The sequence below is a fragment of the Pseudarthrobacter sp. IC2-21 genome (assembly GCF_034048115.1).
Classification (GTDB): Bacteria; Actinomycetota; Actinomycetes; order Actinomycetales; family Micrococcaceae; genus Arthrobacter; species Arthrobacter naphthalenicus.
This window is the reverse complement of sequence record NZ_CP139145.1, coordinates 1480787-1596129: the sequence shown is the minus strand read 5'-3', so window position 1 is coordinate 1596129 and position 115343 is coordinate 1480787. Positions and strand designations below refer to the sequence as shown.

104 protein-coding genes, 3 rRNA genes and 2 pseudogenes (1 of these 109 cut by a window edge) are annotated in these 115343 nt (G+C 65.6%); 32 read left to right on the top strand and 77 right to left on the bottom strand.

Going from position 1 to position 115343, the window contains the following annotated elements:
- Nucleotides 1-57: 57 nt before the first annotated feature.
- A complete protein-coding gene (locus SBP01_RS07305; protein WP_320537974.1) occupies nt 58-1380 on the top strand; it encodes an alpha-amylase family protein in 1323 nt (440 codons plus the stop codon).
- Nucleotides 1381-1468: 88 nt separating this feature from the next.
- The gene (locus SBP01_RS07300; RefSeq protein ID WP_320537973.1) at nt 1469-2128 is read left to right on the top strand and encodes a dihydrofolate reductase family protein; all 660 of its coding nucleotides are present in this window, start codon (nt 1469-1471) and stop codon (nt 2126-2128) included.
- 62 nt (nt 2129-2190) lie between these two features.
- Here the strand turns inward: SBP01_RS07300 and SBP01_RS07295 are convergent, their stop codons facing one another.
- The 3 genes from SBP01_RS07295 to SBP01_RS07285 form a co-directional block, all read right to left on the bottom strand.
- Nucleotides 2191-2628, bottom strand: coding sequence for a VOC family protein (locus SBP01_RS07295; RefSeq protein ID WP_275216543.1), 438 nt, complete (start codon nt 2626-2628; stop codon nt 2191-2193).
- Between the two features lie 93 nt (nt 2629-2721).
- The gene (locus SBP01_RS07290) at nt 2722-3591 is read right to left on the bottom strand and encodes a class II glutamine amidotransferase (protein WP_275216545.1); all 870 of its coding nucleotides are present in this window, start codon (nt 3589-3591) and stop codon (nt 2722-2724) included.
- A 24-nt stretch (nt 3592-3615) separates the two neighbouring features.
- Nucleotides 3616-5016, bottom strand: a complete 1401-nt coding sequence (locus SBP01_RS07285) for a glutamate decarboxylase (RefSeq protein ID WP_320537972.1) — start codon at nt 5014-5016, stop codon at nt 3616-3618.
- Between the two features lie 254 nt (nt 5017-5270).
- Between SBP01_RS07285 and SBP01_RS07280 the strand changes: the two genes are divergently transcribed.
- Both SBP01_RS07280 and SBP01_RS07275 read left to right on the top strand, forming a co-directional pair.
- Nucleotides 5271-5834 carry a dihydrofolate reductase family protein gene (locus SBP01_RS07280; RefSeq protein ID WP_320537971.1) on the top strand — a complete coding sequence of 188 codons (564 nt, stop codon included), beginning with the start codon at nt 5271-5273 and terminating at the stop codon, nt 5832-5834.
- A 121-nt stretch (nt 5835-5955) separates the two neighbouring features.
- Nucleotides 5956-6642: a hypothetical protein gene (locus tag SBP01_RS07275; RefSeq protein WP_320537970.1), complete on the top strand. Its 687-nt coding sequence runs from the start codon at nt 5956-5958 to the stop codon at nt 6640-6642.
- 439 nt (nt 6643-7081) lie between these two features.
- Here the strand turns inward: SBP01_RS07275 and rrf are convergent.
- The 5 genes from rrf to SBP01_RS07250 all read right to left on the bottom strand — a co-directional run bounded on the left by rrf (nt 7082) and on the right by SBP01_RS07250 (nt 16778).
- Nucleotides 7082-7198: ribosomal RNA gene (gene rrf, locus SBP01_RS07270) — 5S ribosomal RNA — on the bottom strand.
- A gap of 216 nt (nt 7199-7414) precedes the next feature.
- Nucleotides 7415-10555: ribosomal RNA gene (locus tag SBP01_RS07265) — 23S ribosomal RNA — on the bottom strand.
- Between the two features lie 566 nt (nt 10556-11121).
- Nucleotides 11122-12649: ribosomal RNA gene (locus SBP01_RS07260) — 16S ribosomal RNA — on the bottom strand.
- The 16S, 23S and 5S rRNA genes sit together here, the layout of an rRNA operon.
- A 505-nt stretch (nt 12650-13154) precedes the next feature.
- Nucleotides 13155-14468: a tyrosine--tRNA ligase gene (gene tyrS / locus SBP01_RS07255; RefSeq protein ID WP_275216538.1), complete on the bottom strand. Its 1314-nt coding sequence runs from the start codon at nt 14466-14468 to the stop codon at nt 13155-13157.
- A gap of 81 nt (nt 14469-14549) precedes the next feature.
- A complete protein-coding gene (locus tag SBP01_RS07250; protein WP_320537969.1) occupies nt 14550-16778 on the bottom strand; it encodes a HelD family protein in 2229 nt (742 codons plus the stop codon).
- 156 nt (nt 16779-16934) lie between these two features.
- Between SBP01_RS07250 and SBP01_RS07245 the strand changes: the two genes are divergently transcribed.
- Entirely contained in the window at nt 16935-17606 is a 672-nt protein-coding gene (locus SBP01_RS07245) for a GNAT family protein (protein WP_320537968.1), read from the top strand.
- Here SBP01_RS07245 and SBP01_RS07240 read toward each other — a convergent pair.
- Nucleotides 17576-18253 carry a DNA-3-methyladenine glycosylase gene (locus SBP01_RS07240; protein WP_320537967.1) on the bottom strand — a complete coding sequence of 226 codons (678 nt, stop codon included), beginning with the start codon at nt 18251-18253 and terminating at the stop codon, nt 17576-17578. The two genes, SBP01_RS07245 and SBP01_RS07240, sit on opposite strands and share 31 nt — an antisense overlap.
- 77 nt (nt 18254-18330) lie before the next feature.
- Here SBP01_RS07240 and SBP01_RS07235 point away from each other — a divergent pair, with 77 nt between their 5' ends.
- Nucleotides 18331-19848: an AlkA N-terminal domain-containing protein gene (locus tag SBP01_RS07235; RefSeq protein ID WP_320537966.1), complete on the top strand. Its 1518-nt coding sequence runs from the start codon at nt 18331-18333 to the stop codon at nt 19846-19848.
- Nucleotides 19845-20339: a methylated-DNA--[protein]-cysteine S-methyltransferase gene (locus tag SBP01_RS07230; protein WP_320537965.1), complete on the top strand. Its 495-nt coding sequence runs from the start codon at nt 19845-19847 to the stop codon at nt 20337-20339. Before SBP01_RS07235 ends, SBP01_RS07230 begins: the two co-directional genes overlap by 4 nt.
- Here the strand turns inward: SBP01_RS07230 and SBP01_RS07225 are convergent.
- From SBP01_RS07225 to argC, 9 genes are all read right to left on the bottom strand, one after another.
- A complete protein-coding gene (locus tag SBP01_RS07225) occupies nt 20305-20850 on the bottom strand; it encodes a pyridoxal 5'-phosphate synthase (RefSeq protein WP_320537964.1) in 546 nt (181 codons plus the stop codon). The two genes, SBP01_RS07230 and SBP01_RS07225, sit on opposite strands and share 35 nt — an antisense overlap.
- A gap of 148 nt (nt 20851-20998) precedes the next feature.
- Entirely contained in the window at nt 20999-22426 is a 1428-nt protein-coding gene (argH, locus tag SBP01_RS07220) for an argininosuccinate lyase (RefSeq protein WP_275215493.1), read from the bottom strand.
- A 5-nt stretch (nt 22427-22431) separates the two neighbouring features.
- Nucleotides 22432-23637, bottom strand: coding sequence for an argininosuccinate synthase (locus SBP01_RS07215; protein ID WP_275215492.1), 1206 nt, complete (start codon nt 23635-23637; stop codon nt 22432-22434).
- A 57-nt stretch (nt 23638-23694) separates the two neighbouring features.
- Entirely contained in the window at nt 23695-24225 is a 531-nt protein-coding gene (locus SBP01_RS07210; RefSeq protein ID WP_275215491.1) for an arginine repressor, read from the bottom strand.
- Nucleotides 24225-25253, bottom strand: a complete 1029-nt coding sequence (gene argF / locus SBP01_RS07205; protein WP_275215490.1) for an ornithine carbamoyltransferase — start codon at nt 25251-25253, stop codon at nt 24225-24227. The genes SBP01_RS07210 and argF overlap by 1 nt, the downstream gene beginning before the upstream one ends.
- Complete coding sequence (locus SBP01_RS07200; protein ID WP_275215489.1) at nt 25250-26509, bottom strand: acetylornithine transaminase; 1260 nt, start codon at nt 26507-26509, stop codon at nt 25250-25252. Before SBP01_RS07200 ends, argF begins: the two co-directional genes overlap by 4 nt.
- Nucleotides 26506-27462, bottom strand: coding sequence for an acetylglutamate kinase (argB, locus tag SBP01_RS07195; RefSeq protein WP_275215488.1), 957 nt, complete (start codon nt 27460-27462; stop codon nt 26506-26508). The genes SBP01_RS07200 and argB overlap by 4 nt, the downstream gene beginning before the upstream one ends.
- 31 nt (nt 27463-27493) lie before the next feature.
- Nucleotides 27494-28660, bottom strand: coding sequence for a bifunctional glutamate N-acetyltransferase/amino-acid acetyltransferase ArgJ (gene argJ / locus SBP01_RS07190; RefSeq protein WP_275215487.1), 1167 nt, complete (start codon nt 28658-28660; stop codon nt 27494-27496).
- A complete protein-coding gene (gene argC / locus SBP01_RS07185) occupies nt 28657-29688 on the bottom strand; it encodes an N-acetyl-gamma-glutamyl-phosphate reductase (protein WP_320537963.1) in 1032 nt (343 codons plus the stop codon). The genes argJ and argC overlap by 4 nt, the downstream gene beginning before the upstream one ends.
- Before the next feature lie 171 nt (nt 29689-29859).
- Between argC and SBP01_RS07180 the strand changes: the two genes are divergently transcribed.
- The 4 genes from SBP01_RS07180 (at nt 29860) to SBP01_RS07165 (ending at nt 37496) form a co-directional block, all read left to right on the top strand.
- Complete coding sequence (locus SBP01_RS07180) at nt 29860-30951, top strand: fatty acid desaturase family protein (protein WP_275215485.1); 1092 nt, start codon at nt 29860-29862, stop codon at nt 30949-30951.
- Between the two features lie 93 nt (nt 30952-31044).
- Complete coding sequence (locus SBP01_RS07175; protein WP_320537962.1) at nt 31045-32007, top strand: quinone oxidoreductase; 963 nt, start codon at nt 31045-31047, stop codon at nt 32005-32007.
- Nucleotides 32008-32193: 186 nt separating this feature from the next.
- On the top strand, nt 32194-36066 hold the full coding sequence (locus SBP01_RS07170) for a Pls/PosA family non-ribosomal peptide synthetase (RefSeq protein WP_320538301.1): 3873 nt from the start codon (nt 32194-32196) through the stop codon (nt 36064-36066).
- 50 nt (nt 36067-36116) lie between these two features.
- Nucleotides 36117-37496: a M1 family metallopeptidase gene (locus tag SBP01_RS07165; RefSeq protein ID WP_320537961.1), complete on the top strand. Its 1380-nt coding sequence runs from the start codon at nt 36117-36119 to the stop codon at nt 37494-37496.
- A 39-nt stretch (nt 37497-37535) separates the two neighbouring features.
- Here the strand turns inward: SBP01_RS07165 and SBP01_RS07160 are convergent, their stop codons facing one another.
- Genes SBP01_RS07160 through pheS form a run of 3 tightly spaced genes read right to left on the bottom strand, consistent with a single transcriptional unit; the run spans nt 37536 to nt 41872 of the window.
- Nucleotides 37536-38252, bottom strand: coding sequence for a 4'-phosphopantetheinyl transferase superfamily protein (locus SBP01_RS07160; RefSeq protein ID WP_320537960.1), 717 nt, complete (start codon nt 38250-38252; stop codon nt 37536-37538).
- Nucleotides 38253-38264: 12 nt separating this feature from the next.
- Nucleotides 38265-40808 carry a phenylalanine--tRNA ligase subunit beta gene (pheT, locus tag SBP01_RS07155; RefSeq protein WP_320537959.1) on the bottom strand — a complete coding sequence of 848 codons (2544 nt, stop codon included), beginning with the start codon at nt 40806-40808 and terminating at the stop codon, nt 38265-38267.
- A 2-nt stretch (nt 40809-40810) separates the two neighbouring features.
- Nucleotides 40811-41872, bottom strand: a complete 1062-nt coding sequence (gene pheS, locus SBP01_RS07150; RefSeq protein WP_320537958.1) for a phenylalanine--tRNA ligase subunit alpha — start codon at nt 41870-41872, stop codon at nt 40811-40813.
- A gap of 231 nt (nt 41873-42103) precedes the next feature.
- Here pheS and SBP01_RS07145 point away from each other — a divergent pair, with 231 nt between their 5' ends.
- The 3 genes from SBP01_RS07145 (at nt 42104) to SBP01_RS07135 (ending at nt 44557) form a co-directional block, all read left to right on the top strand.
- Nucleotides 42104-42709 carry a hypothetical protein gene (locus tag SBP01_RS07145; RefSeq protein ID WP_320537957.1) on the top strand — a complete coding sequence of 202 codons (606 nt, stop codon included), beginning with the start codon at nt 42104-42106 and terminating at the stop codon, nt 42707-42709.
- 1 nt (nt 42710) lies between these two features.
- The gene (locus tag SBP01_RS07140; protein WP_320537956.1) at nt 42711-43355 is read left to right on the top strand and encodes an SIMPL domain-containing protein; all 645 of its coding nucleotides are present in this window, start codon (nt 42711-42713) and stop codon (nt 43353-43355) included.
- A gap of 86 nt (nt 43356-43441) precedes the next feature.
- A complete protein-coding gene (locus tag SBP01_RS07135) occupies nt 43442-44557 on the top strand; it encodes an Rv2578c family radical SAM protein (RefSeq protein ID WP_320537955.1) in 1116 nt (371 codons plus the stop codon).
- A gap of 15 nt (nt 44558-44572) precedes the next feature.
- On the opposite strand, the gene SBP01_RS07130 is transcribed toward SBP01_RS07135, so the two are convergent.
- A complete protein-coding gene (locus tag SBP01_RS07130) occupies nt 44573-45025 on the bottom strand; it encodes a (deoxy)nucleoside triphosphate pyrophosphohydrolase (protein WP_275215477.1) in 453 nt (150 codons plus the stop codon).
- A gap of 300 nt (nt 45026-45325) precedes the next feature.
- Here SBP01_RS07130 and SBP01_RS07125 point away from each other — a divergent pair, with 300 nt between their 5' ends.
- Nucleotides 45326-46534 carry an MFS transporter gene (locus SBP01_RS07125; protein WP_275215476.1) on the top strand — a complete coding sequence of 403 codons (1209 nt, stop codon included), beginning with the start codon at nt 45326-45328 and terminating at the stop codon, nt 46532-46534.
- 77 nt (nt 46535-46611) lie between these two features.
- Here SBP01_RS07125 and SBP01_RS07120 read toward each other — a convergent pair whose 3' ends face one another.
- The gene (locus SBP01_RS07120; protein WP_275215475.1) at nt 46612-47583 is read right to left on the bottom strand and encodes a cation diffusion facilitator family transporter; all 972 of its coding nucleotides are present in this window, start codon (nt 47581-47583) and stop codon (nt 46612-46614) included.
- A 200-nt stretch (nt 47584-47783) separates the two neighbouring features.
- Between SBP01_RS07120 and SBP01_RS07115 the strand changes: the two genes are divergently transcribed.
- The gene (locus tag SBP01_RS07115; RefSeq protein ID WP_275215474.1) at nt 47784-48059 is read left to right on the top strand and encodes a GlsB/YeaQ/YmgE family stress response membrane protein; all 276 of its coding nucleotides are present in this window, start codon (nt 47784-47786) and stop codon (nt 48057-48059) included.
- 99 nt (nt 48060-48158) lie between these two features.
- Here the strand turns inward: SBP01_RS07115 and SBP01_RS07110 are convergent, their stop codons facing one another.
- From SBP01_RS07110 to rpmI, 3 genes are all read right to left on the bottom strand, one after another.
- Nucleotides 48159-49064 (bottom strand): RNA methyltransferase, encoded by a 906-nt coding sequence (locus tag SBP01_RS07110; RefSeq protein WP_320537954.1) that lies wholly within the window; start codon nt 49062-49064, stop codon nt 48159-48161.
- A gap of 49 nt (nt 49065-49113) precedes the next feature.
- Nucleotides 49114-49497, bottom strand: coding sequence for a 50S ribosomal protein L20 (gene rplT, locus SBP01_RS07105; RefSeq protein WP_164201051.1), 384 nt, complete (start codon nt 49495-49497; stop codon nt 49114-49116).
- A 118-nt stretch (nt 49498-49615) separates the two neighbouring features.
- Nucleotides 49616-49810 (bottom strand): 50S ribosomal protein L35, encoded by a 195-nt coding sequence (gene rpmI / locus SBP01_RS07100; RefSeq protein WP_009358635.1) that lies wholly within the window; start codon nt 49808-49810, stop codon nt 49616-49618.
- A 209-nt stretch (nt 49811-50019) separates the two neighbouring features.
- On the opposite strand from rpmI, the pseudogene SBP01_RS19750 reads away from it, so the two are divergent.
- Nucleotides 50020-50244: pseudogene (locus SBP01_RS19750) on the top strand (hypothetical protein); the annotation flags it as partial.
- A gap of 362 nt (nt 50245-50606) precedes the next feature.
- Here SBP01_RS19750 and infC read toward each other — a convergent pair.
- Nucleotides 50607-51008 (bottom strand): annotated as a pseudogene (gene infC / locus SBP01_RS19745) (translation initiation factor IF-3); the annotation flags it as partial.
- A gap of 389 nt (nt 51009-51397) precedes the next feature.
- On the opposite strand from infC, the gene SBP01_RS07090 reads away from it, so the two are divergent.
- The gene (locus SBP01_RS07090; RefSeq protein WP_275215471.1) at nt 51398-51784 is read left to right on the top strand and encodes a DUF1844 domain-containing protein; all 387 of its coding nucleotides are present in this window, start codon (nt 51398-51400) and stop codon (nt 51782-51784) included.
- A gap of 104 nt (nt 51785-51888) precedes the next feature.
- Here the strand turns inward: SBP01_RS07090 and SBP01_RS07085 are convergent, their stop codons facing one another.
- The 8 genes from SBP01_RS07085 to SBP01_RS07050 all read right to left on the bottom strand — a co-directional run bounded on the left by SBP01_RS07085 (nt 51889) and on the right by SBP01_RS07050 (nt 58178).
- Nucleotides 51889-53190 carry an MFS transporter gene (locus tag SBP01_RS07085; protein ID WP_320537952.1) on the bottom strand — a complete coding sequence of 434 codons (1302 nt, stop codon included), beginning with the start codon at nt 53188-53190 and terminating at the stop codon, nt 51889-51891.
- A 55-nt stretch (nt 53191-53245) separates the two neighbouring features.
- A complete protein-coding gene (locus SBP01_RS07080) occupies nt 53246-54142 on the bottom strand; it encodes an SseB family protein (protein ID WP_320537951.1) in 897 nt (298 codons plus the stop codon).
- 9 nt (nt 54143-54151) lie between these two features.
- Nucleotides 54152-54898 (bottom strand): bifunctional 1-(5-phosphoribosyl)-5-((5-phosphoribosylamino)methylideneamino)imidazole-4-carboxamide isomerase/phosphoribosylanthranilate isomerase PriA, encoded by a 747-nt coding sequence (gene priA, locus SBP01_RS07075; RefSeq protein ID WP_275215468.1) that lies wholly within the window; start codon nt 54896-54898, stop codon nt 54152-54154.
- Nucleotides 54899-54974: 76 nt separating this feature from the next.
- Entirely contained in the window at nt 54975-55133 is a 159-nt protein-coding gene (locus SBP01_RS07070; RefSeq protein ID WP_275215467.1) for a hypothetical protein, read from the bottom strand.
- The gene (gene hisH / locus SBP01_RS07065) at nt 55134-55865 is read right to left on the bottom strand and encodes an imidazole glycerol phosphate synthase subunit HisH (protein WP_275215466.1); all 732 of its coding nucleotides are present in this window, start codon (nt 55863-55865) and stop codon (nt 55134-55136) included.
- Nucleotides 55862-56488: an imidazoleglycerol-phosphate dehydratase HisB gene (hisB, locus tag SBP01_RS07060; RefSeq protein ID WP_275215465.1), complete on the bottom strand. Its 627-nt coding sequence runs from the start codon at nt 56486-56488 to the stop codon at nt 55862-55864. Before hisB ends, hisH begins: the two co-directional genes overlap by 4 nt.
- Nucleotides 56489-56548: 60 nt before the next feature.
- Complete coding sequence (locus SBP01_RS07055; RefSeq protein WP_275215464.1) at nt 56549-57667, bottom strand: histidinol-phosphate transaminase; 1119 nt, start codon at nt 57665-57667, stop codon at nt 56549-56551.
- 112 nt (nt 57668-57779) lie between these two features.
- The gene (locus tag SBP01_RS07050) at nt 57780-58178 is read right to left on the bottom strand and encodes a LysM peptidoglycan-binding domain-containing protein (RefSeq protein WP_275215463.1); all 399 of its coding nucleotides are present in this window, start codon (nt 58176-58178) and stop codon (nt 57780-57782) included.
- A 340-nt stretch (nt 58179-58518) separates the two neighbouring features.
- Between SBP01_RS07050 and lexA the strand changes: the two genes are divergently transcribed.
- On the top strand, nt 58519-59265 hold the full coding sequence (gene lexA, locus SBP01_RS07045) for a transcriptional repressor LexA (RefSeq protein WP_275215462.1): 747 nt from the start codon (nt 58519-58521) through the stop codon (nt 59263-59265).
- Between the two features lie 2 nt (nt 59266-59267).
- On the opposite strand, the gene SBP01_RS07040 is transcribed toward lexA, so the two are convergent.
- A complete protein-coding gene (locus SBP01_RS07040) occupies nt 59268-61325 on the bottom strand; it encodes an ATP-dependent DNA helicase (RefSeq protein WP_275215461.1) in 2058 nt (685 codons plus the stop codon).
- Nucleotides 61318-62883 carry a GTPase HflX gene (hflX, locus tag SBP01_RS07035; RefSeq protein WP_275215460.1) on the bottom strand — a complete coding sequence of 522 codons (1566 nt, stop codon included), beginning with the start codon at nt 62881-62883 and terminating at the stop codon, nt 61318-61320. The genes SBP01_RS07040 and hflX overlap by 8 nt, the downstream gene beginning before the upstream one ends.
- Nucleotides 62884-63341: 458 nt before the next feature.
- On the opposite strand from hflX, the gene SBP01_RS07030 reads away from it, so the two are divergent.
- On the top strand, nt 63342-63956 hold the full coding sequence (locus tag SBP01_RS07030; RefSeq protein WP_320537950.1) for a class I SAM-dependent methyltransferase: 615 nt from the start codon (nt 63342-63344) through the stop codon (nt 63954-63956).
- On the opposite strand, the gene dapF is transcribed toward SBP01_RS07030, so the two are convergent.
- The 6 genes from dapF to SBP01_RS07000 all read right to left on the bottom strand — a co-directional run bounded on the left by dapF (nt 63937) and on the right by SBP01_RS07000 (nt 69746).
- Nucleotides 63937-64881, bottom strand: a complete 945-nt coding sequence (gene dapF / locus SBP01_RS07025) for a diaminopimelate epimerase (protein WP_320537949.1) — start codon at nt 64879-64881, stop codon at nt 63937-63939. The genes SBP01_RS07030 and dapF overlap by 20 nt on opposite strands.
- A gap of 117 nt (nt 64882-64998) precedes the next feature.
- Nucleotides 64999-65910 (bottom strand): tRNA (adenosine(37)-N6)-dimethylallyltransferase MiaA, encoded by a 912-nt coding sequence (gene miaA, locus SBP01_RS07020; RefSeq protein WP_320537948.1) that lies wholly within the window; start codon nt 65908-65910, stop codon nt 64999-65001.
- A 3-nt stretch (nt 65911-65913) separates the two neighbouring features.
- Nucleotides 65914-67503, bottom strand: a complete 1590-nt coding sequence (miaB, locus tag SBP01_RS07015; protein WP_414004276.1) for a tRNA (N6-isopentenyl adenosine(37)-C2)-methylthiotransferase MiaB — start codon at nt 67501-67503, stop codon at nt 65914-65916.
- Nucleotides 67504-67545: 42 nt separating this feature from the next.
- Nucleotides 67546-68211: a regulatory protein RecX gene (locus SBP01_RS07010; protein ID WP_414004275.1), complete on the bottom strand. Its 666-nt coding sequence runs from the start codon at nt 68209-68211 to the stop codon at nt 67546-67548.
- A gap of 55 nt (nt 68212-68266) precedes the next feature.
- Nucleotides 68267-69322: a recombinase RecA gene (recA, locus tag SBP01_RS07005; RefSeq protein ID WP_275215454.1), complete on the bottom strand. Its 1056-nt coding sequence runs from the start codon at nt 69320-69322 to the stop codon at nt 68267-68269.
- A gap of 202 nt (nt 69323-69524) precedes the next feature.
- A complete protein-coding gene (locus SBP01_RS07000) occupies nt 69525-69746 on the bottom strand; it encodes a DUF3046 domain-containing protein (protein WP_275215453.1) in 222 nt (73 codons plus the stop codon).
- A gap of 41 nt (nt 69747-69787) precedes the next feature.
- Here SBP01_RS07000 and SBP01_RS06995 point away from each other — a divergent pair, with 41 nt between their 5' ends.
- Nucleotides 69788-70354 carry a MarR family winged helix-turn-helix transcriptional regulator gene (locus SBP01_RS06995; protein WP_275215452.1) on the top strand — a complete coding sequence of 189 codons (567 nt, stop codon included), beginning with the start codon at nt 69788-69790 and terminating at the stop codon, nt 70352-70354.
- A 74-nt stretch (nt 70355-70428) separates the two neighbouring features.
- On the opposite strand, the gene SBP01_RS06990 is transcribed toward SBP01_RS06995, so the two are convergent.
- From SBP01_RS06990 to SBP01_RS06955, 8 genes are all read right to left on the bottom strand, one after another.
- Entirely contained in the window at nt 70429-70869 is a 441-nt protein-coding gene (locus tag SBP01_RS06990) for a helix-turn-helix domain-containing protein (protein ID WP_275215451.1), read from the bottom strand.
- 162 nt (nt 70870-71031) lie between these two features.
- Nucleotides 71032-71511, bottom strand: coding sequence for a CinA family protein (locus tag SBP01_RS06985; RefSeq protein ID WP_275215450.1), 480 nt, complete (start codon nt 71509-71511; stop codon nt 71032-71034).
- Entirely contained in the window at nt 71508-72155 is a 648-nt protein-coding gene (gene pgsA, locus SBP01_RS06980; protein WP_275215449.1) for a CDP-diacylglycerol--glycerol-3-phosphate 3-phosphatidyltransferase, read from the bottom strand. Before pgsA ends, SBP01_RS06985 begins: the two co-directional genes overlap by 4 nt.
- Before the next feature lie 9 nt (nt 72156-72164).
- Nucleotides 72165-75092, bottom strand: coding sequence for a DNA translocase FtsK (locus tag SBP01_RS06975; protein WP_320537947.1), 2928 nt, complete (start codon nt 75090-75092; stop codon nt 72165-72167).
- Nucleotides 75093-75252: 160 nt separating this feature from the next.
- The gene (locus SBP01_RS06970) at nt 75253-76944 is read right to left on the bottom strand and encodes a ribonuclease J (protein ID WP_275215447.1); all 1692 of its coding nucleotides are present in this window, start codon (nt 76942-76944) and stop codon (nt 75253-75255) included.
- Nucleotides 76945-76985: 41 nt separating this feature from the next.
- Nucleotides 76986-77894: a 4-hydroxy-tetrahydrodipicolinate synthase gene (gene dapA, locus SBP01_RS06965; RefSeq protein WP_275215446.1), complete on the bottom strand. Its 909-nt coding sequence runs from the start codon at nt 77892-77894 to the stop codon at nt 76986-76988.
- Between the two features lie 75 nt (nt 77895-77969).
- On the bottom strand, nt 77970-78716 hold the full coding sequence (locus SBP01_RS06960) for a carbon-nitrogen hydrolase family protein (protein WP_320537946.1): 747 nt from the start codon (nt 78714-78716) through the stop codon (nt 77970-77972).
- Nucleotides 78717-78720: 4 nt separating this feature from the next.
- Nucleotides 78721-79035 carry a hypothetical protein gene (locus tag SBP01_RS06955; RefSeq protein ID WP_275215497.1) on the bottom strand — a complete coding sequence of 105 codons (315 nt, stop codon included), beginning with the start codon at nt 79033-79035 and terminating at the stop codon, nt 78721-78723.
- Nucleotides 79036-79269: 234 nt separating this feature from the next.
- Here SBP01_RS06955 and SBP01_RS06950 point away from each other — a divergent pair, with 234 nt between their 5' ends.
- Nucleotides 79270-80505, top strand: a complete 1236-nt coding sequence (locus SBP01_RS06950; RefSeq protein ID WP_320537945.1) for a heparan-alpha-glucosaminide N-acetyltransferase domain-containing protein — start codon at nt 79270-79272, stop codon at nt 80503-80505.
- Here SBP01_RS06950 and SBP01_RS06945 read toward each other — a convergent pair.
- The 7 genes from SBP01_RS06945 to SBP01_RS06915 all read right to left on the bottom strand — a co-directional run bounded on the left by SBP01_RS06945 (nt 80502) and on the right by SBP01_RS06915 (nt 86210).
- Nucleotides 80502-80981 carry a hypothetical protein gene (locus SBP01_RS06945; protein ID WP_275215443.1) on the bottom strand — a complete coding sequence of 160 codons (480 nt, stop codon included), beginning with the start codon at nt 80979-80981 and terminating at the stop codon, nt 80502-80504. The genes SBP01_RS06950 and SBP01_RS06945 overlap by 4 nt on opposite strands.
- Nucleotides 80982-80984: 3 nt before the next feature.
- A complete protein-coding gene (gene dapB / locus SBP01_RS06940; RefSeq protein WP_320537944.1) occupies nt 80985-81755 on the bottom strand; it encodes a 4-hydroxy-tetrahydrodipicolinate reductase in 771 nt (256 codons plus the stop codon).
- A 95-nt stretch (nt 81756-81850) separates the two neighbouring features.
- Complete coding sequence (locus tag SBP01_RS06935; RefSeq protein WP_275215440.1) at nt 81851-82312, bottom strand: molybdenum cofactor biosynthesis protein MoaE; 462 nt, start codon at nt 82310-82312, stop codon at nt 81851-81853.
- Nucleotides 82302-82883, bottom strand: a complete 582-nt coding sequence (locus SBP01_RS06930; protein ID WP_320537943.1) for a MogA/MoaB family molybdenum cofactor biosynthesis protein — start codon at nt 82881-82883, stop codon at nt 82302-82304. The genes SBP01_RS06935 and SBP01_RS06930 overlap by 11 nt, the downstream gene beginning before the upstream one ends.
- Nucleotides 82880-83374, bottom strand: coding sequence for a cyclic pyranopterin monophosphate synthase MoaC (gene moaC / locus SBP01_RS06925; RefSeq protein WP_275215438.1), 495 nt, complete (start codon nt 83372-83374; stop codon nt 82880-82882). Before moaC ends, SBP01_RS06930 begins: the two co-directional genes overlap by 4 nt.
- Nucleotides 83362-84621 carry a gephyrin-like molybdotransferase Glp gene (gene glp / locus SBP01_RS06920; protein ID WP_320538298.1) on the bottom strand — a complete coding sequence of 420 codons (1260 nt, stop codon included), beginning with the start codon at nt 84619-84621 and terminating at the stop codon, nt 83362-83364. The genes moaC and glp overlap by 13 nt, the downstream gene beginning before the upstream one ends.
- A 23-nt stretch (nt 84622-84644) precedes the next feature.
- Nucleotides 84645-86210: a molybdopterin-dependent oxidoreductase gene (locus SBP01_RS06915; RefSeq protein WP_320538297.1), complete on the bottom strand. Its 1566-nt coding sequence runs from the start codon at nt 86208-86210 to the stop codon at nt 84645-84647.
- Between the two features lie 201 nt (nt 86211-86411).
- Here SBP01_RS06915 and moaA point away from each other — a divergent pair, with 201 nt between their 5' ends.
- From moaA to SBP01_RS06900, 3 genes are all read left to right on the top strand, one after another.
- Nucleotides 86412-87560, top strand: a complete 1149-nt coding sequence (gene moaA / locus SBP01_RS06910) for a GTP 3',8-cyclase MoaA (protein ID WP_320537942.1) — start codon at nt 86412-86414, stop codon at nt 87558-87560.
- A gap of 5 nt (nt 87561-87565) precedes the next feature.
- The gene (locus SBP01_RS06905; protein ID WP_320537941.1) at nt 87566-87832 is read left to right on the top strand and encodes a MoaD/ThiS family protein; all 267 of its coding nucleotides are present in this window, start codon (nt 87566-87568) and stop codon (nt 87830-87832) included.
- A gap of 73 nt (nt 87833-87905) precedes the next feature.
- Nucleotides 87906-89408: an HNH endonuclease signature motif containing protein gene (locus SBP01_RS06900; RefSeq protein WP_320537940.1), complete on the top strand. Its 1503-nt coding sequence runs from the start codon at nt 87906-87908 to the stop codon at nt 89406-89408.
- Between the two features lie 68 nt (nt 89409-89476).
- On the opposite strand, the gene SBP01_RS06895 is transcribed toward SBP01_RS06900, so the two are convergent.
- Nucleotides 89477-90694, bottom strand: a complete 1218-nt coding sequence (locus SBP01_RS06895) for a helix-turn-helix transcriptional regulator (protein ID WP_320537939.1) — start codon at nt 90692-90694, stop codon at nt 89477-89479.
- 201 nt (nt 90695-90895) lie between these two features.
- Between SBP01_RS06895 and SBP01_RS06890 the strand changes: the two genes are divergently transcribed.
- Entirely contained in the window at nt 90896-91177 is a 282-nt protein-coding gene (locus SBP01_RS06890; RefSeq protein WP_320537938.1) for a hypothetical protein, read from the top strand.
- Between the two features lie 78 nt (nt 91178-91255).
- Here SBP01_RS06890 and SBP01_RS06885 read toward each other — a convergent pair whose 3' ends face one another.
- The 7 genes from SBP01_RS06885 to SBP01_RS06855 form a co-directional block, all read right to left on the bottom strand.
- Nucleotides 91256-91717: a DUF1579 family protein gene (locus SBP01_RS06885; protein ID WP_320537937.1), complete on the bottom strand. Its 462-nt coding sequence runs from the start codon at nt 91715-91717 to the stop codon at nt 91256-91258.
- Nucleotides 91718-91770: 53 nt separating this feature from the next.
- Nucleotides 91771-93114: a M16 family metallopeptidase gene (locus tag SBP01_RS06880; RefSeq protein WP_275215431.1), complete on the bottom strand. Its 1344-nt coding sequence runs from the start codon at nt 93112-93114 to the stop codon at nt 91771-91773.
- A gap of 126 nt (nt 93115-93240) precedes the next feature.
- Nucleotides 93241-95505: a polyribonucleotide nucleotidyltransferase gene (locus SBP01_RS06875; protein ID WP_275215494.1), complete on the bottom strand. Its 2265-nt coding sequence runs from the start codon at nt 95503-95505 to the stop codon at nt 93241-93243.
- A gap of 246 nt (nt 95506-95751) precedes the next feature.
- The gene (gene rpsO / locus SBP01_RS06870; protein ID WP_320537936.1) at nt 95752-96021 is read right to left on the bottom strand and encodes a 30S ribosomal protein S15; all 270 of its coding nucleotides are present in this window, start codon (nt 96019-96021) and stop codon (nt 95752-95754) included.
- A 227-nt stretch (nt 96022-96248) separates the two neighbouring features.
- A complete protein-coding gene (gene kynU / locus SBP01_RS06865; protein WP_320537935.1) occupies nt 96249-97508 on the bottom strand; it encodes a kynureninase in 1260 nt (419 codons plus the stop codon).
- Nucleotides 97505-98359 (bottom strand): tryptophan 2,3-dioxygenase, encoded by an 855-nt coding sequence (gene kynA / locus SBP01_RS06860; protein ID WP_275215428.1) that lies wholly within the window; start codon nt 98357-98359, stop codon nt 97505-97507. Before kynA ends, kynU begins: the two co-directional genes overlap by 4 nt.
- 67 nt (nt 98360-98426) lie before the next feature.
- Nucleotides 98427-99410: a bifunctional riboflavin kinase/FAD synthetase gene (locus tag SBP01_RS06855; RefSeq protein WP_320537934.1), complete on the bottom strand. Its 984-nt coding sequence runs from the start codon at nt 99408-99410 to the stop codon at nt 98427-98429.
- A gap of 253 nt (nt 99411-99663) precedes the next feature.
- Between SBP01_RS06855 and SBP01_RS06850 the strand changes: the two genes are divergently transcribed.
- Nucleotides 99664-100281 carry a DUF937 domain-containing protein gene (locus tag SBP01_RS06850; protein ID WP_320537933.1) on the top strand — a complete coding sequence of 206 codons (618 nt, stop codon included), beginning with the start codon at nt 99664-99666 and terminating at the stop codon, nt 100279-100281.
- 22 nt (nt 100282-100303) lie between these two features.
- Here SBP01_RS06850 and SBP01_RS06845 read toward each other — a convergent pair whose 3' ends face one another.
- From SBP01_RS06845 to truB, 3 genes are read right to left on the bottom strand one after another with little or no spacing between them, the layout of a single operon-like run.
- Complete coding sequence (locus tag SBP01_RS06845; RefSeq protein WP_275215425.1) at nt 100304-100792, bottom strand: hypothetical protein; 489 nt, start codon at nt 100790-100792, stop codon at nt 100304-100306.
- A gap of 1 nt (nt 100793) precedes the next feature.
- Nucleotides 100794-101147 (bottom strand): hypothetical protein, encoded by a 354-nt coding sequence (locus SBP01_RS06840; protein WP_275215424.1) that lies wholly within the window; start codon nt 101145-101147, stop codon nt 100794-100796.
- Nucleotides 101148-101149: 2 nt separating this feature from the next.
- On the bottom strand, nt 101150-102088 hold the full coding sequence (truB, locus tag SBP01_RS06835) for a tRNA pseudouridine(55) synthase TruB (protein WP_320537932.1): 939 nt from the start codon (nt 102086-102088) through the stop codon (nt 101150-101152).
- A gap of 126 nt (nt 102089-102214) precedes the next feature.
- Between truB and SBP01_RS06830 the strand changes: the two genes are divergently transcribed.
- On the top strand, nt 102215-103378 hold the full coding sequence (locus SBP01_RS06830; protein WP_275215422.1) for a pyridoxal phosphate-dependent aminotransferase: 1164 nt from the start codon (nt 102215-102217) through the stop codon (nt 103376-103378).
- Between the two features lie 40 nt (nt 103379-103418).
- Here SBP01_RS06830 and trxA read toward each other — a convergent pair whose 3' ends face one another.
- The gene (gene trxA, locus SBP01_RS06825; RefSeq protein WP_320537931.1) at nt 103419-103853 is read right to left on the bottom strand and encodes a thioredoxin; all 435 of its coding nucleotides are present in this window, start codon (nt 103851-103853) and stop codon (nt 103419-103421) included.
- 14 nt (nt 103854-103867) lie between these two features.
- Nucleotides 103868-104353: a nucleoside deaminase gene (locus SBP01_RS06820; protein WP_275215420.1), complete on the bottom strand. Its 486-nt coding sequence runs from the start codon at nt 104351-104353 to the stop codon at nt 103868-103870.
- Nucleotides 104354-104539: 186 nt separating this feature from the next.
- On the opposite strand from SBP01_RS06820, the gene SBP01_RS06815 reads away from it, so the two are divergent.
- Nucleotides 104540-105649, top strand: coding sequence for a ScyD/ScyE family protein (locus tag SBP01_RS06815; protein ID WP_320537930.1), 1110 nt, complete (start codon nt 104540-104542; stop codon nt 105647-105649).
- Nucleotides 105650-105722: 73 nt separating this feature from the next.
- Here the strand turns inward: SBP01_RS06815 and rbfA are convergent, their stop codons facing one another.
- From rbfA to rimP, 5 genes are all read right to left on the bottom strand, one after another.
- The gene (gene rbfA, locus SBP01_RS06810) at nt 105723-106232 is read right to left on the bottom strand and encodes a 30S ribosome-binding factor RbfA (RefSeq protein WP_275215418.1); all 510 of its coding nucleotides are present in this window, start codon (nt 106230-106232) and stop codon (nt 105723-105725) included.
- Between the two features lie 243 nt (nt 106233-106475).
- Entirely contained in the window at nt 106476-109385 is a 2910-nt protein-coding gene (gene infB, locus SBP01_RS06805; RefSeq protein WP_320537929.1) for a translation initiation factor IF-2, read from the bottom strand.
- A 152-nt stretch (nt 109386-109537) separates the two neighbouring features.
- Nucleotides 109538-109927, bottom strand: coding sequence for a YlxR family protein (locus tag SBP01_RS06800; RefSeq protein ID WP_275215416.1), 390 nt, complete (start codon nt 109925-109927; stop codon nt 109538-109540).
- A gap of 189 nt (nt 109928-110116) precedes the next feature.
- Nucleotides 110117-111097, bottom strand: coding sequence for a transcription termination factor NusA (nusA, locus tag SBP01_RS06795; protein WP_275215415.1), 981 nt, complete (start codon nt 111095-111097; stop codon nt 110117-110119).
- Nucleotides 111097-111711: a ribosome maturation factor RimP gene (rimP, locus tag SBP01_RS06790; protein WP_275215414.1), complete on the bottom strand. Its 615-nt coding sequence runs from the start codon at nt 111709-111711 to the stop codon at nt 111097-111099. The genes nusA and rimP overlap by 1 nt, the downstream gene beginning before the upstream one ends.
- Before the next feature lie 106 nt (nt 111712-111817).
- On the opposite strand from rimP, the gene SBP01_RS06785 reads away from it, so the two are divergent.
- The 3 genes from SBP01_RS06785 to SBP01_RS06775 are packed head-to-tail and all read left to right on the top strand — an operon-like array spanning nt 111818 to nt 114964.
- Nucleotides 111818-113029 (top strand): DUF4439 domain-containing protein, encoded by a 1212-nt coding sequence (locus SBP01_RS06785; RefSeq protein WP_320537928.1) that lies wholly within the window; start codon nt 111818-111820, stop codon nt 113027-113029.
- A 52-nt stretch (nt 113030-113081) separates the two neighbouring features.
- On the top strand, nt 113082-113810 hold the full coding sequence (locus SBP01_RS06780; RefSeq protein ID WP_275215412.1) for a VIT family protein: 729 nt from the start codon (nt 113082-113084) through the stop codon (nt 113808-113810).
- Complete coding sequence (locus SBP01_RS06775; protein WP_320537927.1) at nt 113807-114964, top strand: aminoglycoside phosphotransferase family protein; 1158 nt, start codon at nt 113807-113809, stop codon at nt 114962-114964. Before SBP01_RS06780 ends, SBP01_RS06775 begins: the two co-directional genes overlap by 4 nt.
- 108 nt (nt 114965-115072) lie before the next feature.
- Here the strand turns inward: SBP01_RS06775 and SBP01_RS06770 are convergent, their stop codons facing one another.
- Nucleotides 115073-115343 carry the end of a pyridoxal phosphate-dependent decarboxylase family protein gene (locus tag SBP01_RS06770; RefSeq protein WP_320537926.1) on the bottom strand. Its footprint extends 1124 nt past the window's final position, so the window shows 271 of its 1395 coding nt (coding positions 1125-1395); the start codon falls outside the window, past its right edge — the gene reads right to left on this strand; it ends in the stop codon at nt 115073-115075.

Sequence of the window (115343 nt, the reverse complement as noted above, 5' to 3'; positions counted from 1 at the left end):
CGGCCAGCCGTCGCCCTGATCGGGCGGCCCGGGATCGGACGGAAGGCCTTCATCACCATGAACGAACCTGACTGGGTCCAGCACGCCATCTGGTGGCAGGTCTATCCTCTCGGCTTCGTTGGCGCCGAAAAGACCGCGACCCTCGATCCCGCCGCTGACCATCGGTTGCTGGATCTTGTCCCGTGGCTCGACTACGCCGTGGGTCTTGGAGCATCGGGCATTGCCCTCGGCCCTATTTTTGAGTCGGAGACGCACGGATATGACACCACGGATTACTTCCGGATCGATTCCCGGCTCGGATCCCTCGAGGACTTTGACACCCTGGTGACGGAGGCACACCGTCGCGGCCTGCGCATATTGCTCGACGGTGTCTTCAACCACACAGGACGCTCCTTCGCGCCGTTCCAGGATGTCCTCAAGAGCGGGCCGCAGGCGGACGCCGCCTCCTGGTTCTCACTGGAATGGCCCGACGACGGTGGTCCCGGCGTCGAACCCGCATACCAAGACTTCGAGGGCCACCACCACCTCGTGGCACTCAATCACGAGGAGCCGGCCGTTGCCGATTTCGTCGTCGAGGTCATGGAGTACTGGCTCGGCCGTGGTGCGGACGGCTGGCGACTCGACGCCGCCTATGCCGTCCCGTCGTCATTCTGGTCCAAAGTCACGGCTCGCGTCCGGTCATCCCACCCAAACGCATACTTTGTTGGCGAATACATCCACGGCGACTATGCCGAGGAGGTCCGAGCCGGCGGACTCGATTCGGCCACGCAATATGAGCTCTGGAAAGCTGTCTGGAGTTCCCTCAACGATGCGAACTTCTTCGAGCTGGCAGCCACGTTCGAACGGCACAACGCACTCCTGAGCTCCTACGCGCCGCTCACCTTCATCGGCAACCACGACGTCACCCGCATCGCGAGCAAGCTCAGCGATGCCGCACTCGTGCCGCACGCCGTCGTCGTGCTTCTCACGGTCGGGGGGACGCCATCGATTTACTATGGCGACGAACAGGGCTATCGCGGAGTCAAGGAGGACAGGGCCGGAGGCGACGACGACGTGAGGCCGCTGTTCCCGCCCTCCCCCGACCATCTCTCCCCCTTGGGCGGACCCATTTTTGCCGTGCACCAGGAACTCATTGGGGTGCGGAGACGGAACTCCTGGCTGCACCGTGCCACCTCGGAGGCCCTGCAGCTCTCCAACGAGGTGTTTGTGTACCGCCTTGCGGTCGGCGCCGATGCGCTCGTCGTCGCGTTGAACCTCTCGCACGACACGCAGCGGCTCAGTGCGGCCGGCGCCACCGCCGTCGTCGCCGGAGCTGCAAGGCTCGACGTCGGCACGGACGCGGTCTTGGTGCCGCCGCGCGGATGGGCCGTCCTGGGCTAACGCACCTGCGCTTCTCGCGTCGTTGGCCTTGAGGTGTGGGGGGCATCACCATAAAGTGGGTCAAACCGCAACCACGTCAGGAGATGACATGTCCCTCGTCCGCGTGCACAACTTTTCGGTCTCCCTCGACGGCTTCGGCACCGGAGAGGGCCAGGAACTCAATGCTCCTTTCGGTCACGCAGGCTCTCGGCTCATGGAATGGGCTTTTGAGACGCGCACCTTCCGCGCGATGGGCTTCCACGGGGAATCGGAGGGATCCTTCGGCGTCGATGAGTCGTTCGCAAGCCAGTGGGGCCCCGGGATCGGCGTCGAGATCATGGGGCGCAACAAGTTCGGCCCTCAGCGCGGTCCTTGGGAGGACGAGGAATGGAAGGGATGGTGGGGCGATAACCCTGTGTTCCATACCCCGGTCGTTGTCCTCACACACCACCCCCGGCCTGTACTGGAGATGGAAGGCGGGACAACGTTCCATTTTGTTGACGCCGATCCTGTTTCCGCGCTCAAGCAGGCGCGCGCCCTGGCCGGCGACCTCGACGTGCGGATCGGAGGCGGCGTCGGCACGGTTCGCCAGTTCCTCGAGGCCGATCTGATCGATCACATGCATGTCGTCCTCGTGCCGATCCTCCTGGGCCGGGGCGAACGACTCTGGGACGGACTCGAAGGGCTCGAACAGCGCTTTGAGATCGAAGCGACCCCCTCACCGTCGGGAGTGCTTCATCTGATCTTCACCCGCCGCACGGCCCGGTAGGCGCATTAAGGCGCGATCCCCCGTGGAAACACCGAGGCGCGGCGACCTGCGACGGCTCGGCCTCAGTTTTTCTTGAGTTCCTCGGCAAGCATCACGATGATGCCGCTTGGACCGCGGACGTAGGTGAGCTTGTAGATGTCCTTGTAGGTCGCCACGCCCCGTAACGGGCGGCAGCCGTGCCTCGCGGCTATCTCCAAGGCTTTGTCAATGTCATCGACAGAGAACGCGACGCGGTGCATCCCGATCTCATTGGGACGAGTGGGCTCCGACTCGATCGCTTCGGGGTGGATGTATTCGAAGAGCTCAAGACGGCCGTGACCGTCTGGTGTTTGGAGCATCGCGATGTTGGCGTGGTTGCCGTCAAGGCCGACGGCCGTGTCGGTCCACTCGCCACTGACCGTGTCCCGGCCCACGACCGTGAGTCCGAGGTCGGTGAAGAAGGAGATTGTTGCTTCGAGGTCGCGAACGGCGATGCCGACGTTCTCAAGTTTTATGGCCATGCGATGCACGTTACCGAGCCGGGGCGGGTAGCTCCAGTACCGTTTCCACGGCGAACGCGAAAGCTCGGTTGGTGCCCCGGGCTGGTGCGGTGCTCAGGGCGTCTGGGAGGCCGCGGCGGAAGGCTCCAAGTCCGCGAGGGTGAGTGGGTGCGCGGGGCTTTCCGGGAACGGGAAGATGGTTGCGACCGTGAGATCGGGGCCGACGTGCACCAGCCCGCCGGAGGCTAGCAGGCGCCAGTCCGGGTTGTGATCCATCGGCTCGGTGGCGATGAGGACGTGCCTGGAACGGGCGAGATCTTTGCTTCGGGCGTTGATACGTGCGCTGCGGGCCGCCAGAGGAGCCGCCGGCCCGGGAGAGGCGTCGGGGTCGTGCTGCAGGATGTGCAACTCGTGGGTGGCCGGGTATCTGAGCGCCCAAAGGTCGGTCGCCGTCGTCACAACGATGTTCAGGCTAAAGACGGGCAGTTCCCGGGCGATCCACGTGACAGCCCGGGTGATGCCCAGGCCGACATCGCCGCCGGCGTGGCGGCTCTCGGCGGTGATCAGGGCGAAGAGGCGTTCGCTGTCGGTCTGGCCGTGCACGAGGTTAGTGACCCCGAATGCGGCCAGGTGCTGATCGAGCATGTCGAGGCCGCCGAAGGCGCCGTTGTGGGCGAACAGCCGCCCGTCCTGTTCAAACGGGTGCGTATTGACCAATGTGTGTGCGCCGGTGCTGGCGTACCGCACGTGCGCCAGGAACGTGGTGCTTTTCAGATCCCGCGCCTCGCGCGCGAAGGCGTGGTCCTCCCAGGCGGCCAGAGGCTGCTTGGCCACGTGAGCCCTGCCATCATCGTCGAAGGTGCCGATGCCGGCTCCGTCGGGCTCGCGCCGGCTCTGGGTCGCGAGGCTGTCCGGGGCGTCGAGGAGCCAGAACGTGGCCCGGACGGGCCGGCGGCCTGCGTGCAGTCCGAACAATCGGCACATGGCGCTCCTTCTTCGGCGTGCTGTTTAGTGGTGGAAGGCCTGTGTTTGCCCATCGGGTGGCATCGGCGCTGTCAGCCCGTCGAGGTAGGCGACTGCCTTCTTGAGGTCGATCAGGAAGCTGGACGCGAGGTCGCGGGTGAAGCCGTTGCGGACCACGATCCTTTGTACCGTGATCTCTTCCAGCCCTTCCGGCATGGGATAGGCCGGGACGAGCCACCCGTTCATCCGGAGGCGCTCGGAGAGGTGGTGAAGGTTCCAATTTCCCGTGTGGCCCTCAGTGAGCTGCCAGGCGAATACCGGGATGTCCGACCCGTCGCTCCACAGGGTGAAGGCCTCCATCGCCCCAATTTCAGCGGACAGATAGAGCGCCACGTCCCGGGATGTGGCCTGGACCGACTCGTATCCAGCAAATCCGAGCCGGAGGAAGAGGTAATACTGCAGCAGCACCTGGGCGCCGGGCCGTGAGAAGTTCAACGCGAAGGTCGGCATGTCCCCGCCGAGGTAGCTGACGTGGAAGATCAGATCATCGGGGAGCGCCGCTTCGTCCCGCCAGATGATCCAGCCGAGGCCTGGATACACCAGACCGTACTTGTGGCCTGAGGTGTTGATTGAGGCAACCCGTGGTAGGCGGAAGTCCCACACAGTGTCCGGCTGCAGGAAGGGGGCGACCATGGCCCCGGAGGCCCCGTCGACATGGATCGGAATATCCAGGCCGCGGCGTGTCTGGATTTCGTCCAGGGCTGCGGAGATTTTGTCGACGGGTTCGTAGGCGCCGGTGTAAGTCACGCCCATGATGGCGATCACGCCGATGGTGTTCTCGTCCACGTACCGGTCCAGGTCATGTCCGTCCAGCATCTGATGTTCCTTGGACACGGGAACAAAGCGGGCTTCGACATCCCAGTAGTTACAGAATTTCTCCCAGCACACTTGGACGGCGGAGCTGAGGACAAGGTTTGGTTTGTCCGTTGGCATGCCGGCTGCGCGCCGGGCGTGCTGCCACCGGCGCTTCAAGGCCAGCCCGCCGAGCATGCACGCCTCGGACGAGCCGATCGTGGAGGTGCCGACGGCCTTGGCCGGGTCGGGCGCGTTCCACAGGTCCGCGAGCATGCGCCAGCATCGGGTCTCAATCAGCGCCGTCTGCGGGTATTCGTCCTTGTCGATCATGTTCTTGTCGAAAGTCTCGGCATAGAGTTGCGACGCTTCCGGTTCCATCCAGGTTCCGACGAACGTCGCCAAATTCAGCCGGGAGTTTCCGTCCAGCATCGCCTCGTCGTGGACCACCTGATAGGCAGTCGAGGGCATGGACTCCCCCGCCGGGATTGTGAAGCGCGGGAAGATGGTGGATTCCCCCGGCCTGCTAAACAAAGGATTCAGCTCCACAACCGTGTCGGGCTCATGAGCCGACGTCCGTTTTGACCTGCTCATGGTTCGCTCCTTGGAATCGGGGGACTGCTGCGGCCACAGCACCGCCAGTTGTGCTTCACGCTACCCGGGGTGCCCCCGGCCCCCAAGCTCCGTCCGCGGCAATTGGCCGCTAAGCTGCATCGTGGACCGGGGGCTATGGCGTCCCGGACTATGGGCAGCTACCGTGGCTCCATGAAGGACAGGAGGCTGCCGATTATAGGCGGGACGCCAGAGTTCCATGATGCCCTCCACCACCGAGACGGAAGGCTGGCGCCGTGCGGCCATTGATCTACGGCATGAACCTGACCAGGGACGGCTACATTGCCGCAGCCGGCGATGACATCGGCTGGAGCGCCCCGAGCGACGAGTTGTTCCAGTGGTGGCTCGACCAGGAGCGGGCCAGCAGCCTTTCGCTGTACGGCCGCAAGCTCTGGGAAACGATGAGCTCCCACTGGCCGACCGGTGACCAGATGCCCAACGCCACACCCGCTGAGATCGAGTTCGCGCGGAACTGGCGGGACACGCCCAAGGTGGTGTTCTCGTCGACGATCGACAAGGTCGACTGGAACACCCGCCTGGTCACCGGCGACGCGATCGCCGAAATTGGCCGGCTCAAGGCCGGGGACGGCGGCCCGATGAGCATCGGTGGCGCAACGCTCGCCGGTGCAGCCATGCGGGCCGGCCTGATCGATGAATACGCGCTGGTCACCCATCCAGTCCTGGTGGGCGGCGGCACTCCGTTCTTCACCTCGCTGGACAGTTGGGTGAACCTGAACCTGGTTGAGACTCGGACGTTTCCCGGCGGCGTGGTCCTAAGCAGGTACAAGACAAGGCGCTGAGCGCGACTCCTCCGCTCGGTACGGGAAGTACCCCAGCAGTGGCCGAACCCTCAACGGGACATTTGGGACCCGAAAGTCCACTTCCGTATACAGGCGGACTCATGTGGTTCATAGTCGGGGTATGAGAGTGGCTGGAATTGTCCCTGCAGACGCTCCCGACCCCCGTGCTGAATGGGCCGAGCGCCTGAAACTCATGCCCATTCCAGTGATGGAGCTTACGCCCCAACCTTCATTGGAGGACACCGACAGCGTTGGTGTGACCTATGGCCAAGATGATCGTGGGTACAACGAGATGACGGCGAGCATCACCTATACGCTCTGGCGAAACCCGGATGACCGCTCAGACCCGGTAAACCTTGCAGACCTCGACGAGAAGACACGCAGATCGATCGAGGAAGTTCCGCCGTGGCCGCGGCCCCCCTGGCTGATCGAGTACGTGGAGCGCCTGCGTTACCCGCAACTTGAGGAGGCCGTGCGAACCACCTGGCACCGCGTCCCATCCGAGCGTTCTTCGGTTCGAAGCCTGTTGGTTGACCATGTCAACCACATACTCATGAACCAATATCGGGAAGAGCTGTGGCCTGGCAGTAACCCGTGGGACCAGCACGCTCCCACAGTTACCGGCCGGATGGTCAACATTCGGGCCAGGACCGTGATCAACGGAGTCGATATGCCCGGTGCAGAGGTCGATACGGACCCGTTCGTCTACGGTATTGGAGCCCATCTGCCAGGAGGCGGGGTGGTGACCGCTGTGCTTCCACGCACTGAGCTCAAGTACATCCAAGTCCAATTCACGACCCGGAGCTAGGCCCCATCCAACACTGCAACGGTAGATACCACGTCGCCCCTAGGGGCAACCAGGAACGCTCACTTCCAGTGTGCAAGGCAGACGTAGTGCAAAAGGCGCCAGACCGGCCGGCGATTCACGGTTCACCCATATCCTGTACGCGGCCGCCTTTGAAACGCTCTCGCAGTTGATGTGGGTTTTCGGCGGACGGTCTTGCGGTGTGGGGTGTTCGACGGCGGCGCCGGGGGTTGGGTGTCCGGGGGCGGAGGTTCGCGGGGGTGTTTTGCCGTGGCCGGGGGTGCGGGAGGGTTTGGGGTTTTCCCGCGTTAAGTGAGAGAGCGTTTTGCGGGTGCTGTGGGTGCGGCGGGTGCCGGCTGTGGGCTGGCCGGGTGTGGGGGTGGTTAAATGTGGGAGACCCCCCGACACGTGTGTCGGGGGGTCTCAACCATTTTTAATGGTGTTCCGGCGGTGACCTACTCTCCCACACCCTCCCGGGTGCAGTACCATCGGCGCTGTGGGTCTTAGCTTCCGGGTTCGGAATGGGACCGGGCGTTTCCCCCACGCTATGACCGCCGTAACCTTATGTCCGCACCCTGGACAGTGGTGTCCGGGCGGGAAATCTGTGGTTACAACATTGTGGTGTTGTTTGTATTGTTGTGTTTTTTGTTCCCTGTCGCAACGGGCCCGTGGCGGGTTTGTTGGTTGGGAACCACATAGTGGACGCAAGCAGTCTTGTTTCTTTTTACCAGTGCTTGGTGTGAACGTCTTTTGAATGCCGTTCACGCAGTGGTGTGTGGTGTAAGTTATCGGCCTATTAGTACCGGTCAGCTTCACGAGTCGTTAGTCCTCGCTTCCACATCCGGCCTATCAACCCAGTGGTCTGGCTGGGGGCCTCTCACACACAAGGTGTATGGAAATCTCATCTCGAAGCGAGCTTCCCGCTTAGATGCTTTCAGCGGTTATCCCATCCGAACGTAGCTAATCAGCGGTGCACTTGGCAGTACAACTGACACACCAGAGGTTCGTCCGTCCCGGTCCTCTCGTACTAAGGACAGCCCTTCTCAAATTTCCTGCGCGCGCAGCGGATAGGGACCGAACTGTCTCACGACGTTCTAAACCCAGCTCGCGTACCGCTTTAATGGGCGAACAGCCCAACCCTTGGGACCTACTCCAGCCCCAGGATGCGACGAGCCGACATCGAGGTGCCAAACCATGCCGTCGATATGGACTCTTGGGCAAGATCAGCCTGTTATCCCCGAGGTACCTTTTATCCGTTGAGCGACGGCCATTCCACAATGTACCGCCGGATCACTAGTCCCGACTTTCGTCCCTGCTCGAGATGTCTCTCTCACAGTCAAGCTCCCTTGTGCACTTACACTCGACACCTGATTGCCAACCAGGCTGAGGGAACCTTTGGGCGCCTCCGTTACTTTTTAGGAGGCAACCGCCCCAGTTAAACTACCCATCAGGCACTGTCCCTGACCCGGATTACGGGCCGAAGTTAGATGTCCAAAGTGACCAGAGTGGTATTTCAACGATGACTCCACCCGAACTGGCGTCCGGGCTTCAACGTCTCCCACCTATCCTACACAAGCCACTCCGAACACCAATACCAAACTATAGTAAAGGTCTCGGGGTCTTTCCGTCCTGCTGCGCGTAACGAGCATCTTTACTCGTACTGCAATTTCGCCGAGTTTATGGTTGAGACAGCGGGGAAGTCGTTACTCCATTCGTGCAGGTCGGAACTTACCCGACAAGGAATTTCGCTACCTTAGGATGGTTATAGTTACCACCGCCGTTTACTGGGGCTTAAATTCTCAGCTTCGCCCGTAAGGGCTAACCGGTCCTCTTAACCTTCCAGCACCGGGCAGGAGTCAGTCCGTATACATCGTCTTGCGACTTCGCACGGACCTGTGTTTTTAGTAAACAGTCGCTTCCCCCTGGTCTCTGCGGCCCCGATCCCCTCCCACCAGCAAGTGGTGTTCAAGGTTGGGGCCCCCCTTCTCCCGAAGTTACGGGGGCATTTTGCCGAGTTCCTTAACCATAATTCTCTCGATCGCCTTAGTATTCTCTACCTGATCACCTGTGTCGGTTTGGGGTACGGGCGGCTAAAACCTCGCGTCGATGCTTTTCTCGGCAGCATAGGATCACCAAATCCCCCCACTAAAGGGGGTCCCATCAGATCTCAGGCATCATGAACAGCGGATTTGCCTACCGTTCGCCCTACATCCTTAGACCGGGACAACCATCGCCCGGCTCGGCTACCTTCCTGCGTCACACCTGTTAATACGCTTGCCTCCCAGGATCAGGTCCCGCGCTCCACCAAAACCCGCACACCACAAGGGTGATTGGGCAGGTCTCGGGCGGTTAGTATCCCCTGTTCAACATGGACGGTTTTTCGCCGGTACGGGAATATCAACCCGTTGTCCATCGACTACGCCTGTCGGCCTCGCCTTAGGTCCCGACTTACCCAGGGCAGATTAGCTTGACCCTGGAACCCTTGATCATTCGGCGGACGGGTTTCTCACCCGTCTTTCGCTACTCATGCCTGCATTCTCACTCGTGTAGGCTCCACCGCTGGTTTACACCGCGACTTCACTGCCCACACGACGCTCCCCTACCCATCCAAACGCCTGAACCACAAGGGCTTAGCAATATTTGAATGCCACAACTTCGGCGGTGTACTTGAGCCCCGCTACATTGTCGGCGCGGAATCACTTGACCAGTGAGCTATTACGCACTCTTTTAAGGATGGCTGCTTCTAAGCCAACCTCCTGGTTGTCTTCGCAACTCCACATCCTTTCCCACTTAGCACACGCTTAGGGGCCTTAGTTGGTGGTCTGGGCTGTTTCCCTCTCGACTATGAAGCTTATCCCCCACAGTCTCACTGCTGCGCTCTCACTTACCGGCATTCGGAGTTTGGCTGACGTCAGTAACCTTGTAGGGCCCATTAGCCATCCAGTAGCTCTACCTCCGGTAAGAAACACGCAACGCTGCACCTAAATGCATTTCGGGGAGAACCAGCTATCACGAAGTTTGATTGGCCTTTCACCCCTACCCACAGCTCATCCCCTCCATTTTCAACTGAAGTGGGTTCGGTCCTCCACGACGTCTTACCGTCGCTTCAACCTGGCCATGGGTAGATCACTTCGCTTCGGGTCTAGATCACGCCACTGCAACGCCCTATTCAGACTCGCTTTCGCTACGGCTTCCCCACACGGGTTAACCTCGCGACGTAACACTAACTCGCAGGCTCATTCTTCAAAAGGCACGCCGTCACAGCTACTTGTGATAAATCACGGCTGCTCCGACGGATTGTAAGCACACGGTTTCAGGTACTGTTTCACTCCCCTCCCGGGGTACTTTTCACCTTTCCCTCACGGTACTGGTCCGCTATCGGTCATTAGGGAGTATTTAGGCTTATCAGGTGGTCCTGACAGATTCGCACGGGATTTCTCGGGCCCCGTGCTACTTGGGATACTCTCACAGGCGGCACAAAACATTTCGGTTACGGGGCTCACACCCTCTCTGGCCGGCCTTTCAAGACCGTTCACCTATGCCTGCACATCACACCCCACCAGTCCGGCAGAACTGGTATGGAAAGTCCCACAACCCCGACCATGCAACGCCCGCCGGCTATCACACATGGAACGGTTTAGCCTGATCCGCGTTCGCTCGCCACTACTAACGGAATCACTATTGTTTTCTCTTCCTGCGGGTACTGAGATGTTTCACTTCCCCGCGTTCCCCCCACGCACCCTATGTGTTCAGATGCGGGTCACCAGGCAGATCGCTCCCCTGGCGGGGTTTCCCCATTCGGACACCCTGGGATCACAGTCCGGTTATCGACTCCCCCAGGCTTATCGCAGATTCCTACGTCCTTCTTCGGCTCCTAATGCCAAGGCATCCACCGTGTGCTCTTAAAAACTTGACCACAAAAGATCAATTCAGAAATTTTCGAGAGAACCACGAAAACCAACCACACCCAACAACCACACCCCCCAAAAAAGAGATGCCATCATCACGCGCAGCCAGATCCAGGTTCATATTCTTGGAAATTGCTTCTTATAAAAGATGCTCGCGTCCACTATGTAGTTCTCAAACAACAACCCCAAACCACACACCCCACACACACCCGCCCCCGAAGGAAACAAGCAACCATGTGATCGGTGCAGCCAGGAAACCAGAAACAAACAAACCCCGGAACAAGAACACCACAACCCGTAAGCCGCAACGCATCCCACCCCGGTCCTGTTGCCTCAGGACCCAACAGTGTGCCAAACACTACCCAGCAATACCACCGGCAAACGTTCCAGAACCCCGGACCCCGAAGGACCCACGATTCGTACTAGCCACCGGCAAGCGCCGCCAGGCACCTATTTGTTGATATTCCACCCGTGAGCACCCGCCGCAGAACAAACGTCTGCGCAACGGGCGTACTCCTGACAACACCACCACACAGACATAACGCCTGGCAGGGTTGTTGTAGGTGCTCCTTAGAAAGGAGGTGATCCAGCCGCACCTTCCGGTACGGCTACCTTGTTACGACTTAGTCCCAATCGCCAGTCCCACCTTCGACAGCTCCCTCCCCACAAGGGGGTTAGGCCACCGGCTTCGGGTGTTACCAACTTTCGTGACTTGACGGGCGGTGTGTACAAGGCCCGGGAACGTATTCACCGCAGCGTTGCTGATCTGCGATTACTAGCGACTCCGACTTCATGGGGTCGAGTTGCAGACCCCAATCCGAACTGAGACCGGCTTTTTGGGATTAGCTCCACCTCACAGTATCGCAACCCTTTGTACCGGCCATTGTAGCATGCGTGAAGCCCAAGACATAAGGGGCATGATGATTTGACGTCGTCCCCACCTTCCTCCGAGTTGACCCCGGCAGTCTCCTATGAGTCCCCGCCATCACGCGCTGGCAACATAGAACGAGGGTTGCGCTCGTTGCGGGACTTAACCCAACATCTCACGACACGAGCTGACGACAACCATGCACCACCTGTGAACCGACCGCAAGCGGGGCACCTGTTTCCAGGTATTTCCAGTCCATGTCAAGCCTTGGTAAGGTTCTTCGCGTTGCATCGAATTAATCCGCATGCTCCGCCGCTTGTGCGGGCCCCCGTCAATTCCTTTGAGTTTTAGCCTTGCGGCCGTACTCCCCAGGCGGGGCACTTAATGCGTTAGCTACGGCGCGGAAAACGTGGAATGTCCCCCACACCTAGTGCCCAACGTTTACGGCATGGACTACCAGGGTATCTAATCCTGTTCGCTCCCCATGCTTTCGCTCCTCAGCGTCAGTTAATGCCCAGAGACCTGCCTTCGCCATCGGTGTTCCTCCTGATATCTGCGCATTTCACCGCTACACCAGGAATTCCAGTCTCCCCTACATCACTCTAGTCTGCCCGTACCCACCGCAGATCCGGAGTTGAGCCCCGGACTTTCACGGCAGACGCGACAAACCGCCTACGAGCTCTTTACGCCCAATAATTCCGGATAACGCTTGCGCCCTACGTATTACCGCGGCTGCTGGCACGTAGTTAGCCGGCGCTTCTTCTGCAGGTACCGTCACTTTCGCTTCTTCCCTACTGAAAGAGGTTTACAACCCGAAGGCCGTCATCCCTCACGCGGCGTCGCTGCATCAGGCTTTCGCCCATTGTGCAATATTCCCCACTGCTGCCTCCCGTAGGAGTCTGGGCCGTGTCTCAGTCCCAGTGTGGCCGGTCACCCTCTCAGGCCGGCTACCCGTCGTCGCCTTGGTAAGCCATTACCTCACCAACAAGCTGATAGGCCGCGAGTCCATCCAAAACCACAAAAAAGCTTTCCACCCCCCACCATGCGATGAGGAGTCATATCCGGTATTAGACCCAGTTTCCCAGGCTTATCCCAGAGTCAAGGGCAGGTTACTCACGTGTTACTCACCCGTTCGCCACTAATCCCCCCAGCAAGCTGGGGATCATCGTTCGACTTGCATGTGTTAAGCACGCCGCCAGCGTTCATCCTGAGCCAGGATCAAACTCTCCGTTGAAGTAAAACAAAAACAGAAAACAACCAACACCCCCGGAAATAACGGGAAAAGAAGGCCGCAAAAATTTGAAACCAGCTGTAAAAACCAAACCACATCCACGGGGTGGACAGGCCTGGCCAATTCAACCAATTCAATACAATAAATTGGTATCAACAAACTTGGCACACTATTGAGTTCTCAAACAACAGACACATTCGAATACTTCCCGAAGCAATTCAGTAATTGAATTCTTTTGCTTCGTTTTTCTTCGCTGCGATGTTTATACTTTAGTTCATTCAAGTTTACTTTGCAAATCCCGGAATTTTCCGGATATTCACTCAATAAGCTGAATCCGCCCACCAAAAAACTAAGCTTTTCATCATCTTCGTGCAGTGCACATGACGAATTGCTTGAATTTGTTGGGGGTTTGTCACCACTCAGCGGCGGCGACTCAGAAAACATTACACGCTCCCCCGCGGCCGTGCAAATCGGCTGCGGAGGAGCGCGCAATGAGGCGGCAAAGCGCCTAAGGGACCAATACTTCCACGGTGGCAAGGTTCTTCTTGCCGCGGCGCAACAGGAGGTACTGCCCGTGAAGCAGTTCATCCTCGGAGATGACAGCCTCCGGGTCAGACACCTTCTCGTTATTCACATAGGCGCCGCCTTCGTTGACCGTGCGCCTGGCAGCAGACTTGCTGTCCGAGAGGCCGGAAGCCACCAGCAGATCAACAATCCCCAGGCCGTCCACCTGGACCCGAGCGGAAGGAAGCTCCGATGTTGCTGCTTCAAGGGTGGGCCGGTCCAGCGCGGACAGGTCGCCGTTGCCAAAGAGGGCGGCCGATGCGGCGATGACCTTCTCCGTTGCTTCCACTCCGTGGACCAGTGAGGTGACCTCGAACGCCAGCTTGCGCTGGCCCTCGCGGGCAAATGGACGCTCCGCCACCGCAGCGGCAATCGATTCGATCTCCGCGCGGTTCAGGAAGGTGAAGACTTTCAGGCGGTCCACAACGTCGGCGTCGGCGGTGTTGAGCCAGAACTGGTAGAACGCATAAGGGCTGCACATGCCGGCATCGAGCCAGATGGCGTTGCCTTCACTCTTGCCGAACTTGGTGCCATCGGAATTGGTGATCAACGGCGTACCCAGGGCATGAACAGACTTGGCCTCTACCTTCCGGATCAGTTCGGTCCCGCTGGTGAGGTTGCCCCACTGGTCCGAGCCGCCGGTCTGCAGCACGCAGCCGTAGTCGCGGAAGAGCTGCAGGTAGTCCATGCCCTGCAGAATCTGGTAACTGAATTCCGTGTAGCTGATGCCTTCATCGGAATTGAGCCGGGAAGCCACGGCGTCCTTGCGGAGCATGGTGCCGACACGGTAGTGCTTACCGATCTCCCGAAGGAAATCAATGGCGCTTAGGGGCGCGGTCCAGTCGAGGTTGTTAACCATGCGCGCTGCGTTGGCACCCTCGAAGCTCAGGAAGCGGCGGACCTGGGCCTGGAGGTAACCCACCCACTCATTCACGGTGTCCTTGGTGTTCAGCGTCCGTTCGGCGGTAGGCCGAGGATCACCGATCAGCCCGGTGGATCCACCCACCAGTCCCAGCGGCTTGTGGCCGGCCAGCTGGAGGCGGCGCATCAGGAGGAGCTGAACCAGGTTGCCCAGGTGCAGGCTCGGCGCGGTGGGATCGAACCCGCAGTAATAGGTGACCGGTTCACCGGCGAGGAGCTTTTCCAGTTCCGCTTCGTCGGTGGAGACGTGGACCAGGCCGCGCCACTTCAGCTCCTGCCAGACATTGGCGAAGGTGGGGTCGTTCTGCTGGGATTCAAGATCGTTGAGTTCTGACACGACTTCTAAGTTAGCAGGATCGACGACGCCCGGCCCCGTCATGAACGGAGCCGGGCGCGAAGAGGGCGAAAGCGGGTCGGCTCAGCTTTCGATGCCGGCGGGGATGCCCTTCGCGGCGATCAGACGCAACCGCTGCGTGGGCCGGGTCATGGCAACGTACAGGTCACCCACCCGGCCGTGCTCATGGTTGAGCATCTCCGACGGTTCCAGCACCACAACCCCGTCAAACTCCAGGCCCTTAGCCTCGCGGGGACTAATCACCACGATGTCCTGCTCATAACCGCCCGCGCCGTTGCCGATACGCCGGCCGTAGACGGCACGCAGGGCTGAGGTGGCGGCGGGGAGGAGGTCGCCGTCGGCAATAACTGCCAGCAGGCCGCCGTCGAGCGCTTCCAGTTCTTCGGGGAGCACCTCCACGAGGCGACTGACCACCTGTCCGGCATCAACCTTGTCGATAAAAGGTGACCAGCGCCCCTCCCGGACGGCCTTCGGCGCGGACACCACGAGTCCGGCCGCATTTGCCATCCGGACGGCGGCTTCGGCGATCTGCGACGGCGTCCGGTAGTTGACCGTCAGCTCCTCCAGCTGCCAGCGGTCACCGAACATCGGCGCCAAGGCTCCCTGCCAGGAGTTAGCGCCGGCAACCGAACTCGTCTGCGCGATGTCCCCCACGATGGTGAAGGACTTCAGGGGGCACCGGCGGACCAGCAGCCGCCACTGCATCGGCGAGAGTTCCTGCGCCTCATCCACCACAATGTGGCCGAAGGCCCACGTGCGGTCGGTGGTGGCCCGTTCGGCGGCCGTCAGGCGGTTCTGCCGCTCCTGGTTCTGGTCCACCAGTTCCTCGGCGGTCATCATGACATCAACGCCCATGTGCTCCATGTTCACCAGCGTCTGCTTGGCGTTGGCGAGATCGCGGGCACGGTCATGCTCCTGCTGGGCGATTCCGCGTCCGGCTGCGGGATCGAGCTCGCCGAGGAGTTCAGCTGCTTCATCCAGCAGCGGAACATCCGCCTCGGTCCAGGGCGCATCCGCCGGGCGCAGCAGCAGCTTCTGCTCTTCGAGGCTGAGGTGCGGCGTGCAGGCAGCCAGCACGGCCGGCTTGCTCAGGAGTTCGGTGATCAGCTTCTCCGGCGTCATGGGCATCCAGCACAGGTTGAGCGCGATCCGGACATCGCGGGCGGTCCGGACGTCCTCCGCCAGATACGAACGGTCCGCGTTGTTGCCGATGCTGCCGGCCTCCACCAGCTCGGTCATCTGTTCCGTCAGCTCGCGGAGCAGGATCTTGACGAACGTCAGGCGTGCCTCGTTGTGCGGCTTGCCGGTGGACCGGGCGCGTTCGCGGGCGCGGCTGACCTGCCGGGGTGTCAGGACCAGTTTCCGGCCATCGACCTCGAGGATGCGGTCCTCGGCCGGGATCCGCTGCCGGTTGGCCACTGCGTTGGCCACAACCTTCGCCATGTCCAGCCGGCCTTTGAGGGCCGCAACATCGGCCTCGGGTTCAGGTACGGCGTTGATGCCCGGCATCAGGCGTCCCAGGCTGGCCATGACCACGCCCGTCTCACCGAGCGAGGGAAGGACGCGCTCGATGTACTTCATAAACGAGGACGACGGTCCCACCAGCAGCACGCCGGCAGTCTTGAGGCGCTCCCGGTGGGTGTACAAGAGGTACGCAGCACGGTGCAGCGCAACGGCCGTCTTGCCGGTGCCGGGACCGCCCTGAACCACCAGCGCCCCGGAGATGGAGGACCTGATGATGCGGTCCTGCTCCGACTGGATGGTGCCGACAATGTCAGACATCCGCCCGGTGCGTTTGGAATCCAATGCGGCCAGCAGCGCGCCTTCGCCCTGCAGCGAGGCGTTATCCGCCAGCATCCCGGCGTCGAGTACGTCGTCCTCGATGGCCTTGACTTCACGGCCCTGAAGAATCAGGTGCCGCCGGCGGCGGACGCCCTGCCGGTCAAAGGCGGTGGCCTGGTAAAAGTGCCCCGCTTCGGGCGCACGCCAGTCAACCATCAGCCGTTGCAGGTCATCGGTGGTCAGGCCGATGCGCCCGATGTACTGGGCCTCGCCCGAATCCAGATCCAAGCGGCCGAACACCAGACGGTCATCAACGGCATCGAGCTGAGCGAGGCGGTCCTCGTAGAGCGCCGCGAAGGCGTCACGTTCGGAAACATTCTGCATGGTGCCCACAGCACCGGCCCGGCGGACCTGTGCCAACTGCTGGCGCTTCTCAGCGCGTAGCTCTTCCAGCCGCGCGTACAAGCCAGCAACATAATCGCGTTCGTGGGCCAAATCGGCGTCGAGCATTAAACGTTCCCCTATCGCAAAAGACAGACCGTCCATTCTACAACCATTTCGGTTAACGTGCCCGCCTGACCGCACACCCCCGATGTCATCCACTGTTCACTTTTCCGGTTGCCTCCATCTGTTTCGGCGCAGGCCCCGGACTGATTCAATACTGCAATGCATCACGAGACAGTCCTGACCAGCTACGGACTCTCCCTTATCCCGCTGGCGCAGGAGCATGCCCACGCCCTGTACGACTTCGTGGATGCCACGATGTGGGCCGGGATGGCCGCGCCGCTGCCGGCCACTGCCCCGGAGCTCAGGGCCCTGCTTGAAGCCAAAATATCCGATCCCGCCAGCCTTGCCTTTGCCGTGACAGACCAGCGGACCGGTGCGATCCTGGGCACCACCGCGCTCAACGCCTTCGACGCCGGACAGCAGCGCGCCGAGGTGGGCGGAACGTTCTTTGGCCGGCAGTTCTGGGGCACCCACGTCAACCCGGCCAGCAAGTACGCCCTGCTTGCCTTTGCGTTTGAGGTCCTCCGCGTTCAGCGGGTCGCCTTCCGGTGCGACGCGCGCAACCTGCGCAGCGCCGCAGCCATCGAACGGCTCGGGGCCACGTTCGAGGGTGTGCTCCGAAGTCACCGCACCGCGCCCGACGGCACCCGTGCGGACTCTGCGGTGTTCTCGATCCTGCAGCCGGAATGGCTGTGCGTGCAGCGCGGCCTTCAGGATCGGCTGGCGCCGTTCGCGCAGGAGTGCGACGCACCGGGCAACCGTGCTGGAGCCCTGGCCGGAAGCCGTCCCGGCACCCCAACTTATGGCCGCCGCACCTTCGCGGCCTTGTAGCGGGACACCGTGTCATCCCCCGGCAGCCAGAAACGCCACGGGTAGTCTGCGGAACCGCCATCGCCGGAGACCCCTACACGGGGCCCCGAACTGTAGGTGCGGGCTGGCGCCGAGGGCAGCCGCAGCCTGAACGGCTCCACCAGCGCGTCGCGTCCGCTGTCCGCGGTGGTGAGGGCCAGGGCTGTGGCGAGCCGCGCGGGACCGCTCGCCAGGTCACGCGGTGATTTCGACGTCGGCCGCCGCACCTGCGCCAAGTGCCGCCCTTCCACCACTTCCCCCGCACGCAACAGCACCGCGGACGCTGTGCCGGCCGGCCCGCAGACGATGTTGGCGCAGTAGTGCATGCCATACGTGAAATAGACGTAGAGGTGGCCGGCCGGACCGAACATCGGGGCGTTCCGGGCCGTTGGGCCGCGGAACGTATGTGATCCGGGGTCCGGGTGCAGCGAGTCCCCCGGGCCCATGTACGCCTCCAGCTCGGTGATCCGCACCGACACCGTTCCCTCGTGGCTGTTGTGGCTCAGGACGGACCCCAGCAGCAGGGGCGCGACCTTCCGGGCATCACCCGAGAGCAGCTCACGGAGCTGCTCACGGAGCTGCTCCGGGGAACGCTCCGGCCCGGAGTGAACGCTGTTGATCACGGCCATGCACTGACTCTACCGAAGACAACGGCCGTGTCCGATTTCCGCTAGCAGTGCCCATGCCGGGCTGGCAGGATAGGGGAATGGACTTCTGGCAGCGCTACCGCGCCATCGACGCGCGGGACACCCGTTTCGACGGGCAGTTCTACACCGCTGTCCGGACCACGGGCATCTATTGCCGCCCGTCCTGCCCGGCCCGGACCCCCAAAGCGGCCAACGTCACGTTCTACGAAACGTCCGCTGCGGCGCACGAAGCCGGCTACCGGGCCTGCAAACGGTGCCTCCCTGAAGCGGTTCCCGGGACGCCCGCCTGGAATGTCAGGCAGGACCTGGCCGGCCGGGCGATGCGACTGATCAATGACGGCGTGATCAACCGCGAGGGCGTGGAAGGCCTGGCGGCCCGGCTGGGGTATTCTGCCCGCCAACTGAACCGGATCCTCGGCCAGGAACTCGGCGCCGGTCCGCTGTCCCTGGCCCGGGCCAGCCGTGCGCAGACGGCACGCACGCTGCTGGTCTCCACGTCCATGAAGCTGGCGGACATCGCCTTCGCATCCGGCTTCAGCAGTGTCCGGCAGTTCAACGACACCATGGTGGAGGTGTTCGCCATGACCCCGACAGCCCTCCGGGCCACGGCGCGGCACCATCCGGCGGCTGCCGCCGCGACCGCACTGACGCTCAGCCTCCCTTACCGCGAACCGTTTGATCCCGCCATCTTCTCCTTCCTCGCGGTCAGGGCGATTCCCGGGATCGAAGCGGGGACACCGACGTCGTACGCCCGCACCCTGCGGCTCCCCCACGGTGAGGCCCGCTTCCATGTGACTTACGACGACGACGCGCCCGGGCGGCCGCTGACCCTCACCATCGGCGCGGTGGACCTGCGGGACCTGCCAGCGCTGCTGAGCAGGGTGCGCCGGCTGTTCGATCTCGACGCCGACCCCGTCGCGATCGACACTGCGTTGGCTGCTGATCCACGCCTTGCCGCCGCAGCGGCGCGAGCCCCCGGCATGCGGATGCCGGGCGCTGTGGACCCGCAGGAACTCCTGGTCCGGGCCATGATCGGACAGCAGGTCACCGTGGCCGCGGCCCGGACGGCACTGACGCAACTGTCCGCCGTCGGAGGCCCCAGCCTGGTCCCCGGCGACGGGCTCGACCGGCTGTTCCCCTCTCCGGCCGAGATCGCCGAGTCAGGTTACTCGCTGCTGCGCGGTCCGCAACGCCGGATCGACGCCCTTCGGTCCGCCGCGTCCGCCCTGGCAGGCGGTGAACTGGATTTCGGCTACGGCGACGACCTGCCCGGGCTCGAAGCAAAACTGCTGCCGCTGCCCGGGGTGGGGCCCTGGACGGTAGGCTACGTGGCCATGCGTGTCCTCGGCGCCCCGGACGTGTTCCTGGCCAACGACGCCGCCGTGCGCAACGGCATCCGTGCCCTCGAGCCGGGAACCCCTCCGGGGACTGATCCGGCCCCGGCCGGCACCCTGTCGCCGGATTTCCGCGAGGTCAGCCCGTGGCGTTCCTACGCCACGATGCACCTGTGGCGTGCGGCGGGGTCGTCGAAGCCCTTCAGCCGCGAACCGCACATTCCAGAGAAAGTGATGCCATGAAAGCCCAGCTGTTGACGATGTCCACCCCGGACGGTCCGTTCACCATCCTCGCGCAGGACGGCGTGGTCCTGGCGTCCGGCTGGACCGCAGAACCCGGCGAGCTGACCGGGCAGATCCACCCACAGCTGCGCCCGGCCGAGGCGGAAACGGTGACCGGCCTCGGGCCGATTTCCCGGGCGGTGGAGGCCTTCTATGCGGGCGACCCCGCGCCGGCCATGGCTATACCCGTACTGCAGAAATCCGGGCCGTTCCGGGCCCACGCCTGGGATGTGCTGCGGACGGTCCGTCCGGGGTTCCCGGTGACCTACACCGAGTACGCCGAGCTGTCGGGGAATTCCAAGGCAGTCCGGGCTGCCGCCAGCGCCTGCGCTTTTAATGCGGCGGCCTTGTTTGTGCCGTGCCACCGTGTGATCCGTACGGACGGGACCTTGGGGGGTTTCCGCTGGGGCCTGGCAATTAAGAAGAGCCTGCTGGCCCGGGAAGCGGGTTAACGAAGCGGTGGCGGATATGCGGCCGGTCGTGGCGTGCCTGCCAAAACTCCAGTTCCGTGGCCGCCACCGCGTAGAGCTGCCAATCGGGATTGCGGCTGCCGTCCGCCGCCGGCCGGGCGTCCCAGTCTGCCGCCGACGCCTCGGCTGACAGCTCAACCACGGGACCTGCCACCCGGACCTGCCGGCCCAGCTGCGGCCAGTAAAAGTTCAGGGCCGCCTTCGGGTTCGCCGCGAGTTCCCGGCCTTTGCGGGAGGCGCGGGACGTCGCGAAGTGCCAGCCGTCGTCGTCGATGTCTTTCAGGATCAGCATCCTGGCGGACGGTTGGCCGTTGTGGTCTGCGGTGGCCAGGCTGCAGGCGTGCGGCTGCAACACGCCGGCAGCCAGGGCCTGGTCGAGCCACAGTTTGAACAGCGCCACCGGATCGGCGGGTGCCGTGGCGGTGTCGAAGTCCGGCAGGTTTTCGGGGAAGTCAGGAAGGGCACGGAGTTGGCTGCGGAAGGCGTCGCTCATGCCGCAATGGTAGCCGGGAGACTCCGCCCCGCAACGCCCGACGCTCTCTCACTTAATGCGCGAAAACCGGCAACGCTCTCTCACTTTCCTGAAGAAAGTGAGAGAGCGTTGCCGGAAAAGGCGCATTAAGTGAGAGAGCGTCGGCAGGTTAGTTCGCGTAGTCCCTGACGCCGGCAAGCTCGGCTTCCAGCGCCACCAGCTGGCGTTCGACGGCGGCCGGTGCGGTGCCGCCCTGGGAGTTGCGGCTGTTGAGCGAACCTTCGGTGGACAGGACCGTGCGGACTTCCGGGGTCAGATGCGCCGAAATGGCAGCGTATTCCTCATCCGTCAGGTCCCACAGCTCCACGTCGCGGCTTTCGGCCTGCTTCACGGCCGCGCCGGAAAGCTCGTGTGCCTCGCGGAACGGTACGCCCTGGCGGACCAGCCATTCGGCGATGTCCGTGGCCAGCGCGAAGCCCTGGGGTGCCAGGGACTCCATCCGCTCCGTGTTGAACTTCAGCGTCGCGATCATGCCCGAAACAGCCGGAAGCAGCAGCTCCAGGGTGTCGGCGGCGTCGAACACCGGTTCCTTGTCCTCCTGCAGGTCGCGGTTGTACGCAAGCGGCAGGCCCTTGAGCGTGGCCAGCAGCCCGGTCAGGTTGCCGATCAGGCGTCCCGCCTTGCCCCGGGCCAGCTCGGCCACGTCCGGGTTCTTCTTCTGCGGCATGATCGAGGAGCCGGTGGAGTAGGAATCGTGCAGGGTCACAAAGGAGAACTCCTTCGTGGCCCACAGGATGACTTCCTCCGAGACCCGGGACAGGTCCACGCCGATCATGGCCGTCACCCAGGCGAACTCGGCAAAGACATCGCGCGAAGCGGTGCCGTCGATCGAGTTGTGGGTTGCGGAGAAGAAGCCCAGGTCGGCGGCCACTGCTTCCGGGTCCAGGCCCAGTGAGGAGCCAGCCAAGGCGCCGGAACCGTACGGCGAAACACCGGCGCGTTTGTCCCAGTCCTGAAGCCGCTGCACATCGCGCAGCAGCGCCCAGGCGTGGGCCAGCAGGTGGTGGCTGAGCAGAACCGGCTGGGCGTGCTGCAGGTGGGTGCGGCCGGGCATGGCCACGCCCTGGTGCGCCTTGGCCTGATCCACCAGCGCCTCGATGGTTGCCAGCACGCCGCCGGCAATGATCCGAGCATGGTCGCGCAGGAACATCCGGCCCAGGGTGGCCACCTGGTCGTTGCGGGACCGGCCCGCACGCAGCTTGCCGCCCAGCTGGGTGCCGGCGCGCTCGATCAGCCCGCGTTCCAAGGAACCGTGCACGTCCTCATCGGACTCCGCCGGCAAGTACGCGCCGGAGGCAACGTCATCGTCCAGCCGAGCCAGCGCGTCGAGCATGCCGTCGAGCTCGGCGTCATCCAGCAGCCCGGCCTTGTGCAGCACGCGGGCGTGCGCCTTCGACCCGGCAATGTCGTAGCGGGCCAGCCGCCAGTCAAAGTGGGTGGACTTGCTCAGCGCCGCGAGGGCGTCGGCGGGGCCGCCGGCGAACCGGCCGCCCCACAGCGCACCCGTATTGGTCGCCTCCGATTTGTGCTCAGCCACAGGGGCTACTTTCCTGCGACGCGGATGTCGCGGCCGGAGGCCACCTTGGCGGACATGCCCCAGAGCTCGATGAAACCGCGCGCCATGGACTGGTCGAAGGTGTCGCCGGTGTCGTAGGTGGCGAGGTCGAAGTCGTACAGCGAGGTCTCGGAGCGGCGTCCGTTGACCACTGCCTGGCCACCGTGCAGGGTCATGCGGATGTCACCGGTGACGTACTTCTGGGTGTCCTCGATGAAGGCGTCCAGGGAGCGCTTGAGCGGTGAGAACCACTGGCCGTCGTACACCAGCTCGGCCCAGCGCTGGCCAACGGTGGCCTTGAAGCGGGCCTGCTCGCGCTCCACGGTGATGTCTTCGAGGTGTTTGTGCGCGGTGATCAGCGCCATGGCACCGGGTGCCTCGTAGATCTCGCGGGACTTGATGCCCACGAGGCGGTCCTCAACGACGTCGATGCGGCCCACGCCCTGGGCGCCGGCGCGGCGGTTGAGTTCCTTGATGGCCTGCAGCGGGGTGACCCGGACGCCGTCGATCGCTACCGGCACGCCGGCTTCGAAGGAGATGGTGACTTCATCCGGGGCCGGCGGGAATTCCGGCGTGGCGGTGTAGTCGTAGATGTCCTTGGTGGGGGCGTTCCAGATGTCTTCCAGGTAGCCGGTTTCGACGGCGCGGCCCCAGACGTTCTGGTCGATCGAGTACGGATTCTTCTTGGTGGTCTCGATCGGCAGTCCCTTTTCCTCGGCGAAGGCGATGGCCTTGTCGCGGGTGAGGGCGAGGTCGCGGACCGGGGCAATGCACTTCAGGTCCGGCCCGAGCGTCTGGATGCCCACTTCGAAGCGGACCTGGTCGTTGCCCTTGCCGGTGCAGCCGTGGGCCACGGTGGTGGCGCCAAACTCGCGGGCGGCCTTGACCAGGTGCTTGACGATGACGGGGCGGGAGATGGCGGAGACCAGCGGGTAGTGGCCCTGGTAGAGGGCGTTGGTCTTCAGGGTGGGCATGCAGTACTCGTTGGCGAACTCGTCGGAGGCGTCGGCCACGTAGGCTTCGACGGCGCCGCAGCCCAGGGCGCGCTGGCGGATGGTTTCCAGCGACTCGCCGCCCTGTCCGACGTCGACCGCCACGGCGATGACCTCGGCGCCGGTGGCTTCACCGATCCAGCCGATGGCTACGGAAGTATCCAGGCCACCGGAGTAGGCCAGAACAATACGCTCAGTCACGAAAATGCTCCTTAGTTGTTTGGTTCTTGGTTTGTCTTCAAGTTTATGGGGCGAAAACTATTGCGCCGCGTCCTCGGCCAGCTGCAGGAACCGGGCGGCCAGGTCCTGGCCGCCCTGCGGGTCCCGGGACACGAGCAGCACGGTGTCATCACCGGCGATGGTCCCCAGGATGGACGGCATCACCGAGTGGTCGATGGCCAGGGCCAGGAAGTTGGCGGCACCCGGCGGGGTCCGGAGCACCGCGATGTTCGCCGATGCCTCCGCGGTGACCAGGAGTTCGCTGCATAGCCGGGCCAGCCGGGCGTCCAGGATTTCCTGGCTCACCCCGCTCTTGGCCGCCCGTTCGCCGCCTTCGCCGGGGACGGCGTAGACCAGCACGCCCTCCTTGCCGCGGACGCGGACGGCGCCGAGTTCCACCAGGTCCCGGGACAGGGTTGCCTGGGTGACCTGGACGCCGTCGTCCGCCAGCAACGCGGCGAGCTCCGCCTGGGAGCGCACCGATTCACCCGTCAGGATGGCCGCGATGCGGGCCTGGCGGGCGGTTTTGGTGGCCGGGCTGGAGCCCGGCGCGGCGGACGGAACGGACACTAGAACGTGCTCTCCCCGGTGCCCTCAACCGGAGCGAGGCCCTCAACGAATGCCAGTCCGGACCGGTGCATCAGCCACGCCATCAGCGCCTTCTGGGCGTGCAGCCGGTTCTCGGCTTCGTCCCAGACGATGGACTGCGGCCCGTCGATGACACCGGCCGAAATTTCGTAGCCGCGGTATGCCGGCAGGCAGTGAAGCACGACGGCGTCATCCGCCGCGTGTGCCATCGCCGCCTCATCGACGGAGTACTCCCGGAACAGCTGCAGCCGGGCTTCCTTTTCCGCTTCCTGCCCCATGGAGACCCAGGTGTCTGTAGCGACGACGTCGGCATCCTCAAGGGCCGCTGCGGCGTCGGTGGTGACCAACACGGACCCGCCGGTCTCTGCGGCGCGTTCCTCGGCGGCAGCGATAATTTCCGCCGCCGGAAGGTAGCCTTCGGGCCCGGCTATGCGGACATGCATGCCGGCGGTGACACCCGCCAGCAGGTAGGAATTGGCCATGTTGTTGGCGGCATCGCCAAGGTAGGCCATGGTCAGGCCCTTGAGCTCGCCCTTATGCTCTTTGACCGCCAGGAGGTCGGCGAGGAGCTGGCACGGGTGGTAGTCATCGCACAGGGCATTGATGACAGGCACCTTGGAGTTTTCCGCCATGGCCACCAGGCCTGCATGGGCACCGGTACGCCAGACGATGGTGGAGACCATCCGTTCCAGGACCTTGGCGGTGTCCTCCACCGATTCCTTGTGACCGATCTGCGCCTCGCCCGGGTTAATGATCAGCGCGTTGCCGCCCATGTCGGCGATGCCGGTGGCGAAGGACACCCGGGTGCGCGTGGACGTTTTGTCGAAGATGACGGCCACGGTCTTGCGGCCGTTACCCGCCGCCGCGAACGGCTGCACACTGTAGGGCGCCGCCTTCATCCGGACGGCCAGGTTGAGCACTTCAGCCTGTTCGGCCGGGCTGAGGTCGGTGTCCTTCAGGAAGTGGCGGGTGGTGGCGGGTGCTGCGGCGGCTGAAACTACGGGGGTCACTGAGCGTCCTTAGCTGTCTGGAGGAGGTCCGGGAGGGCGGCGAGGAAGGTGCCGGCCTGTTCGGTGGTGAGGACCAGCGGCGGGGCCAGCCGGATGGTGTGGGGGCCGGGGCTGTTGACGATGAAGCCGGCGTCGAGGCCGGCGGCCACCACGGCAGGTGCCACGTCGGCGTCCAGGTCGAAGCCGATCAGCAGGCCTTCGCCGCGGACTTCGGTGACGCCGTCCACATCGGCGAGCCCGCTGCGCAGGTACTCCCCCACCTTCGCGACATTTTCCAGCACGCGCTGACTTTCGAGGGCGTGCAGCGTGGCCAGGGCGGCGGCCGTCGCCACCGGGTTCCCGCCGAAGGTACTGCCGTGCTGGCCTGCGCCAAGGAGCGACGACGGCTGCTCCCCGAAGGTGATCAGCGCGCCGATGGGGAACCCGCCGCCGAGGCCCTTGGCCAGGGTGATGGCGTCCGGAACGATGCCGGCGTCCTCGCTGGCGAACCATTTGCCGGTGCGGCCGATCCCGGTCTGGACCTCGTCCAGTATGAGCAGGGCACCGGCTTTGGCGGTCGCATCCCGGGCTGCTTTGAGGTAGCCGGCGGGGAGCGGCCGGACCCCGGCCTCGCCCTGGATGGGTTCCAGGAAGACGGCGGCCACGGACTCGTCGACGGCGGCCTCGAGGGCTGCGACATCCCCGAACGGAATGTGGACCACGCCGCCGGGCAGCGGTTCGAAGGGTGCCCGGTAGGCTTCCTTCGCGGTCAGGGCCAGGGCACCCATGGTGCGCCCGTGGAAGGCACCTTCCAGGGCCACGATCTTGGTCCGGGGCGCGCCGCCGGGGCCGGTGTTGTTCCGCCGTGCCAGCTTGAAGGCGGCTTCGACGGCTTCCGTGCCGGAGTTGGCGAAGAACACCTTGGAGCCGGCCGGGGCGTGCGCCAGGGCCAGCAGCCTCTCGGCAAGTGCAATCTGCGTCGGGCTGGTAAAGAAGTTCGAGACGTGCCCCAAAGTGGCCAGCTGGCTGGAGATCACAGAGGTCACGAACGGGTTGGCGTGGCCGAGGGCGTTGACGGCAATGCCGCCGAGCAGGTCCAGGTATTCCTTGCCGTCCGCGTCCCACACGAGGCAGCCGGCGCCCCGGACCAGGACACGCTGCGGCGTGCCAAAAACGCCCATAAGGGAGGAGGAGTAGCGCGAAAGCCACTCGGCACCGCTGGTGTGGCCCGAGGTTTCCACCAGCTCGGCTACGGGGGTTTGCTGGAGCTCGTTCATGCGTTCACTTCCTCGTCAGGGACGACCTGCGTGCCGATGCCGGCGGTCGTAAAGGTTTCCAGGAGCATCGAGTGCGGCAGCCTGCCGTCCACGATGTGCGCACGCTCCACGCCGCCTTCGACGGCTTTGAGGCACGCTTCCATCTTGGGGATCATGCCGGACTCAAGGGACGGCAGGAGCCGGCGCAGTTCGGAGGCCGTCAGGGAGGAAATGAGCGAGGACCTGTCCGGCCAGTCGGCGTAAAGGCCTTCGACGTCGGTGAGGATCACCAGTTTGGAGGCCCCGAGCGCTTCGGCCACGGCGGCGGCGGCCGTGTCCGCGTTGACGTTGAGGACCTGGCCCGTGGTCTGGACTTCACCGGCGGCCGTCTCCACGCCCTCTGATTCGATTTCCGGGGCCACGGTGGAGATGACCGGGATGCGGCCGGCAGCCAGGATGTCCCGGATGCCTTCGGGGTTCACACCCACCACTTCGCCCACCAGGCCCAGGTCCACCTCCTCGCCATCGATGACGGTTCCGGTGCGGACGGCCCGGAGCAGACCGCCGTCCTCGCCGGACATGCCCACCGCGTAGGGTCCATGGGAGTTGATCAGGCCAACCAGTTCACGGCCCACCTGGCCGGTGAGGACCATCCGGACCACGTCCATGGCCTCGGGCGTGGTGACACGCAGGCCGCCCTTGAACTCGGATTCGATGCCCAGCCGCGCCAGCATGGCGTTAATCTGGGGGCCGCCGCCGTGAACCACCACCGGATGGATGCCCACGTGGTGCAGGAACACCACGTCCTCGGCGAACGCCCGTCGCAGCTCATCGTTGACCATCGCGTTGCCGCCGTACTTGATCACCATGGTGGTGCCGGCGAAGCGCTGGATCCACGGCAGTGCCTCGATCAGCGTGCCGGCCTTGTTTTGGGCATCGCTCATGGACGTGGTCTCACGGGTCTGGGTGTTCATGCTGAAGGTATCTCCAGGGTTGCTGATGGATCTAGCTTGAGTAGGCGCTGTTCTCTTCGACGTAATCGTGCGTGAGGTCGTTGGTCCAGATGGTGGCTTCGGTCTCGCCGGCCTGCAGGTCGATCTCCACCAGGACTTCACGGGGTTCCAGGTCCACCAGGTTGCGGTCGTCCCCGATGCTGCCGTTGCGGCAGATCTGGATGCCGTTGATGGCCACGTTCAGCTGGTCGGGCTCGAACACGGCGTCCGTGGTGCCTACCGCGGACAGCACACGGCCCCAGTTGGGGTCCTTGCCGAAGATGGCCGCCTTGAACAGGTTGGACCGGGCCACGGAACGGCTGACTGTTTCAGCATCGCGCTCGGAGGCGGCGTTGAAGGTGCGGATGGCAATGTCGTGGCTGGCGCCCTCGGCATCCCCGATGAGTTTGCGTGCCAGTTCTGCACACACCTGGGTGAGCCCGGCACCAAATGCTTCGGCGGACGGGACGGCGCCGGACGCCCCGGAGGCCATCAGCACCACGGTGTCGTTGGTGGACATGCAGCCGTCCGAGTCAGCCCGGTCAAAGGTGACGCGGGTGGCGTCGCGGAGGACGACGTCGAGCATTTCTGCTTCAACCGACGCGTCCGTGGTGAGGACCACCAGCATGGTGGCGAGTCCGGGTGCCAGCATGCCGGCGCCCTTGGCGATTCCGCCGATGGTGAATTCCTGGCCGTCCGCATCAGTGCCGATGAACAGCGCAGATTTCGGCACGGAGTCCGTGGTCATGATGGCATTTCCGGCGTCGGGGCCGCCGTCTGCACTCAGCGCGGCGGCGGCAGCCTCCACGCCGGGCAGGATCTTGTCCATGGGCAGCTGCTCACCGATCAGGCCGGTGGAGCACACGAACACGTCCGTGGCGGAAATGCCGAGAACTTTTGCGACCTTTTCCGCGGTGCTGTGGGTGTTCTGGAAGCCCTGCGGACCCGTGCAGGCGTTGGCGCCGCCCGAGTTGAGCACCACGGCGTCCACCCGGCCGTCCGAGACCACCTGACGGGACCAGTGCACAGGTGCGGCGGCCACGCGGTTGCTGGTGAAAACCGCGGCGGCGGACTTGGACGGGCCATCGTTGACTACCAGGGCGAGGTCCGGCTTGCCGGATGCCTTCAGGCCGGCGGTAACACCGGCGGCCCGGAACCCGAGGGGGGCGGTAACGGTCACGGGGCAACTCCCTGCAGGTTGAGGCCGGCCATCTCAGGCAGGCCAAGCGCAATGTTCATGGACTGCACGGCGCCGCCGGCAGTTCCTTTGGTGAGGTTATCAATGACGCAGGTCACGATCACGCGGCCGGTGTGCTCGTCAAAGGCCAGCTGCATAACGGCGTGGTTGGACCCCACCACGGACTTGGTGGTGGGCCACTGCCCCTCAGGGAGCACGTGAACAAACGGCTCGTCGTCGTAGGCGTCGGCCCAGGCCTGGCGGAGTTCCGCCGCATTGGTGCCCGGCCTGGCCTTCGCGGTGGCGGTGGTCAGGATGCCGCGGCTCATCGGCGCGAGGGTGGGGGTAAAGGAAACGCTGACCCGCTCCCCCGCGGCGTTGGAGAGCCCCTGCTCGATCTCCGGGGTGTGGCGGTGTCCGCCGCCCACGCCGTACGGGCTCATGGAGCCCATGACTTCAGAGCCGATCAGGTTTACCTTCGCGGCCTTGCCCGCACCCGAGGTGCCGGACGCGGAAACGACCACAACGTCGTCGGGCTGGAGCAGTTTGGCGGCGAAGCCGGGCGTCAGAGCCAGCAGCGCCGACGTCGGGTAGCAGCCGGGGACGGCGATCCGGGTGGCGCCCTTGAGCGCGTCCCGCTGGCCCGGGAGTTCGGGCAGCCCGTAGGGCCAGGTGCCTGCGTGGGCGGAGCCGTAGAACTTTTCCCACGCGGCCGGATCTTCCAGGCGGTGGTCCGCGCCGGCATCGATCACCACAGTGCCCTCGGGGAGCTCCGCGGCGATCCCGGCGGACGCGCCGTGCGGGAGCGCCAGGAACACCACATCATGACCGGCAAGGTTCTCCACCGTGGTGTCTTCGAGGATGCGGCTGGCGAGACCGTGCAGGTGGGGCTGGAGTTCGCCGAGCCGGGTGCCCGCATTGCTGTGCGCGGTAATGGCCCCGATGGTTACGTCCGGATGGCCCGCGAGCAGGCGCAGAACTTCTCCTCCGGCGTAGCCGCTGGCCCCGGAGACGGCAACAGAAATAGTCATGGCCTCAATCTTACAGCAAAACTATTCAGTGTGCCCGATATTTATGCACGCACCTCATGCGCGCCCAAGCCAGTTGGACACGTACCCGTAAGCTGGACTGAGGGTGATCCTGACCGTGCAGTCCGAATGTCGGCTGCAGCGTTGCCCGTTACTGTGACGAGGCCCCGCTTCATGTCCACCACCCTACACACCCCTGAACGTCCTCAATCGCGCGTCCGCAAGCCCAATGCCGTGGTCCTGAGTTACTCCGAGCTACTCAAGGCCGTCAAGGCTGAAGGCCTGCTGGAACGCCGCGTCGGCTTCTATATCACCGTGTTCGCCAGCCTGGTCCTGCTGATGACGGCAGCCTGGTTCGGCTTCGCCCTGATCGGCGACAGCTGGTTCCAGCTCCTCATCGCCGCCGCCGTAGGCGTCCTGTGCACGCAGCTGAGCTTCCTGGCCCACGAGGCCGGCCACCGCCAGATCTTCGCCTCCCGCAGGGCCAATGACTGGACCGCACGCCTCCTGGCCACCTCGGTGGCCGGCATGAGCTACTCCTGGTGGGAGCAGAAGCACGGCGCCCACCATAACCACCCCAACGTCATCTCCAAGGATCCGGACATCGCTCCGGGCCCTATCGCGTTCCACACCGAAGCGGTGGCCGACCGGCAGGGCCGGTTCTCGTTCCTGACGCGCAAGCAGGGCTGGTTCTTCTTCCCCCTGCTGTTCCTGGTGGGCCTTGGCCTGCAGATCGATTCGGTCAGGTTTGTCTTCCGCCGCGCCAAAGTCACGCACCGCTGGGTGGAGCTGCCCATCCTGCTAGTCCGCCTCGGCGCACTGCCGGCCCTGGCTTTTACCTTCCTGCCGCTGGGCATGGCCTTCGCCTTCATCGGTGTGCAGCTCGCCGTGTTCGGCTTCTACATGGGCGCATCCTTTGCCCCGAACCACAAGGGCATGCCTGTCCTGCCCGCTGACAGCCGTGTTGATTTCTTCAGCCGCCAGGTCCTGACCTCCCGCAACATCTCCGGGGGCCGATTCATGGACATCCTGCTGGGCGGGCTGAACCGCCAGGCCGAGCACCACCTCTTCCCGGACATGGCGCGCCCCCAGCTGGACAAGGCCGCCAAGATCGTCCGCGAGTACTGCACAAAGCACCAGGTTCCCTACACGGAAACCACCCTGATCCAGTCTTACGGCATCATTGTCCGTTACCTCAACAACGTGGGGCTCTCCGCCGGGCGCCACTTCGAATGCCCCATGGCAACGGTCACGCGCCGCTACTAAACTCCCCACCGGACTTCGCTGACGGACCACGGCATCCATAGGATGGTCAGAGAAAACGGCCCGGGAAATCCCCGCCCCGAGAGGAGACGTTCCATGCATGCAATCGTTGCCCGCCAGTCCGGAGGTCCGGAAGTCCTCGAGTACGCAGAGATTGAGCAGCCCACGCCCGGCCCGGGTCAGCTGCTGGTCAAGGTGGCGGCCACCGGCGTCAACTTCATTGAGACCTACCAGCGCGGCGGCATGTACAAGGTGACGTACCCGTTCACGCCCGGTTCCGAAGCCGCGGGAACCGTTGAGGCAGTCGGGGAGGGCGTTGAAGGCATTGCCGTGGGAAGCCGGGTGGCAACCGCCGAAGGCCAGGAATGCTATGCCGAATACACCGTCCTTGACGCGGCCAAGGCACTCCCCGTTCCCGAGGGGGTGGACCTCCACACGGCCGCTGCGCTCCCCCTGCAGGGCATGACAGCCCACTACCTCATCAATTCCTCCTTCCGGGTGGAGCCCGGCCACACGGTACTGGTCCATGCCGGTGCCGGCGGCGTCGGGCTGCTCCTCACCCAGCTCCTGAAAAGTCGCGGAGCCCGGGTCATCACCACCGTCTCCACCGCCGAAAAGGAACAACTCGCGAGGACCGCCGGCGCGGACGAAGTCCTCCGCTACGAGGGCTTCGCGGAAGCTGTCCGTGAGCTCACCAACGGCGTCGGGGTCAACGTGGTGTACGACGGCGTCGGGAAAGATACGTTCGACGGCTCACTTGCCAGCCTGCGCACCCGGGGGTTCCTGGTCCTGTTCGGCGCTGCCTCCGGCGCCGTGCCGCCGGTGGATCCGCAGCGGCTTAATGCCGGCGGCTCGCTATCCCTGACGCGGCCCAAGCTCGCCGACTTCCTCGCCAACCCCCAGGAGCGCCTGTGGCGGTCCAGCGAAGTGTTCTCGGCCGTGGCGGACGGCAGCCTGAAGGTAAGGATCGGTGCGAGCTACCCGCTGGCCGAAGCGCAGCGTGCCCATGAGGACCTCGAAGGCCGCCGCACCACAGGCAAGGTCCTCCTGGTTCCCTGACCAGCGCCACGGACCCGGCGAACGGAAGGTGAACCTTCAACCAATTATGGACACCTTCCGTTCACCTGGGACGGGCATAATCCGACGGTGAGTGAGCATCTTCCTGACGTCGTGGAATCCCGGCCGCAAGAGTTGTACCGCCCCCAGCTGCCCGGCTTGCCCCTGGCCCCGCCCGAGCGGACCCTGATGGCTGTCCTGGAGGACTCGGCTGCCCGTTTCCCCGAGGCGTCGGCGCTCGACGACGGCAGGCAGTCCCTGAGCTACGCCGACCTGATGGCCGCCGTCCGGGCCAAGGGACACGGGCTGCAGGCCAAAGGGCTCGGCGCCGGGCAGCGGATCGGCGTCCGCATTCCATCCGGGACGAACGAGCTCTACATTTCGATCCTGGCCATCCTTTATATCGGGGCCGCCTACGTGCCGGTCGACGCTGACGATCCTGAGGAACGTGCCCGGCTGGTCTTTGGCGAGGCCGGGGTCGTGGCAGTCCTCTCCGGCGGGGATGCAGTGACACTTACGGAAGCACCGCAGCCCGCAAACCGCGCCGAAGGCAGCCACGGCCCCGCACGCCGCCCGGCAGAGCCCGGCGACGACGCCTGGATCATCTTCACGTCCGGGTCCACCGGCACGCCCAAAGGCGTCGCCGTCCAGCACCGCTCGGCCGCAGCCTTTGTTGACGCCGAAGCCAGGATCTTCCTCCAGGAGGAACCCCTCGGCCCGCAGGACCGGGTGCTCGCCGGACTCTCCGTTGCCTTTGATGCCTCCTGCGAAGAGATGTGGCTGGCCTGGCGCCACGGCTCCTGCCTGGTGCCCGCCCCGCGCGCCCTCGTCCGGACCGGCACCGACCTCGGTCCCTGGCTCATCAACCACGGCATCACCGCCGTGTCCACCGTCCCCACCCTGGCCGCCCTCTGGCCGGCTGAATCCCTGGAGAACGTCCGCCTCCTGATCTTCGGCGGTGAAGCCTGCCCGCCCGAACTCGCCGAGCGACTGGCCGTTCCGGGCCGTGAAGTCTGGAACACCTACGGCCCCACCGAGGCCACGGTGGTGGCTTGCGCGGCCCCCCTGGGCGGACCCGGCCCCGTGCGCATCGGGCTGCCGCTGGACGGCTGGGACCTGGCCGTGGTGGACACCGACGGACTGCCCGTCGGCGAAGGCGAAATTGGCGAGCTGATCATCGGCGGAGTCGGGCTGGCCCGTTACCTGGACCCGGACAAGGACCGGGAGAAGTACGCGCCGATGCCGGCGTTCGGCTGGGAGCGCGCCTACCGGTCCGGCGACCTGGTGCGGTACGAAGCCGAGGGCCTGATCTTTATGGGCCGCGCCGATGAACAGGTCAAGCTTGGCGGACGCCGGATCGAGCTGGGGGAAATTGACGCGGCCCTGCAGGCCCTCCCCCACGTGGCCGGAGCCGCGGCCGCCGTCAAGACAACGGCGGCGGGCAACCAGATCCTGGTGGGCTATCTCGCCGCCGCGGATGCGGACCTGGACCTGGTGTCCGCCCGCGAACACCTGGCCGCCAGTTTGCCCGCCCCGCTCATTCCGCTGCTGACCGTGGTGGACTCGCTGCCCACCAAGACCAGCGGCAAAGTGGACCGCTATGCGCTGCCCTGGCCACTGACCGGCTCCGGTGCCGCTGACGCTGACGCCGCACCCTTGAACCTCCCCGAGGATGCCGCCTGGGTGGCCGAACGGTGGGCCGCCGTCCTCGGCAGCCCAGTAACAAGCCTCGACGCCGATTTCTTCGCCTATGGCGGCGGTTCGCTCTCGGCCGCGCAGCTGGTCTCGGCCCTCCGGGTGCGCTATCCCACCATCACGGTGGCGGACATCTATGCAACGCCCAGGATCGGCGCTCTGATTGATACCGCCCGGCAGTCCCTCCCCGGGGGCGTGGCTGCCGGACCGGCTCCGGCCAGGACAGTCCGCCCCACAGCACTCAAGTCCCAGATCTTCCAGACGCTGATGGGTATTCCCCTCCACATCCTGGTGGGGATGCGCTGGCTGACGTACCTGATGGCGGCCAACAACCTGCTGTCCGCGTTCGCCGGCTTCAGCGCTGCCCCCACCGTCTCATGGTGGTGGGTGGCCGCGTCCTGGCTGGTGTTCGTCTCCCCCGCCGGCCGGATGCTGGTGTCCATCGCCGCCGCCCGGTTCCTGCTCCGCAAGGTGGTCCCCGGCACGTACCCACGCTCAGGCAAGATCCACCTGCGCCTGTGGCTTGCGGAACAGATCCAGGACCTGGCGGGAGCGATCAGCCTGGCCAGCGCGCCGTGGGTTCCGTACTATGCCCGGGCGTTGGGTGCCAGGATCGGCAACAACGTCCAGCTGCACTCGCTGCCTCCGGTCACGGGGCTGTTGTCCCTGGGCAGCGGTTCGAATGTCGAGCCCGAAGTGGATCTTTCCGGCTGGTGGATCGACGGCGACGTAGTCCACATCGGTGCCATCCGCATCGGCGCCGGTGCCACCATCGGTGCGCGCAGCACGCTGATGCCCGGCGCCTCGATCGGCGCAGGTGCCCAAGTGGAGCCGGGCTCGGCCGTTCTGGGCAAGGTGAAAGCCGGGCACCACGTAGCAGGGTCCCCCGCCGAGCGCCGGGGCAAGGCCAAGCACACCGTGCCGGAGATGCCTGTGGAACACCATCTGATCAGCCGGCTCTGGTTCGTCGGATTTTCGCTCGCCTCGGCCACCCTGGCCCTCATCCCCTACATCTCGGCGGCGGCCGCAGCCCTGGTGATCTTCGCGTTCATCAGGGGCAGCGACTCACTGTCGGCGGCGGTACCGCAGATCCTGCTCTCCCTGGCCCCGGCGGCCCTTGCCTGGTTCATGGTCAACCTCCTGCTGATCCTCGCCGCCACCCGGCTCCTGGGCATCGGCCTGAAGGAGGGCTACTACCGGGTCCGCAGCCGGATCGGCTGGCAGGTCTGGGCCACCGAACGGGTCCTGGACCTGGCCCGCGACCTGCTCTTCCCGGTCTACGCGAGTCTCTTTACACCTGTCTGGCTTCGCCTCCTTGGGGCCAAGATCGGCAAGAACGTTGAGGCGTCCACCGTCCTCCTCATCCCCAAGATGACGACGGTGGGCGAGGGCGCCTTCCTGGCGGATGACACCATGGTGGCCTCCTACGAGCTCGACGGCGGGTGGCTGCGGATTGCCCCTGCGAAGATCGGCAAACGCTCCTTCCTGGGCAACTCCGGCATGACCGCTGCCGGCAGGAACGTGCCCAAGAACTCGCTGGTGGCCGTGCTGTCCGCCACACCGGCCAAGGCAAAGTCCGGAACCTCATGGCTGGGCAGCCCGCCCGTGCGGCTCCGGCGAACCGCCATCGCCTCTGATGACACCCGTACCTACCAGCCCCCGCTGCGGCTCAAGTTCGCGCGCTGCCTGTGGGAACTGGGCCGCTTCATCCCCGTGGTGACCACGGTGGCCATCGCCGCGGGCGTGATGCTCGCCTTCGACTGGCTGGCTGACGCCTACAACTACGGGATCGCCGCCGCCGTGGGCGGGGTGGTCATGCTGATGGCCGGCGCGGTGGCCGCGGGCAGCGCCGTCGTCGCAAAATGGATCCTAGTGGGACGGATCCGTGAAGGTGAGCACCCGCTGTGGAGTTCGTTCATCTGGCGGAACGAGGTAGTGGACACCTTCATCGAAATGGTCAGCGCCCCCTGGTTTGCACGCGCAGCGACCGGAACCCCGGCCCTGGTCTGGTGGCTCCGGTCCCTTGGCGCAAAAATCGGCCGCGGCACGTGGTGCGAAAGCTATTGGCTCCCGGAAGCCGACCTCGTCACCCTCGGCCGGAATTCCACCGTCAACCGTGGCTGTGTGGTCCAAACCCATCTCTTCCATGACCGGGTCATGAGCCTGGACACTGTTACGCTCGAAGACGGAGCAACCATGGGACCGCACGGCGTGATCCTGCCCCAGGCAAGCATCGGCAACGGTGGAACGGTGGGACCGGCGTCGTTGGTCATGCGGGGCGAATCGGTTCCGGCCGCCACGTACTGGATGGGCAACCCGGTCAGTCCCTGGAACGGCCCGGTCAAGCCCGCGACGGGTCCACGGTAGCCCCGCACCAGCCCGCGTGTCCCGCCCCTCCTGATCGGAAAGACCGTCTTATGAGTTCCGCCGCACCGAGTCCCACGGCCGCCAGTACCGGCCCGTCACCCACCTCGGAGCAAGGTGCAACGGCGCCGGACCCTTACGTTCCCGGACACGGGACCAACGCGTACCGGGTAAACCGCTACGAACTCGAGCTTGACTACAAGCTCAGCAGCAATCGCCTCAGCGGCCGCGCCGTCCTGCACGCGGTCACGCAGTACGCCACGGCGGCCCTGGTGCTGGACCTGACCGGGCTGCGGGCCACCAAGATCCAGCTCAGCGGCCGGCGGGTGCGCAAGTACACCCAGCGGGCGGAGCAGCTGGTCATCATGCCCGAAACCGCCCTTCCGGCCGGCGAGACCTTCACCCTGGACATCAAGTACGAAGGCAACCCTGCTCCGCGCCGCGGGTTCTGGGGAGAGGTCGGCTGGGAGGAACTGACTGACGGCGTCCTGGTGGCGGGCCAGCCCAACGGCGCCGCTTCCTGGTTTCCCTGCAACGACCACCCCGGGGAAAAGGCCAGCTACCGCATCAGCGTGACCACGGATGCCAACTACCGGGCGGTGTGCAATGGCGCCCTGGTTTCGCACAGCAGCAGGTCAAGCCGCGAGACGTGGGTGTACGAACAGCCCGAGCCCATGGCCACCTACCTTGCCACGGTCCAGATCGGCCGGTACGAACTCCTCACGCTGGATCCGGCCACCACGAGCGGACACGTCCCCCAATTGGTCGCCGTCCCGGCGCTGTTGGCGGACGCGGCCCGCAAAGGCCTCGCCAGGCAGCCGGAGATGATGCGGACCTTCGCGGCCTGCTTTGGCCCCTACCCTTTCCCCGAGTACACCGTGGTGGTGACCGAGGACGAGTTGGAAATACCCCTTGAGGCGCAAACGCTCTCCATCCTGGGCCGGAACCACCTGACGCAGGACTGGGAGTCGCAGCGGCTCATCGCCCACGAGCTCGCCCATCAGTGGTTCGGCAACTCCCTCACCGCTGCAACGTGGGCGGACATCTGGCTGCACGAGGGTTTCGCCTGCTACGCGGAGTGGATCTGGTCGGAGGAAGCCGGTGTCCTTCCGGTGGCTGACCGGGCGGCGGCGGCGTGGCGGAAGCTTTCGTCCGGCAGCCAGGACATCATCATCGGTGATCCGGGCCCGGAGCTGATGTTTGATGACCGCGTCTACAAGCGCGGAGCCCTCGCGCTGCACGCCCTGCGTGTCCGGTGCGGCGACCTGGCCTTTTTCGCCTTGCTGCACGAGTGGACCAGCACCCACCGTCACGCCTCCGTGTCCACCGCGGCGTTCATCCTCGCTGCTGACCAGGCCACCGGGCTGGACACCGAGGCACTGCTGCACCCCTGGCTCCACGAAGCGCCGCTTCCGCCGTTTCCTGTCCGCTAAGACCCGTGAAGCTGATGCGCGGGCGCTAATACCGGTGCGCTAGAGTCCCGCAGCTGAAAGCGCGACGGCGGCACGCAGGTCAGGCGGCAGCCCCGCCTCGCCGGGGGCGAGGTCGCGGAGTTCCGCGCGGTGCAGGACGTCCAAAGTGTCCGGGGCGGTGGTGAGCCCGCGGCCGGTCATCTTCAGCCACGCCTCCTTGCGGGCCCACAGCCGGGCCCGTTCCTGCAGCAGCGCCGGCCCGGACAGCCCGGCGAGGCCGGCACGCTCGGCCCTGGTCAGGGCAACGCCGTCGAACCCGTCGAAGTCCAGCCGCGCCGGATCTTCCAGGTCCACGCCGATGGTCACACCGGGAGGTGGTTCCACCAGGGCAGCAAGCAGGATCCAGCCGGAGCTCCGGGACAGGCTGAGTGCCAGCGGCGCCGGTTTGCCGCGGAACGCGTAGCCAGGCCTGCCGTGGGATAAGCCGGGGCCGGTCCCGCACCGGGGGCAGCTGAAGTTGGTGGTGAGGTCCGGCGACGGGACGTCCAGCAGCTCCGCGGCAAGCGCCCGCAGTGCCAAACGGCCGGCCACAAAGGCGGCCCGAGGGCCGGGCGCCAGGGCGGCAGCCCGATCCAGCTCCGCGGGGTCCAGCAGCGGAAGCCGGCCAGCCGCCGTCGGGCCCGCCCTGAACCCGTAGGGTTCCGCCTTCAACGCGAACTGCCCTCCCGGATCACCGGGAGGGCAGGAACGCAGGACCGGAAGCATCGGTCCCGCCACGGAGATCAGTGCCTAGCGCTGGACGGCGCCGAAGCGCTCGGCGGCCAGGGCGACGGCACTCTCCCGGGCTGCAGAGGCCTCGTCAGCGGTCAGGGTGCGGTCCGTTGCCCGGAACCGCAAACCGAAGGCCAGCGACTTCTTGCCTTCCTCGATACCCTTGCCGGCGTACACGTCGAAGAGCGCCACGTCTTCCAGCAGTTCGCCGGCGCCTTCGCGCAGCGCTTCGAGGACCTGGTCCGCAGGGATGTCCTGCGGCACCACCAGGGCAACGTCCTGGGTGGCCACCGGGAAGGTGGAGATGTGGCGGGCCACAATGACGTCCGCCGCCGCCTCGAACAAGGCATCCGCGTTGAACTCCAGCGCCACCGAGCGGGCGGGCATGTCGTGCGCAGCCAGGAGCTTCGGGTGCAGCTCACCCGCGTAGCCCACCACCTCGCCGGTTCGCAGCGAAAGCTTCGCCGCCCGGCCCGGATGGAATGCCTGGTGCGCACCCTGGCTGACCACAATCTCCACGCCCAGGACGTCCCCTGCGAGCCGGGCCACATCCAACGCGTCCGCCCAGTCCCACAGCCGCGGCGTGTGGCCCGCGGCGGCGGGTGAATCATGGCCGGTCAGGACGGCGGCCACGTGCAGCGGCTGGTCCGGGACGCCGTCGTACAGTGCATCGAGCACCTCATCGGCGGGCTTGACGCCGAGCGGCGGGATGGAATCGGTACCCATGCCCTCGGTGGGCAGGAACACGAGTCCGGATTCGAACAACGCCAGGTCGCGGAAGCCGCGGGAGTGGTTCCGCTTGGCCACCTCGATCAGGCCCGGGAGGATGGAGGTCCGCAGGTAGCCGTGTTCCTCGCTGATCGGGTTGGCCAGCTTAATCGCGTTCCGGGCCGCCCCGGGCTCGGCGACGCCGAAGGTCTCGTTGGCGGCCTTCGAAACGAACGGGTAGGCCAGGACTTCGGTCAGGCCGGCGTCCGCCAGTGCCTGGATGAGCCGGCGACGCTGCTGCTGCACGCGGGTCAGGCCACGGCCGGGAGGTGCCACCGGGAGGGTGGCGGGGATTTTGTCGTAGCCCACCAGGCGGGCGATTTCCTCGGTGAGGTCCTCTTTGGTCTCGAGGTCGTTGCGCCAGCTGGGGGCGGTAACCGTCCAGCCGCCGTCGGCCTTTTCCACCACGGCGCCGAGGTCCTCCAGCGAGGTGACGATCTGTTCCTCGGTGAAGTCGATGCCGATGCGCTGGGCGGCGAAGCCGGCCGGCAACGCGATGGTCACGGCGTCAGGCGCGGTCCCGACGTCGGTCCCGGCTTCGTCAGCAACGCCACCGGCGAGCTCCACCAGGAGGTCAACCACACGCTGGGCGGCGATGTCCGCCACGTGCCAGTCGACGCCGCGCTCGAAGCGCTTGGACGCTTCCGAGGGCAGTTTGTGGCGGCGGCGGGAGCGGCCGATCGAAACCTCATCGAAGTGCGCAGCCTCCACCAGGACGTTCGACGTCGCATCGCTCACCTCGGTGGCGGCGCCGCCCATCACGCCGGCGATCCCGATCGCACCGGAACCGTCCGTGATGAGGAGGTCCTCGACGTCCAGCGCGCGTTCCTTGCCGTCCAGGGTGGTGATCTTTTCCCCGGCGACGGCACGGCGGACCACAATGTCGCCGGACAGCTTGTCCTGGTCATAGCAGTGCGTGGGCTGGCCGAGCTCAAGCATGACGTAGTTGGAGATGTCCACCGGCAGGGAGATGGACCGGATGCCCGCCAGCCGCAGCCGCGAGGTCATCCATGGCGGGGTGGGCCTGGTGGCGTCCACGCCGCGGATGGTGCGGGCCACAAAGCGGTCGCAGCCGGGCTTGCCGTAGATGGGCGCGTCGTCGTTGAGCTTGACCCCGTAGCCGCCTGAGAGCTCCGCGGGGGCCTGGACCTTGGTGGCCGGATCGGTGAACTCGGTGCCCGTGGCGTGGGCGTATTCACGGGCCGCTCCACGGATGGAGAACGCGTAGCCGCGGTCCGGGGTCACGTTGATCTCCGCTGCCTGATCGTAGAGACCGAGCAGGTCCATGGCATCCGTACCGATTTCCGGGTCCAGTCCGATCCGGGACAGGACCAGGATGCCGTCGTGGTCATCGCCGATGCCGAGTTCGCGGACGGAAGCGATCATGCCCGCCGAGAGGTGGCCGTAAGTCATCCGCGCGGAGATCCGGAAGTCGCCGGGCAGGACCGCGCCGGGCAGGGTGACCACCACCTTGTCGCCTGCCACGAAGTTGTGGGCGCCGCAGATGATCCCCTGCACTCCGGAGGGGTCGATGCCCTCACCGGTCAGGGTCTGCGCCTGGCCTTCGGGGACCACGCGGACCTGGCACCAGTTGATGGTTTTGCCGTTGGTCTGCGGTTCCTTGACGATGCTCAGGACCTGGCCCACCACGATGGGGCCCTGCAGGGTGTCCGTGGGGCGGTGGACGGCCTCTTCTTCAAAGCCCACCTTGACCAGTTCGGCCATCACGTCTTCGGCCGTTGCCCCGGCCGGTACTGCTGCGAATTCACGCAGCCAGGAAATTGGGATACGCACTGTTAGATCTCCATCCCGAAGTGCTCGCTGAAACGTACGTCGCCTTCGATCATGTCGCGCATGTCGCCCACTTCGTTGCGGAACATCAGCGCACGCTCGATGCCCATGCCGAAGGCAAAACCTGAATAGATGTCCGGGTCGATGCCCGCTGCGCGGAGCACGTTGGGGTTGACCATGCCGCAGCCGCCCCATTCGATCCAGCGCGGGCCGCCCTTGGCGCCCGGGTGCCAGATGTCCAGTTCGGCGGACGGCTCGGTGAACGGGAAGTAGTTCGGGCGCAGCCGCACCTGGGCTTCGTCACCGAACATCTGCCGGGTGAAGTGCTCCAGCGTGCCCAGGAGGTCCGCCATGCTCAGGTCCTTGTCGATGGCCAGGCCCTCGAACTGGTGGAAGACCGGCGTGTGGGTGGCGTCCAACTCGTCCGTGCGGAACACCTTGCCCGGGCAAAGCACATAGATCGGCACCTCGCGTTCGAGCATGGAGCGGACCTGCACCGGGGAGGTGTGGGTCCGCATCACCAGGTGTGCCTCGGGCGGCTCAACGAAGAACGTGTCCTGCATTTCGCGGGCCGGGTGGTCCGGCTTGAAGTTCAGCGCATCGAAGTTGAACCATTCGGATTCAACCTCGGGGCCTTCGGCAATTTCCCAGCCCATGCCCACGAAGATGTCCGCCACGCGGTCCTGGAGGGTGGAGAGCGGGTGCCGGGCACCGGCACGACGACGGCGCGGTGCGGCCGTGACGTCCACTGTCTCTTCCAGCAGGATCCGGGCGTCGTTTTCGGCTTCCAGCTCGGCAGTCCGGTCCGCGAGCGCCTTGTTGACCTTGCCGCGGGACGCGCCCATAAGTTTGCCCGCCACGGCCTTTTGGTCCTTGGCGAGCTTGCCGATCTCGCGGTTGGCCAGGCTCAGCGGTGATTTCTCACCGGTGTGGGCCAGCCTCACCGCCTTGAGTTCGTCAAGGGAGCCGGCGCCGGCAATGGCGGCGATGGCCTGGTCTACAGCGGCAGTGATGGCGGCTTCATCCATGGGATTCGGGATGGGGGCGCCCGGCAAAGTTTCAGTCATCTACTGTTCTTAGCTACGAGTCGTGGCTGCCGGTGCAGGTGCCGCAGTGCACGGTCTCCCGGCAGCGCATCCGTCACTGGCAGGTTATGTCGTGCATCCGTGCAGGACGGATGCACTCGATAACCAGGGCAGGGCCACAGGCGAAACACCCCGTTGGAAAATTACCGACTGGAGAAGTACCGGCGGCCACTATCCACCAGTCTAATTGAACCCTCCGGCTACCATGGCCTCATGACAGAACGTCGGCGGCTGGCAAGGGTCTGGCCAATGCCGCGCGTGCAGGAATCAGCAGCGGGAACGCACACTCCGCAGCCCCTGACGGCGGGCCAGCAGGCACGAAAGCTCGCCAACCTGGCCAACGGAACAACCCTGCTTGGCCTTCTTCTGGCCCGGGCCGCAGGCACGGCCCTCAGACAGGGCCCGCGGGGCCTGGTCATCGCGTCAGGTTACACGTGGCGCATCCCCTTCGCGGGAGCGTTCACCGTGGGCAACGTGGTCATCTGCCGGATCCGCGCCGAACAGCTCTTGAACCAGCCCGACCTCCTCGGGCACGAGGAAAAGCATTGCAGCCAGTACGCCTGGTGCTTGGGGCTGCCTTTCCTGCCGCTGTACTTCCTGGCTGCGGGCTGGTCACAGCTGAGGACCGGGAATCCGGCCGCCGCCAACTTCTTCGAACGGCAGGCGGGCCTGGCTGCCGGCGGTTACGCTGCCGGCGGTTACGCTGACGGCGGTTACGCTGACGGGCCTTATGTCGACGGCGGTTATGCTGACGGGCCTTATGTTGACGGCGGGACACCAAGGCCGGCTCCTGGCGGAGCCGGCGGAATCGAGGCGTGACATGGCGGACGGCACCACGTTGAGAACGGTCACCGTGACGGGCACCGGCACGGCCGAGGCGCCACCTGACCTGCTAACCATTTCCGTTGGCGTCGAATGCCGGCGCGCCAGCGTCGGTGCCGCATACGCCGACGCCGGAACAGCGTCCGCGGCAGTGTCCGCTGCGCTCCGGCAGCATGGGGTGGCAGCCCCGGACATCAGGACCTCCGGGCTTAACGTCCGGCCGGAACTTATCTGGCGCGAGGGCGAGGGGCAACAGGTCGCAGGATACGTCGCGTCCAGCATGCTCACCGTGAGGGTCCGGCAGGTGGCCGCTGCTTCCGCCGTCATTGCCGCCGTGGTCGAAGCCGGCGGCGACGACGCGCGGCTGAACGGACTGGAGCTCGGCTTCGCGGACGAATCCCCGATGCTGGCGAGGGCCCGCGAAGCCGCGTGGCGGGATGCCGCTGCAGCGGCGGAGCAGTTTGCTGCCCTGGCGTCAGCGACGCTTGGGCGGGTGCTGTCAGTGGCCGAGCACCCCCTTGCGGCGGGGCCGGTCCCGGTGGCCCGGTTTGAGCGGGCCGTCGCCGCCGACGCCATCGGCGTTGAGCCGGGCCAGGCCAGTCTCAACGCCGGCGTTACGGTGGTTTGGGAGCTCCTGGACTAAGGGCCCTCCCGCCCGCCCACGTCCCGCCGTGCAACACGGAGCGACGGTCCTTGACTTAAGTTCGAACATATCTTCGAATAGAGGGCATGAGATGGGATGCACAAGCACTAATGCAGCGGCCTGCCGACGACGCCGGAAGCGCGCCATCCCCCGCGCTGTTACCGCTCGCCGGGCTGGTCCGGTCAGTCACCACTCCCGAATTCGCCGGCATCACCTTCCATGAGGTCACCGCCAAATCGGTGCTCAACAAGGTGGTTTCCGGTTCAAAAATGCCCTTCGAGTGGACGGTCAACCCCTACCGGGGCTGCAGCCATGCCTGCGTCTACTGCTTCGCACGCAAAAGCCATACGTACCTGGACTTCGACGCCGGACTGGATTTCGACAGCCAGGTAGTGGTCAAAGTCAATGCCGCCGAGATACTGCGGAAGGAACTGGCCAAGCCTTCCTGGGGCCGCCATCAGGTAGCCCTGGGCACCAATACGGACCCCTACCAGCGGGCCGAGGGCCGCTACCGGTTGATGCCGGGAATTATTGCGGCGCTGGCGGACTCCGGGACACCGCTGTCCATCCTCACCAAGGGGACCCTGCTGGCACGTGACATTCCGCTCCTGAAGCACGCTGCTGCCCAGGTTCCGGTGGGTGTGGGCATCTCGCTTGCCATGACGGACGAGGCGTTGTCAGAAGCTGTGGAACCGGGAACGCCGGGGCCGCGGGCACGGCTCAAGCTCGTCGCCCGCTTACGCGACGCCGGACTCCCCTGCGGCGTGATGGCCATGCCCATCCTGCCGTGGCTTTCAGACAGCGACGAAGCCTTGGATGCCCTCTTCGGATCCCTGGCCGCTGCCGGCGCCACGGGGGTGACGGCCGGCGCCCTATACCTGAAACCCGGCACCCGGGAATGGTTCATGCAGTGGATCGCCAAAAACCACCCGGACCTCGCCGGCCGCTACCGGCGCCTCTACGGCACAGGTTCGTATGCGTCCAAGGAGTACCGGACCTGGCTCGCGTCCAAGGTGCGCTATTTCAAGCAACGGCACGGCTTCACCAGCGGGCACGGGTTCAGCCACCGTGATCTGGAGGATGATCCCCGCAGCGAAGAAGCACAGTACCCGGAGGGCATCCTGCCGGTTTCCGGGAAGGCCGGCACGCCTGCGCGGGCCCGCACCGGGGAACCGGCACTTGGCCAGCCAACCCTCTTCTGACATACGGCGGGCAATTCAGGAGGTGCGGGCGTTGGCCACCTGGGTGCTGAGCGAATCCAGCAGAGCCTGGACGATGGGAAAGTCGGCAGGAATCCAGGGAAGACCCAGCACAGCCTGAACATCAGCCAGGTCCATCCAGCGCAGTTCGTCGTGGTCCTCCAGCGGATGGGGTTCACCATCGGTGATTTCCGCCGGCCATACCCTCATGCTGGCCCGCTCATTCAGCCGCCAGCCGTCGGGGGCCTCCGCGTGGAGCTCTGCCCCGAGCCGGACCCTGACGCCCAGTTCCTCACCGAGTTCACGGTGCAGCGCAGCCTCACACTCCTCGCCGGCTTCAACCTTGCCGCCGGGGAATTCCCAGAGCCCGGCAAACTGTTCGGGAGCCGTCCGCCGTGCCACCAACAGGCGCGCGGGGTGCTCCAACGAGTCGAGAATTGCGGCGCCAACTACCTGTATCTGTTCACTCACCGCCCCAGTCTATGAGCGCGGGCCGGTGAGTGAAGCCGCACCGGCCCGGACGGGCATGTTCGTTGACGGAATCCTTTTGACGTGGCAGGTGCACCCGACGGTAGCGTGCCCGCATCAGGGAACACCCGCAAATAGGGAACACCCCCCAATAGGGAACAATGGACGGCAGGCCTTGGTCGGCGGCCGCCTTGGAATACCTGCACCGGAATCGGGGTTGCCTAGGTTGGCCCGGCTGCCCATTTCGCCGGCACTTCCCCGGCATTCTCCCCGAATCCAGCATCCTCCCCGAAAAGCAGGCACATGAGCAGCACCACCCGAACGCCCCTGACGTCCAGAGTCAAGACTCCCAATATCGGTGCGGCCATCTTCGCTTTGGCCATGGGCGGCGTGGGAATCGGCGTCACGGAATTCACCATGATGGGACTGCTCAAGGAGGTGGAGCAGGGACTCAACATCAGCACCCCGGAAGCCGGACACCTCATTTCCGCCTACGCATTGGGAGTCGTGGTGGGTGCCCCGCTCCTCGCAGCTGTAGGCGCAAAACTCCCCCGCAAACACCTCGCCCTGGGCCTGATGCTGTTCTTCACCTTGGCCAACCTGACGTCCTACCTGGCTCCGGACTACGGCACCATGCTGGTTTCACGTTTCGCGGCCGGGTTACCGCACGGCGCCTTCTTTGGCGTCGCGGCCGTGATCGCCGCCTCCCTGGTTCCGGCCAGCAGACGCGGCTGGGCCATTTCCATGGTGATGGCCGGCCTGTCCGTTTCCAACGTCATCGGCGTTCCCGCCGCCACCTGGGTAGGCCAGACGTTCGGCTGGCGGCTGCTCTTCGTCGTCGTGGGCGCAATCGGTGCCCTGACGCTGGTCCTGCTGTGGAAATTCGTGCCGTTCCAAGCGCCCCACCCGGACGCCAGCATCCGCCGCGAGCTGGGTGCACTCAAACGGTTGCAGGTCTGGCTGGCCATCCTCATCGGCATTGTGGGCTTTGGCGGCTTCTTTGCTACGTACACCTACATTGCCCACACCATGACGCTGGTGGCCGGCATTCCTGCGTCCCTGCTGCCGCTGGTTGTTGCCCTTTACGGGCTCGGGATGGTCGCGGGAACCGTGGTGGGCGGCAGGCTGGCCGACAAGTCAGTGATGGGAACCCTCTATTGGGTCCTGCCAGGCATTGCCGCAGCCCTGGTGATCTACGCCGTTGCGGTGCACTGGCCGTGGTCCGCCCTGGTCATGGTCTTTGTGGTGGGAGCGTCGGGCTCCCTGCTTGTGCCCGCCCTGCAGACCCGCCTTCTGGATGCCTCCCCGGACGCACCTTCCCTGGCATCGTCCCTGAACCACGCCGCGCTCAACGTCGCCAACGCGCTGGGCGCCTTCCTGGGCGGCGTGGTCATCGCCTGGGGGTGGGGCTTCGTGGCGCCCGCGCTCGTCGGCGCGGTGTTGGCCCTCCTGGGCCTGGCAGTCGCGATAGTCAGCGGCCTGCTGGAACGCAGGAAACCCCTGACCGCCTGATCCGAGGCAGGCGGCCGTCAACAGCCTCGCCGGCATAGAAGATCGCCTGAGCACAGCCGGGTGTGCAGGCCTGGGGATCAGGCCTGCAGGTCCTGTGGCCGAACGTCAGCCGGATGGTGCCCCGCGCCCGGCAGGGGGCCGCGCTGCAGATCCGGCTCCAGATAGATCACGCGGGCAATCGGGACGGCGGCACGAATTCTGGACTCGGCCCCGTCAATCGAGGCGGCGATGTCCCTCCCCGTTTCGGCGGCCCCCACGGAAATCTTGGCGGCGACCAGCAACTCCTCAGGGCCCAGGTGAAGGGTCTTGAGGTGGATGATGCGGTTGTGTCCCCCGGCCTCAATGGCTGCGCTGATCCGGACCACGTCCTCCCGGGTCGCGGATTCTCCGAGCAGCAGGGACTTTGTCTCGATGGCCAGCACCACGGCGATGGCAACCAGCAGCAGGCCAATCATGCCGGTGCCGGCAGCGTCCCAGACGCCGTTCCCGGTGATAAGGGTCATGCCCACACCGATCATGGCGAAGAACAGGCCAAGGAGCGCCCCGAAATCCTCCAACAGGATCACGGGCAGCTCCGGCTGCTTTGCCGTGCGCACAAAGCTCACCCAGCCCTGCTTGCCCCGGGTCTGGTTGGATTCCTTAATTGCCGTCCGGAAGGAGTACGACTCCGCGGCGATGGCCCCCAGCAGGACGGCGAGCGGGACCCACCAGAAATTGCCTTCGATGGGGTGCGGGTCCTGCAGCTTTTGCCACGCTTCGAACAACGCGAAGAGTCCGCCGACGCTGAAGAGCACTATGGAGACAATGAAGGCGTAAATGTAGCGTTCACGGCCATACCCGAAAGGATGCTCCGGGCTGGCCGCCTTGCTGGCACGTTTCCCGCCAATGAGCAGCAGCAGCTGATTACCGGAGTCTGCAACGGAGTGGATGGCTTCGGCCAGCATCGACGAGGAAGCCGTGAGGATGAATGCCACGAACTTGAGGGCGGCGATGGTCAGGTTCGCGGCGAGAGCCGCAACGATCGCCTTGGTACCGCCATTTGCAGCCACGGAGACTTCACCTCTTCAGGGGTAGGAACACGCAGGATAAATTGCGGCTTCGGAACGCAGGCCGCCCACGATTACCGTACCTTTTCGGCCGAAAAATCCGTACGCGCGACGGGCACTAAGCCTGCTGACAATGGAGCGCCCTTATGTTAGCTTGAACACTAATCGGGACGATTAATCCCGACGAATATGAAGGAGGAGACATGGGTTTTCTTGCTTGGATTATTCTCGGCCTCATAGTGGGGGCCATCGTCAAGGCCGTTATGCCCGGCAGGGTCGGCGGCGGCTGGGTGACGAGCCTCGTGCTTGGTGTTGTCGGCGCGATTGTAGGCGGCTGGATTGGCAGCCTCCTGTTCGGCAAGGGTGACCTTGCCTTCTTCGATCTGGGTACCTGGATCCTTGCCATTGTCGGCGGCTTGGTCGTTGCCGGCATCTACGGCGCCATCACCGGACGCCGGGGAACCACCCGCGCACCCTGATCCCTCTCATCTGTTTCACACAGCAAGTTCATACAGCAAGGGCCCCGGTATTTCCGGGGCCCTGCCTTTCAAGGGCCCGTTCTCCAGGCCCCGGAACTGCTAGCTAGCCCCGTGTTCGTGCTGGGACCGGGCACTCGCATAAAGGCACACGGTGGCGGCGGTGCCGAGATTGAGGCTTTCCGCTGCGCCGTAGACGGGGACGGCTACGCGGTGATCGGCCAAGGCCAACTCAGCCTCTGAGAGGCCCTGTGCTTCGTTCCCGAAAAGCCAGGCCGTTGGAGCCTCCAACGCGTAGACCGATTCAACGCCGGAGGAAGCTATGCGGCGGGCGGCGTTTTGGTCCTGCAGGGTGTCGAGATTGACGTCTCCGCCGCCGTCGGCCGCAAGGATCCCAATCCCGCGGGCACGGCAGGCGGCTGCCACCTCGGCAATGTCTGCACCAAGCACCACAGGCAAGTGGAACAGGGAACCGGCCGTGGAACGGACCGCCTTGGGATTGTAGATATCAACGCTCGATGCAGTGAGGATGACTGCGTCCGCTCCGGCTGCGTCGGCTGCCCGGAGCACGGTGCCGGCATTGCCGGGGTCGCGGACCTGACACAGCACCGCGATCAGCCGCGGACCGGCGTCGAGGACCTGGTCGAGGCGCACGTCCAGGAAGCCGCAGACCGCCAGGATTCCCTGGGGCGTGACCGTGTCCGCCATGGCGGCAAGCACTTCGTCGGTGGTGAGGTAAGCGTCAGTGCCCTCGGCGAGCGATTCCAGGTCCGGGTGCCGGTCGAGGCACGCCTCGCTGGCGTAGACCTCATACACGAGACCGGGCTCCCCCGAAGCGATCCGTTTCCGGTGCAGGGTCAGAGCCTCACGGACAGCCTGGGGGCCCTCCGCCAGGAACTCGCTGCGCTTTAAACGGGCCGGACGCCCGGCAAGTTGCGCCACCTTCCTGACCCGATCAGCTCGGGGATTGGAGAGTGGTACATCTTGCGGGCGCCCGGTTTCGTTCATATAAGAACCTTAGTGGCTTCGGCCACCAGTCCTTGAACGGCCTTTAGTGCTACTTTGCAGCCGGAGCCGACGTGTCAGCAGGCAGGGAGTCCTTGGCGATCTTCACCAGTGCAGCGAAAGCGTTGGCGTCGGAGACAGCCAGCTCCGCCAGCATACGGCGGTCAACCTCGACCTCAGCGGCCTTCAGGCCCTGGATCAGACGGTTGTAGGTGAGGCCGTTGGCGCGGGATGCAGCGTTGATGCGCTGGATCCACAGGCGACGGAAGTCACCCTTCTTCTTCTTGCGGTCGCCGTAGCTGTACACAAACGAGTGCAGCAGCTGTTCTTTGGCCTTGCGGTACAGGCGTGAACGCTGTCCACGGTAGCCCTTTGCGCGTTCAAGGATAACCCGGCGCTTCTTGTGGGCGTTGACCGCCCTCTTCACACGTGCCACGTGCGTACTCCTTCGAAAATCTGATCCCAAGCAACTACTGCCGGAGTTACCGGCTGGCCTGAGAAGCCTTTTTGGTAGTTGACTGCTGCCCGGTGGCAACAGTCAGAGAACTTGGAACTTAGATGCCGAGCATCTTCCGGATGACCTTTGCGTCACCCTTGAAGACGATCTTGTCGCCGGCGAGGCGACGGGTCAGCCTGGAGGACTTGTGCTCGAGGTAGTGGCGGCGGTTGGCCTGCTGGCGGCGCAGCTTGCCGCTACCGGTCAGCTTGAAGCGCTTCTTAGCACCACTGTGGGTCTTCATCTTCGGCATGGGAACCGATCTCCTTACGTGTCCGCAGACATTGTCTGCAGTTCTTTCGAGCAGCCACCCCTGCAGGCGACGTGCTGGTTGCGTACTGCCGGAGGAAGCCTCCTGCAGCTTTGAACTAGGTAGTCTTCTTACCGGCCGGCTTCGGAGCTGCCTTGGGGGCAGGCCGCGCAGCAGGCTTCGGAGCAGCCGGCCGGGCTACCGGCTTGGGCATGGGGACCGGCGGCCTCGGGGCAGCCGGTGCGGCCGGAGCCGGCGCGGCAGCCTTGGCCGCTTCAGCGGGCTTGGCAGTTTCCGCAGGCTTGGCCTCGGGAGCCTTGGCCGGAGCCGGGGCTGCCTTGGCGGACTCCCGCTTGGGAGCAGCGGCCTTCGGGGCGGCCTGCTTCGGCGCTTCCTTTGCTGCGACTTCCTTCACCGGAGCTTCCTTGGCGGGGGCTTCCTTCACGGGAGCTTCCTTCGCCGGAGCTTCAGCTTCCGGAGCCGCCGGCTCGGTCGCGTCAGCCTCGGCCGGAACTGCCGTTTCCGGAGTTGCCGCCTCAGTGGCGTCCACCGGAGCATCCGCCTCGGGCTGCGTCGTGATGGCGAACCCTTCCGGCAGAAGATCAGCCAACGACTGGGTCAGCGGCGCCTGGTCGTCACCGGTGACATCGATGCGGCCCGATGCCTTGGCTTCGTTCTGCGCCTTGGCTTCCGCACGCTGCGATGCGCGGCGTGCCTCAGCTTTGGCCTCCGCCTTGTTCTTCAGCGGCCCCACGACCATGACCATGTTGCGTCCGTCAATACGCGGGCTGGACTCAACAACGCCCACCTCGGCGACGTCGTCGGCGAAACGCTGGAGCAGACGGATGCCCATCTCCGGACGTTGCTGCTCGCGGCCACGGAACTGGATCATGGCCTTGACCTTGTCACCTGCACCGAGGAAGCGAAGCGCATGGCCGCGCTTGGTTTCGTAGTCGTGAGTATCGATCTTCAGGCGGAAGCGGATTTCCTTCAGAACCGTGTTGGTCTGGTTCTTCCGGGCTTCACGCGCCTTGACTGCGGCCTCGTACTTGTACTTGCCGAAGTCCATCAGCTTGCACACCGGAGGCTTGGCCTGAGGTGCTACTTCAACGAGATCAAGGTCGGATTCAGCAGCCAGACGCAGGGCATCCTCAATACGGACGACTCCTACCTGTTCACCTGCAGGGCCGACCAGCCGCACCTCGGGGACGCGGATACGCTCATTGATTCTTGGCTCGCTAATGTTAAAGCTCCTGTGATTGATGTAGTAAACCCACCGGCAAATAGAGAAGGCCCCCAATTGCCGGAGCAATCGAAGGCCTCGATGATCGGATGCACGCTCCCCCGACGGGAAATCGTGCGCAGGTTCCCGGGCACAACGCCCGATGAATCTGTCCGACCGGTACCCGGCAACCTTGCTTCCCTGGAAGAAACTTCCAGCGGGAACGGCTGACGCGGGTGGGAGAGAACTCCGCTTGCAAACTGCATGCCATTCTACAGAAAAAATCCCTCACGACACAGCGGGGCGCCGGTGGGACATTAACACAGCAAAATAACGACATTCAGTCGGTCTGTGACAAGCTTACCAGTATGAGTACCCCAGACAGCAATTCACACGTTTTCGAGGCCGCACCCGCCGAGGCGAACGTGAGCCAGCAAATCCGCGACATCTCCGAGGTGCCGGCCATCGAGGTCATCACCACCGCGGCCGTTCACCTCATGAGCGCAGCAGCAGTCAAGCTCGGCCTCGCCGCCGAGGACAACGCGGAGGAACTGAAGGACCTGGATGAGGCCCGCAAACTCATCACCGCCCTTGCCGGCCTGGTAACGGCCGCCGCCCCGGAAATCGGTTCCCAGCACGCCGGACCGTTGCGCGATGGCCTCCGGTCCCTGCAGCTCGCCTTCAGGGAAGAGTCCGCCATTCCCGATGCCCCGGGCAAGGGCCCGGGCGAGAAGTACACCGGCGCGGTCAACTGACCCAACGCGGCAGTTCATTCACGAGTAAATAGCGACGGCGGCGGGCGGACCATACTGGTCAGCCCGCCGCCGTCGTTGGTTCTCCCTGGCACTCATCGAAAAGGTCAGGCGGCCACCCTGCGCCGCCGCAGGGCCTGAAGCAACAGCCCCACCACGCAGAGCACAACGCCGGCCACCCCCACCGCCACAAAGCCGCCGGACGGGCCTGCCCCGTCGATGAAGATACCGGCGAGCGGCGCCCCCAGCGCCACGCCTGCCGTCAGCGCGGAGCCGTACCAGCCCATCGCCTCGCCGCGACGGTCCTCGGCCACCAGGTCCGCTACCTTTTCCGAAGCGGCGGAGAGTACCGGCGCGCAGAGCAGTCCCGGAAGAACCGAGATGAAAGCCAGTGTCCAGGTATCCCGCGCGAAGCCCATGGGGATGGTCAGGGCTGCCATGCCGAGGAGCAGCAGGGTCGGTGACACCGGCCGGTGCATGGCGCCGTAGACCAGCCCGCCGATGACGGAGGCGGCGCACCAAAAGAGAAAGACAATGCCGATTTCGTTTTGGCGGCCGCCGGTTTCCAGGGCGGCGACAATTCCGACGTCGGTGCCGCTCAGCACCATCCCTGTTCCCGCCGCTATCGAAAAGACCGCAGCCACAGCGGCAGTAAACCAGGCAAAATTGTGGGCCACCTTCCTGCGCAGGCTGCGGCCACCGCGGGCAGTTTCCGCGCCGGCCGGGACAAGGTCTGCCGCAGCCTCCTGCACGTGGACCGGCGCCGCGGACACCACCGCCACCTCCGCAGCATGGCGCTGGTCCTCTTCCGCCTCCTGAGTCTGGGTGGCGCTGCGGGTGGGCGGGTTGAACCACATCAGGAACAGGCCCGCCAGGGACGAGGACACTCCTACGACGCTCAGACCCAGGGCGGTGAAGCCGCTGGTCGCCACCACGGCGCCGGCGGCAGGACCGATCATGAACACCACCTCGGTGGCGATCGAGTCCAGGGCAAAAGCAGTCCGCCGCTGGGTGCCGTCCGCGAGAACGCCCAGGGACTGGCGGATCACGCTGAAGATCGGCAGGGTCAGCAGGCCACCGATGAACACCAACGGCAGCAGCAGTTCGTAGCTGACATACGGGACCACGGACCAGATGACGGCTTCGGAGACAACTGACGGGATGAGGGCCCGGCGCAGGCCGACCCTGTCAACGCGCCGGCCCCGCCATGGCGCCCCAACCGCGATCCCGATGGTCATCACCGCCGCAGCTGCACCGGCGGCGGCGTAGCCCTTTTCCAGGGAGAGGACGATGTGCAGGGTAAGCAGGAGCCCCGCGGCAGAATGCGGGATGCGGGCCACCATACCCACAAGCAGGAGCCGCCTGATGGGCTCGACGGCGAGCAACTCCCGGTAGAGAGCGAAATTCACGGAGAATCCTTTGCGTCTGGCACGGGCAGCCCGGGGGTCTCCCGCTGACCGTCAGCTACTGAACCGCGCGCCGCAACTTTATTTCCATCGAATCGACTCGCTCCCCAAACAATACATTCCGCGACCAGGCTGCTTGAAGTCCGCCGACGAGCTCCTGCACCGCGGCGGCATCAAGACCGTCCTCAAGGTAGAGAACCACCTGCAGCTCGGGCCCGGCGCCGCCCCCGGAGAGTGGCAGTCCACCACCGGTCACGGCAGCAACTCCGGAGCCCGGGAGCAACTCGACGCTGCGGACGGCGGGGAACCCTCCCGCCGCGGCCGACATTTCGGCGGCCAGCGCGGCATCGGCGTATGAGGGAACCCATTCCTGCTGCTGTGCCAGTGCCCACACGGCGGGCCGACGGATGACGAGGGTCACGTCCGAGCCCGGGTCGAGCACCAATAATTGGGCCCCTTCTGCCACAGCTGACAGCGCGGCACGGGCCGCGTAGACAGCTACTGGCCGGGCGTCCGGGTGCCACGCAGCCAGGCGCTCGGCGGACGTGAAGGCAGGCATGGCCTTGCGGCCGTCTGCAGCCATCAGGGTGACCAGTGCCATGTCTGCCTGCTTATCCGCGGTCAGGCCGTCCACGCCCTCTGCTTCGGCGCCGAGCCGGGCAATGATCGGGATGAAAACGCGGGCAGTGGCAAGGGAGCTCACCACGGCCGCTTCGTCACCGGTCCCGCCACGCAGCGCCTCGACGGCCGCAAGGTATCCGGCGTCGGCCGTTCCGTCGTCGTCCTCGAAGTTGTGTATCCTGGCGTCGTCCCCTGCAAGGCTCCGCCCCTCCCACGGCCTCCCCGCCGAGTCCGCCGGGCCACCCGCTCCTGCCAGGGCAGCAGCGATGTGTCCGGGAAGGTGGCGCGGGGCGGGAGCGTCGCCGGCCGGTCCTGGGTTCTGCGCGCTGTTCATGAGGTCCGGTTAGCGGCGGCCGGCGACGTCGAGGGCTTCGGGCAGCGTAAACGCACCGGCGTACAGCGCCTTACCCACAATCGCCCCCTCCACGCCCAGGGGCACCAGGGACCGGAGGACTTTCAGGTCGTCGAGGCTGGAGATGCCGCCGGAGGCCACCACAGGTTTGCCGGTTTTCTCCACCATTTGACGGAGCAGTTCCACGTTGGGGCCCTGCAGGGTGCCGTCCTTGGTCACATCGGTGACAACGTACCGCGAGCAGCCTGCGTCTTCCAGGCGGCCCAGGACCTCCCAGAGGTCGCCGCCCTCCTTGGTCCAGCCCCGGCCCGCGAGCGTTGTTCCACGGACATCGAGGCCGACGGCGATCTTGTCGCCAAAGCGCTCGATGGCCTTGCGCGTCCAGTCCGGGTTCTCCAGTGCCGCGGTCCCAAGGTTGACCCGGGCCACGCCGAGATCAAGGGCCGCCTCGAGGGACTCGTCATCCCGGAGGCCGCCGGACAGTTCCACCTTGATGTCCAGCCGCCCGACGACTTCGCGAAGCAGTTCGGCGTTGGAGCCGCGGCCGAAGGCAGCGTCAAGGTCCACCAGGTGCACCCACTCGGCGCCCTGCTGCTGCCAGTTGAGGGCCGCTTCCAGGGGTGTGCCGTAGCTGGTCTCGCTGCCGGCCTCCCCCTGAACCAGCCGCACGGCCTGGCCGTTAACGACGTCGACGGCGGGCAGCAGTTCAAGAACCGGCAGGTCGGTTGCGGTGGTCATCTCGGGTCCTCTTCAGATTGCGTTGCGGGTGGAGCGGAATGCAGCGGGTGCCGGATTCCGGTGCGGCGGCAGGCGCCTAAGTGCCGGGAAGCGTCAGCAGGTAGGCGGCCAACAACGCCATCCCGGCCAGGACGTAGAAACTGATCTGGGTCCACAGGGGTTTGCGCTGCTGCCGGAAGGACAAGGCACCACCCACCAGGAGGCCGGCCAGGCCCATCAGAACAATCGACCACATCTAGGCGGGATCCGTTGGGGTGTTCTTACGGAGGCTGTCCACCCAGTTGCGGAGCAGCCGCCCGCCGGCGTCACCGGACTTTTCCGGGTGGAACTGCGTGGCGCAAAGCGGCCCGTTTTCCACCGCGGCGATGAACCGGGCACCGTGCTCGGACCAGGTCACCAGCGGTGCCGTCATCCGCGGCTGGATCACATCAAAGTTCCAGTCCTGGACACCGTAGGAGTGGACGAAGTAGAACCGTTCGTTTTCAACGCCCGCGAAAAGCTTTGAGCCTTCAGGCACCTGCACGGTGTTCCAGCCCATGTGCGGCACCACCTCAGCGGGAAGGAGCTCCACCTTGCCCGGCCATTCCCCCATGCCCTCGGCTTCGGTCCCGTGCTCAACACCGGCTTCGAACATCACCTGCAGGCCCACACAGATAGCCAGGACCGGACGTCCGCCGGCAACGCGACGGCCGATCAGCCGGATGCCGTCCACGGCTTTGAGCTCGCGCATCACAGTTTCGAAGGCCCCGACGCCGGGTACCACCAGGCCGTCCGCGTTCAGAACATCCTCGGGCTTGGAGCTCAGGATGACCTCCGCACCGGCGCGTTCGAGGGCACGCACGGCCGAGCGGACATTGCCTGAACCATAGTCAAGAACGGTGACGGTGGGTTTGCCCTCGGCCGATACTGGCTTCTTCAGTGTGGCGGGATCGATGACCGCGCCGTCACGAAGAATCTGGCCGGTCACAGGGCACCCTTGGTGGACGGAATCCCCTCAACCCGCGGATCGGGTTCGATGGCGGCACGCAGGGCACGGGCGAACGCCTTGAACTGTGCTTCGACAATGTGGTGCGGGTCGCGGCCGGCGATGACGTTCATGTGCAGGCAGATGCCCGCGTGCAGCGTGATGGCCTCAAAGACGTGACGGGTCAGCGAGCCGGTGAAGTGGCCGCCGATGAGGTGGTATTCCTGCCCGGCGGGTTCACCGCCGTGAACCAGATACGGGCGGCCGGAGACATCCACAACGGCGTTCGCGAGGGCTTCGTCAAGGGGCACGGTGGCCTCGCCGAACCTGCGGATGCCGGCTTTGTTGCCCAGCGCCGTGCGCAAAACCTCACCGAAGGTGATGGCGACGTCCTCCACCGTGTGGTGGACATCAATGTGGGTGTCACCGGTCGCCTTGACTGTCATGTCGATGAGCGAGTGCTTGCACAGCGCCGTCAGCATGTGGTCGTAGAACGGAACTGACGTGTCGATGTCCGATACGCCGGTGCCGTCAAGGTTGATCTCCACGAGCACTGACGATTCACTGGTGGCACGCTCCATGCGTGCGGTCCGGGTTTCGGCAGCGTTCGATCCGGTGGAACTCATGATTATCTGGTCCTTTAGCGCAGGAGTGGTGGGGCGCGCTGAGGCGCCGGTACTTCAAGTCTAGGCGGGGAGCTTCGCCTGGGTGGCCAGGATGGCTTCCAGGGAGGTGAGGAAGGCTGTGGTTTCCCTCTCAGTTCCCGCCGTGACCCGCAGGTGGCCGGGGATCCCGACGTCCCGGATCAGCACGCCCTCGTCCAGCAATTGCTGCCAGACCTGGTGCGGGCTTTCCAAGCCGCCGAAGAAGACATAGTTGGAATCCGAGGCCGCCGGCTTGAGTCCCATCCGGGTCAGCTCGGTGACAATGCGGTCCCGCTGCTCCTTGATGTCCCGGACGTCTGCCATTAAGGCTGTCCGGTGCTGGAGCGCGGCCAGCGCCGTCGCCTGGGTAATGGCGGAGAGGTGGTACGGCAACCGGACCAGGCGCAGGGCGTCCGTCACCTCGGGCGCGGCAGCCATGTAGCCCAGGCGTGCCCCGGCGAGGGCGAATGCCTTGCTCATGGTGCGCGAGACAATCAGGCGTTCCCTGCCCGGCAGCAGGGTAAGCGCGCTGGGCGTTCCGTCATGGGCAAACTCGTGGTACGCCTCGTCGACGATCACGATGGTCTGGCTGGCCTCGCCGGCCGCGTAGACGGCCTCCACCACATCCAGGCCGAGGCCCGTGCCGGTGGGGTTGTTGGGCGAACACAGGAAGACGATGTTCGGCTGGAGGTCCTTGACCTGGGCCGCCGCCGATTCGGCGCTCAGGCCGTACCCCTCTGCGCGCTGGCCGACGATGTATTCGGTGTCGGTGCCGCTTGCCAGCAGTGGGTACATCGAATACGTGGGCGGGAAGCCGAGAGCCTTCCGGCCGGGTCCGCCGAATGCCTGCAGGATCTGCTGGAGAACCTCGTTGGAGCCATTGGCTGCCCAGATGTTGGCGGCGTCGAGTCCGTGGCCGAGGTATTCGGCCAGCGCCTCCCGGAGTTCGGTGAACTCACGGTCCGGATAGCGGTTGAGACCGGCTGCGGCCTCCGTTACCGCTGCGGCGATGGCGGCCTGGACATCCGCCGGAACGCCATGAGTGTTCTCATTAACGTTCAGCAGGATGGGGACATCCAACTGCGGCGCACCGTATGGCGCAAGGCCACGAAGGTTGGTCCGGAGGGGAAGTCGGTTCAGGCGCTCTAGCTGGTCATTCACCTGAACAGTTTAGTTCCGAAGCAGGCGGCCGAAAAATGTGACGGCTGCCGGCGGCCTGGAACCCGGTATGCCGCCCCCGGTTGCGGCGCGCGGGGCCGGAACAAGCCGGCTGCTAACGGGTGGGGACAAAGAGCTGCTGGCCGGGCACTACACCGCCGCCGGTGAGGTTGTTCAGCTGAACGATGTCCGCAATGACGTCGCGGGCATCACGTTGGGGTGCAGTGGTGCCGGCAATAGCCCAGAGAGACTGCCCCGGCTGGACCGTCACGGTCATGGTGGGCGTGACGGAGAGATCGGATACGGAATCCGAGGCCTTCGCCGGCGAGGTGAGAAACCCGGCCAGGGAAAGAAGGAGCGCAGCCAGGAGCACCAGCGGGATGCCAATGAGGACAATCTTGCCCCTGCGGGTAAGACGGAGCGGCGGCAGGGATTCCTTCCGCCGGGCCGACGTCAGCTGCGCGACGGAAACGAACGGGGGACGGGAATCCTGTGATGCGGATATAGCTGACATGAGATGAGCCCTCCTGGACCATACTGTGCTGCCCGGCGTGGCCTCCACGTTGCCCATGCACTGACGCCAAAGCCTCAGTGTGGAGCGGATATTCGAATCCACTGGCAACGAGTAGAACACATATTCGAACTTTGCTTCCTCAGTTTTAGCACTTATCAACGAACATTGTCGAGACTCGCTAGAACAAATGTTTGAAAAAGCCCTGTGGCTGGCCTACGTTTGAGTCAAGAATCAACCACTCCAGTAGTTGACCAGCAGGGTCTGACATTCAAAGCAGCCCGGGCCTTCCGGCACGTAACCGCCGGACCGGAACCGGGACAACCGAAAGGCATTGGCGAACATGGCAGCACCAGCCGCCGAGGGCAAGGCGACTCCCCAGGGCCGCCAGCCCCAGAGAACCCCCAAGGGGCTCACTGCCCGCCAGAAAAAGATCCTCGAAACCATCCAGCGTTCCGTGAATGACAACGGCTACCCGCCGTCCATGCGGGAAATTGGCGACACCGTGGGGCTGGCCAGCCTTTCAAGCGTCACCCACCAGCTTTCGCAACTCGAAAAGCTGGGTTACCTCCGCCGGGACCCCAAACGGCCGCGCGCCATGGAAGTTCTGATGCCCCTGACACTGGACGGCGGAACCGGCAAAAGCGGCGCTTCGGCCAAACCCGCGTCCCTGCACGGCCCCGGCGGCACAGTCACCGAACTTCCCACCGCCATGGACACCGCCATGGTGCCGCTGGTTGGGCGCATCGCGGCCGGTGGACCGATCCTCGCGGACCAGGTGGTGGAGGACGTTATGCCCCTTCCCCGTCAGCTGGTGGGGCAGGGTGAGCTGTTCATGCTGCGGGTCGCCGGCGACTCCATGGTGGACGCCGCCATCTGCGACGGCGACTGGGTGGTAGTCCGACGGCAGGCCGACGCCGCCAACGGAGACATTGTGGCGGCGCTGTTGGACGATGAAGCCACCGTCAAGACCTTCCGGCAGCGTGATGGCCACACCTGGCTCCTGCCCCAGAACACGCAGTACGAGCCGATTCTCGGGGACCACGCCACCATCATGGGAAAAGTGGTCTCGGTCCTTCGATCGCTGTAGCCTCAGGCGCCTTTGCCCGCCAGCCGCTCAAGGGCTGCAAAAGCTGTCTTGCGGTCTGTCGTGGGCCAGAACGGCGGGAGCGCAGCACGAAGGAAGCCGGCGTAGCGTTCCGTGGCAAGACGCGAATCCAGTACGGCCACGACGCCCTTGTCCCCCGTCGAACGGATCAGCCGGCCTGCGCCCTGGGCGAGGCGGATGGCTGCATGCGTGGCTGAGACCGCCATAAAACCGTTGCCGCCGGCCTGGGCCACGGCGCGGGAGCGGGCCGTCATGAGCGGATCGTCAGGCCGCGGGAACGGAATGCGGTCGATCACCACCAGCCGGCACGACCCGCCGGGAACGTCAACCCCCTGCCACAGGGACATGGTGCCGAAGAGGCAGGTGTCGGGCTCATCAGCGAACTGCTTCACGAGCGCCGTCATGGTGGAATCGCCCTGGCAGAGAATGCTCAGGCCGAGCCGCGGGCGCATCGCTTCCGCCGCCTCTTCGGCTGCACGGCGCGATGAGAAGAGGCACAGGGCACCGCCGCCTGAGGCCCGGATCAGGGCCTCCAACTCGTCCAGTGACTCCGGTGACGCGCCGCGGCCGGGCTTGGGCAGATGTCCGGCGACGTAGAGGATTCCCTGCTTGGGGTAGTCAAAGGGCGAGCCGACGTCGATGCCGGTCCAGCTCGGTGCGCCCTCCCCTACCAGGCCCAGGCCTCCCGCGGCCGGTTCGAAGGCTGAGCCGATGGCCAGGGTCGCCGATGTGAGCACCACGGTGTGGCCGGCGAACAGCCCCTCCCGCAACTTCCCGGCAACACTGAGCGGCGCGATGTTGATCAATGCCGGCGCCGTCTCGTCCGGCTGCGAATAACCCTGCTGTGGATCGAAGGAACTGGCGCGGGAAAACCAGACCACTTCACGGTTCTCGCGGGCAATCAGGAGGCGTTCACACAGTTCAAGGATCAGCATCAGCCGCGAGCGGGCAAGCTGCCGCCCGCCGTCGGCCGTTTGGCTCCCATCACCTTTGGAATCTGACAGGGCTGCCCGGCAGGCCTCCCGCAGCTGATCCACACAGTCCAGCTGTTCGTCATTGAGGCCATTGGGAAGGAGCCCGTTCGGAACCCCGGCCAGCGCAAGTTCGAGGTTGGCGGCGGCAGCATTGAGGGCGTCAACCGTGATGGCGGTGTGCTTCCGGGCGCCGGCCGCCGCGGCGTGGACCATGGCCACGGAAAGCTGGCCGGACACGGCACCGGTCACCCTGTCCTGGAGCTCGTGGGCCTCATCCACCACCACAACGTCGTATTCGGGCAGCACGGCCAGGCCCTCGAACGCGCTGACGGCCAGCATGGCGTGGTTGGTGACCACGACGTCAGCCTCGGCGGCATCGTGGCGGGCCAGTTCGCTGAAACACTCGGCCGCCATGGGGCACTTCTGCGCGCCCAGGCATTCCATCGAGGTTACCGAGACCTGCCGCCAGGCCCGGTCCGTGACGCCGGGAAGGAGCTCGTCCCGGTCTCCGGTGGTGGTTTTTTCCGCCCACTCGCGCAGCCGCACCACTTCCTTGCCCAGCTGCGACGACGGTCCGCCGAGGGCGGCGGCGAAATGCGGCACACTGGTGTCTTCGCCGAGGGAGAACAGCTGACCCTCGGCAGGCTCCTCGGACGGGAACCCGCCTTCGAGTTTGTGCCGGCAGACGTAGTTGGAGCGGCCCTTGACCAGTGCCACCTTAACGGGGCGGTCCAGGGCAGGCGTGATGGTTTTGAGCAGCCGGGGCAGATCCCGGCCCACGATCTGGGTTTGCAGGGCCAGGGTTGCAGTGGAAACCAGCGTGGGCTTGTCGCTGACGAGGGAATGCGCAATAAGGGGAATCAGATAGGCCAGGGACTTTCCCGTGCCGGTGCCGGCCTGAACCAGGAGGTGATCGCCGGTTTCGATGGCTTTCGCCACCTGCCGGGCCATTTCATGCTGGCCGGCCCGGCTCTGGCCACCCATTCCGGCGACGGCACGGTCGAGCAGTTCGAGGACGAACTGCTCGCCGGCCGTACCGGAAATTTCCCCTGCCACGAGCTCAGTCATGGTTGATGAACGGTTCCAGTTCAGCCGCCAGGCCTTCCCGGACCATGACCAGCACGCGGGTGCCGTGTTCGCCGTGATCCAGGCTGAGGATCTCGGCATCAGTCTCGTGAAGCTTGCTGATGAGGTCACCCCGGTCGTACGGGATCAGCAGCTCCAGTTTGACGCTGGGCCGGGGAATGCCGTCACTGATGGCCTTGAGGAGTTCGGCGATCCCCTGGCCGGTCCGTGCGGACACCACCACGTGGCGGGGCTCGCGCTGCTTGAGGCGTTCCACCACAAACGGGTCCGCGGCATCGGCTTTGTTGAGCACGATGATCTCGGGCACCTTCCGGGCGTCCACCTCGCTGAATACCTTGCGGACGGCAGCTATTTGGCCTTCAGGATCCGGGTGCGACACATCCACCACATGCAGGATCAGATCGGAGTCGGCCACTTCCTCCAGCGTGGAGCGGAACGCCTCCACCAGCTGGGTGGGCAGGGACCGGACGAAGCCCACGGTGTCCGCCAGCGTGTAACCCAGCCCGTCGGAGGTCTCAGCCTTCCGCACAGTGGGATCCAGGGTGGCGAACAGGGCATTCTCCACCAGCACGCCGGCGTCCGTGAGCCTGTTGAGCAGGGATGACTTTCCGGCGTTGGTGTACCCTGCGATCGCCACGGAAGGCACAGAATTACGACGGCGGTTGGCCCGCTTGGTTTCCCGTGCCGGCTTCATGGCGGCGATCTCGCGCCGCAGCTTTGCCATGCGCGTGCGGATCCGGCGGCGGTCCAGTTCAATCTTGGTTTCACCGGGTCCGCGCGAGCCCATGCCGGCACCGGCACCACCCACCTGGCCACCCGCCTGCCGGGACATCGATTCACCCCAGCCACGCAGGCGCGGCAGGAGGTATTCCAGCTGTGCCAGCTCAACCTGGGCCTTGCCTTCACGGCTCTTGGCGTGCTGGGCGAAGATATCCAGGATCAGGGCCGTGCGGTCAATGACCTTGACCTTGACGATGTCCTCCAGGCTACGCCGCTGGGACGGCGCCAGTTCGGCGTCGACCACCACGGTGTCCGCGCCGGTGGCCATAACGATGTCCTTGAGCTCCTGTGCCTTGCCGGAACCCAGGAACGTGCCCGGGTCCGGCTTGGCGCGGCGCTGCACCAACCCGTCAAGGACTTCCGAACCTGCAGTCTCGGCGAGAGCCGCGAGCTCGCGGAGGGAATTCTCGGCGTCCGCCAGGGTGCCTTCGGACCAAAGCCCGGCCAGCACCACCCTTTCGAGCCGCAGCTGCCGGTATTCGACTTCGGTGACGTCTTCGAGTTCGGTGGAGAGGCCGGCCACGCGCCGCAGCGCGCGGCGTTCGTCGAGATCCTGCTGGTCGCCGTCGTAGCTTGTGTGTTCGTCTTCCTGGCGGGAAATGGCCTGGGCCCTGCCAAGCACGGCCTTCTCGCCGTCGGTGGCTTTGACGTTCCTGGCCGGGACATCCTTGGCGAGAATCCGGTCGATGACAGCTTGGATTTCCTCAGGACTCATATCCTGGGCTGCTGGATCGGAACCGGTGTTGGGCTGGCTGGTCATGTTCTCCTTTGAAGGGTCGGCAATTTCAGAATAGTGCCGTTTGTTGGTCTCTGGTGAAGTATTCGCGCTGGGCTGACGGCTTGCAGTCATCCTGGCCTCCTGGTCTGCTCCACGGCCTGGTTGAAGCGGCGTCGCGGAGGTGGTCACATCATTGCTGATGCACGGGTGAGGGAAGTGGCGCAGGCAATGTCAGAACAGGGACCGGCACGGAGCTGATCACTCGAGTCTGGCCCTGCGGCAGGGCAGGTACGGAAGACCTGCCCTGTGGCGCACAAACGGAGGTTGATACCTGCGTCGCTGTGGGGCACTGGCTTGGGGACGGGCGGCTATGGACAGCGCAGACCCGTGCCGGCTACTCGAAGATCAGGAACATGGGTTCAAGATTAGCAGAAGGGGTGGCCGCGATTTTCCCCGGTACGTTTCGCTTTGTCCAGCATCGCCCACTAATCTGGCCAGTTATGGAGTCCGCACACTATTTCAGCGCATCGCCCGCCGGGCCGTTCACACGCAAGCCCCTCACGGTGGAGTTGGCCGGGGCAAAGCGCGCGCTGCAGACCTCGGCAGGAATTTTCAGCCCGGACGGGATTGACAAGGGAACGGCGGTCCTCCTGGCTGAAGCTCCTGCGCCGTCGCCCACAGGGAACCTGCTGGACATCGGCTGCGGGTGGGGACCCATTGCACTGACGCTTGCCCTGCGGGCTCCCCATGCCCGGGTTTACGCCGTGGATGTCAACGAGCGCTGCATCACCCTGACCAATGAAAACGCTGCCCTGCTGGGCCTGGACAATGTCGTGGCAAGCACCCCGGACGCGGTGGATCCCGGCCTGCGCTTCGACACCATCTGGTCCAACCCGCCCATCCGGATCGGCAAAGATGAACTGCACGGCCTGCTCAGGCTGTGGCTCCCCCGGCTGGCCCCCGGCGGTTCAGCGTGGCTGGTGGTGCAGAAGAGCCTCGGCTCTGACTCGCTCCAGCGCTGGCTGTCCGCGGAACTGGACGAGACCTTCACCGTCACGCGTGAAAGCACCGCAAAATCCTTCCGGATCCTGCGGGTCAGGAAAGCGTCCCGCTAGCCACGATCACTGCCGGGCCGCTGAGTTCGACGTGCTCGTGGCCTGCCGCGCCTGAGAAGAACTTCACGCCGACGACGCCGCCGGGCACGTTGACCAGCCAGGAGTCCGGCGCCTCGGCCCCTGCCCAGTGCCTGGTGGCCACCGCTGCAGCGCAGGCGCCGGTGCCGCAGGACTGTGTTTCGCCGACGCCCCGTTCATGGACACGCATGGTGACAGTGCCAACCCCGTCGTGGACCAGCGGCTCGGCGGGCACCACAAATTCGACGTTGGTGCCGTTGGCCGGCAGCGGATCCACCACCGGTGCGGTGAAGAGCCTGGTGGCTTCAAGCTCGGACAGTTCCGCCAGGGCCACCACGGTGTGGGGATTGCCCATGCTGACGGACAGGGCCGGGCGGGGAACTTCGAGCCCGTCCGCCGTCACGAGGGAGTCCATGGCTTTGGCGGTCGCCTCCCCGGGGAAGATGAACTCCCACGGCCCCATATCCACGGCGTACGTGTCGCCGGTGCGGACTACGGTCTTGGGCCCGCCGCGCGTTCCAACGGTCAGCGATCCGCCGTCGGGCAGGTTGACCAGGCCTTCAGCGCGCAGGAAATGGACAAAAACGCGGACGCCGTTTCCACACATTTCTGAAAGGGACCCGTCTCCGTTGCGGTAGTCCATGAACCATTCCGCCTCGGGACTGGTTTGCAGCAACTCGCGGCCCTCGGACAGGTAGCGGGACGGAACAGCCCTGATCAGGCCATCCCCGCCGATGCCGCGGTGCCGGTCGCACAGCGCGGCAACCTGCGCGGCGTCAATGGTGTGGACGCCGTCAGGGTCGGCGATGAGCACAAAGTCATTTCCCGTACCGTGGCCCTTGGAGAAGCGAAGACCGCCCAGCGAACGGTAGGCGGGCTCGGTGGTCTCTGCGGGGGTTGCGTCCATGATCCAAGGTTACCGGCCCGGCCTGGATCGGCTAAAACGTCCGACGACGGCGGGATCGGGGCCCGCGTCACGTGGCGGGATCGGGGCCGGCGTCACGTGGCGGGATCGGGGCCGGCGTCAGCTGACCGGCTGTGAGCCGGCCAGGGCGGCGGCCTGGGCCACAAGGTCCGGGGCCTGCCAGTCCAGCCAGCCGATGCGGGGATCCGCCCGGAACCAGGTGAGCTGGCGCCGGGCGAATTGCCGGGTGGCCACGATGGTGTCCTCGGTTGCCTCGGCGACGGTTGCGGCGCCGTCGAGCACCTTCAAAAACTGGGCATAGCCCAGTGCCCGGGGCGCGGTTTTTCCGCTGCGCAGTCCGGCCGCGTCGAGTCGGCGCACTTCCTCGAGCAGGCCGTTGTCAACCATCCTGTGTACCCGCAGGCCCAGCCGTTCCCGGAGGGCTTCGCGGTCCACGGCCAGCCCGATCTGCACGGCCGGCTGGAAGTACTCACGCTGGGGCATAAAGGAGCTGAAGGGCCGGCCGGTGAGCTGGTGCACCTCCAGTGCCCGGACGATGCGACGGGCATCGCTGACCCTGCCTGCGGAGACGGGATCCACGTCCCGGAGCCGGGAAAGGAGGGCTTCGGGTCCGGATTGTTCGAGCTCGGCTTCCAGGGTGCGGCGCACTGCCGGGTCGGTCCCCGGGAACTCAAGGACGTCCAGGACAGCCCGCACGTAGAGGCCGGACCCGCCCGCCACGATGGCGCGCTTACCGCGGTCGTGAATGCCGCGGATGACCTCCCGTGCCTGCTGCTGGAAATCGGAAACGCTGGCTTCCTCGGTGACGTCCAGGGTGTCCAGCAGGTGATGGGGCACGCCGCGCCGTTCGGCCAGGGTGATCTTGGCCGTGCCGATGTCCATGCCGCGGTAGAACTGCATGGCGTCGGCATTGATCACCTCGCCACCCAATTCGAGTGCAAGGCTGACCGCAAGATCGGACTTGCCTGAGCCGGTGGGACCGACGACGGCGATGACCGGAGGCCGGGCCACCGGTCAGCGGCTCCGGACCGGCAGGGTCGGCATGCCCAGCAGGACGCCGGTCCGGGCACCGCCCGCGCCGGCTCCGGCGCCCGGGACGGGAGCGCCGCAGGAGTCCGCTTGCGACCGGTCCCAGGCATCGCCGGCACGGGACCGCCGCAGGCTGTAGTCCTCCAGTGCCGGGTCCGCGACGAGGTGGAAGGCGGCGGCCCCGGTAATGGTGACGGTGACCAGGTCACCGGGGCGGGGTGATTCGGCGCCAGCGGGAACCGAGAAGTGCACCAGCCGCTGGTCCCGGGACCTGCCCGAGAGCCGGTGCGTCTCTTCAGACTTCCGGCCGGACTGGGCGGTAACCATGACTTCCACCCGCCGGCCCAGCTGCTTGGCATTTTCTTCTGCGGCAATTCTGTCCTGCAGGGCGGTCAGTCGTTCAAAGCGCTCCTGCACCACGGCCTTGGGCAGCTGATCGGGCAGCTCTGCCGCGGGGGTGCCCGGCCGCTTGGAGTACTGGAATGTGAAAGCAGTGGCGAATCGCGATTTCTCCACCACATCCAGGGTGGCCTGGAAGTCCTCCTCCGTCTCCCCCGGGAAGCCCACAATGATGTCGGTGGAGATGGCGGCGTGCGGAATTTTCTCCCGCACCTTGTCCAGGATGCCAAGGAACTTGGTGGACCGGTAGGACCGCTTCATGTCTTTCAGGACCTTGTCCGATCCGGACTGCAGCGGCATGTGCAGCTGCGGCATAACGTTTGGGGTCTCGGCCATGGCATCAATGACGTCGTCGGTGAACGCAGCCGGGTGCGGACTGGTGAACCGGACCCGCTCGAGGCCCTCGATTTCGCCGCAGGCGCGCAGGAGTTTGGAGAAAGCCTGCCGGTCGCCGAATTCCACGCCATAGGAGTTCACGTTTTGCCCGAGGAGGGTGACTTCGATCGCACCATCGTCCACGAGCGCCTGGATTTCAGCGAGGATGTCGCCGGGGCGGCGGTCCTTCTCCTTGCCGCGAAGGGCGGGAACGATGCAGAACGTGCAGGTGTTGTTGCAGCCCACGGAGATGGAGACCCATCCCGAGTAGACCGAGTCCCGCTTGGTGGGCAGGGTGGAGGGGAAAACATCCAGGGATTCGAGGATCTCCAACTGGGCTTCGTTGTTATGCCGGGCCCGGTCCAGCAGCGCCGGCAGCGCGCCCACATTGTGGGTTCCGAACACGGCGTCCACCCAGGGAGCCTTCCTGAGGATGGCTTCGCGGTCCTTCTGCGCCAGGCAGCCGCCGACGGCGATCTGCATTCCCGGGTTGGCGGCCTTCACCGGCACCAGCATGCCCAGGTTGCCGTAAAGCTTGTTGTCCGCGTTCTCACGCACCGCGCAGGTGTTGAAGACGACGACGTCGGCCTGCTCACCCTGGGCGGCGACGTAGCCAGCCGCCTCGAGCATGCCGGCCATCCGCTCCGAATCATGGACATTCATCTGGCAGCCAAAGGTGCGCACCTGATAGGTACGCGGCTGCGGAGCGCCTGCAACGGGCATTGCGCCTGTTTCGTGCGGCGCGCCGGAGGCTGCGGAAGGGACGGTGCCGGATGCGGGGGAAGGAATGGTCAAACTCACCTGTTAAGGGTACCGGCTCAGCGGAGGCTCCGCCCCGGCGGCCTACAGGCCGGGCCCGTAGCTGTCGTGGCCGGGCCCGTAGCCGCCTGCCTCGCCGCCCAGCCGGGCATCAATGACCTCACCCACCACCCTGAATGCCTGGGCAGGCTGGTAGCCCTTCCGGGCGAGCATGGAGGCGAGGCGTCGGGTGGTTTTGTCCCGTTCGGCCCTGTCGGAGAGGTCCGCACCGGAACGCAGCTTACGTTCCACCAGTAGCCGGGCGGCAGCTTCTTCATCGGCGTCGGAGAGTTGCTCCAGTGCGGCGGCGGCAGTATCGGCGTCAATGCCCTTGTCCGACAACTCGCGCCGCAGGGCCCCCTTCGCCAGCTTCCGCGACTGGGACCGGCTGCGCACCCACATGTCGGCAAACTCGGCGTCGTCGATCAGGCGGACTTCCTGGAACCGGTCCAGGACGTCTTCGGCCACGTCCTCGGGGATGTTCCGTTCCGCGAGCTTGCGGGACAGCTGCAATCGGCTTTTCGCCGAACTGGTCAGTTGCCGCAGGACTATGGCGCGGGCAACCGAGGCGGGGTCGGGTTCGGGGTCCGAGGCGACGGACGACTCAGGGTCGGGCCCGTCCGGGCCCGCACTGCCGGCCCAGCCTGACCTGCGCCGGCTGCCGGCACCCTTACGCCGCCCGGGTCCTCCCCCGGACTCCCATTCACCCATAATTTCCCGGCCCCTCAAACGCTCGGCAGGACATGCGGCCCGATGGCCCGTCAACCTAGAAGCCGTCAACGGCCTTCAGCTTGGGCGAATCCTTGGACTCGTCGGCGGCGGGCTTAACACCCACCCCCAGCTTCTCCTTGATGAGGCGCTCCAGCTCGGCGGCCAGTTCGGGGTTGTCGCGCAGGAAACGGCGGGAGTTCTCCATGCCCTGGCCCAGCTGGTCGCCGTCGTACGTGAACCATGAACCGGACTTCTTGATGAGGCCGTGTTCAACACCCATGTCGATGATGCCGCCCTCACGGGAAATGCCCTGGCCGTAGATGATGTCAAACTCGGCGATCTTGAAGGGCGGCGCCATTTTGTTCTTGACGATCTTGGCTTTGGTGCGGTTACCGACCGAGTCCGCGCCTTCCTTCAACGTCTGGATCCGGCGGACGTCGATGCGGATGGAGGCGTAGAACTTCAGGGCCTTACCACCGGTGGTGGTCTCCGGGGAGCCGAAGAACACGCCGATCTTTTCACGGAGCTGGTTGATGAAGATGGCAGTGGTCTTGGTCTGGCTCAGGCGGCCGGTGATCTTACGCAGCGCCTGGCTCATCAGGCGGGCCTGCAGGCCAACGTGGCTGTCTCCCATGTCGCCTTCGATTTCCGCACGCGGCACCAGGGCTGCCACGGAGTCGATGACGATGACGTCCAGGGAACCGGACCCGATCAACATGTCCATGATTTCCAGTGCCTGCTCGCCGGTGTCCGGCTGGGAGACCAGGAGGGCGTCGGTATCGACGCCCAGCTTGGCAGCGTATTCCGGGTCCAGGGCGTGCTCGGCGTCGATGAAGGCAGCAATGCCGCCCAGACGCTGAGCGTTTGCGACCGCATGCAGGGCCACCGTGGTTTTACCCGAGGATTCCGGGCCGTAGATCTCCACAACGCGGCCGCGGGGCAAACCGCCAATGCCCAGGGCGACGTCCAGGGCGATGGAGCCGGTGGGAATGACTTCGATGGGGGCACGGACTTCATCCCCCAGCCGCATGACCGATCCCTTGCCGAACTGCTTGTCAATCTGGGCCAGCGCTGCTTCCAGCGCTTTTTCACGATCCGGGGCTGCCGCCATGGTTCACACCTCTAATGCTTTCTCGCTTTGGAGTGGCCTCAGCGGCCTTTATTGGTCATCTCTGACGCTAATGGCACCCTCTGACATTCAAGCCGGGCGACATCGCGTATGTGGATAACCCACTGGAAAAATCATAGCTTTACCCGAACAGATATTCGAACAGATTCGACGGCGTGTCAGCCGGAAGGAAGGAGCGTGCCCGTTAGTCCCGGGGCTTCACGTCACGGCCCAGGCGCCGCTCGGGCGGAACGTCCTGCACCTCACACATGGCGAGCCACACGCTTCGAGGGCTCACGCCGGCCTTGAGTGCTTCGTCCGCGGTGCGTCCCCCAACGCCTGCCAGGACCAGGGTGCTGCTGAGGACCCTTGAGTAGCCTGCCCCGAATTCGTCGTCCATAAGCCGCCAATAGTCACTGATCCGCACCAATAGAGTCTCTCATGTTCCGGGACCCTAGAATTGTTGGCATGAGCAATCCAGCCGATGGCCGCCAGCGGGGAGCACGTGCTGACGCAGGCGCGCCGGACTCCGTTTCAAGCGGGGACAGCCTCGACGAAACGCTCAACACGGTGGAACATCAAATCAGCCTTTTTTGGCGCCGTTCGCGTTCCATTTCCCAGCAGCTTTCGCGCCAGGTCCATCCGGACATGGAGCCATCGGCCTACGGCCTGTTGGCGGTTATTCGGCGTGAGGGTCCCATCCGCCTGACGGACCTTGCGCAGAACATCGGCGTGGGCAAGCCGTCGGTGAGCCGCCAGATCGCCTTCCTTGAAAGCATCGGTTTGGTCTCCAAGGAGGCCGATCCGCTCGACGGGCGGGCGCAGTCGATCCGTCTCACCGAAAAGGGTGAGGAGAAGATGCACCAGGTCCAGGATGCGCGCCGGCAGGACTTCCGGGAGCGGTTGGGGGAATGGCCGGTGGAGGAACTGCAGACGCTGGCCGAATACATGGCCAAGCTCAACTCCATCTTTGATCTTGACGTCATCGGCAAAGACGCGGCGGCAACGCACCGTGCGGGCAACGCTTCCAGGTAGACAAAGCGGGGACCAAGCGCAACGAAGCCTCCGGCCAATGACCGGAGGCTTCGTTATGAGTAGTGCAGGCTCGCTTACCGTGCGCCGGAAAGCAGGCCGGTGGAAAGTTCGTTGTTGATTTCGCGGTCAAGGTCGCGGCCGTAGCGCTGGGAGAATTCCTGCGGAACGGTGTCGGGAACGGCAACGCCTTCGGCGACGGCCACGCGGTCGCTGACTTCACGGAGCATGCTGGACAACGGCACGTCCAAGGCGGAGCAGATCGACGACAGGAGCTCTGACGAGGCTTCCTTCTGACCCCGTTCCACTTCGCTGAGGTAGCCGAGGGATACACGGGCACTGTGCGAAACTTCGCGGAGCGTACGACCCTGGCGCTGGCGGACATCGCGCAGGACATCACCGATTTCGTGGCGAAGTACTACCATTTTGCGCTCCTTCTGTTCGCTCTTAGCCTGATCGGCGAGGCCCACATCCTTCCAGCGGACAACGCCGTTTACGGATACGGGCTGCTTTACCATCTGTATCGCCTTGCTCCTTCATAAGTCCGGTCCACATGAAACCGAAGTTGATATTTATCCTAGGCGCCCCGGCTCTGCCAAAGCGACACAATGTAATAACTAATACGTTCGGGAATTTGTTCCCGGCAACTTTACGCCCGGTAGCTTCAAAGGCATAGGCCCTCAGGAAGGCAGGACCGTGAGCAGCCGTTCCAGCGCCGCACCGCACGCCTGCCCGCGGATATCGGCGCGGTTCCCGGTGAAGCTGTAGGGGAAAGCCGAGGCGCCTTCGGCAGTGGCAATTCCAATGAAGACGGTGCCCACGGCTTTGCCGTCGTGTTCCTCCGGTCCGGCAACACCGGTGGTGGCAACGCCGATGTCCGCACCCAGTGCCGACCGGACACCCCTTGCCATCGCGGCGGCGACGTCGCCATCCACCGAGCCGACGGCGGCCAGGAGCTCGGCTGAAACGCCCAGGATGTCAACTTTCACGGAGTTCTGGTAAGCCACCACGCCGCCCTGAAGCATCCCCGAGGCGCCGGCGGTATCTGCCAGGACAGCGGTGACCATCCCGGCCGTCAGGGATTCAGCGGCGGCAACGGTGCGGCCCGCGTCCAGGGCATTACGGACTGCCTGTTCGGCCAGATGGTGAAGATTTGTCATGGCTGCTCCTGGGGGTCTGGTTCTGGGTTCCGGGACCGCTTTCCCCGTGCCCGCAGGCGAAGGGCTTCCACCACGTATTCGACGCCGGTCCACACGGTGATGAGTACCGCCACCATCATGACCGCGAAGGCCACCCACACCAGCCAGGGTGCCAGCGCGCCCAACGGCAGAAGGTACAGGAAGATGGCCGCCGTCTGCACCACGGTCTTGAGCTTGCCGCCGCGCGAGGCCGGAATGACGCCGTAGCGGATGACAAAGAAGCGAAGAGCGGTGATGCCCCACTCCCGAATGAGGATCACGATGGTGACCCACCACGGCAGCTCACCGAGGACGCACAACATGACCAGCGCGGAGCCGATCAGGAGCTTATCGGCGATGGGATCGGCGATCTTGCCGAAATTGGTGACGAGCCCGCGGCTCCTGGCGATGTCGCCGTCGAGCTTGTCCGTGTAGATGGCGACGGCGAATCCCAGTACCGCCGCCCAGCGCCACGGGCCGGACTCGCTGCGCAGCCCGGGGGCATCGAGGAGGAGGAACCAGACGAAGAACGGCACGAGCGCAATACGCAGCATGGTCAGGATGTTGGGGAGATTCCAAATCCCGCGGCTGCTGGAGCCTGCGGCAGTTGCTTCGGTGCTAGTCACCCTCCTAGGCTACCGTCCGGTGAGCGACCAGGCGTCTTCGGACCCGTCTTCATCATCGTCACCGGAGCTCGTATCTGCGCCGTCGAAGTATTCGACGCTCTGGCTGCGCTGGTCCAGGTCCGCCTGGACCAGGTCTTCCGCGTAGCCGCCCTGGGCGATGTTGGCGTTGGCGTTCTCACTGAGGGCGGCGGTCTGGGAATCGGCAACCGCGGGCGCGTCCTGACCCTTCATGGCGGCAAGCACGGCGGCGAGATCGTCCGGCTTGACCAGGACGTCGCGTGCTTTGGAACCTTCTGACGGGCCTACCACTCCCCGCGACTCCAGGAGGTCCATGAGCCGTCCGGCCTTGGCGAATCCGACGCGGAGTTTGCGCTGGAGCATGGAGGTTGAGCCGAACTGGGTGGTGACCACCAGTTCCGTGGCCTGCAGCAGGACTTCGAGGTCGTCCCCGATGTCGTCGTCGATCTGCTTCTTCTGCGCCTCAGGGGCGACGTCGTCACGGTACACGGCCTTCAGCTGGCCCTTGACGTGCTCGACAACCTTGTGGATTTCGGATTCAGTGACCCAGGCGCCCTGGACGCGCATGGCTTTGGAGGCGCCCATCGGCAGGAACAGGGCATCGCCCTGGCCAATGAGTTTCTCCGCACCGGGCTGGTCGAGGACCACGCGTGAGTCCGTGACCGAAGACGTGGCAAACGCCATGCGGGAGGGGACATTGGCCTTGATCAGACCGGTCACCACATCCACGGAGGGCCGCTGCGTTGCCAGGACCAGGTGGATGCCGGCCGCACGCGCGAGCTGCGTGATGCGGACAATCGAATCCTCCACGTCGCGCGGAGCCACCATCATGAGGTCGGCCAGCTCGTCAACGATCACCAGCAGGTACGGGTACGGACGGATGACCCGCTTGGAACCCTCGGGCGGGATCACCTTGCCGGCCCGGACCGCCTTGTTGAAGTCGTCGATGTGTTTGAACCCGTAGTTGGCCAGGTCATCGTACCGGGCGTCCATTTCCCGGACCACCCACTGCAGGGCCTCGGCGGCCTTCTTCGGATTGGTGATGATGGGTGTGATGAGGTGCGGCACACCTTCGTAGGCGGTCAGTTCCACGCGTTTGGGGTCCACCATGACCATGCGGACCTCGTCCGGGGTGGCTCGCATCAGGATGGAGGTGATCATGGAGTTCACGAACGATGACTTACCAGCGCCCGTGGCTCCCGCCACCAGCAGGTGGGGCATCTTGGCCAGGTTCGCCACGACGTAGCCGCCTTCGACGTCTTTGCCCACACCCATCACCATCGGGTGTTCGGTCCGGCGTGCGTTCTGGCTGCGGAGGACGTCGCCGAGCGAAACGGTTTCGCGGTCAGTGTTGGGGATTTCAATGCCGATGGCGGACTTACCCGGAATCGGGCTCAGGATGCGGACGTCGCTGGAGGCCACGGCGTAGGAAATGTTCTTGGACAGGGCGGTGACCCGTTCCACCTTGGTTCCGGAGGCCAGTTCAATTTCGTAGCGGGTCACGGTGGGGCCGCGGCTGAAGCCGGTCACCGTGGCATCCACGTTGAACTGCTGGAGGGTGTCCGTGAGGGCGGCGACGACGGCGTCATTGGCCTCAGTGCGCTCCTTGGGGATGGAGCCCGGAGTCAGCACGTCGGACGACGGCAGGGTATAGGTGACGTCGCCCGCCAGGGAGAGCTGTTCGGTCCGTTGCGGGATGGGCGTGGGCAGCGGCACCGGAGTGACGGGTTTGGCCGGCACCTGAGGGATGGCGCCGGCAGCCGGGTTGAGCGAGCCGGCGGCCACCATGCCCGGGGTGACGAGCGGAATGGCCTCGGTGGCGTTCTCCGCCGGACTGTTTCCTGCTGCCCCCAGGCCCTGGGCCGCCTTGATCTTTTCGACGGCGATCTCAGCCTGCGTGGGGCGCCGCACACCGGGCGCAGGACGGGGTCCGCGGCCTGATTTGTCGGCCTCGGCGTCCTCGTCATCGATGACCGCGTGCTCAAAGGCCTCGTCACCCACATAGCCTTCCAGCCCGGCGTCGGAGTCTTCATTCCTGCCGAAGAAGCGGCGCTTCTTCTTGCGCGGGGCCACGGCGGCGCGCGTCTGCTCAAGATAGCTGCGGTCGTGGCGGTCGGCTGCCTCGCCGGGTTCCTGCAGGTCAAGGCCCATGAGGTGTTCGTAGGCTGCCCGGAGCCGGCGGGGAATGGCGCCGAAGGGTGTGGCCGTGATGATCAGCAAGGAGATGAAGGCCAGAACGCCATACAGGACAACGGGCACCGCAGGGTGGATGGCTGCCAGCGGGGACGCCGCCAGGAAGCCAAGCATGCCGCCGGCCTGGCGGAGGCCATCGAAGCCTTCGGCGACCGTGGGCTGGCCGCCCAGCACGTGCGCGAGCCCGCAGCCCGCGAACGTCATGATGAGGAAGCCGATGCCCACCCGGTTGTTTCCGCGGCCGTCATCGGGCTGCCGGAAGAGCCGGAAGGCGCAGGCAAAAAGCATCAGCGGCAAGACCAGCGACACCCAGCCGAAGGTTCCGTTGACCACGCTGTACACGGCGTCGGGGAACCAGCCCGTGAGGCCCCACCAGGCGAAGGTGGCGATGAAGGTTCCGAGCGCGAGATTAAACAGGGCAGCTCCGTCGCGGCGGTCCTCCGCCGGCAGGTCGCTGACGTCGGAACCGATCCGGCGGACTCCTCCGCCCACGAGGTGTCCGATGGCCAGCCATGCGCCGCCCACCACGCGCAGGAGCCACGGCTGCCGCTGTTCGACGGCGGGAAGCTGGCGCGTGCGGGCAGCACCGGTGGAGGATCCCGTCCTTCCGCCGGCGCCGGCTTTGGAGCCCGACGATCCTGCGCCGCGGCCCGCGGAGCTCCCGGATTTGGCGGTGTTCGCGCCTCGGGCGGTGCCTTTGGGCGCGGGAGTAGTACGTGTGGCCATACGTGCCACGGTACCGGAACCGGTCCGTTATTCCGCGGATTTCCGCCTGCCAGGGGGCTTCCATGTTGCCTGCCGCCGCCTGCGCCACCCTACTTTGAAACGTGAAAGGCCCGGTTCCGAAGAACCGGGCCTTTCGCGTCCGCCGTGGGTCGTGGCGCTACTACGCCTCGAGGACCACCGGGATGATCATCGGCTTGCGGCGCAGCTTGCGGTTGACCCACGTGCCCACTACGCGCCGGACAACCTGCTGGAGCTGGTGCGTGGTGTGGTCCGTGCGGTTGAGCACGGCTTCCTCCAGCGCGGCGTTGATCTTGGGAATGATTTCGTCAAAGACTGAATCGTCCTCGGCTACGCCGCGGGCGTGGATTTCCGGTCCCGAGACCACCTTGCCGGTGGCGCGGTGGATGACCGTGATGATGGAAATGAATCCCTCGTCCCCGAGCGTCTGGCGGTCCTTGAGGTCAGCTTCGGTGACCTCGCCGACGCTGGAGCCGTCCACGTAGACGAAGCCCACTTCGACCTGGCCCACCACGTCGGCGCGGTGATCCCTGAGGTCGATGACGGTGCCGTTGTCCGCAAGGATCACGCTGGCTTCCGGCACACCGGACTCGATGGCGATCTTGCCGTTGGCGATCAGGTGGCGGGTCTCGCCGTGCACGGGCATGGCATTGAGCGGCTCAAGGATGTTGTAGCAGTACAGCAGCTCACCGGCAGCTGCGTGGCCGGAGACGTGCACCTTGGCGTTGCCCTTGTGGATGACGTCCGCGCCGAGCTTCAGCAGGCCGTTGATGATCCGGAACACCGCGTTCTCGTTGCCCGGAATCAGGCTGGAGGCAAGGATCACGGTGTCGCCGTCGCCGACCACCACGCGGTGGTCGCCGTTGGCCATGCGGGAGAGCGCAGCCATCGGCTCGCCCTGCGAGCCAGTGGACATGAGCACCACGCGGTTGTCCGGAAGGTTGTCGATGTTCTTGATGTCCACGACGAGGCCGGGGGGCACGTCGAGGTAGCCGAGCTTTTCCGCGATGGCCATGTTGCGCACCATGGAGCGGCCAACGAATGCCACCTTCCGGTTGTGCTTGCCGGCGGCGTCGAGGACCTGCTGGACGCGGTGGACGTGCGAGGAGAAGGAAGCGACGATGATCCGCTTGGTGGCCTGGCCGAAGAGCCGTTCCAGGGTGGGCCCGATCTCCTTTTCGGCAGTGGTGAAGCCGGGCACGTCAGCGTTGGTCGAATCCGACATAAAGAGGTCCACGCCCTCTTCGCCCAGCTTGGCAAAGTGGCGGAGGTCGGTGATCCGGCCGTCAAGGGGCAACTGGTCCATCTTGAAGTCGCCCGTATGCAGGACAGTGCCGGCGGCGGTGCGGATGAAGACTGCCAGGGCGTCGGGGATGGAGTGGTTGACGGCGACGAATTCGCACTCGAAGGGGCCGAACTTTTCAACCTGGCCCTCTTCAACGGTCAGGGTGTACGGACGGATCCGGTGTTCCTGCAGCTTGGCCTCGATCAGGGCAAGCGTCAGCTGCGAACCCACCAGCGGGATGTCGGCACGGAGCCGCAGGAGGTAGGGAACAGCGCCGATATGGTCCTCGTGACCGTGGGTCAGGATCACGGCCGCGATATCGTCCAGCCGGTCCTCGATGTAGGAGAAATCGGGCAGGATCAGGTCGACGCCAGGCTGGGTCTCCTCAGGGAAGAGGACACCGCAGTCGACGATGAGCAGCTTCCCGTCGATCTCGAAGACGGCCATGTTCCGGCCGATCTCCCCCAGCCCGCCAAGCGGGACAATGCGAAGGGTGCCTTGCGGCAGGCGTGGGGGCGTGACAAGGCCGGGAAGGGCGGTTTGGGTCATAGTGCACTACTTTCCAGGCGGAAGGGTGCTGGTCTTAGCCCTCAGGAAAAGACCAGCCCCGCTTCCGCCAAATCCTCGCGGATGGTTTCGATCTCGGCTTCGTCCGGCTCCACGAGGGGCAAACGGACAATCGAGTTGGGCAGGACTCCCTGCCATTTAAGAATTTGTTTGGCTGCGACGGCGCCTTGGACGCGGGTCATCGTGGCCCGGACCACGGGCAGCAGCTCGAAGTTGATCTTGCGGGCGGTTTCCATGTCGTTCGCGTTGACAGCGTCGATCAGATCACGGAAGCGCCGGGTGGCAACATGCGTTGTCACACCCACCAGTCCGACGGCGCCCAGGGCCATCCAGGGCAGGATGAGTCCGTCATCTCCCGAGTAGAAGTCCAGATCCGTTTCTGCCATGACGCGGCTGGCCGCCATGAAATCCGCTTTGGCATCCTTGACCGCGACGATGTTCGGGTGCTGCGCCAGCCGGATCATGGTTTCGGGCTCGATGGGGATGGAGGACCGCCCGGGAATGTCATAGAGCATGACCGGCACGTCCGTGGACGATGCGACCGTTTCAAAGTGTGCCCGGACGCCGGCCTGGCTGGGCTTGTTGTAGTAAGGCGTGACGAGCAGCAGACCGTCGACGCCAAGCGCGGCCGCCTGTTGGGAGAGGTGCACCGAGTGCGCGGTGTCGTTGGTACCGGTACCGGCAATAATGGCGGCCCGATCCCCTACGGCCTCCATGACGGCGCGGAACATGCCAAGGTTTTCCTCATCCGACAGGGTGGAGGTTTCCCCGGTGGTGCCGGTGACGACGAGGCCGTCGCAGCCGTCGTCCACAAGCTTGGTGGCCAGCTCCGCCGCCTGCCGATAGTCCACGGTGCCGTCCTTGGTGAAGGGCGTGACCATGGCGGTGAGGAGCGTACCAAGGGCAGGGATGGTGGCGGATTTGTGAGGCATGGAAAAAACGTTACCCTGTCAGCCGCCGGTTAGGACAATGGCGCAGGGGTGATACGCGTCAAATAGCTGCCGGCATCAGCGCAATCTGCGTAAAGCCCCGCGCTGCAGAACCGCAGTGACTACCTCTGTTCCGACCCCCACCGCATGTTCCATCCGGTGCCCGTCGGGCCCCCAGAACCCGCTCAGCCCGCAGGAACGCCCTAACGGAGTGTCTCCGCCCAGGTTCGCCAGAACGCCGAACATCCGGTGCTCCATGGCCCTGGCGCCCAGGTGCAGGGGAAGCCGCTTGTCGTCCTCCGTGGTGTAGACGGCAGAGACCGCATAGATGTCGGCCCCGGCCAGCGCCGCCTCGGTGGAGTGCGCCGGGACTGAAAGGTCGGCCCCAATGGCCAGCGCAGCCGTCCAGCCATCCACTTCGATGAGGAGGGCACCGTCGCCTTCGGTAAAGAGGTCCTTTTCCGGCCCCTGCAGGTGCGTCTTAAACCCGAAATCGATGGAACCGCCCGGGTGGATGGCAAGGCCCGCCAGCCGGGGCGTGCCGTCAGGTTCGCGGTACGCAGCCCCGGCCACCGCAGTGATCCCTGTCCTTCGGCAGATTTCACGGAGATCACCCAGCCGGGCATCATCGGGCCGGAGCCAGGCTTCGTCGGCGGACAGCAACGCCAGGTTGTAGCCGGTGAGGGACAGTTCCGGAAAGACCACCAGCCTCGCGCCGTGCGATTCGGCATCTTCGATCAGCCGGACATGTTCCTCAACATTCGGCGCGATGCCGCCAGCCAGGGCCTGGTACTGGATGGCGGAAATGGTCAGTGCGTCGGTCACCCCTTCATCCTAGGCAACCGCCCTGCAGGCGCGCATCAGGCAGCGTTGACCTCCCGCGCCCGCCAGGCTGGCAATACCTCTCCACCGCAGCCTCGCGCAGCCCTTCGGCCCAGGCCGCCAGCCGCTGAGCGGACCGGACATAGTGAAACAGCTCCGTGGGCGTGAGCGCATCAAGGTCGGTTTCGCCCAACCGGCGTGCCAGCTCGGCTCCCGGTGGCTGTGCGGTCAGGGAAATGCCTTCCTCCTGCCACTGGATGTCTTCCGCGGAACGTCCTGCCACGAGTTGGCGGAAGAGGAAGTCCACCACCCCCGGGCTCATGGCCTTCATCAGCCCCGTCGGCGGAGCCGCGCCCGCGTCAGATCCGGGTACCGGGTGGCCGCCACAAGCTGGAGGTTCCGGGAACTGCTGCGGCTCAAATGGAGTGTGCATAGCGCCCATGTTATTCGAACATATATTCGAATACAAGTGCCTGCCGGGCCGTTTTTGTCCCGGCCGGGCCCGTTGGTGGCCTGTTGACTGGGGGCGGAAGGTTCGATGTGAGAACATCGCCTGATGACGTCCCGAGCCACAGCAAGACCCTCTCGGGCGCGACGGCCCTCCTCCCCTGCCAGCCGGCTCCGGGGAATCGACGCTGCCCGGGGCCTTGCGCTCCTCGGCATGATGGCCACGCATCTGTTGCCCACGTTCGAGCCCAACGCAGACCTCACGCCCACCTGGATCGGCCTGACGTTCTCCGGCCGTGCGGCCGCTCTTTTCGCCGTACTCGCGGGCATCGGACTGGCACTCTCCACCGGCAGGCAGGTGCCGCCGGAGGCTACCGCCCTCAACGCTGCCCGCCGCGGCGTGGCCCTGCGCGCGCTGCTGATTGCCGCCGTCGGACTCTCCCTCGGCGGACTGGAAGTCAACGTTGCCATCATCCTGGTCCACTACGCGCTGCTGTTTCTGTGCGTCCTGCCGTTCCTGGGACTGAAACTGAAAGCACTCTGTGCCTGGGCGGCGGGCTGGCTGGTGCTCTCACCCGTGCTCGCCTACCTGCTCCGCCCCTGGCTGATGGCGGCTGAACCACCCCTTCACCTGGGCCGCAACCCGTCCTGGGAGGACCTGTCCACCCCGCTCCCGCTGCTGGGTGAGCTGTTCCTGACCGGCTATTACCCCGTCTTCCAATGGTTGGCCTATCTGCTGGTCGGCCTGGTGATTGGCCGGCTGGCACTGACGAAGGCCATAGTGCAGATCCTGTTGCTGACCGGCGGCACAGCCGTGGCCGCACTGGCCAAGGGGCTGGGGACGGCGGCCATGGAGAACTGGGGCGGCCGGGCCGCGCTGGAGCAGGTGCTGAACTCCCTCGGATATCCGCTGGACAGCGTGCTCCAGGTCAACCTCACGGGAATCCGGCAGGAAGGATCGTGGTGGTGGCTGGCCTCCGCTGCGCCGCATTCCGCCACGCCCCTGGACCTGGCACACACTTCAGGGGTGGCTGCGGCGGTGGTGGGCGCGTGCCTCCTCCTCGGCAGACTGGCGGAGTGGCTGGACCTGGACCTCCTGCTGCCATTGCGGGGAGCGGGGGCCATGACCCTGACGCTCTACTCGGTGCACATCTGGGTGGTGGCGGGGTTTTACCTGAAGCCGCTGCCGGCCGGCTGGACCCAGGACGGTATGTTCTTTGCGCACGCCGCGCTGGCCATCATGGTGGGAATGGCTTTTGTCCTCCTGAAGTGGCGGGGGCCGCTGGAATATGCGGGCCACGCGGCCAACCAGCTTGGCCGCAACGGACGGATAGGTGCCGTCTAGGCCGGAACGTTGCCGCGGAAGAGGCGGCCGGCGTCCCGCATGGAGGCGCGGGCGCGTTTCCGGTCCCCGGCGGCGTCGTAGGCGCAGCTGAGGCGGAACCAGGAGCGCCAGTCGTCGGGTGCGGCTTCGGCTTCGGCCTTGTACTTCTCGAATTCCTGGTCAGCGGCCGCCCGGATAATACGGCCCGCGGGAGTCCGGGGAAGGTCGTCCACGGGCAGCCCGCCCTCGGCTTCCAGGATGCGGGCCATCTTCTCGGTGCGGGCCCCGAACATGAGCTCCCGGATCAGCGCCCAGGCGCCGACGATTGGCAGCACCAGATACGCGGCTCCGATTGCTTTGGCGGCGAGGTTGTTGTCCGTAAGCAGCAGGATGGAGCGCTGGAACGAAACCACAAGGTAGAAGACCAAAAGGAGCGTAACGGCCCCCACCCAGATCTTGGTGCGGTTCGTCCGGAATGCAGCGAGGAAAGCGCCCACGGCCTAGAGTCCCAGGTCCAGGTAGCCGTCCAGGCCCACCGTCAGGCCCGGATGAGCCGCGACGTTGCGGACTCCCAGCAGCACGCCGGGCATAAAAGATGCACGGTCAAAGGAGTCGTGCCGGATAGTCAGCTGCTCTCCCGGACCGCCGAGCAGGACCTCCTGGTGGGCCACGAGCCCGCGCAGCCTGACGCTGTGGACGCGCACTCCGTCGACGTCGGAGCCGCGGGCGCCGGCAAGTTCGCTGGTGGTTGCGTCCGGGCTGGCGGGCAGGTTAGCCGCTGTTCGTTCCGCGGCAATAAGTTGTGCGGTGCGGACGGCGGTTCCGGAGGGTGCATCCACTTTCTCCGGATGGTGCAGTTCGACGATTTCCACGGATTCAAAATAGCGGGCGGCCTTCGCGGCGAATGCCGAGGCGAGTACTGACCCGAGGGCAAAGTTGGGCGCGATCAGCACGCCGGTTTCCGGGTGCTCCGCGAGGAGGGCTTCGAGGGCGGCGAGCCGGGCGGCATCCCATCCCGTGGTTCCCACCACCGCGTGCATACCGTGCTCGACGGCGTAACGCACGTTCGCTTCGGTGCTTTCAGGAACGGTGAGGTCCACGACGTATTCGGCTCCGGCAGCGTCCAGCTGATCCAGCGAATCGCCACGCCCCAGGGCGGCTACGAGGGTCAGATCGGTGGCGGCTTCGACGGCCTTGACGGCTTCGGCGCCCATGCGCCCGTTGGCGCCAAGGACAGCCACCCGGCCGGGAGCGGAATGTTGTTCGGTCATGCCGTTAACCCTACCGTCGGGCCGGGTACGGGACAGAATCAATGCCGCCCCGAGGCAGCCGGCCCTAGGCAACCGCCCCTACGCAAGCGGCAGAGTCAGCCGCCCGCGCCCACCCACTCCACGGTGCCGTCCGTGAAGAACTGTTCCTTCCAAATGGGAACCTGGTCCTTGATCCGGTCCACCAGTTCGGAGCACACGGCAAACGCCTGGCCCCGGTGGGCGGCTGAGACCGCACAGACCAGCGCAGGGTCACCAATTTCCAGCATGCCGATGCGGTGCGCGGCCCAGATCCGGACGGGCTGCGTGCCGGGTTCGCCTGCGGAGTGCTCGGCAACCAGCCGGGCGACGACGTCGGCCATCACCTGGTGCGCCGTGGGGTGCGCGCTGTAACTTAAGCGCTCAACGGGCCGGCCGCCGTCGTGATTCCTGACCACTCCGCTGAAGCTGACAACAGCCCCGGCCGTGTCCGACTCGACGGCGGCGATGGCCTGGTCCACGGAGATCGGCTCCGCGCTCAATACGGCGTGGACCACTTCGAAAACTGATTCAGTGCCCATTGCGGCCCTCCAGCTGGTCACACAGGTGCCCGATCACGGGATCCAGGACGGAAAGCCCGTCCATCACGCCCTTGGGCGAACCTGGCAGGTTGACGATGAACGTGCCGCCGGCAGCGCCCGCATAACCGCGGCTCAGCGCGGCAAGCGGCGTTTTGGCCGCCCCCGCCCGCCTGATGGCCTCCATGATGCCCGGGATCTCCCGGTCCAGCAGGGGCAGGGTCACGTCCGGCGTCCGGTCATCGGGGCTGAGCCCGGTGCCGCCGCTGGTAATAACGACGGCGGGGTGCTGGGTGAGGAGCGCCCGGATGGCCGCGCCTACGGGCCCACCATCCGGCACCACCATGGCGGGGTAGGCCTCGAAGCCGTGTTCCGTCAGCCAGTCAATGATCACCGGGCCGGTCTCATCCTCGTACAGGCCGGCCGCGGCCCGGGTGGAGGCGATGACAACCCCGGCCCTCCGGCCCTGCACGTCGCCGTGAGCGTGGTTCGCGTGCGGATGCGGCTCAGGTGCCTGCGGCGCCGTCACGAGGGTGCCATCGGTGTTTTCGGTGCTACCGGTGCTTGCGTTCATAGTGTCCAGTCCCCGCTCTTGCCGCCGCTTTTCGCCAGCACCTTGATGTCTGTCAGTACTGCATGCTTGTCCACGGCCTTGATCATGTCGTAAACACTGAGCGCGGCGACGGACGCCGCCGTCAGCGCCTCCATCTCCACTCCCGTGACACCACGGGTCTTGACCGTGGCAAGGATGCCCACGGATTCCGGGCCGAGCTCGAAGTCGACGGTGACCTTGGAGAGGGGCAGCGGGTGGCAGAGCGGAACGAGTTCCGGGGTCTTCTTGGCGGCCATGATCCCGGCTACCCGTGCCACGGCGAGGGCGTCACCCTTGGGCAGGCCGCCGGAGCCGAGCAGGCCCAGCACTTCACGGGTGGTGCGGACGGTGGCCGTGGCGGTGGCTTCCCGGGTGGTTTCGGCCTTGTTGGACACGTCCACCATCTGGGCGCTGCCGTCCTGGCGAAGATGGGTCAGTGCCGACGGGCTTTGTTCTGGATTCACAACATCCATACTTCCACCTCGTCGCCCTCTGCGAGCGCCGAGACTCCCACCGGGACATGAACGAGCGCATTGGAGCCCGCCAGGGCATGCATGAGGTGGGAGCTGTCCCCACCCTCCAGACGGACGGTGCCGTCACTGCGGAAGCTTCCCCGCCGGACCTGGTGTTTGTGTTCCGGTGACGTGAGGCCGTGCGCCAGCCGCGCCGGAAGCGAGACCCGGCGGGTGGGTGAGCCAAACATGTCGGACAGCACCGGCCGCAGGAACATTTCAAAGGACACCAGGCAGCTCACCGGGTTTCCGGGGAATCCCAGGAAGGGGACGCCCTCGAATTGGCCAATGCCCTGCGGACCGCCGGGCTGCATGGCCACGTGCACAAACTCGGCCGGCTGCCCGTCCATCGCCTGCCGGACCACTTCGTAGGCTCCCTTGCTGACCCCGCCGGTGGTGACGATCAGGTCCACGGCTCCGATGTGGCTGCGCAGCAGGGCCCGGAGTTCTTCCGGCCGGTCGGAGGAGATGGCCGTACGCACCACGGTCAGCCCCGCCTGGCGCATGGCGCTTTCGAGGAGGGTGCCGTTGGAGTCATAGATCTTCCCTGCCGGCAGCGGCCGCCCTGGCTCAACCACTTCGTCCCCGGTGGTGGCCAGCAGAACCGTGAGTGTCCGGTGTACCGTCACTTCCCCAATGCCGAGGGCCGCGAGCAGTCCCAGCTGCGCCGGCCCCAGGAACGTTCCGGCCGCCAGCGCACGCTCCCCCCCCGCAATGTCGCTGCCTGCGGCGCGCACGAAGGTTCCCGCCGCCGTCGCGGGCAACCACACCGTGCTCCTCACCCCGGGAGCCGGGAACCGGTCCGGAGCCGCACGTTCCACGGGCACGACGGCGTCGGCCCCGGAAGGGATCACGGCACCGGTCATGATGGGGGCGGCGCAGCCGCGGTCAAGGGCTGCGGGTGTGGCACCAGCCGGAACGGGGTCAACCACCCTGAGCTCCGCCCCGCCGTCGGGCAGGTCTGCGCTGTTGATGGCGAAGCCGTCCATTTGGGAGTTCGCGAACGGCGGCAGGCTCAGGGGCGCGGCCAGGTCCTGGGCGAGCCCCCTGCCCAGCGCGTCACGGAGCGGCAAGGACTCGGTCTTGCCCTCGGCCAGCAGCGGCGCAAGCAGTTCGGTGACCGCGTCGCGGTGCCGGACAACGGACCGTGCCTGGTGCGGGGCGCCGCCGTTTGGGGCACCGCCGTGCGGGTGCGGGGGGCTGTGCATGATCCTGCCTTCGGTGGACGCCGTCATGGATTCACGTCAACTCTAATGGTGTGGAAGCCGGTGGCCCCGTCCGGCACAACCGGCCGGGGTTCCTCAGCCTGCGGGTCACCGTTGTTATCCGTGGCGCGGACCTGGACCTCGTACTGGCCGGGAGTCAGGTCGATGCCCAGCTGCCACTGGTACCAGGTATCCAGGGAGATGCCAGGGGCGAGGTCGGCCTGCTGCCACGGGCCGCGGTTGACACGCAGCTCCACTTTGGCGATGCCCCTGTGCTGCGCCCAGGCCACACCCCCGAACACCACCCGGCCCGCCCGCACTCCCCTGCCGCTGCGCGGTACATCGATCCGGGATGCTGTCTTGATCGGGCCGCGTTCGGACCAGCCGCGGGGCGTCCAATAGCCTTCGTCGTTGGCGAACCTGGTTACTTTGAGTTCCGTAAGCCATTTGGTGGCCGAGACATAGCCGTAGAGGCCGGGCACCATCATCCGCACCGGGAAACCGTGTTCCAGCGGCAGTGGCTCGCCGTTCATTCCCACTGCGAGCATGGCGTCCCTGTCATCGGTGAGGACTTCCAGCGGGGTGCCGGCCGTCCAGCCGTCGGAACTTCGGGACAGCACCATGTCCGCACCGGCCTGCGGGCGTGCCATGGCGAGCAGTTCCCGCACCGGCCACCCAAGCCAGCGGGCGTTGCCGATCAGGTCCCCGCCCACTTCGTTGGACACGCAGGCGATGGTGACATGCCGTTCAATGAGTGGTTTGGCCAGCAGGCCGGCCAGGTTGAGCTCGATCTCCTGGTCTACCATCCCCGTGACGCGCAGGGTCCACGTCGAGGGGTCAATGACCGGGACGATCAGGGCGGTGTCGATGCGGTAGAAATCCCTGCTTGGCGTCACCAGCGGAACCATGCCGCCCAGACCCACCTGAGCACCCGCCGGAATCGCCGGCGCTGCAGAAGCCGGAGCGGGCAGTTTCAGCTTCTCCCGGGCGGTGCTGATGCCCGCGGCCGCGCCACGCCAAACGCCGGCAACGAGCCCGCCGACGGATGTCACCGCTGCCGTGGCGGCCAGGGCCTGCAGGAACGTGCGCCGCCCGGTGCCGCGCGCTTCCTCCGGGGCCAGACTGTCCGCTGACGGGTCCTCGTGAAGCCTGCGGATAAGGAATCGCAACAGGAGTACGCCGGCAGCCGCTGCGGCCAGCGGCACCGGCACGGCACCGGGAGTCAGCTGTGCGCGGGACAGGACGGCGGCGAGCCCCACCAGCCCAAAGACGGCAATCACGGCTGCCCCGGCAAAACGTTTGCGTTGCTCCAGGACTCCTGCGACAGCGCCGACGGCCGAGATGACGATCAGCATGCCCGTGACGAAGACGGCTTTGTCGGACGTGCCAAACACACTGACGGCCCACTCCTTCACCCCCGGCGGAAGGGCGTCGATCAAAGCCCCGCCCACTGCCGTCAGCGGTGACAGGGAGGGGCTCAGCGCTCCGGCGAGCAGCTCGCCGGCCACCACGGCCGCCACCGCGGATACCAGGCCCGCCGCCCCTGCCCGGCGCCGGCTGCCTCGAGCGGCACGGGGGCTGCCGGGCCGCATTCCGAAGTTCACGCCGTCGTCGGCCGTTTCCTGCGGTGGCTGTGACCTCTTCACTCCTCCAGCATAGGTTCACGGCGGCCGTGCGGCACCGGAGTCTGCTGCATATCGGAGCCGGGGGTGGCGGCCGCGTTACCGACGCCGCAATCGAGCGCCGGCGACACGGACGTGATGCTCGGGCCTCCGGTGGCGTAGCCTGAACTCATGAGCGTTCAGCTAGGCATGCCAGAACCCCGGGACGGTACTGGCCCCGGCCTGCCGCCCGCCCGGCCGGCGGACGCGCCGGCGGGGCTCGCTGACCGGTTTGGCCGCCGCGCCACCGATATGCGGTTGTCGCTGACGGACAAGTGCAATCTGCGCTGTACCTACTGCATGCCGGCCGAAGGTCTTGAGTGGCTCGCCAAGCAGGCTGTGATGACCGCCGACGAGATCGTACGGATTGTCCGGATCGGCGTGGAACTGCTGGGTGTCCGGGAACTTCGGCTGACGGGCGGGGAGCCGTTGGTCAGGGCGGACCTGGTGGATATCATCGCCGCGCTCCGGAGCAACCATCCGGACCTGCCGATCTCCATGACCACCAACGGGGTGGGGCTGGATAAGAAAGCCGCGGCGCTTAAGGCTGCGGGCCTCACCCGCATCAACGTGTCCCTGGACTCGCTCCATGAAGAGACGTTCACCAAACTCACCCGCCGCCCGTTCCTGGACCGCGTGCTCGCCGGAGTGGACGCCGCGTGGGCAGCGGGGCTGGGCCCCGTCAAGCTCAACGCCGTCCTGATGCGCGGCATCAACGATGCGGAATCCCCGGCCCTGCTCGCCTGGGCGCTGGACCGCGGCTATGAGCTGCGCTTTATCGAACAGATGCCACTGGACGCCGACCATGGCTGGACCCGCCGGAACATGATCACGGCGGCTGAAATCCGTTCGCTGCTGTCCGTGGACTATGTCCTGAGCCCGGACCCGCGCGCCCGGGACGGCGCCCCCGCCGAGCGATTTGAAGTACGACGCCGGGTGGCTGGCGTTGAGGGTCCGGTTGATTCTGGTTCGGAGCAGCTTGGCGCTGAGGGTCCGGTGCTGGGCACCGTGGGGATCATCGCCTCAGTTACCGAGCCGTTCTGCGCGGACTGCCGGCGCACCCGGATCACCGCCGAGGGCAAGATCATGAGTTGCCTGTTCTCACGGGAAGAGTTCGATTTGCTGGGCCTACTTCGCCAGGGGGCCAGCGATGAAGCCTTGGCCGAACGCTGGCAGGACGCCATGTGGGTCAAGCCCAAGGCGCACGGAATGGACCATACAGGTCTCGGTGCGGCGGACTTCGTCCAGCCGGACCGCAGCATGAGCGCCATCGGAGGCTGACTTTCGTGAACGTACGTTACTTCGCTGCCGCGCGCGCCGCCGCCGGCGTGGAAGAAGAGGGTTTCAACCTGCCCCCGGGGGCGACCGTCGCTGACTTGCTGCAGGCTGTCCTGGCCGTGGAACGCGCCGAACCGCCTGTTGGCACCCCGCCCCTGGAACGTCTCCTGGGCCGGAGCAGTTTCCTCCTGAACGAAGTGGCCGTGAGGGACCGCTCCACAGTGTTGAACCCGGGCGACGTCGTCGATGTATTGCCGCCGTTCGCCGGCGGATAAGCGACTCTTCAGGTTATCCACATAGCCGCTTAGCTCCGCGGTTTTTGTCGGACCTGTCTGTGATGCTTGAGGTATGGAGCGCAGAGCGGCGGTGAAGGCGGCAGAGGCATTAGCGGCCTCTGCCTCCGCGCTGGTTGCCTCATTGCGGGCTGAAGAATCGCCCGGCTCCGGTACGGCGGATCCGCTGCGGCAGTCAGCGGATGATTTCCTGGACGGGCTGGCTCAGGTCAGCCGGATTGATGCCCAAGTGGCCGCCGTGCGAATCCATCTGGCCGGACGGTACGTCGGCGCAGCGGAGGCCTTGTTGGGACCTCCTGTGTCGCCGGAGGAGCACACCGCCCAAGAGATGAGTATCGTGGCCGAGGTGTCCTGTGCCCTGACGGTGAGCGAACGTACCGGCAGCGCGCTCCTGGGCGAAGCACACCGCTTGCGTTCTGTTCTGCCGCTGACCCTGGCAGCGCTTGAAGCAGGCGCGATTTCGTGGCAACACGCCCGGGTCATGGTGGACGAAACCACCAACCTGGACCCCGCCGGCGCCCACGCGTTGGAGGCACACTTCCTGGACCCGGACGACCCCAACCCCGCCCGCGGTTGCCCGGCCGGTGAGATGACCCCCGGCCGGTTCCGCGCCAAAGCCCGGACCTGGCGCGAACGCCACCACCCGGACAGCATCGAACAACGCCACACCAAGGGCGTTGCGGACCGGCGGGTGGAGTACTGCCCGGACCGGGACGGGATGGCCTGGATCTCTGCCTACCTGCCCGCCGATCAGGCCTCCGGGATCTGGGCGCGAACCACCGCGGACGCCCGCGCCCTCCAGGGCCCTACCGAGATCCGGACCCTCAGCCAGCTACGCGCCGACGTCCTCGCCGGCTTACTCCTCGCCGCCGACCTTCACACGGACGGGACCACGGATGGGGCAGGTGAGTTGGCCGGCGCCGGAGCGGGGTGTGCTGGCCGGGTTCCGTCACCGAAGGCCCAGGTTCTGGTCACGGTGCCCGTGTTCGCGCTGATGGGCCTCACCGAGGAGCCCGCCACCCTCGACGGGTACGGGCCCATCCCGCCGTCCATGGCCCGCCGGCTGATTGCCGACGGTGCTGAGTCGTTCCACCGCGTCCTGATCGACCCCCGGGACGGAGCGCCCCTGGAGATCGGCCGGACCAGCTACCGGATCACCAAGGCCCTTCGCCAATGGCTCCGGCTTCGGGATGCGAAATGCCCGTTCCCCGGCTGCAGCAACCAGTCCCTGGACAACGACGCGGACCACATCCTGGCCTGGGCCGACGGCGGCACCACCGGGATCAGCAATTTGGGTCATCCTTGCCGGCGTCATCACCGGCTCCGGCACACCTCCGCCCGGACACCCACCCAGCCAACCAAGAACGAACCACCCGGCTGGAACTCACCGGCCGGACGCCACTACCAAAGCGAACACCCGGACTGGGAACCACCCCACTGGCCAGAAAAGCAGCCAGAACTCCTGTCCAATGGTGTCGAGCTCGGTCTCCTGGACTGCGGCGACCCTGCCCACCAGCCGGGGCAACCGGACGGCCGCGACGTCCCGGACAATCGCTAAAGGCCCCGGCAGATGTCTGCCTGGACGCCCTGAGGAGCTGTGGTTGCCCCAGTTTGCCTCGCCCCTGTTCATAAGGCTGTGCCCAGTGCCATGGCCAGTAGGGCCGCCCGGGTATGCACTGCACAGGCATCAAATATCTGTTTGAACTGATCTTGTACGGTGTAGGTGCTGATTCCCAAGGTTTTAGCCATTGCAACGGTGTCCCTGCCGCCCGCGGCCAACTCCAGCAACTGCCTTTGCCGTGGTGTCAGACCAAAGCTACGGGCGAAAATATCCAGCCGTTCCTCAGGAGGACACGCCTGGATCGTGACCGCCAGCGGAGGCGTCGCCTCCCGATGCGAAGTTGCTGGAGCGGCGGGGCCCATCCGGCTGGCCCTCAGCATGGCCCATCGACCCGCCCCCAAATACACCCGGGACCACGCAGGGTGGCGATCCACTCCCGCCTCCAGAGCCAGTAGTTGGGCGGCGACGTTCAAAACCTCGGCCGGAACATGTTGGTAGGGCTCGGGCCCAGGCTGGAGCAGTCCGAGCCATTCGTCAATGGAAACCGTGCCGCCCAGCACGGCCATGTCCTCGCTGAGGGTCAGGACGCCCTGTGGGGGCAGGTCCACTTTCCGGGTTCCGCCAACATCCGGGGTTCTGCCAACATCCGGGGTTCCGCCAACATCCGGGGTTCCGCCAACGTCCGAAGGGCCGCTCCCTCGCGGACGGCCGTCGTCGGGTGCGTCTGCGGGTGGGGGAACTGGCCCCGCTCTGAAAAACTGTCTGGAAACTGACCGGCGAAGTGCCGGCGTCACTCTGCTGACTGCTGCCGCCACATATCGAACCTCGTCGGCAGTGAAAGCGCCTTGCTCAGCCGTCCGCCACAAATCGAGCCAGCCCCAGTAGCCATACTTGTCGGCGAAGCCCGCATACAAAACGTCCACCACCCCGTAGCGGTTCAGCAAACTATCCCAGACAAGGCTCTGCGGGGGATTGCCGCCAGTTTCACTCAACAGCGTTGTCACCGGGGATCCCCGGCCCGCAAGCGTGGTCCAGCGTCCTACCGTCGTCAGATACTTCAGCCGGATCAGCAGCGGCAGATCCTCCGGGCATGGAATCCGGGCCATGGGGGAAATTCCCGTTCCCGTGGCAGGGTCTGAAAGTGGCCAGACGAAGGCGCTGAAAGGAATGACGCGGCCCAGCTCTGACAGCACACCGGCACGCAGCGCGTGATGGTCCGGAATCAAGTCACCAAGGAGGCTGATCCGTTCCAGGCTCCGCTTCCGGGACGCTCCGGTCATCATTCACTCAGTATGCGGCCAGGACAGCACTCTCCGCGGGAACGGTGCCGACGTGGAACCTCGCTGCCGCTTCCCGGCCAGACCCCCAGATTTCTGGGATGGATCCCTGTGTGACGGACATCTACGGTGTGAAAACCCCTCGAGGAATACACCGGTAGCTGCAGGGGCCCGGGAACGCTGCCGCACACCTAAGGAGAGTCTGTTATGTACACCCTTCACATAGAGCACGGGATCAGGGACTTCGGCCTGTGGAAACAGGCCTTCGACCGGGACCCGTTGGATCGGGCAGCCTCCGGGGTGGTCCGCCACAGGATTTCCCGGCCGGTGGACGACTCCCACTACGTCGTGGTGGAGCTTGACTTCGCCAACCTCAACCAGGCCGAGGAAGTGCTGTCGAATCTTCAAACCAAGGTCTGGAACTCATCCGCCGCTTCTCCTGCTTTGCAGGGGGCCCCGCAGACCCGGATCCTGGAAACCGTGGGCTGAGGCGGCAGCCAGCGTGGGAGGGCACCCGGCAGGGCAACACTGAGTCTGCCCGAACAAGCGAGCCGGGTCGGCAGCGTCTCAGGCCCGGCGGCACTCTGAGGTCATGAACGGGATGAAGCCGGCACTATCGCCGAACCGCAGCTCGGCGGTGTGGGTCAGCACTCCGTCGTCCACACGAAAAGTATGGCGGGCGGTCCCCCGGTCGCTGCGGCGCTCCACCCGGAGAACACCGTCCTGCCACGTGCACCGCGAGGGCGCCGCGGGCGTTTGGCCCAGGCTGTCCACGTAGTACCAGAGAACGTCGTTATGGTCAGGGTCGACAGTAAACACGCCGTGGCCTTCAAAGTGGCTGCCGTCAGGTTCGGTATGCCGGTAGCTCTGCACCACGGCGTAGCCGCCGGCGGCGCGGGTGTAATTCACCTCAGCAGAGGCCGTATGTTCGGGAGCCCACGCGGAAGCTGCAATCCGCGTGGTGCCCCGCCAGCGCCCCAGAAAGTCTTCAAGCACGGCGTGCACAGTGCCGGGCTGCTGATGCGTCATGGCTACATTATGGCGGGCCGCCACCGTTCCCGTTAGCCGCGCAGCGCTCCTTGTCAGAGGCCGAAAGTCTCGGTTTCCTCGAACGGCCCCACGACAGTGACAGTGCGTGGCGCGGCCGCCAGTTCCCGGGCCAGGTCCTGGACCTCCTGAACGGTGACTGACTTGATGAGCCGGAGGGTTTCGTCAATGTCCTGGTACTCACCGGAGACGAGCTCGGCACGGCCCAGGCGGGACATGCGGGAACCGGTGTCCTCGAGGGCCAGGACGATGCCGCCGCAGAGCTGGCCGACGGCTTTGCGGAGTTCGTCATCGGAGATCCCGCCTTCGGCGAGCTTGTCCAGCTCCCGCCCCAGCAGATCCAGCACCTGGCGGACCTTGGACGGGGTGCACCCGGCGTACATCCCGAAGTAGCCGGCGTCTGCGTAGGACGAGGCGAACGAGTAGGTGGAGTAGACAAGCCCGCGCTTCTCGCGGATTTCCTGGAACAGCCGTGAGGACATCCCGCCGCCCAGGACAGCGTTGAGGACACTCATGACATAACGGCGATCATCGGTGGCCACGATGGTGGGACACCCCATGATGATGTTGGCCTGCTCCACGGCACGCTTGACCACGTGCAGCCCGGCAGTGCCAACGATCTCGGCACGCTCGGTGGAACGCCGCTCCACGGGTGCTGCCGTGGACTCAAGGGACCACCCTGCGCTGTGGAGCGCATCCACTACGAGGTTGCAGACGACGTCGTGCTCCAGGCCGCCCGCGGCGGTGATCACCAGCTCGTCCGGGCGGTAGTAGCGCCGGTAATGATCCCAGACCGAGTCACGGGCGACAGCCCGGATCGCGTCCGGGGTGCCACCGATGGGCCGGCCCAGGGGGTGCGTGCCGAGCACGGCGGCAACAAAGTTTTCGTGCGCCACATCTGTGGGGTCGTCGCTGTCCATGGCGATCTCTTCGAGGATGACGTCGCGTTCCTGCTCCATCTCGGCCGGGTCAAGAACGGCCCCGGTGATCATGTCCGCGATCACGTCAATGGCCATCGGCAGGTCGGTGTCCAGCACCCGGGCGAAGTAGCAGGTGCTCTCCTTGGCCGTGGCGGCATTGGACTCTCCGCCCACCTCGTCGAACGCCGAGGCGATTTCCAGGGCGGTCCGGCGCTTGGTGCCCTTGAACAGGAGGTGCTCCAGGAAGTGCGTGGAGCCGTGCTGGCCCGGCGCCTCGTCGCGTGAGCCTACCCCTACCCAAAACCCGATGGTTGCCGAGCGCTGGCCCGGCATCGCTTCGGTGAGTACCCGCACGCCACCGGGCAACACCGAACGCCGGACAACAGAGCCGCCGTCGGAGCCGTGGACCAGGGTATCGCCGGGCTGGTTCTGCTCAAGCGGCAGGGGTACAACAGTCAATTGAAGCCTTTCAGGAGCGGCAGCCGGATCTGGCTGCCATCGTAACAGCGGCGGGGCCGGTGGATCATCCACCGGCCCCGCCGATTCATGCTGAGACGCCGGAGCATGTTACTCGGCGTCAGTGGGCTACTCCGCTTCGACAGCCTCGGCAACGGAAGCGTCAACGCTGTCGCCAGCGCCTTCCTCTTCAGCCACTACGGGAGAAAGCGACAGCTTGCCACGGTCGTCGATCTTGGTGATTTCCACCTGAATCTTCTGGCCGACGGAAACCACGTCATCCACGTTGTCCACGCGCTTGCCGTTGGCGAGCTTGCGCAGTTCGGAGATGTGCAGGAGGCCGTCCTTGCCCGGGGTCAGGGAGATGAAGGCACCGAAGGTGGTGGTCTTGACGACCGTACCCAGGTAACGCTCGCCGATTTCCGGGATCTGCGGGTTGGCAATGGCGTTGATCGCGGAGCGTGCTGCATCTGCAGACGGACCGTTGGTGGCGCCAATGTAGACCGTGCCGTCATCCTCGATGGAGATGTCAGCGCCGGTGTCTTCCTGGATCTGGTTGATCATCTTGCCCTTGGGCCCAATGACCTCGCCGATCTTGTCAACCGGGATCTTGACCGCGATGACGCGCGGCGCGAACTCGGAGAGCTCATCCGGGGTGTCGATCGCGGAGTTGATGACATCCAGGATGTGCAGGCGGGCTTCACGGGCCTGCTTCAGTGCTGCTGCCAGTACGGAAGCGGGGATGCCGTCCAGCTTGGTGTCCAGCTGGATGGCCGTGACGAACTCGGACGTGCCGGCAACCTTGAAGTCCATGTCGCCGAAAGCATCTTCGGCGCCCAGGATGTCAGTGAGGGCTGCGTAGCGGGTCTGGCCGTCAACCTGGTCGGAGACCAGGCCCATGGCGATACCTGCAACAGCTGCCTTCAGCGGCACACCAGCGTTGAGCATGGATAGCGTGGAGGCACAGACTGAACCCATCGACGTCGAACCGTTGGAGCTGAGAGCCTCAGACACCTGGCGGATGGCGTACGGGAACTCCTCGCGGGACGGCAGCACGGGCACGAGGGCGCGTTCTGCCAGGGCACCGTGGCCGATTTCGCGGCGCTTGGGTGAGCCCACGCGGCCGGTCTCACCGGTGGAGTACGGCGGGAAGTTGTAGTTGTGCATGTAGCGCTTGCGCGTGACGGGTGACAGCGAGTCGATCTGCTGTTCCATCTTCAGCATGTTCAGCGTGGTGACGCCCAGGATCTGGGTTTCACCACGCTCGAAGATCGCCGAACCGTGCACGCGGGGCAGAACCTCAACCTCGGCAGTGAGCTGGCGGATGTCCGTCAGGCCACGGCCGTCGATGCGGATCTGGTCCTTGAGGATGCGCTGGCGCACAACCTGCTTGGTGACCGAGCGGAATGCTGCGGACAGCTCCTTCTCGCGGCCCTCGAACTGGCCGGCGAGGGAAGAGGTGACCTCGTCCTTCAGTTCGTCCGATGCGACATCGCGGTCCTGCTTGTCCGCGATCTGGAAGACAGCGGCCAGCTTCTCGGCGGCGGCGGCCTCAACAGCTGAGTAGACGTCGTCCTGGTAGTCCAGGAAGACCGGGAACTCCACGGTGGGCTTGGCAGCGCGAGCAGCCAGGTCAGCCTGTGCGTCGCACAGCGCCTTGATGAACGGCTTGGCAGCCTCGAGGCCCTCGGAGACAACCTCTTCGGTGGGGGCCGTGGCGCCCTGTTCCTTGATGAGGTTCCAGGAGTTGTCGGTCGCTTCGGCTTCGACCATCATGATGGCGACGTCGTCCCCGTCCGGACCGGACACAGTACGGCCGGCTACAACCATGTTGAACACGGACTTCTCAAGCTGGGAGTGCTTGGGGAAGGCAACCCACTGCGAGCCGTTCTCGTCGGCAACGAGGGCAACGCGGACGCCGCCGATGGGGCCGGAGAACGGAAGGCCGGAGAGCTGGGTGGACATGGAGGAGGCGTTGATGGCCACCACGTCGTAGAGCTCGTCGGGGTTGATGGCCAGGACGGTCACCACGATCTGGACCTCGTTGCGCAGGCCCTTGACGAAGGCCGGACGCAGCGGGCGGTCCATGAGGCGGCAAGCCAGGATGGCTTCGGTGGACGGACGGCCTTCACGGCGGAAGAACGAGCCCGGGATGCGGCCGGCGGCGTACATGCGCTCTTCGACGTCAACCGTGAGCGGGAAGAAGTCGAAGCCTTCGCGCGGGTGCTTGCCGGCGGTGGTGGCGGACAGCAGCGCGGTGTCTTCGTCGATGTACACCATTGCTGCGCCGGCTGCCTGCTTGGCAAGTCGGCCGGTTTCAAAGCGGATTACACGCTTGCCAAAGCGGCCATTGTCAATGACTGCTTCTGAGAACTGGATTTCGGGACCCTCCAAGAGAGTCACCTCCGTTTCCTGATTAACGGAGCCCAGCCGCATCAACCCAGGCCAGCATCTGTCTACTGGCCTGCACTGCACCCGGTCATCGATCGAGACCCACGGGCCGGGGCTTCCCTCGTGGAAGCCGTTCCCGGAGATCACTACCGAGGACCGCGAATGCGTGATGCGGTTGATCCTCCTGTTTAGTTTTCTTCTGAAGAAGGCGGCCCGATCCGTAAGGAAAGGGCCGCCCCTAATACCTGACTAGCGACGCAGGCCGAGGCGCTCGATGAGCGCACGGTAGCGGGTGATGTCAGTCTTCTTGAGGTAAGAAAGCATGCGCTTGCGACGACCAACCATGGCCAGCAGACCGCGCTGGGTGTGGTAATCGTGCTTGTGCTCCTTCATGTGCTCAGTCAGATCCTTGATCCGCTGGGTCAGGACTGCAACCTGGACCTCCGGTGAACCGGTATCGCCCTCAGACGTTGCGAAATCCTTGATGATGGACTGCTTTACAGCGGCGTCAAGTGCCACAATAACTCCTAGAGATGTGCCGTGAGGCCCGAATCAGTAACTCACTGCCGGGTCTGCCCGCGCAGGAACTCCCTGTAAATCAGGATTTTTCCACGCATGGCAGGAACCAGCCGCCACGGACTGCAGCCAGATCCAACGTTCAGTTTACCGGCAGGGCCACAGACTTGTCGAAACCGCCGCTCCGGCGCAGAAAGTGCGGCGGAACGTACGGACCCCGCGGCGGACAGTTACGGCTGCAGGAGATCCCGCACGGCGGCCATTCCCCGGTGCACCTCGGCGAAGCTGGTGCTCAGCGGCGACAGTCCAATCCGGATGCCGTGGGGTGCCCGGAAATCCGGGATGACATCGCGTTCCCACAGCGCAGCGGTCACGTTCCGGAAGGCCGGATGGTCCAGGGTGACGTGGCTCCCCCGCCGCTCCGGTTCCCGCGGTGACGCCAGTTCCACCCCCAGCGGTTTGAGCCACGCGTCGAAAAGCTCCACGGCGAACGCGGTCAGTTGCAGCGATTTCCGCCTGATGGCCGCCATGCCGGTTTCCTCGATGAGATCCAGGCTTCCGCGCATGGCCAGCATTCCGAAAATGGCCGGTGTGCCGCTGAGGAAACCCCGGATGCCGGGTGCGGGCTCGTAGCCTGCAGCCATCTCGAACGCGTCCTTGCGCCCCATCCAGCCCCAGATCGGCTGACGGAGACCGGGCAGGTGACGCGCGTTGACATACGCAAAGGCCGGCGAACCCGGTCCTCCGTTGAGGTACTTGTAGGTGCACCCGGCAGCAAAATCCACACCCGCGCCATCGAGGTCCAGTTCCACGGAGCCGGCGGAATGGCAAAGGTCCCAGACCACAAGGGCCCCCGCGCTGTGCGCGATCTCCGTGATGGCCGGCAGATCGGCCAGGAACCCGGAGCGGTACGCCACATGGCTCAAAAGTACGACGGCGGTGGCCGCTCCGGTTGCGTCCCGCACCTGGTCCGGGGTCAGCCCTGCCGCCGGATCGGCTTCGATCCACCGGAGGCTCAGTCCTTCCTCGCGGGCGATGCCCTCAACGAGGTAGCGGTCAGTGGGGAAGTTCTCGGTGTCCAGGACGATCTCGGTCCGGGCAGGGTCCGTCACGACAGCCAGGGCGGCACGGATCAGCTTGTAGAGCACCACGGTGGTGGAGTCGGCGATAATGGTCTGGCCCGGCGCGGCGCCGAGCACTGTCCGTCCCAGTTGGTCGCCGATGGCCTGCGGCAGGTCCAGCCATTCCTCGTCCCAGCCGCGGATCAGCCGCCCGCCCCACCCGTCCTGGATGAAGGTGCCGATGTCGTTAACCGTCCTTTTCAGGGGGCGGCCAAGGGAGTTGCCATCGAGGTAGGACAGGTCCGTGTCCGTGCCGATGAACAGGTCGCGGCAGCGGGCCAGCGGGTCCATGCCGTCAAGGTGTTCAGCCCGGGCCAGCAGGGCCGCGGCGTCGTGATTTTCCATCCGCGCATCCGTGGTGCTGCTCATTGGCCGATCTCCGTCCGTACAGCGAAAAGTTCCGGGAAAAAGGTGAGCTCCAAGGCTTTTTGCAGGAACGCGGCGCCGCTGGATCCGCCGGTTCCGGATTTCATGCCGATGGTCCGCTGAACCGTACGCAGGTGCCGGAAACGCCACAGCTGGAAGTTGTCTTCAAGGTCGACAAGTTCCTCGCAGGCCTCGTAGGCGCCCCAGTTCTCTGCGGCGTTCTCGTAGATGTGTTTGAAGAGCGGCACCAGTTCGGGGCAGAATTCGTGGGCCTTGGTGACATCCCGCGCCAACACGGTTTGGGGCACGCTGTAGCCCTGCCGGTCGAGGTACGAGAGGAACTCGTCGTAGATGCTGGGTGCGTTGAGCAGTTCCGTCAGCATGGAGTGGGCAGCCGGATCCGATTCGAACACCGGCAGCATCTTGCGGTTCTTGTTGCCGAGGACAAACTCCACGGCGCGGTACTGGCTGGACTGGAAGCCGGAAGAATTCCCCAGGAAGCTTCGGAACTGGGAGTATTCCGTGGGCGTCAGCGTGGCGAGTACTGACCACTGTTCGGTGAGTGTCTTCTGGATGTGTTTCACCCGGGCGATGCCCTTGAGCGCGGAACCAAGATCATCGGCGCGGAGCCGGGCAGCGGCACTGCGGAGCTCGTGCAGCACCAGCTTCAGCCACAGCTCCGTGGTCTGGTGCTGGATGATAAACAGCATTTCGTCGTGGTGCTCAGGCTCGCTGACAGGCTGCTGGGCACTGAGAAGCGTGGGCAGCTGGAGGTAAGAGGCGTAGCTCATCCGGGAACTGAAATCGCGGACGATTCCCTTGTCCAGCTTGCGGGTGTTCTTCTCTATTGTCACTGCGCTGCCTTTCTCCCTGCTACGGCCTGCCTGTTGCTGCGCCGCCATCCGTGATGGCGGCCCCGGGTCAGCGCTTTGCCAGGAGTTCGTGGGCCTGGATGACGTCCAGCCGCATTTGGTCAACGAGGGCCTCAGGCCCACGGTAAGCCACCATGCCCCGCAGCCGCGCCACAAATTCGACCACTACTGTCTGGCCGTACAGATCGAAGTCCTCCACGTCTTCATTCGGACGGTCAATCACGTGGGCCTCGACCTGGCGGCTCACCCCGTCGAACGTGGGGTTGGAGCCCACCGAGATTGCGGCCGGCCAGCGCTTTCCCGCCTGGTCCACCAGCCAGCCTGCGTAGATTCCATCCGCCGGCACAAACCCGCTTGCCTCGTGGGAGAGGTTGGCCGTCGGGAATCCCAGGGCACGTCCGCGGGCAGCGCCGTGCACCACTTCCCCACGCATCCGGTGGGGGCGTCCCAATACTTCTGCAGCGGTGACGACGTCGCCCTCCTGCAAGGCCTCCCGCACCCACGTGGAGGAACAGCGGCGGTCCGTGCCGCCGCCGTTATGCAGCGGGTACCCTTCAGAGCCGAACTCGCTGATCACCTGAACGTCGAAGTTGAACTTTTCGCCGAGCTGCTTCATGGTGTCGAGGTCGCCGGAGTTTCCCCGGCCAAACCGCGCGTCGTGGCCAATGACCACGTGGCTGGCGTGGAGGCTGTCCACCAGGACCTGGCCCACAAATTCCTCCGGGGTCAGGCTCGCCAGGTTCAGTGAGTACTTCATCACCAGAATGCCGTCCAGGCCCAGCTCGCCCATGGCCACCAGTTTGTCCTCCAGGCCCATGATCATCTCGGGTGCGGTCTCCGGCCGGTGGATCAGGGCCGGGTGCGGATCAAAGGTGACGGCCACGGCCTTGGTCCCGTGGAGGCGCGCGGACCGGATGAGCTCGGAGAGCACCTGTTGGTGGCCCCGGTGGACGCCGTCGAAGTTGCCGAAAGTGACCACTGAAGGACCAAAGTCCGCCGGGACCTCGGACGGATCGTTCCAGATGTAGACCATCACCCTCGCCTTTTACTGCCTGCACTGACATCTATCCGGACGCGCCGGCGCCGGAACTCTCTAAGATTACCCGCATTCAGCTTGCCCTCCTGACGCGGCCCTGGGCCGGTCGGCTGCCGCTATTTCACGTGGCCGTCCCCTAGTGGCAGGCCGGGCGCCGGGACTACGATGCAAGGGCAATCCTCCTATTCCACACCGCGCGTGCCACAAATAACCATGTCCGCGAACCCTCGCGGCGCTGAAGGGGTACCTCATGACCGAGATTCAAGAGCTCCTGAACCAGATCGACGTCAGTCAAGTGGCGTCCGTGCTGGGGACCGATCCGGCCTCCGCGCAGACCGCCGTGGAAGCTGCGCTGCCCACCCTGCTGGCAGGCATGCACCACAATGCGCAGGCTCCCGACGGCGCCGCCTCGCTTCAATCGGCTCTCGGCCAGCACCAGGACGGCCTGCTGGACGGCGGCGTTGACGTCAGCCAGGTTGATGCGGCCGACGGCGAAAAGATTGTTGGCCACGTGTTTGGCGGCCAGCAGGACCAGGTGGCCGCGCAGCTGGCGGGCACTGCCGGGCTGGGCGGTGTGGGCGGTGACCTTATCCGGAAGGCCTTGCCGATCCTGGCACCGATCGTGATGTCCTACCTCGCCAAGAAGATCTTCGGGCAGGGCGGCAGCGGTCAGGCTGCCCAACCCGGTAGGACGGAAGCCGGAGGAGGACAGGCCGGCGGCATCGACCTGGGCGGCATCTTGGGCGGAATCCTTGGCGCGGGGGCAGGGGCAAGCGGAGCCGGGGCAGGCGGAAGTGCCGGGGCGGGGCAGGGTTCGGTGTTGGACAGCGTCCTGGGCGGGCTGGGCGGCCTTTTCGGCAAGAAATAGGCATCTCACCCAGGATGAGAAGCTAGTCCCCCGCGACCGTTTCGCCCCTGCCCGGGCGGCGACGGTACAGCCAGATAAGCCCGAGGATCGGGAGCAGCAGCGGAATGAACGCGTAGCCACGGCCGAAGAGCGACCAGACCGTTTCGTGCGGGAAAGCGACAGGATCGAAGACACTCAGGGCGCCCACCACAAGAACTCCGATGAGTTCCACCAGCACGGCGGCCAGCGAGACCTTGAACCAGGTGGTGCCTGCCTTGGCAAGGGAGACGGTGGCCACGAGGTACACCACCGCGGCGAAAGCGGACAGCAGGTAGGCCAGCGGGGCATCCGAGAACTTGGTCAGGATCTGGTAGCCGGCCCGCGCGGTGGCTGAGATGGCAAACACAGCATAGACAGCAATCAGGAGCCGGCCCGGCCCGGTGTTTCGGGTACTGCGGGTATCGGTCCTGGCCGATTCGTGGTTCGGCGTCGCGTCGGGATGAGGAGCTTTCACGTGGCGGGCTTCTTCCATGTCAGTACCAGATCTGGTTCATTCGGGCGGCCATCACCAGTGCGGTGACGCCGACGGCGGCCAGGACAAAATTGCTCCAGCGGGTCCGTTCAAGGATGGACCAATACACGGCGGCCGGCGGCAGGAGCATGGCGGTGGCCAGGTAGCCCCAGAATTCCCAGGCTTCCCCGGCGATCGGTTCGCCTGCGATCACCCTTACGATGGAGCCCACGAGGTAGACCACGAGGGCGAGTTCCACGGCCGCGACCGACAGGATGGTGATGTCGTTGGGTGCCTTCTTGAGGATGCCGGCCACCAGGCAGGTTCCACTTGAGAGCAGGCCAACCACAAGAATGATGTAGAAAAATGCGTCCATTCCTAGGCGTCCCCGCCAGTGACCGCCGCGGACGCGGCGTTGCCTGGTGCGAACACGAGCACCGGTTTGGCATAAGTACCCGAATCGGCCAGCAGCGCCACCAGGCTCCCGTCCGGTGCAAAAGCAGCCGCGGGACGCTCTACCGTCGCCGCCTCTGGACTTCCTGCGGGCGCCCCGGCGGCGATCCGGCGGCCGAAGGATATCTCGGTGGTTTCCTCAACAGTCAGTTCGCGGTTGGGCATCAGGGCCCGGGCGGCCTGGGACATTTCCAGGACCGTCAGTTCTTCGGCCAGCTGTTCGAGGGTGCGGGCCTGGTCCAGTGAATAGGGGCCAACGTGGGTCCGGCGGAGGGCCGTGAGGTGTCCTCCTACGCCCAGCCCGTTGCCGAGGTCACGGGCAAGCGCCCGAATGTACGTGCCGGAGGAGCATTCGACGGTGACGTCGATGTCAAGGACCTCCCCGCCCCGCTCCCGCCGGATGCCATGGACATCGAAACAGTGGATGGTGACCGGACGGGCCGCGAGCTTTACTTCTTCGCCGGACCGGACCCTGGCGTAGGCGCGTTCGCCGTTCACTTTGATGGCGCTGACGCTGCTGGGCACCTGCTGGATTTCGCCCGTGAGCGCGGCCACGCCGTCGTGAATTGCCTCATCGGTGACGACGGCGGCACTGACGGTGGCAACAATGTCGCCTTCGGCGTCATCCGTGATGGTGGACTCGCCGAGGCGGATGGTGGCCGTATAGGTCTTGGAGGTGCCCACAATGTAGGTGAGCAGGCGCGTGGCCTTGTTGATCCCGACTACCAGCACGCCCGTTGCCATGGGGTCCAGGGTCCCGGCGTGGCCCACTTTCCGGGTTCCGGCGATGCGCCGCATCCGACCAACCACATCGTGGCTGGTCCATCCCTGCGGTTTGTCCACTATCACCAGTCCAGAAAGCACGCTCCCCAGTATATCGGCGCCGGCATCAGCCCCCGGCCACGGGTCGAACCCCGCCTCGGGGTCGGGTGAGGGTCAGGATACGGGGCGCGCCGGGCGTGCCGGGAAGCGCCGGTTAGGATGGCAGGCATGCCTGAGCTTGCCGTGCACGCCCGAGACGTACCCGTTAACCAGATCCGCGAAATCACCGAGGCCGCGTGGCGGACACCCGGAGCAATGGTGCTCAGCATCGGCGAACCCGGTTTCCCGCTCCCCCGGCATGTGCTGGAGGCCGGCATGGCCTGCCTGGACCGGGATGAGACCAACTACACACCGAATGCCGGCATCCCGGCTCTGCGCGAAGCCTTCGCGGTCAGGTTCCGGGAACGCGCCGGGCTGGACCAGGGTTCCCTCGGAGCCGAGCGGGTCTACGTCGTGGACGGCGCCCAACAGGGCCTGCACTTTGCCATGAGTCTTCTCCTCTCCCCCGGCGACGAAGTGCTGATCCCTAATCCGGGCTACCCCACTTTCGCCATGACTGCCGGGCTGCTGAATGCCGTCCCGGTGGGCTACCCGCTGTATCCGGACCACGACTTCCAGCCCAGGATCCAGGATCTTGAGGAGCTCATCACCGACCGGACGCGCGTGCTGATCCTGAACTCGCCGTCCAACCCGTTGGGAGCGGTCCTGGGCGAGGACCTCACCCGGCAACTCGTGGAACTGGCGCGCAGGCATGACCTCTGGATCATTTCTGACGAGTGTTATGAGGCCTTCACCTATGACGTTCCGCATGTCAGCCCCGCACGGTTCGACAGCGACGTCCCGGGCGAGGCACGCGTCTTCACTTCCCTGACCCTGTCCAAGACGTACGGGCTGACGGGGTTGAGGATCGGGGCGCTGATTTGTCCGCCCGGTTTGGAACGGACCATGAACAACGTGATGGAAGCGATCGTCTCCTGCGTGGCCTCGCCCTCCCAGTACGCAGCGCTTGCCGCCCTGACCGGCCCGCAGGACTACGTGGACACAGCCCACGCGCACTACCGCGCCAATCGGGACGCCGCCTCCGCTGTGCTGGCGGCAAAAGGCATCCGCTACCTGGGCGCGCAGGGCGCTTTTTACCTTTGGGCTGATGTCTCCCACGCAAGTGGCGGGGACGTCAGGGCCTGGACGCACCGATTCCTGGCTGACTCCGGCGTGGCACTGGCACCCGGCACCGCCTTTGGCAGCATCGGCGAGGGCTGGGTCCGGATTGCGCTGTGCGGCAGCCGGCAGGACCTCGTTGACGGACTGGCCCGGCTGCCTGCCGGCGGATAGTCCACTGATTCGGCGCTCCCGGTGAGGAGCTCCGCTGCGCTCAGGACTGGCCGGCCAGCGCCGAATCCAGCCACGAGCGCAGGGTGGCAGCCGGTGCCGCGCCGGCCTGTTTCGCCAGCACTTTGCCCCCGGCCATGACCATCAGGGTGGGGATGGCCTGGACATCGAACCGGCTGGAGAGCTGCGGCGCCCGGTCAACGTCGACCTTGACGAGCTTGATGCCGCCGGCACGTTCCGTGGCCAGCTGGTCCAGGACAGGGCTCACCATCCGGCAGGGCCCGCACCAGGCGGCCCAGAAGTCCACGAGCACCGGGACCGGGGACTGTTCTGCGACGACGGCGAAATCGCCATCGCCCGCCGTGGTGATCCAGGGCAGCCCCTGCTTGCAGTTTCCGCAACGCGGGCGGCCGGACGCAACCGCCGGGACCCGGTTGGTCTTTCCGCAACTTGGACATTTGATCAGTGCAGGTTCCACGGGTGCCTCCGGGTTCAGTATTCGGTCCGTTGCGCATTGGCGCGCCACGCTTCGAAAGGGGCGTCCGACGTCGGAACGGCCTCGTGTGCCACAGGCATCAGTTCCGGCCGGGTGCCCGCAAAATAGTCGTAGAAGAGCGCATCATCGAAACCCGCTGCCGCTGCACCATGGCGGTCCGCCGCAAAGTAAACCCGGTCAATCCGCGCCCAGAGCGCGGCCGACAGGCAGAGCGGGCAGGGCTCGCAGCTGGTGTAAAGGACCGCGCCGCTGAGATCGAAGGTTGCCGTGGAGCTGGCAGCGGTCCGGATGGCCACGACTTCTGCATGGGCGGTGGGGTCGTTGTCGCGGGTGACCCGGTTAACGCCTTCATGGATGCTGCCGTCCAGTGTCACCACCAGTGCGCCGAAAGGACCGCCCCCGTCCTCGACGTTCCGGATGGCCAGCTGAATGGCCTGTTGGAGGTACGGGGTGGCATCGTGGTTCTCGCTCGCCTGGCTCATAGCTCGATCCTAGCCATGACGCGGCTCTCCGGGGGCAAAAGAGGGGGCACCGGAGGGGGAAATTCAGTCGACGGCGCTGCCCCGGCGGACTATTCTTACGCCCGGGGGTTATATAAGTCCACATCAACTTTGGTCTCATTGCCCCGCCCCGTCTGCAGGGTGGCGCGCCTCAATCCGGAGGATGCTGTGAAGAAGAAGTTTCCCCTCGCCGCGTGCCTGACCGCGGCTGCGTTAGTTATTCCCTTGGCACCGGCCGTGGCTGGAACGCCATCAGAGCCGGCAACCGTCGCCCACGGGTTGCTTGCTCCATTGAGCCTTGCGGTGGACAAGAACGATTCGGTCCTCGTCACGCAGAATTTTGCCGGCCGCTTGGACCGGGTCAGGGACGGCGGCGGGCTCACCAACCTTTACACCAAGGCGCAGTGGGACGTAGCCGGCGTCGAAACCCGGGGCGGAACCACCTACTTCCTGGAGAGCGTGGGGGCCGGCGGCGGAAACCCGGCTGCGCTCAAAGGCTACGTGAAGTCCGTCGACCAGGCGGGCAAAGTACGAACCATTGCGGACCTCGCCGGCTTTGAACGTGCCAACAACCCGGACGGCGATCAGCACTACGGGTTCGGTGACGATGTTTCCGCCGATTGCCTGAAGGGGTGGCCCGCCTTCCCGCCGGCCCGGTATGAAGGCGTGGTTGACTCGCATCCCTATGCCACGGCGGTCGAGGGTGACACCCTCTACATCGCCGACGCCGGTGCCAACGCCATCCTGGAAGTCGATGCGGCGACCGGTGACATCTCCACCCTCGCCGTGCTGCCGCCGCGGCCGGCCGTCATCACCGCCGGCGCCAGGATCCCGATCGACATGGCGGGCGGGACGGTTGAGGCTCCTGCTTGCGTTGTTGGCCACGAGTATGCGTTTGAACCGGTGCCAACGGACGTCGAGATCGGCCCCGACGGCTGGCTGTACGTTTCCACACTCCCGGGCGGCCCCGAGGACCCGTCCTTCGGAGCCAGGGGTGCGATCTTCAAGGTCAATCCCTGGACCGGCGCCACCCGCCTGTGGGCAGATGACATCCTAAGCCCCACGGGGATTGCGGTGGCCGACAACGGCGACGTTTATGCGGCGTCGATGTTCGGCAATGAGATCGTCAAAATCGATGCGCGGAGCCGTAAGGCGACGCAGTTCCTGGCCGTCAACGGCCCCGCAGCAGTGGAACTGAGCGGAGACACCCTCTACGCCACGGCCGGTTTCGGCCCGGGGGCACCTGCCGGCACGGTCCTGAAGGTCAGCATCGACTAGGCACCCAGGTGCCTGTATACGCGGGAGGGCCCGGTCTGCAGTTGCTGCAGGCCGGGCCCTCATGCGTCAGGATCTACTTGTTGCCGTCTTCGTCGAGGCGTTCGTCGTCGGTGAGGTCAAGGTCCTCTTCGTCGAAGTCGTCCTCGTCGATCTCTACGTCGGCAGGTGTATCGCTCTTGTAGGGATCGGCGTCGCCGGCGTGCTTGGCGTTCTCGGCCAACGCGGCCACCTCGGCGTCACGCTTCTTGGCTTCCCGCAGGAGTTCCTCGAGGTTGGAGGCAACAACAGGGATCTGGTCGGCCACGAATTCCAGGGTGGGCGTCAACCGGACAGTAACGTTCCGGCCCACTTCCTGCCGGAGAACACCCTTGGCTTTCTCCAACCCCTTGGCAGCGTCCGACTGCACAGCCTGGTCACCAAAGACGGTGTAGTAGATCGTGGCATGCTGCAGATCATTGGTCACCCGGGCATCAGTAACGGTAATGCCCTCCAGCCGGGGGTCCTTAACCTTCCGGCCCAGAGCCTCCGCAACAACAACCTTGATCCGCTGCGCCAACTTGGCAGCCCGTGCGGGATCAGCCATTTCCACTCCTAAAAATTTGGGATGTACGACGGCGCCTGACGGGCTGCGTCGTACGTTTCAGTTTTCTGCCACGCACTACGGCGAGTCAACGATGGACTCCCGTTGGATTTTTTCCGGCGGCCAGGGAGTGGCATCGGGCCTGCCGAAGCTGGGCGGCCGACGTCGTAAGACGGAGGCCGCCCAGCGAAGGGGCGGGGCCGCCGGAAAAAATCCAGCAGCCCCGCACCTTTTGAACCAGAACGACTAGACGCGCGGCTTTTCGCGCATCTCGAAGGTCTCGATGATGTCGCCTTCGTTGATGTCGTTGTACGAACCAAGACCGATACCACACTCGAAGTCCGTGCGGACCTCGGTGGCGTCGTCCTTGAAGCGCTTGAGCGTCTCAACGGTGAGGTTGTCACCGATGACCTTGCCGTCGCGGCTGACGCGGGCCTTCGTGTTGCGTCGGATGATGCCCGAGCGAACGATGGAGCCTGCAATGTTGCCGAACTTGGAGGAACGGAACACTTCGCGGACCTCGGCGGTGCCCAGCTGGACCTCTTCGTACTCCGGCTTGAGCATGCCCTTGAGGGCCATCTCGATGTCATCGATTGCGCCGTAGATGACGGAGTAGAAGCGCATGTCCACGCCTTCACGGTCTGCCAGTTCGGCAACCCGCTCGGCAGGCTTGACGTTGAAGCCGATGATGACGGCACTGTCGACCGTCGCCAGGTTGACGTCATTCTGCGTGATGGCACCCACACCGCGGTGGATGACGCGCAGCTGCACGCCTTCCCCGACGTCGATCTTGAGCAGGGCGTCTTCGAGGGCTTCCACGGCACCGGAAACGTCACCCTTGAGGATGAGATTGAGGGTGTCGATCTTGCCATCGGCCACGGCCTGGTCGAAGTCTTCGAGGCTGATGCGCTTGCGGCGCTTGGCCAGGGCGGCGTTACGGTCGGCTGCTTCACGCTTCTCGGCGATCTGGCGGGCGGTGCGCTCGTCAGCGGTCACAAAGAAGGTGTCACCGGCGCGCGGCACGTTGGACAGACCCAGCACCTGCACGGGGCGGGACGGGCCGGCCTCGGTCAGTGCACTGCCGTCGTCGTCGAACATGGCGCGGACGCGGCCGTGAGCCGTGCCTGCCACGATCGTGTCGCCGACACGCAAGGTTCCGGACTGCACCAGGACGGTGGCAACTGCACCGCGGCCCTTGTCCAGGTTCGCTTCGATCGCAATACCGCGGGCGTCCTTGTTCGGGTTGGCGCGCATGTCCAGGGCGGCGTCTGCGGTGAGCAGGACGGCCTCGAGCAGGGCGTCGATGTTGAGGTTCTGGCGGGCAGAGACCTCCACGAACATGGTGTCGCCACCGTATTCCTCGGGAACCAGGCCGTACTCGGTCAGCTGGCCGCGGACCTTGTCCGGGTTGGCGCCTTCCTTGTCGATCTTGTTCACCGCAACCACGATCGGCACATTGGCTGCCTGGGCGTGGTTGAGGGCTTCAACGGTCTGCGGCATAACGCCGTCGTCCGCTGCGACCACCAGGATGGCGATGTCGGTGACCTTGGCACCACGGGCACGCATGGCGGTGAACGCCTCGTGGCCCGGAGTATCGATGAAGGTGATCTTGCGATCTTCGCCTTCGTGGGTGTGGGTGACCTGGTAAGCACCGATGTGCTGCGTGATGCCGCCGTGTTCGCCCGCAACAACGTCGGACTTGCGGATGGCGTCGAGCAGGCGGGTTTTACCGTGGTCAACGTGGCCCATGACGGTGACAACCGGAGGACGGGCTTCGAGGTCTTCGTCGCCTTCGGCTTCCAGTTCGGCGTCGAAGTCGATGTCGAACCCGGAGAGCAGCTCGCGCTCCTCGTCCTCAGGGGACACAACCTGGAGCTTGTAGCCAAGCTCCTCACCGAGCAGTGCGAACGTTTCTTCATCCAGCGACTGGGTGGCCGTGGCCATTTCGCCGAGGTGGAAGAGCACGGTCACCAGTGCTGCGGGGTTTGCCTCGATCTTGTCGGCAAAGTCCGTGATGGACGAACCGCGGCGCAGCCGGACAACGGTGTTGCCGTCGCCGCGGGGTACGCTCACGCCACCCAGCGACGGAGCACTCATCTGCTCGAGTTCCTGGCGCTTGGCACGCTTCGACTTGCGCTGCTTGCCACGGCCTGCGCCGCCCTTGCCGAAGGCACCCTGGGTGCCGCCGCGACCGCGGCCGCCCTTGCCGAAGCCACCGCCGGCGGGAGCGCCGCCACCGGTGCCGGGAGCGCCGCCTGTGCCTGGAGCGCCACCGGGACGTCCGGGTCCACGGGCTCCGCCGCCGGGACGTCCGGCACCAGCGGGTGCGGGACGCTCAGTGCGGTTGGGCATCATGCCCGGAGTAGGACGGTTTCCACCGGCACCCGCGGGACGCGGTGCACCCGGGCGGGGTCCACCTGCGCCAGCAGCGGGACGGGGCCCGCCTGCACCGGCTGCGGGACGCGGACCACCCGGACGGGGGCCACCTGCACCGGCTGCGGGACGCGGACCACCGGGACGGTCGCCGTCGGGACGGCCACCAGCGCGGGGCATGCCCTGCGAGGGAGCGAAGGGGTTGTTACCCGGACGCGGAGCACGCTCTCCGTCGCCGCCGCGGCCGCGGGGCATGCCCTGGGACGTGGCGAACGGGTTGTTGCCCGGACGGGGGCCGCCGGGACGCGGAGCGGAGCCGCCCTGCGAGCCCGATCCACCCTGACGGGCGGGTGCGGCCGGGGCTTCAGCCTTCGGTGCGGGCCGGGCACCGGGCTTGGCGCCGGTGGACGGGGCACTGGCGGCCGGGGCCGGCGCTGCAGGCGCCGCGGGAGCTGCGGCAGCAGGTGCGGCCGGTGCTGAGGGAGCGGCGGCAGCGGGCGCCGGAGCAGCAGGGGCTGCCGGAGCCTTGGGAGCTGCTGGACCCGGAGCGGGTGCTGCGGGACGTGATTCTGCCGACGGTGCAGCTGCCTTGGGCGCTGCTGCGGGGGCCGCAGCCTTTGCCGCGGCGTCGGGGTAGGCGTTGCGGAGCTTCCGCACCACCGGGGCCTCAATCGTTGACGAGGCGGAGCGAACGAATTCGCCCAGTTCCTGCAGTTTTGTCACTGCATCTTTGGAAGTAATACCGAGCTCTTTAGCGAGCTCATGTACGCGGACCTTGGCCACATTTCTCCTGTCTCGGTCCGCACCGAGCCAGGCACGAACCGTCTACTTCTTACTGCGGGCCCCAGCCGCGGTTGCAGCTGAAAGGCCCATTGCAGAGCGCAACAAAGTTGTCATCGTTGCGCACTCATCGCTGGGAACTCATCGGGTTTCCATCAGTTTTCTGACCCGCTTTCAGGTTGGACGGTTGTTGCTGCATCTGCCAGAGGCATGTGCTCAGACTCCTGCAGCCGGCCGGCGGTTTGCTGACGTGCCATCATCCAGCGTTCGACGGCGGCAGACCCGGTTGCGCCGTTAAGGGCCCTTCCGAATGCTCGCCGTTTGACCGCCAGGGCCAGGCACGATTCGCTGGGGTGCAGCCATGCACCCCTGCCAGCCATCCGGCGTCGTTCGTCTACCAGCACCGCGGTGGAACCGCTGCCTTCGGCGACGAGCCGGAGTAACTCAGACCGCGGAGCCTTCTTCCGGCATCCGATGCAGGTACGCTGCGGTTGATCCTCGCTGTGCTGTTTCGCGCTGTGAAGCACTTCTGCCACGGTGAGCATCTTCCTGACGTTCATATCTGCCGGCCCCGGGGTTCGCTCCACCAATCGGAGGAGCGGAAACACTCAGGGCACACGAATACCGGCCCTTAGGCGCGGTCATTGTCTATTCTAGCCCCTCCGGGGCGTTCTGCCCGAAACGGGTCCGCCGGCCCGGGCTGATCCCGGGCCGGCGGACGAGTTTGGGGCGGCCTAGCTTTGGGTTGGTGCGACGGCGTCCGAGACGATGTCGATCCGCCAGCCGGTGAGCTTGGCTGCCAGGCGGGCATTCTGGCCCTCTTTGCCGATGGCCAGGGAGAGCTGGTAGTCAGGAACCACCACGCGGGCGGAGCGTGTCGCCTCGTCGATGATGGTGACCGAATTCACCCGTGACGGGGACAGGGCGCTGGCGATGAACGTGGCGGGGTCCTCGCTGAAATCAACGATGTCGATCTTTTCGTCGTTCAGTTCCGTCATGACCGCACGGACCCGCGACCCCATTTCACCGATGCAGGCACCTTTGGCGTTGATGCCGGCGGCGTTGGCCTTGACGGCGATCTTGGTCCGGTGACCGGCTTCCCGGGCGAGGGCGACGATTTCCACGGAACGGTCCGCGATTTCCGGGACCTCCAGCTCGAACAGCTTCCGTACCAGGCCCGGGTGTGACCGGGACAGCGTGACGGACGGGCCCTTGGTCCCGCGGTGCACATCGATGACCAGGGCGCGGAGCCGGTTGCCGTGGGTGTACTTCTCCCCCGGCACCTGTTCGGGCGGCGGCAGCAGGGCCTCCACCGTGCCCAGGTTGACCTGGATCATGTGCGGGTTGTTGCCCTGCTGGATCAGGCCGGCCACCAGTTCGCCCTCGCGGCCCTTGAACTCGCCGAGGATGTTGTCGTCCTCGACGTCGCGCAGGCGCTGCAGGATGATCTGGCGGGCGGTGCTTGCCGCGATCCGGCCGAAACCGGCCGGGGTGTCCTCGAACTCGCCGATGGGGGCGCCGTCGTCGTCAATTTCCACGGCCCAGATGGTCACGTGTCCGCTCTTGCGGTCCAGTTCGGCGCGGGCCTTCTCAAAGGCTCCGGGCGACTTGTGGTAGGCCACCAGGAGCGCCTGCTCGATGGTGGGGATCAGGAGGTCCAGCGGGATTTCGCGCTCACGTTCCAGAAGCCTCAGTGCGCTCATGTCAATATCCATCAGGCCTCCTCAGAAGGTCCATTGTGCTCAGGTTCCAGACCAGCTTCTTCAAGGTGGCTGAATTCGATCTCGACTTTTCCGTTACGGATCCTGTCGAAAGGAAGTGTTTGGGGCTCGCCCTGCTTGGGCTTCATGCCCTTCTTGACGGCGATCTCCGGGATGATCGTCACGCCGGTTTCGTCCACGGACTGGACCCTGCCGGTGACGTTTTCGCCCTGGATGACGTTGACCTTGACCATCCGGCCCTTGGCCCTGTGCCAGTGCCTCGGTTCGGTCAGCGGACGCCCGACGCCGGGTGAGGACACTTCGAGGTCGTAGGGCCGGCCGTCATCCGCGGGATCATTGTCCAGGACATCCGAAAGGACCCTGGAAATATCGGCAATGACATCAAGGTTCACGCCGCCGGTTTCCTCCTGCGGCAGGTCCACGACCACGTGGACCACCCGATGGGAGCCCGGAATGATGGACACGTCTTCGAGGTAGAGGCGGTTGGCCTGGACCGCCGGTTCGAGCAGGGCACGGAGTCGTGCAGCTTCCGGATTGTAGGCGGGCGCAGCTTCAGCCGTACCCGATCCGGTAGGGTCTGATGAAGCCGTGGCTTCTGCATTGCTCACGATGCCGGCCGCCTTCCAATAGATGATGTTGTGACTACTAGACTAGCGATTTTCCGGCCGCAGTGGTGCACCACGGCGCCCCCTGGCCGTGACAACATGGTCTGTTGTGAACGACGACACCACCGGATCCGGCCCCCGCAGAAGCTATTTCCGGTACGCCGTTTTTGCCCTGGCCGCAGCGGTGGTGCTCAGCCTCGGCTTTGTCCTGATCCCCCGGGAGCCGGAGGCCCCCGCCCCGCCGCCGATATCGGAGCAGGCCAGGGCCGCGGCGTTCGCGGACACCGTACGCCTGAGGGCACTTGCGCTGGCCGCCGGCGATGCCGCCGGGCGGGCCGGGCAGGGACCGGCGGCTGCCGCATCGCAGCGCGCTGTGACTTTGCTGACTATGCAGGCGCGGGCGTTGATGCTGCCGGCTGAGGCACTCCCTGCAGCATCGCCGACGCCACCCGGCGCGTCAGTTTCGGCGAGCCCGGCCACGGCTTCCGCTTCGGCGGTTCCTTCGTCGTCCGCCCCGCCCCCGGCGCCGTCCCCGGCCACTGAGCTGGCCGCTGCCCTCCACGAGAGTGGCGCCCGGCGGCTCGCTGACGCTGAAAAGGCCGACGGCGGCATGGCCCGCCTCCTCGGCGGCACCGGCATTACCCAGGTCCTGGCGGCCGAGGAGCTTGCGGCGGCGACGGGTACCCCGCTGGCCACGCTTCCGGGCACCACGTTGCCCGGGGCCTTCCCGGGATCCTCCTCCTCCTCCGTCCCGCCTTCCCCCGCGGCGTCTTCTTCTGCCGGCCCCGGCACCGGATCACCGGTGGCCAGCTGCACCACGACGCGGGCTCAGGGCGGGGCTGACCTGGCATCGTCCCTGACGTCGGTAGTAGGCGCGGAGCAGGAACTCGTCTACGCCTACCAGGCGGCACTGACCCGGCTTCCACCGGCATCCCTGGCTCCGGCGTCGGACTTCCTCACGCAGCATGAGGACCTGCGCCACGCTGCCCGGGACGCGGCGGCCGCCCAGTGCGCCGTTCTGCCTCCAACGCCCGCCGGTTATGCCCTGGATGCCGCTTTCCTGGCAGATCCGGCCGCTGCACTGGGGGTGCTGGAAGCCGGAGCGCTCCCCGCATACGGTGACCTCGTGGCCCTCAGCGCCGGAGCTGGGCGCGGCTGGGCGCTCGCCGCCCTTCAAACAGCGGCGCGGAGAACGGCCTTCTGGGGTGCATCCCCCGGGCCGGTTGCCGGCGTGATCCTGGACGAATCCGCCCTGCCCCAGCTTCCCGCCGCGGACCGACGGCCTTCCCCCGGCGGCACCCCGGCCCCCGGAACGCCTTAGCGTAGCCTCAGCACACTGGCCAGTCCCCGGCCCCGGATGGTTTGCTGAAGTCATGGACAACGCACCTGCAGCTGCTCTTCACGACAACGAGCCGCACCACAACGACATCGCCCACCGCCTCAACTGGCTCCGTGCCGGTGTGCTGGGCGCCAACGACGGAATCGTATCCGTGGCAGCCATCGTGGTTGGCGTCGCGGGAGTAACCAACGAACCTGGCCCGATCCTGGTGGCCGGCGCTGCCGGCGTGGTTGGCGGCGCGATCTCGATGGCCCTGGGCGAATACGTCTCCGTCAGCAGCCAGAAGGACAGCCAGCAGGCCCTGATTGAAAAGGAGCGCCGGGAACTCCTCGAAGAGCCGGAGGAGGAACTGGCCGAACTTGCCGCGATCTACCAGGCCAAGGGACTCAGTGCTGAAACCGCCGGCACAGTGGCCCGCGAACTCACAGCCCACGACGCCCTGGGCGCCCACCTGTCCGCGGAACTGAACATTAATGAAACGGACATCGTCAGCCCCTGGCACGCCGCCTTCGCTTCAGCGGTCGCCTTCCTGATCGGCGCGATCCTGCCCATGCTGGCGATCCTCCTGCCGCCCGCGGATGTCAGAATCCCGCTGACCTTCGTTGCCGTGCTGGTGGCGCTTGCGGCCACCGGCGCGTTGGGAGCCTGGATCGGTGGCGGATCGAAGATGCGTGCAGCGGTGCGCGTGGTGGTGGGCGGCGCGCTGGCCCTCGTGGCCACGTTCCTGATCGGCAACCTGCTCGGGGCTAGCGGCGTGGTGTGAGCCTTCGGACAGAAGTAGCTGTCCCGCCGGCCCTCAGCGCGCGCTACGGAAACAGCAGCGCCGGACGGGCCTGGCTCTCCGCTCTCCCGGGTCTGGTGCATGGACGGCTGGAGCATTGGGAGCTGTCGGTGGACCTGGCGGCGGGAGCGCTGCCCTGGCACGGGCACGGCGGCATGGTGGTTCCGGTCCGCAGGAAGGACCGGACGCCTGCCGCCCTCAAGATCGCCTTTCCCCACCACGAAGCACGTGTGGAGCGGCATGCCCTTGAACTGTGGGGCGGAGCGGGCGCCGTCCGACTGCTCGAGGCCGACGCCGGCACTTGCGCCATGCTCCTGGAGCGCCTTGATCCGGGCTGCTCCCTTCAGGGCGTCCCCCTGGCGGAAGCCGCGGTTGTCTGGGGCGGGCTGATGCGGCAGTTGAGCCTGGCACCGGAGGAGACACCCGGCTGGCAGGAATTCGACCACATTGCGGCCAGGGCAGAGCAGTGGAGTGATGATCTTCCCGCCGAGTGGGAACAACAAGGCCGGCCCTTTCCCCGGTGGCTGCTCGAAGCCGCGCTGGAAGTCTGCCAGGTCCGCGGTGCCGTGGGCAGGCGCTCGGGCCGGGACGTCCTGGTCCACACCGACTTCCATTTTTTGAACATCCTGGCCCGGTCCGAAACCACCGGCGTTGCAGGTGGCGGTGTTGCGGACGGCGCTCTTGCGGGTGGCGGTGTTGCGGACGGCGCTGTTGCAGACGGCGCTGTTGCAGACGGCGGTGTTGGGGGCGGCGGGGTTATGGGTGACCTTGTGGCCGGCGGCATTCTGGGCGCCGGCGGACGGATCTTCGTCGCCATCGACCCGCAGCCCATGATCGGTGAACCCGAATTCGCGGTGGCCCCGCTGTTGTGGAACCGCCTGGGCGACCTGCCGCGGGAGAATCCGGCCGCCGGGCTGCTGAAGCGTTGCCGGGATTTCACTGCCGCGGCGGGCCTTGATGCCGAAGCGGCACGCCAGTGGGCGGTGGTGCGTGAAGTGGACAATGCGCTTTGGTACGCCGCGAGCCCAGACCATCAGGGTGATCTGGCGAGGTCGCTGTGGGTGGCCAGTACCCTCGCAGGAGATACCCTCGAGGGTCTTCCCGGCGCCCACGAACTGCCCGAACCGGGGACCTGACCGCAGTGCACCCTGCAGCGCTCGCACCGTGCACCGCTCGCCGCTCGCCGCTCGCCCTCGAAGGGGTCCGCCGCAAAGCCGGATACCCGGGGACCTTACCCAGGGACTTCAACCGGCAGCCCGGACCGCCGCAAGAGCCGAGCTGACCGCCTCGACGGCAGTACCGACGTCGTCCGCGTTTGTGCTCCAGTTACTGACCGAGACGCGCAGCACGTCCCTGCCCTGCCAGTGTGACCCCGACATCCACACTTTTCCGTCCTCGATCACCCGGGCCGTCACCGCGCGGGTGGTGGCGTCATCGCCGAAGGCCAGCGAAACCTGGGTATAGTCCACGTTGTTCAGCACCTCGACGCCGTCCACGTCTGAAAGGCGGCGGCCG

Coding starts and splice junctions, on each gene's coding strand:
- argB (WP_275215488.1), bottom strand. CDS start 27,462: ATGAACACCCAGACCCGTGAGACCACGTCCATGAGCGATGCCCAAAAC.
- SBP01_RS06780 (WP_275215412.1), top strand. CDS start 113,082: ATGGACAACGCACCTGCAGCTGCTCTTCACGACAACGAGCCGCACCAC.
- pheS (WP_320537958.1), bottom strand. CDS start 41,872: ATGACTGAAACTTTGCCGGGCGCCCCCATCCCGAATCCCATGGATGAA.
- rpmI (WP_009358635.1), bottom strand. CDS start 49,810: ATGCCGAAGATGAAGACCCACAGTGGTGCTAAGAAGCGCTTCAAGCTG.
- SBP01_RS07145 (WP_320537957.1), top strand. CDS start 42,104: ATGACAGAACGTCGGCGGCTGGCAAGGGTCTGGCCAATGCCGCGCGTG.
- SBP01_RS06850 (WP_320537933.1), top strand. CDS start 99,664: ATGACCGAGATTCAAGAGCTCCTGAACCAGATCGACGTCAGTCAAGTG.
- SBP01_RS07300 (WP_320537973.1), top strand. CDS start 1,469: ATGTCCCTCGTCCGCGTGCACAACTTTTCGGTCTCCCTCGACGGCTTC.
- SBP01_RS06855 (WP_320537934.1), bottom strand. CDS start 99,410: ATGGTCTACATCTGGAACGATCCGTCCGAGGTCCCGGCGGACTTTGGT.
- SBP01_RS07245 (WP_320537968.1), top strand. CDS start 16,935: ATGCATCACGAGACAGTCCTGACCAGCTACGGACTCTCCCTTATCCCG.
- SBP01_RS07175 (WP_320537962.1), top strand. CDS start 31,045: ATGCATGCAATCGTTGCCCGCCAGTCCGGAGGTCCGGAAGTCCTCGAG.
- priA (WP_275215468.1), bottom strand. CDS start 54,898: ATGACCACCGCAACCGACCTGCCGGTTCTTGAACTGCTGCCCGCCGTC.
- SBP01_RS07180 (WP_275215485.1), top strand. CDS start 29,860: ATGTCCACCACCCTACACACCCCTGAACGTCCTCAATCGCGCGTCCGC.
- SBP01_RS07070 (WP_275215467.1), bottom strand. CDS start 55,133: ATGTGGTCGATTGTTCTGATGGGCCTGGCCGGCCTCCTGGTGGGTGGT.
- hisB (WP_275215465.1), bottom strand. CDS start 56,488: ATGAGTTCCACCGGATCGAACGCTGCCGAAACCCGGACCGCACGCATG.
- SBP01_RS07050 (WP_275215463.1), bottom strand. CDS start 58,178: ATGTCAGCTATATCCGCATCACAGGATTCCCGTCCCCCGTTCGTTTCC.
- SBP01_RS06915 (WP_320538297.1), bottom strand. CDS start 86,210: ATGCGGCCCGGCAGCCCCCGTGCCGCTCGAGGCAGCCGGCGCCGGGCA.
- SBP01_RS06840 (WP_275215424.1), bottom strand. CDS start 101,147: ATGGACGCATTTTTCTACATCATTCTTGTGGTTGGCCTGCTCTCAAGT.
- recA (WP_275215454.1), bottom strand. CDS start 69,322: ATGGCGGCAGCCCCGGATCGTGAAAAAGCGCTGGAAGCAGCGCTGGCC.
- SBP01_RS07010 (WP_414004275.1), bottom strand. CDS start 68,211: ATGGGTGAATGGGAGTCCGGGGGAGGACCCGGGCGGCGTAAGGGTGCC.
- SBP01_RS06990 (WP_275215451.1), bottom strand. CDS start 70,869: ATGGTAAAGCAGCCCGTATCCGTAAACGGCGTTGTCCGCTGGAAGGAT.
- SBP01_RS06985 (WP_275215450.1), bottom strand. CDS start 71,511: ATGACAAATCTTCACCATCTGGCCGAACAGGCAGTCCGTAATGCCCTG.
- SBP01_RS07115 (WP_275215474.1), top strand. CDS start 47,784: ATGGGTTTTCTTGCTTGGATTATTCTCGGCCTCATAGTGGGGGCCATC.
- moaC (WP_275215438.1), bottom strand. CDS start 83,374: ATGGATGTTGTGAATCCAGAACAAAGCCCGTCGGCACTGACCCATCTT.
- hflX (WP_275215460.1), bottom strand. CDS start 62,883: ATGACCAGCCAGCCCAACACCGGTTCCGATCCAGCAGCCCAGGATATG.
- SBP01_RS07165 (WP_320537961.1), top strand. CDS start 36,117: ATGAGTTCCGCCGCACCGAGTCCCACGGCCGCCAGTACCGGCCCGTCA.
- dapF (WP_320537949.1), bottom strand. CDS start 64,881: ATGGACGCAACCCCCGCAGAGACCACCGAGCCCGCCTACCGTTCGCTG.
- dapA (WP_275215446.1), bottom strand. CDS start 77,894: ATGCCTCACAAATCCGCCACCATCCCTGCCCTTGGTACGCTCCTCACC.
- SBP01_RS06895 (WP_320537939.1), bottom strand. CDS start 90,694: ATGATGACCGGAGCGTCCCGGAAGCGGAGCCTGGAACGGATCAGCCTC.
- SBP01_RS07090 (WP_275215471.1), top strand. CDS start 51,398: ATGAGTACCCCAGACAGCAATTCACACGTTTTCGAGGCCGCACCCGCC.
- SBP01_RS07200 (WP_275215489.1), bottom strand. CDS start 26,509: ATGAACGAGCTCCAGCAAACCCCCGTAGCCGAGCTGGTGGAAACCTCG.
- SBP01_RS07230 (WP_320537965.1), top strand. CDS start 19,845: ATGAAAGCCCAGCTGTTGACGATGTCCACCCCGGACGGTCCGTTCACC.
- SBP01_RS07125 (WP_275215476.1), top strand. CDS start 45,326: ATGAGCAGCACCACCCGAACGCCCCTGACGTCCAGAGTCAAGACTCCC.
- SBP01_RS06935 (WP_275215440.1), bottom strand. CDS start 82,312: ATGGGCACTGAATCAGTTTTCGAAGTGGTCCACGCCGTATTGAGCGCG.
- argC (WP_320537963.1), bottom strand. CDS start 29,688: ATGACTATTTCTGTTGCCGTCTCCGGGGCCAGCGGCTACGCCGGAGGA.
- SBP01_RS07305 (WP_320537974.1), top strand. CDS start 58: ATGAACGAACCTGACTGGGTCCAGCACGCCATCTGGTGGCAGGTCTAT.
- SBP01_RS06845 (WP_275215425.1), bottom strand. CDS start 100,792: ATGGAAGAAGCCCGCCACGTGAAAGCTCCTCATCCCGACGCGACGCCG.
- kynU (WP_320537935.1), bottom strand. CDS start 97,508: ATGAGCAGCACCACGGATGCGCGGATGGAAAATCACGACGCCGCGGCC.
- SBP01_RS06900 (WP_320537940.1), top strand. CDS start 87,906: ATGGAGCGCAGAGCGGCGGTGAAGGCGGCAGAGGCATTAGCGGCCTCT.
- SBP01_RS06995 (WP_275215452.1), top strand. CDS start 69,788: ATGAGCAATCCAGCCGATGGCCGCCAGCGGGGAGCACGTGCTGACGCA.
- SBP01_RS06800 (WP_275215416.1), bottom strand. CDS start 109,927: ATGCTCACCGTGGCAGAAGTGCTTCACAGCGCGAAACAGCACAGCGAG.
- lexA (WP_275215462.1), top strand. CDS start 58,519: ATGGCAGCACCAGCCGCCGAGGGCAAGGCGACTCCCCAGGGCCGCCAG.
- dapB (WP_320537944.1), bottom strand. CDS start 81,755: ATGACCGAACAACATTCCGCTCCCGGCCGGGTGGCTGTCCTTGGCGCC.
- SBP01_RS07080 (WP_320537951.1), bottom strand. CDS start 54,142: ATGAACAGCGCGCAGAACCCAGGACCGGCCGGCGACGCTCCCGCCCCG.
- SBP01_RS07240 (WP_320537967.1), bottom strand. CDS start 18,253: ATGGCCGTGATCAACAGCGTTCACTCCGGGCCGGAGCGTTCCCCGGAG.
- moaA (WP_320537942.1), top strand. CDS start 86,412: ATGAGCGTTCAGCTAGGCATGCCAGAACCCCGGGACGGTACTGGCCCC.
- SBP01_RS07290 (WP_275216545.1), bottom strand. CDS start 3,591: ATGTGCCGATTGTTCGGACTGCACGCAGGCCGCCGGCCCGTCCGGGCC.
- SBP01_RS07225 (WP_320537964.1), bottom strand. CDS start 20,850: ATGAGCGACGCCTTCCGCAGCCAACTCCGTGCCCTTCCTGACTTCCCC.
- SBP01_RS06970 (WP_275215447.1), bottom strand. CDS start 76,944: ATGACCCAAACCGCCCTTCCCGGCCTTGTCACGCCCCCACGCCTGCCG.
- SBP01_RS06830 (WP_275215422.1), top strand. CDS start 102,215: ATGCCTGAGCTTGCCGTGCACGCCCGAGACGTACCCGTTAACCAGATC.
- SBP01_RS06950 (WP_320537945.1), top strand. CDS start 79,270: ATGACGTCCCGAGCCACAGCAAGACCCTCTCGGGCGCGACGGCCCTCC.
- SBP01_RS07140 (WP_320537956.1), top strand. CDS start 42,711: ATGGCGGACGGCACCACGTTGAGAACGGTCACCGTGACGGGCACCGGC.
- SBP01_RS06975 (WP_320537947.1), bottom strand. CDS start 75,092: ATGGCCACACGTACTACTCCCGCGCCCAAAGGCACCGCCCGAGGCGCG.
- SBP01_RS07295 (WP_275216543.1), bottom strand. CDS start 2,628: ATGGCCATAAAACTTGAGAACGTCGGCATCGCCGTTCGCGACCTCGAA.
- SBP01_RS07110 (WP_320537954.1), bottom strand. CDS start 49,064: ATGAACGAAACCGGGCGCCCGCAAGATGTACCACTCTCCAATCCCCGA.
- SBP01_RS07285 (WP_320537972.1), bottom strand. CDS start 5,016: ATGAGCAGGTCAAAACGGACGTCGGCTCATGAGCCCGACACGGTTGTG.
- glp (WP_320538298.1), bottom strand. CDS start 84,621: ATGCACAGCCCCCCGCACCCGCACGGCGGTGCCCCAAACGGCGGCGCC.
- SBP01_RS06820 (WP_275215420.1), bottom strand. CDS start 104,353: ATGAGCCAGGCGAGCGAGAACCACGATGCCACCCCGTACCTCCAACAG.
- SBP01_RS07170 (WP_320538301.1), top strand. CDS start 32,194: ATGGCTGTCCTGGAGGACTCGGCTGCCCGTTTCCCCGAGGCGTCGGCG.
- rbfA (WP_275215418.1), bottom strand. CDS start 106,232: ATGGCTGATCCCGCACGGGCTGCCAAGTTGGCGCAGCGGATCAAGGTT.
- SBP01_RS07235 (WP_320537966.1), top strand. CDS start 18,331: ATGGACTTCTGGCAGCGCTACCGCGCCATCGACGCGCGGGACACCCGT.
- SBP01_RS06885 (WP_320537937.1), bottom strand. CDS start 91,717: ATGACGCATCAGCAGCCCGGCACTGTGCACGCCGTGCTTGAAGACTTT.
- SBP01_RS07135 (WP_320537955.1), top strand. CDS start 43,442: ATGAGATGGGATGCACAAGCACTAATGCAGCGGCCTGCCGACGACGCC.
- nusA (WP_275215415.1), bottom strand. CDS start 111,097: ATGGATATTGACATGAGCGCACTGAGGCTTCTGGAACGTGAGCGCGAA.
- SBP01_RS07040 (WP_275215461.1), bottom strand. CDS start 61,325: ATGACTGAGCTCGTGGCAGGGGAAATTTCCGGTACGGCCGGCGAGCAG.
- SBP01_RS07030 (WP_320537950.1), top strand. CDS start 63,342: ATGGAGTCCGCACACTATTTCAGCGCATCGCCCGCCGGGCCGTTCACA.
- SBP01_RS06930 (WP_320537943.1), bottom strand. CDS start 82,883: ATGAACGCAAGCACCGGTAGCACCGAAAACACCGATGGCACCCTCGTG.
- SBP01_RS07250 (WP_320537969.1), bottom strand. CDS start 16,778: ATGCTCGACGCCGATTTGGCCCACGAACGCGATTATGTTGCTGGCTTG.
- SBP01_RS07275 (WP_320537970.1), top strand. CDS start 5,956: ATGAGAGTGGCTGGAATTGTCCCTGCAGACGCTCCCGACCCCCGTGCT.
- SBP01_RS06955 (WP_275215497.1), bottom strand. CDS start 79,035: ATGAGCCCGGGGGTGGTGGACTTCCTCTTCCGCCAACTCGTGGCAGGA.
- SBP01_RS06890 (WP_320537938.1), top strand. CDS start 90,896: ATGTACACCCTTCACATAGAGCACGGGATCAGGGACTTCGGCCTGTGG.